113 protein-coding genes (2 of these 113 running past the window's edge) are annotated in these 111,289 nt (G+C 74.0%); 45 read left to right on the top strand and 68 right to left on the bottom strand.

The genetic code is table 11. The features are described from left to right. Positions 1–138: the final stretch of a ferredoxin gene (locus Q3W68_RS21255; RefSeq protein WP_013286103.1), read on the top strand. Its footprint begins 156 nt before the window's first position; 138 of the gene's 294 nt are visible here — the last part of the coding sequence; its start codon lies beyond the left edge, outside the window; it ends in the stop codon at positions 136–138. 87 nt (positions 139–225) lie between these two features. Here Q3W68_RS21255 and Q3W68_RS21250 read toward each other — a convergent pair whose 3' ends face one another. From Q3W68_RS21250 to Q3W68_RS21240, 3 genes are all read right to left on the bottom strand, one after another. Next, positions 226–798 (bottom strand): hypothetical protein, encoded by a 573-nt coding sequence (locus Q3W68_RS21250; protein WP_120570080.1) that lies wholly within the window; start codon positions 796–798, stop codon positions 226–228. A gap of 175 nt (positions 799–973) precedes the next feature. After that, positions 974–1,918 carry a tRNA (adenine-N1)-methyltransferase gene (locus tag Q3W68_RS21245; RefSeq protein ID WP_121685616.1) on the bottom strand — a complete coding sequence of 315 codons (945 nt, stop codon included), beginning with the start codon at positions 1,916–1,918 and terminating at the stop codon, positions 974–976. Beyond that, on the bottom strand, positions 1,915–2,973 hold the full coding sequence (locus tag Q3W68_RS21240) for a M50 family metallopeptidase (protein ID WP_302907161.1): 1,059 nt from the start codon (positions 2,971–2,973) through the stop codon (positions 1,915–1,917). The genes Q3W68_RS21245 and Q3W68_RS21240 overlap by 4 nt, the downstream gene beginning before the upstream one ends. A 230-nt stretch (positions 2,974–3,203) precedes the next feature. On the opposite strand from Q3W68_RS21240, the gene Q3W68_RS21235 reads away from it, so the two are divergent. The 4 genes from Q3W68_RS21235 to Q3W68_RS21220 all read left to right on the top strand — a co-directional run bounded on the left by Q3W68_RS21235 (position 3,204) and on the right by Q3W68_RS21220 (position 8,654). Next, positions 3,204–4,106, top strand: coding sequence for a PD-(D/E)XK nuclease family protein (locus Q3W68_RS21235; RefSeq protein ID WP_302907160.1), 903 nt, complete (start codon positions 3,204–3,206; stop codon positions 4,104–4,106). Between the two features lie 291 nt (positions 4,107–4,397). Beyond that, positions 4,398–5,081 (top strand): response regulator transcription factor, encoded by a 684-nt coding sequence (locus tag Q3W68_RS21230; RefSeq protein ID WP_302907101.1) that lies wholly within the window; start codon positions 4,398–4,400, stop codon positions 5,079–5,081. 259 nt (positions 5,082–5,340) lie between these two features. Next, positions 5,341–6,105: an ABC transporter ATP-binding protein gene (locus tag Q3W68_RS21225; protein WP_302907100.1), complete on the top strand. Its 765-nt coding sequence runs from the start codon at positions 5,341–5,343 to the stop codon at positions 6,103–6,105. Next, on the top strand, positions 6,105–8,654 hold the full coding sequence (locus Q3W68_RS21220) for an ABC transporter permease (RefSeq protein ID WP_302907099.1): 2,550 nt from the start codon (positions 6,105–6,107) through the stop codon (positions 8,652–8,654). Before Q3W68_RS21225 ends, Q3W68_RS21220 begins: the two co-directional genes overlap by 1 nt. 52 nt (positions 8,655–8,706) lie before the next feature. Here Q3W68_RS21220 and Q3W68_RS21215 read toward each other — a convergent pair whose 3' ends face one another. The 4 genes from Q3W68_RS21215 to Q3W68_RS21200 form a co-directional block, all read right to left on the bottom strand. Next, entirely contained in the window at positions 8,707–9,345 is a 639-nt protein-coding gene (locus Q3W68_RS21215) for an HAD family phosphatase (RefSeq protein WP_302907098.1), read from the bottom strand. Positions 9,346–9,460: 115 nt separating this feature from the next. Beyond that, a complete protein-coding gene (locus Q3W68_RS21210) occupies positions 9,461–10,201 on the bottom strand; it encodes a neutral zinc metallopeptidase (protein WP_302907159.1) in 741 nt (246 codons plus the stop codon). 180 nt (positions 10,202–10,381) lie between these two features. Next, entirely contained in the window at positions 10,382–10,564 is a 183-nt protein-coding gene (locus Q3W68_RS21205) for a hypothetical protein (RefSeq protein ID WP_013286093.1), read from the bottom strand. A 179-nt stretch (positions 10,565–10,743) separates the two neighbouring features. Continuing rightward, the gene (locus Q3W68_RS21200) at positions 10,744–11,418 is read right to left on the bottom strand and encodes a cation transporter (RefSeq protein ID WP_302907097.1); all 675 of its coding nucleotides are present in this window, start codon (positions 11,416–11,418) and stop codon (positions 10,744–10,746) included. A gap of 101 nt (positions 11,419–11,519) precedes the next feature. Between Q3W68_RS21200 and Q3W68_RS21195 the strand changes: the two genes are divergently transcribed. Genes Q3W68_RS21195 through Q3W68_RS21185 form a run of 3 tightly spaced genes read left to right on the top strand, consistent with a single transcriptional unit; the run spans position 11,520 to position 12,648 of the window. Beyond that, positions 11,520–11,849 carry a hypothetical protein gene (locus Q3W68_RS21195; RefSeq protein ID WP_302907096.1) on the top strand — a complete coding sequence of 110 codons (330 nt, stop codon included), beginning with the start codon at positions 11,520–11,522 and terminating at the stop codon, positions 11,847–11,849. Then, positions 11,849–12,316 carry a MerR family transcriptional regulator gene (locus tag Q3W68_RS21190; RefSeq protein WP_302907095.1) on the top strand — a complete coding sequence of 156 codons (468 nt, stop codon included), beginning with the start codon at positions 11,849–11,851 and terminating at the stop codon, positions 12,314–12,316. The genes Q3W68_RS21195 and Q3W68_RS21190 overlap by 1 nt, the downstream gene beginning before the upstream one ends. Continuing rightward, positions 12,313–12,648 carry a YnfA family protein gene (locus Q3W68_RS21185; RefSeq protein ID WP_302907094.1) on the top strand — a complete coding sequence of 112 codons (336 nt, stop codon included), beginning with the start codon at positions 12,313–12,315 and terminating at the stop codon, positions 12,646–12,648. The genes Q3W68_RS21190 and Q3W68_RS21185 overlap by 4 nt, the downstream gene beginning before the upstream one ends. An 11-nt stretch (positions 12,649–12,659) precedes the next feature. Here Q3W68_RS21185 and Q3W68_RS21180 read toward each other — a convergent pair whose 3' ends face one another. Further along, positions 12,660–13,079, bottom strand: a complete 420-nt coding sequence (locus Q3W68_RS21180) for a hypothetical protein (protein ID WP_302907093.1) — start codon at positions 13,077–13,079, stop codon at positions 12,660–12,662. A 121-nt stretch (positions 13,080–13,200) separates the two neighbouring features. On the opposite strand from Q3W68_RS21180, the gene Q3W68_RS21175 reads away from it, so the two are divergent. Next, positions 13,201–14,199, top strand: coding sequence for an RNA polymerase subunit sigma-70 (locus tag Q3W68_RS21175; RefSeq protein WP_302907092.1), 999 nt, complete (start codon positions 13,201–13,203; stop codon positions 14,197–14,199). After that, complete coding sequence (locus Q3W68_RS21170) at positions 14,199–14,897, top strand: DUF6069 family protein (protein WP_302907091.1); 699 nt, start codon at positions 14,199–14,201, stop codon at positions 14,895–14,897. The genes Q3W68_RS21175 and Q3W68_RS21170 overlap by 1 nt, the downstream gene beginning before the upstream one ends. A gap of 3 nt (positions 14,898–14,900) precedes the next feature. On the opposite strand, the gene Q3W68_RS21165 is transcribed toward Q3W68_RS21170, so the two are convergent. Next, a complete protein-coding gene (locus Q3W68_RS21165; RefSeq protein WP_302907090.1) occupies positions 14,901–15,305 on the bottom strand; it encodes a hypothetical protein in 405 nt (134 codons plus the stop codon). Positions 15,306–15,580: 275 nt separating this feature from the next. Here Q3W68_RS21165 and Q3W68_RS21160 point away from each other — a divergent pair, with 275 nt between their 5' ends. Then, entirely contained in the window at positions 15,581–15,982 is a 402-nt protein-coding gene (locus tag Q3W68_RS21160; RefSeq protein ID WP_302907089.1) for a hypothetical protein, read from the top strand. 75 nt (positions 15,983–16,057) lie between these two features. Here the strand turns inward: Q3W68_RS21160 and Q3W68_RS21155 are convergent, their stop codons facing one another. After that, positions 16,058–16,639: a hypothetical protein gene (locus tag Q3W68_RS21155; RefSeq protein ID WP_302907088.1), complete on the bottom strand. Its 582-nt coding sequence runs from the start codon at positions 16,637–16,639 to the stop codon at positions 16,058–16,060. Between the two features lie 33 nt (positions 16,640–16,672). Between Q3W68_RS21155 and Q3W68_RS21150 the strand changes: the two genes are divergently transcribed. Next, positions 16,673–16,903 (top strand): hypothetical protein, encoded by a 231-nt coding sequence (locus Q3W68_RS21150; RefSeq protein WP_302907087.1) that lies wholly within the window; start codon positions 16,673–16,675, stop codon positions 16,901–16,903. 64 nt (positions 16,904–16,967) lie between these two features. On the opposite strand, the gene metH is transcribed toward Q3W68_RS21150, so the two are convergent. Beyond that, positions 16,968–20,492, bottom strand: a complete 3,525-nt coding sequence (metH, locus tag Q3W68_RS21145) for a methionine synthase (protein ID WP_302907086.1) — start codon at positions 20,490–20,492, stop codon at positions 16,968–16,970. A gap of 241 nt (positions 20,493–20,733) precedes the next feature. Between metH and Q3W68_RS21140 the strand changes: the two genes are divergently transcribed. Beyond that, on the top strand, positions 20,734–21,603 hold the full coding sequence (locus tag Q3W68_RS21140; RefSeq protein WP_013286081.1) for a PAC2 family protein: 870 nt from the start codon (positions 20,734–20,736) through the stop codon (positions 21,601–21,603). A gap of 114 nt (positions 21,604–21,717) precedes the next feature. Further along, the gene (locus Q3W68_RS21135; RefSeq protein WP_302907085.1) at positions 21,718–22,509 is read left to right on the top strand and encodes a GntR family transcriptional regulator; all 792 of its coding nucleotides are present in this window, start codon (positions 21,718–21,720) and stop codon (positions 22,507–22,509) included. A 294-nt stretch (positions 22,510–22,803) separates the two neighbouring features. Here Q3W68_RS21135 and mshC read toward each other — a convergent pair whose 3' ends face one another. The 6 genes from mshC to Q3W68_RS21105 form a co-directional block, all read right to left on the bottom strand. Next, on the bottom strand, positions 22,804–24,042 hold the full coding sequence (gene mshC / locus Q3W68_RS21130) for a cysteine--1-D-myo-inosityl 2-amino-2-deoxy-alpha-D-glucopyranoside ligase (protein WP_302907084.1): 1,239 nt from the start codon (positions 24,040–24,042) through the stop codon (positions 22,804–22,806). A gap of 67 nt (positions 24,043–24,109) precedes the next feature. Next, positions 24,110–24,928 carry an SCO1664 family protein gene (locus Q3W68_RS21125; RefSeq protein ID WP_302907083.1) on the bottom strand — a complete coding sequence of 273 codons (819 nt, stop codon included), beginning with the start codon at positions 24,926–24,928 and terminating at the stop codon, positions 24,110–24,112. After that, positions 24,925–25,506, bottom strand: coding sequence for a DUF3090 domain-containing protein (locus Q3W68_RS21120; protein ID WP_013286077.1), 582 nt, complete (start codon positions 25,504–25,506; stop codon positions 24,925–24,927). Before Q3W68_RS21120 ends, Q3W68_RS21125 begins: the two co-directional genes overlap by 4 nt. A gap of 87 nt (positions 25,507–25,593) precedes the next feature. Continuing rightward, positions 25,594–26,307 carry a histidine phosphatase family protein gene (locus Q3W68_RS21115; protein WP_302907082.1) on the bottom strand — a complete coding sequence of 238 codons (714 nt, stop codon included), beginning with the start codon at positions 26,305–26,307 and terminating at the stop codon, positions 25,594–25,596. Between the two features lie 1,844 nt (positions 26,308–28,151). Beyond that, positions 28,152–28,988, bottom strand: a complete 837-nt coding sequence (locus tag Q3W68_RS21110) for an undecaprenyl-diphosphate phosphatase (protein ID WP_302907081.1) — start codon at positions 28,986–28,988, stop codon at positions 28,152–28,154. Beyond that, on the bottom strand, positions 28,985–30,037 hold the full coding sequence (locus Q3W68_RS21105) for an LLM class F420-dependent oxidoreductase (RefSeq protein WP_302907080.1): 1,053 nt from the start codon (positions 30,035–30,037) through the stop codon (positions 28,985–28,987). The genes Q3W68_RS21110 and Q3W68_RS21105 overlap by 4 nt, the downstream gene beginning before the upstream one ends. A gap of 163 nt (positions 30,038–30,200) precedes the next feature. Between Q3W68_RS21105 and Q3W68_RS21100 the strand changes: the two genes are divergently transcribed. Beyond that, positions 30,201–31,169 (top strand): aldo/keto reductase, encoded by a 969-nt coding sequence (locus Q3W68_RS21100; RefSeq protein WP_013286071.1) that lies wholly within the window; start codon positions 30,201–30,203, stop codon positions 31,167–31,169. A 70-nt stretch (positions 31,170–31,239) separates the two neighbouring features. After that, entirely contained in the window at positions 31,240–31,431 is a 192-nt protein-coding gene (locus tag Q3W68_RS21095) for a DUF5703 family protein (RefSeq protein WP_030274256.1), read from the top strand. Positions 31,432–31,488: 57 nt separating this feature from the next. Here the strand turns inward: Q3W68_RS21095 and Q3W68_RS21090 are convergent, their stop codons facing one another. Both Q3W68_RS21090 and Q3W68_RS21085 read right to left on the bottom strand, forming a co-directional pair. Beyond that, positions 31,489–32,142, bottom strand: coding sequence for a hypothetical protein (locus Q3W68_RS21090; RefSeq protein WP_013286069.1), 654 nt, complete (start codon positions 32,140–32,142; stop codon positions 31,489–31,491). Positions 32,143–32,203: 61 nt separating this feature from the next. Continuing rightward, a complete protein-coding gene (locus Q3W68_RS21085) occupies positions 32,204–33,532 on the bottom strand; it encodes a M20/M25/M40 family metallo-hydrolase (protein WP_128137760.1) in 1,329 nt (442 codons plus the stop codon). A gap of 128 nt (positions 33,533–33,660) precedes the next feature. Between Q3W68_RS21085 and Q3W68_RS21080 the strand changes: the two genes are divergently transcribed. The 3 genes from Q3W68_RS21080 to Q3W68_RS21070 are packed head-to-tail and all read left to right on the top strand — an operon-like array spanning position 33,661 to position 35,569. Further along, positions 33,661–34,278: a hemerythrin domain-containing protein gene (locus Q3W68_RS21080; protein WP_302907079.1), complete on the top strand. Its 618-nt coding sequence runs from the start codon at positions 33,661–33,663 to the stop codon at positions 34,276–34,278. 47 nt (positions 34,279–34,325) lie between these two features. Then, positions 34,326–35,312, top strand: a complete 987-nt coding sequence (locus tag Q3W68_RS21075) for a LysR family transcriptional regulator (protein WP_302907078.1) — start codon at positions 34,326–34,328, stop codon at positions 35,310–35,312. A 20-nt stretch (positions 35,313–35,332) separates the two neighbouring features. Next, positions 35,333–35,569: a hypothetical protein gene (locus Q3W68_RS21070; protein ID WP_302907077.1), complete on the top strand. Its 237-nt coding sequence runs from the start codon at positions 35,333–35,335 to the stop codon at positions 35,567–35,569. Between the two features lie 46 nt (positions 35,570–35,615). Here the strand turns inward: Q3W68_RS21070 and Q3W68_RS21065 are convergent, their stop codons facing one another. The 3 genes from Q3W68_RS21065 to Q3W68_RS21055 all read right to left on the bottom strand — a co-directional run bounded on the left by Q3W68_RS21065 (position 35,616) and on the right by Q3W68_RS21055 (position 38,745). Continuing rightward, positions 35,616–35,966 carry a DUF3140 domain-containing protein gene (locus tag Q3W68_RS21065; protein WP_302907076.1) on the bottom strand — a complete coding sequence of 117 codons (351 nt, stop codon included), beginning with the start codon at positions 35,964–35,966 and terminating at the stop codon, positions 35,616–35,618. Continuing rightward, positions 35,966–36,133 carry a hypothetical protein gene (locus tag Q3W68_RS21060; RefSeq protein ID WP_302907075.1) on the bottom strand — a complete coding sequence of 56 codons (168 nt, stop codon included), beginning with the start codon at positions 36,131–36,133 and terminating at the stop codon, positions 35,966–35,968. The genes Q3W68_RS21065 and Q3W68_RS21060 overlap by 1 nt, the downstream gene beginning before the upstream one ends. 62 nt (positions 36,134–36,195) lie before the next feature. Beyond that, positions 36,196–38,745 carry an ATP-dependent Clp protease ATP-binding subunit gene (locus Q3W68_RS21055; protein ID WP_302907074.1) on the bottom strand — a complete coding sequence of 850 codons (2,550 nt, stop codon included), beginning with the start codon at positions 38,743–38,745 and terminating at the stop codon, positions 36,196–36,198. A 111-nt stretch (positions 38,746–38,856) separates the two neighbouring features. Here Q3W68_RS21055 and Q3W68_RS21050 point away from each other — a divergent pair, with 111 nt between their 5' ends. The 5 genes from Q3W68_RS21050 (at position 38,857) to Q3W68_RS21030 (ending at position 43,901) form a co-directional block, all read left to right on the top strand. Continuing rightward, positions 38,857–39,234 (top strand): hypothetical protein, encoded by a 378-nt coding sequence (locus Q3W68_RS21050; RefSeq protein WP_302907073.1) that lies wholly within the window; start codon positions 38,857–38,859, stop codon positions 39,232–39,234. 186 nt (positions 39,235–39,420) lie between these two features. After that, a complete protein-coding gene (locus Q3W68_RS21045) occupies positions 39,421–39,681 on the top strand; it encodes a hypothetical protein (RefSeq protein ID WP_091428014.1) in 261 nt (86 codons plus the stop codon). Between the two features lie 8 nt (positions 39,682–39,689). After that, positions 39,690–40,568 (top strand): hypothetical protein, encoded by an 879-nt coding sequence (locus Q3W68_RS21040; protein WP_302907072.1) that lies wholly within the window; start codon positions 39,690–39,692, stop codon positions 40,566–40,568. Beyond that, entirely contained in the window at positions 40,561–43,233 is a 2,673-nt protein-coding gene (locus tag Q3W68_RS21035) for an FtsK/SpoIIIE domain-containing protein (RefSeq protein WP_302907071.1), read from the top strand. The genes Q3W68_RS21040 and Q3W68_RS21035 overlap by 8 nt, the downstream gene beginning before the upstream one ends. After that, positions 43,230–43,901 (top strand): hypothetical protein, encoded by a 672-nt coding sequence (locus Q3W68_RS21030; protein ID WP_302907070.1) that lies wholly within the window; start codon positions 43,230–43,232, stop codon positions 43,899–43,901. Before Q3W68_RS21035 ends, Q3W68_RS21030 begins: the two co-directional genes overlap by 4 nt. 72 nt (positions 43,902–43,973) lie before the next feature. Here Q3W68_RS21030 and Q3W68_RS21025 read toward each other — a convergent pair whose 3' ends face one another. Then, positions 43,974–45,251, bottom strand: a complete 1,278-nt coding sequence (locus Q3W68_RS21025) for a cupin domain-containing protein (protein ID WP_302907069.1) — start codon at positions 45,249–45,251, stop codon at positions 43,974–43,976. Positions 45,252–45,254: 3 nt separating this feature from the next. Then, positions 45,255–45,557 (bottom strand): hypothetical protein, encoded by a 303-nt coding sequence (locus Q3W68_RS21020; RefSeq protein ID WP_187691543.1) that lies wholly within the window; start codon positions 45,555–45,557, stop codon positions 45,255–45,257. 185 nt (positions 45,558–45,742) lie between these two features. Between Q3W68_RS21020 and Q3W68_RS21015 the strand changes: the two genes are divergently transcribed. Both Q3W68_RS21015 and Q3W68_RS21010 read left to right on the top strand, forming a co-directional pair. After that, a complete protein-coding gene (locus tag Q3W68_RS21015; RefSeq protein ID WP_302907068.1) occupies positions 45,743–46,486 on the top strand; it encodes a PIG-L deacetylase family protein in 744 nt (247 codons plus the stop codon). 10 nt (positions 46,487–46,496) lie between these two features. After that, complete coding sequence (locus Q3W68_RS21010; RefSeq protein ID WP_302907067.1) at positions 46,497–47,306, top strand: DUF72 domain-containing protein; 810 nt, start codon at positions 46,497–46,499, stop codon at positions 47,304–47,306. On the opposite strand, the gene Q3W68_RS21005 is transcribed toward Q3W68_RS21010, so the two are convergent. The 10 genes from Q3W68_RS21005 to Q3W68_RS20960 form a co-directional block, all read right to left on the bottom strand. Continuing rightward, positions 47,291–47,719 (bottom strand): DUF2267 domain-containing protein, encoded by a 429-nt coding sequence (locus Q3W68_RS21005; protein WP_091428002.1) that lies wholly within the window; start codon positions 47,717–47,719, stop codon positions 47,291–47,293. The genes Q3W68_RS21010 and Q3W68_RS21005 overlap by 16 nt on opposite strands. A 5-nt stretch (positions 47,720–47,724) precedes the next feature. After that, a complete protein-coding gene (locus tag Q3W68_RS21000; RefSeq protein WP_013476990.1) occupies positions 47,725–47,907 on the bottom strand; it encodes a hypothetical protein in 183 nt (60 codons plus the stop codon). A gap of 95 nt (positions 47,908–48,002) precedes the next feature. Beyond that, positions 48,003–48,872, bottom strand: a complete 870-nt coding sequence (locus Q3W68_RS20995) for a DUF72 domain-containing protein (RefSeq protein WP_302907066.1) — start codon at positions 48,870–48,872, stop codon at positions 48,003–48,005. Between the two features lie 47 nt (positions 48,873–48,919). Further along, positions 48,920–49,318 (bottom strand): TraR/DksA C4-type zinc finger protein, encoded by a 399-nt coding sequence (locus Q3W68_RS20990; protein WP_302907065.1) that lies wholly within the window; start codon positions 49,316–49,318, stop codon positions 48,920–48,922. A 182-nt stretch (positions 49,319–49,500) separates the two neighbouring features. After that, complete coding sequence (locus Q3W68_RS20985) at positions 49,501–50,130, bottom strand: uridine kinase (RefSeq protein ID WP_302907064.1); 630 nt, start codon at positions 50,128–50,130, stop codon at positions 49,501–49,503. Positions 50,131–50,229: 99 nt separating this feature from the next. Continuing rightward, a complete protein-coding gene (locus tag Q3W68_RS20980) occupies positions 50,230–50,841 on the bottom strand; it encodes a winged helix-turn-helix domain-containing protein (protein ID WP_123110435.1) in 612 nt (203 codons plus the stop codon). Positions 50,842–51,132: 291 nt separating this feature from the next. After that, the gene (locus tag Q3W68_RS20975; RefSeq protein ID WP_302907063.1) at positions 51,133–51,726 is read right to left on the bottom strand and encodes a winged helix-turn-helix domain-containing protein; all 594 of its coding nucleotides are present in this window, start codon (positions 51,724–51,726) and stop codon (positions 51,133–51,135) included. A gap of 52 nt (positions 51,727–51,778) precedes the next feature. Further along, positions 51,779–52,276, bottom strand: a complete 498-nt coding sequence (locus Q3W68_RS20970; protein ID WP_302907062.1) for a rhodanese-like domain-containing protein — start codon at positions 52,274–52,276, stop codon at positions 51,779–51,781. Between the two features lie 38 nt (positions 52,277–52,314). Then, a complete protein-coding gene (locus Q3W68_RS20965; RefSeq protein ID WP_302907061.1) occupies positions 52,315–52,767 on the bottom strand; it encodes a cysteine dioxygenase family protein in 453 nt (150 codons plus the stop codon). Between the two features lie 104 nt (positions 52,768–52,871). After that, positions 52,872–53,249, bottom strand: coding sequence for a signal peptidase I (locus Q3W68_RS20960; RefSeq protein WP_091427992.1), 378 nt, complete (start codon positions 53,247–53,249; stop codon positions 52,872–52,874). Positions 53,250–53,319: 70 nt separating this feature from the next. Between Q3W68_RS20960 and Q3W68_RS20955 the strand changes: the two genes are divergently transcribed. Both Q3W68_RS20955 and Q3W68_RS20950 read left to right on the top strand, forming a co-directional pair. After that, positions 53,320–53,712: an ankyrin repeat domain-containing protein gene (locus tag Q3W68_RS20955; RefSeq protein WP_013476997.1), complete on the top strand. Its 393-nt coding sequence runs from the start codon at positions 53,320–53,322 to the stop codon at positions 53,710–53,712. A gap of 23 nt (positions 53,713–53,735) precedes the next feature. Continuing rightward, complete coding sequence (locus tag Q3W68_RS20950) at positions 53,736–54,716, top strand: DUF3500 domain-containing protein (protein ID WP_302907060.1); 981 nt, start codon at positions 53,736–53,738, stop codon at positions 54,714–54,716. On the opposite strand, the gene Q3W68_RS20945 is transcribed toward Q3W68_RS20950, so the two are convergent. The 6 genes from Q3W68_RS20945 to Q3W68_RS20920 form a co-directional block, all read right to left on the bottom strand. Beyond that, positions 54,694–55,446, bottom strand: coding sequence for a class I SAM-dependent methyltransferase (locus Q3W68_RS20945; protein ID WP_302907059.1), 753 nt, complete (start codon positions 55,444–55,446; stop codon positions 54,694–54,696). The two genes, Q3W68_RS20950 and Q3W68_RS20945, sit on opposite strands and share 23 nt — an antisense overlap. Before the next feature lie 52 nt (positions 55,447–55,498). Further along, positions 55,499–56,002 carry a DUF2231 domain-containing protein gene (locus tag Q3W68_RS20940; protein ID WP_368045755.1) on the bottom strand — a complete coding sequence of 168 codons (504 nt, stop codon included), beginning with the start codon at positions 56,000–56,002 and terminating at the stop codon, positions 55,499–55,501. Positions 56,003–56,078: 76 nt separating this feature from the next. Then, positions 56,079–56,819 (bottom strand): GAF and ANTAR domain-containing protein, encoded by a 741-nt coding sequence (locus Q3W68_RS20935; protein WP_302907057.1) that lies wholly within the window; start codon positions 56,817–56,819, stop codon positions 56,079–56,081. A 179-nt stretch (positions 56,820–56,998) separates the two neighbouring features. Then, a complete protein-coding gene (gene secA2 / locus Q3W68_RS20930) occupies positions 56,999–59,293 on the bottom strand; it encodes an accessory Sec system translocase SecA2 (RefSeq protein WP_128137925.1) in 2,295 nt (764 codons plus the stop codon). A gap of 163 nt (positions 59,294–59,456) precedes the next feature. Next, positions 59,457–60,545, bottom strand: a complete 1,089-nt coding sequence (locus Q3W68_RS20925; RefSeq protein WP_302907056.1) for a zinc-binding alcohol dehydrogenase — start codon at positions 60,543–60,545, stop codon at positions 59,457–59,459. Then, positions 60,538–61,560 (bottom strand): Gfo/Idh/MocA family protein, encoded by a 1,023-nt coding sequence (locus Q3W68_RS20920; protein WP_302907055.1) that lies wholly within the window; start codon positions 61,558–61,560, stop codon positions 60,538–60,540. The genes Q3W68_RS20925 and Q3W68_RS20920 overlap by 8 nt, the downstream gene beginning before the upstream one ends. 249 nt (positions 61,561–61,809) lie before the next feature. On the opposite strand from Q3W68_RS20920, the gene Q3W68_RS20915 reads away from it, so the two are divergent. The 5 genes from Q3W68_RS20915 (at position 61,810) to ctaD (ending at position 67,537) form a co-directional block, all read left to right on the top strand. Next, positions 61,810–62,790 carry a glucosyl-3-phosphoglycerate synthase gene (locus tag Q3W68_RS20915; RefSeq protein ID WP_302907158.1) on the top strand — a complete coding sequence of 327 codons (981 nt, stop codon included), beginning with the start codon at positions 61,810–61,812 and terminating at the stop codon, positions 62,788–62,790. Positions 62,791–62,866: 76 nt separating this feature from the next. After that, complete coding sequence (locus Q3W68_RS20910; RefSeq protein ID WP_302907054.1) at positions 62,867–64,021, top strand: glycosyltransferase; 1,155 nt, start codon at positions 62,867–62,869, stop codon at positions 64,019–64,021. Between the two features lie 107 nt (positions 64,022–64,128). Next, complete coding sequence (locus Q3W68_RS20905; RefSeq protein ID WP_302907157.1) at positions 64,129–64,581, top strand: DUF4383 domain-containing protein; 453 nt, start codon at positions 64,129–64,131, stop codon at positions 64,579–64,581. A gap of 133 nt (positions 64,582–64,714) precedes the next feature. Beyond that, positions 64,715–65,446, top strand: a complete 732-nt coding sequence (locus Q3W68_RS20900) for an ATP-binding protein (protein WP_302907053.1) — start codon at positions 64,715–64,717, stop codon at positions 65,444–65,446. An 87-nt stretch (positions 65,447–65,533) separates the two neighbouring features. Next, a complete protein-coding gene (ctaD, locus tag Q3W68_RS20895; RefSeq protein ID WP_302907052.1) occupies positions 65,534–67,537 on the top strand; it encodes a cytochrome c oxidase subunit I in 2,004 nt (667 codons plus the stop codon). Between the two features lie 99 nt (positions 67,538–67,636). Here the strand turns inward: ctaD and Q3W68_RS20890 are convergent, their stop codons facing one another. After that, the gene (locus tag Q3W68_RS20890; protein WP_282309340.1) at positions 67,637–68,770 is read right to left on the bottom strand and encodes a SigB/SigF/SigG family RNA polymerase sigma factor; all 1,134 of its coding nucleotides are present in this window, start codon (positions 68,768–68,770) and stop codon (positions 67,637–67,639) included. A 244-nt stretch (positions 68,771–69,014) separates the two neighbouring features. After that, entirely contained in the window at positions 69,015–70,370 is a 1,356-nt protein-coding gene (locus Q3W68_RS20885) for a hypothetical protein (RefSeq protein ID WP_302907156.1), read from the bottom strand. Between the two features lie 248 nt (positions 70,371–70,618). Here Q3W68_RS20885 and Q3W68_RS20880 point away from each other — a divergent pair, with 248 nt between their 5' ends. Beyond that, positions 70,619–70,843: a CDGSH iron-sulfur domain-containing protein gene (locus Q3W68_RS20880; RefSeq protein WP_302907051.1), complete on the top strand. Its 225-nt coding sequence runs from the start codon at positions 70,619–70,621 to the stop codon at positions 70,841–70,843. A gap of 114 nt (positions 70,844–70,957) precedes the next feature. Here Q3W68_RS20880 and Q3W68_RS20875 read toward each other — a convergent pair whose 3' ends face one another. The 3 genes from Q3W68_RS20875 to Q3W68_RS20865 are packed head-to-tail and all read right to left on the bottom strand — an operon-like array spanning position 70,958 to position 74,921. After that, a complete protein-coding gene (locus Q3W68_RS20875) occupies positions 70,958–72,004 on the bottom strand; it encodes an iron-containing redox enzyme family protein (protein ID WP_302907050.1) in 1,047 nt (348 codons plus the stop codon). A 51-nt stretch (positions 72,005–72,055) separates the two neighbouring features. Next, the gene (locus Q3W68_RS20870; RefSeq protein ID WP_302907049.1) at positions 72,056–73,804 is read right to left on the bottom strand and encodes a thiamine pyrophosphate-binding protein; all 1,749 of its coding nucleotides are present in this window, start codon (positions 73,802–73,804) and stop codon (positions 72,056–72,058) included. Continuing rightward, on the bottom strand, positions 73,797–74,921 hold the full coding sequence (locus tag Q3W68_RS20865; RefSeq protein WP_302907048.1) for a Vms1/Ankzf1 family peptidyl-tRNA hydrolase: 1,125 nt from the start codon (positions 74,919–74,921) through the stop codon (positions 73,797–73,799). The genes Q3W68_RS20870 and Q3W68_RS20865 overlap by 8 nt, the downstream gene beginning before the upstream one ends. A gap of 142 nt (positions 74,922–75,063) precedes the next feature. On the opposite strand from Q3W68_RS20865, the gene Q3W68_RS20860 reads away from it, so the two are divergent. Beyond that, the gene (locus tag Q3W68_RS20860; RefSeq protein ID WP_302907047.1) at positions 75,064–75,612 is read left to right on the top strand and encodes a hypothetical protein; all 549 of its coding nucleotides are present in this window, start codon (positions 75,064–75,066) and stop codon (positions 75,610–75,612) included. Between the two features lie 40 nt (positions 75,613–75,652). Then, positions 75,653–76,543, top strand: coding sequence for an alpha/beta fold hydrolase (locus Q3W68_RS20855; RefSeq protein ID WP_302907046.1), 891 nt, complete (start codon positions 75,653–75,655; stop codon positions 76,541–76,543). Here Q3W68_RS20855 and Q3W68_RS20850 read toward each other — a convergent pair. Then, a complete protein-coding gene (locus Q3W68_RS20850; protein ID WP_302907045.1) occupies positions 76,524–76,865 on the bottom strand; it encodes a DUF3817 domain-containing protein in 342 nt (113 codons plus the stop codon). The two genes, Q3W68_RS20855 and Q3W68_RS20850, sit on opposite strands and share 20 nt — an antisense overlap. 186 nt (positions 76,866–77,051) lie before the next feature. Between Q3W68_RS20850 and Q3W68_RS20845 the strand changes: the two genes are divergently transcribed. Beyond that, on the top strand, positions 77,052–78,530 hold the full coding sequence (locus Q3W68_RS20845) for a glutamate--cysteine ligase (protein WP_302907044.1): 1,479 nt from the start codon (positions 77,052–77,054) through the stop codon (positions 78,528–78,530). Between the two features lie 12 nt (positions 78,531–78,542). Here the strand turns inward: Q3W68_RS20845 and bla are convergent, their stop codons facing one another. The 3 genes from bla to Q3W68_RS20830 form a co-directional block, all read right to left on the bottom strand. After that, positions 78,543–79,481, bottom strand: a complete 939-nt coding sequence (bla, locus tag Q3W68_RS20840) for a class A beta-lactamase (RefSeq protein ID WP_302907043.1) — start codon at positions 79,479–79,481, stop codon at positions 78,543–78,545. A 198-nt stretch (positions 79,482–79,679) separates the two neighbouring features. After that, positions 79,680–80,288 carry a DUF6518 family protein gene (locus Q3W68_RS20835; protein WP_302907042.1) on the bottom strand — a complete coding sequence of 203 codons (609 nt, stop codon included), beginning with the start codon at positions 80,286–80,288 and terminating at the stop codon, positions 79,680–79,682. 43 nt (positions 80,289–80,331) lie between these two features. Continuing rightward, entirely contained in the window at positions 80,332–80,622 is a 291-nt protein-coding gene (locus Q3W68_RS20830) for a helix-turn-helix transcriptional regulator (RefSeq protein ID WP_302907041.1), read from the bottom strand. 67 nt (positions 80,623–80,689) lie between these two features. On the opposite strand from Q3W68_RS20830, the gene map reads away from it, so the two are divergent. Then, positions 80,690–81,463: a type I methionyl aminopeptidase gene (gene map, locus Q3W68_RS20825; RefSeq protein ID WP_302907040.1), complete on the top strand. Its 774-nt coding sequence runs from the start codon at positions 80,690–80,692 to the stop codon at positions 81,461–81,463. A gap of 84 nt (positions 81,464–81,547) precedes the next feature. Here the strand turns inward: map and treZ are convergent, their stop codons facing one another. Genes treZ through glgX form a run of 3 tightly spaced genes read right to left on the bottom strand, consistent with a single transcriptional unit; the run spans position 81,548 to position 87,702 of the window. Next, positions 81,548–83,281 (bottom strand): malto-oligosyltrehalose trehalohydrolase, encoded by a 1,734-nt coding sequence (gene treZ, locus Q3W68_RS20820; protein WP_302907039.1) that lies wholly within the window; start codon positions 83,279–83,281, stop codon positions 81,548–81,550. Next, positions 83,278–85,578, bottom strand: coding sequence for a malto-oligosyltrehalose synthase (gene treY / locus Q3W68_RS20815; protein WP_302907038.1), 2,301 nt, complete (start codon positions 85,576–85,578; stop codon positions 83,278–83,280). The genes treZ and treY overlap by 4 nt, the downstream gene beginning before the upstream one ends. Before the next feature lie 3 nt (positions 85,579–85,581). After that, on the bottom strand, positions 85,582–87,702 hold the full coding sequence (glgX, locus tag Q3W68_RS20810) for a glycogen debranching protein GlgX (RefSeq protein ID WP_302907037.1): 2,121 nt from the start codon (positions 87,700–87,702) through the stop codon (positions 85,582–85,584). A gap of 314 nt (positions 87,703–88,016) precedes the next feature. Here glgX and Q3W68_RS20805 point away from each other — a divergent pair, with 314 nt between their 5' ends. Next, on the top strand, positions 88,017–89,414 hold the full coding sequence (locus tag Q3W68_RS20805; protein WP_302907036.1) for a glycosyltransferase family 4 protein: 1,398 nt from the start codon (positions 88,017–88,019) through the stop codon (positions 89,412–89,414). A gap of 177 nt (positions 89,415–89,591) precedes the next feature. Here the strand turns inward: Q3W68_RS20805 and Q3W68_RS20800 are convergent, their stop codons facing one another. The 4 genes from Q3W68_RS20800 to Q3W68_RS20785 all read right to left on the bottom strand — a co-directional run bounded on the left by Q3W68_RS20800 (position 89,592) and on the right by Q3W68_RS20785 (position 94,660). Next, complete coding sequence (locus Q3W68_RS20800; protein ID WP_302907035.1) at positions 89,592–90,875, bottom strand: citrate synthase; 1,284 nt, start codon at positions 90,873–90,875, stop codon at positions 89,592–89,594. A gap of 176 nt (positions 90,876–91,051) precedes the next feature. Next, positions 91,052–93,097: a sulfatase-like hydrolase/transferase gene (locus Q3W68_RS20795; protein WP_302907034.1), complete on the bottom strand. Its 2,046-nt coding sequence runs from the start codon at positions 93,095–93,097 to the stop codon at positions 91,052–91,054. After that, positions 93,090–94,505, bottom strand: coding sequence for a methyltransferase domain-containing protein (locus tag Q3W68_RS20790; RefSeq protein ID WP_302907033.1), 1,416 nt, complete (start codon positions 94,503–94,505; stop codon positions 93,090–93,092). Before Q3W68_RS20790 ends, Q3W68_RS20795 begins: the two co-directional genes overlap by 8 nt. After that, entirely contained in the window at positions 94,502–94,660 is a 159-nt protein-coding gene (locus Q3W68_RS20785; protein ID WP_018787270.1) for a hypothetical protein, read from the bottom strand. The genes Q3W68_RS20790 and Q3W68_RS20785 overlap by 4 nt, the downstream gene beginning before the upstream one ends. Positions 94,661–94,842: 182 nt before the next feature. Between Q3W68_RS20785 and Q3W68_RS20780 the strand changes: the two genes are divergently transcribed. Next, positions 94,843–95,244 (top strand): VOC family protein, encoded by a 402-nt coding sequence (locus Q3W68_RS20780; protein ID WP_302907032.1) that lies wholly within the window; start codon positions 94,843–94,845, stop codon positions 95,242–95,244. Positions 95,245–95,281: 37 nt separating this feature from the next. Here the strand turns inward: Q3W68_RS20780 and Q3W68_RS20775 are convergent, their stop codons facing one another. The 5 genes from Q3W68_RS20775 to Q3W68_RS20755 form a co-directional block, all read right to left on the bottom strand. After that, positions 95,282–96,040, bottom strand: a complete 759-nt coding sequence (locus Q3W68_RS20775; protein ID WP_302907031.1) for a helix-turn-helix transcriptional regulator — start codon at positions 96,038–96,040, stop codon at positions 95,282–95,284. A 96-nt stretch (positions 96,041–96,136) separates the two neighbouring features. Continuing rightward, positions 96,137–97,360: a dolichyl-phosphate beta-glucosyltransferase gene (locus tag Q3W68_RS20770; protein WP_302907030.1), complete on the bottom strand. Its 1,224-nt coding sequence runs from the start codon at positions 97,358–97,360 to the stop codon at positions 96,137–96,139. Between the two features lie 3 nt (positions 97,361–97,363). Further along, on the bottom strand, positions 97,364–99,766 hold the full coding sequence (locus Q3W68_RS20765) for a glycosyltransferase family 39 protein (RefSeq protein WP_302907029.1): 2,403 nt from the start codon (positions 99,764–99,766) through the stop codon (positions 97,364–97,366). 45 nt (positions 99,767–99,811) lie between these two features. Continuing rightward, positions 99,812–101,344 carry a cell wall metabolism sensor histidine kinase WalK gene (locus Q3W68_RS20760; protein WP_302907028.1) on the bottom strand — a complete coding sequence of 511 codons (1,533 nt, stop codon included), beginning with the start codon at positions 101,342–101,344 and terminating at the stop codon, positions 99,812–99,814. Further along, positions 101,322–102,062: a response regulator transcription factor gene (locus Q3W68_RS20755; RefSeq protein WP_302907155.1), complete on the bottom strand. Its 741-nt coding sequence runs from the start codon at positions 102,060–102,062 to the stop codon at positions 101,322–101,324. The genes Q3W68_RS20760 and Q3W68_RS20755 overlap by 23 nt, the downstream gene beginning before the upstream one ends. Before the next feature lie 142 nt (positions 102,063–102,204). Between Q3W68_RS20755 and Q3W68_RS20750 the strand changes: the two genes are divergently transcribed. Together Q3W68_RS20750 and Q3W68_RS20745 are read left to right on the top strand one after the other, a co-directional pair. Beyond that, on the top strand, positions 102,205–103,098 hold the full coding sequence (locus Q3W68_RS20750; RefSeq protein WP_302907027.1) for an SDR family oxidoreductase: 894 nt from the start codon (positions 102,205–102,207) through the stop codon (positions 103,096–103,098). Beyond that, the gene (locus tag Q3W68_RS20745; RefSeq protein ID WP_302907026.1) at positions 103,095–103,892 is read left to right on the top strand and encodes an alpha/beta fold hydrolase; all 798 of its coding nucleotides are present in this window, start codon (positions 103,095–103,097) and stop codon (positions 103,890–103,892) included. The genes Q3W68_RS20750 and Q3W68_RS20745 overlap by 4 nt, the downstream gene beginning before the upstream one ends. Before the next feature lie 27 nt (positions 103,893–103,919). On the opposite strand, the gene Q3W68_RS20740 is transcribed toward Q3W68_RS20745, so the two are convergent. Then, positions 103,920–104,135, bottom strand: a complete 216-nt coding sequence (locus tag Q3W68_RS20740; RefSeq protein WP_302907025.1) for a hypothetical protein — start codon at positions 104,133–104,135, stop codon at positions 103,920–103,922. 139 nt (positions 104,136–104,274) lie between these two features. On the opposite strand from Q3W68_RS20740, the gene Q3W68_RS20735 reads away from it, so the two are divergent. Both Q3W68_RS20735 and Q3W68_RS20730 read left to right on the top strand, forming a co-directional pair. Then, positions 104,275–105,222, top strand: coding sequence for a serine/threonine-protein kinase (locus Q3W68_RS20735; RefSeq protein WP_302907024.1), 948 nt, complete (start codon positions 104,275–104,277; stop codon positions 105,220–105,222). Positions 105,223–105,301: 79 nt separating this feature from the next. Beyond that, positions 105,302–105,730, top strand: coding sequence for an OsmC family protein (locus Q3W68_RS20730; protein WP_013285994.1), 429 nt, complete (start codon positions 105,302–105,304; stop codon positions 105,728–105,730). A gap of 4 nt (positions 105,731–105,734) precedes the next feature. Here Q3W68_RS20730 and Q3W68_RS20725 read toward each other — a convergent pair whose 3' ends face one another. Next, positions 105,735–106,673: an endonuclease/exonuclease/phosphatase family protein gene (locus Q3W68_RS20725; protein ID WP_302907022.1), complete on the bottom strand. Its 939-nt coding sequence runs from the start codon at positions 106,671–106,673 to the stop codon at positions 105,735–105,737. Between the two features lie 449 nt (positions 106,674–107,122). Here Q3W68_RS20725 and Q3W68_RS20720 point away from each other — a divergent pair, with 449 nt between their 5' ends. Beyond that, positions 107,123–107,869 (top strand): hypothetical protein, encoded by a 747-nt coding sequence (locus Q3W68_RS20720; protein WP_302907021.1) that lies wholly within the window; start codon positions 107,123–107,125, stop codon positions 107,867–107,869. A gap of 11 nt (positions 107,870–107,880) precedes the next feature. Here the strand turns inward: Q3W68_RS20720 and Q3W68_RS20715 are convergent, their stop codons facing one another. The 5 genes from Q3W68_RS20715 to Q3W68_RS20695 all read right to left on the bottom strand — a co-directional run. Further along, the gene (locus Q3W68_RS20715) at positions 107,881–108,366 is read right to left on the bottom strand and encodes an ATPase (protein ID WP_302907020.1); all 486 of its coding nucleotides are present in this window, start codon (positions 108,364–108,366) and stop codon (positions 107,881–107,883) included. 118 nt (positions 108,367–108,484) lie between these two features. Next, positions 108,485–108,931, bottom strand: a complete 447-nt coding sequence (locus Q3W68_RS20710; protein ID WP_013285990.1) for a response regulator — start codon at positions 108,929–108,931, stop codon at positions 108,485–108,487. 71 nt (positions 108,932–109,002) lie between these two features. After that, entirely contained in the window at positions 109,003–109,350 is a 348-nt protein-coding gene (locus tag Q3W68_RS20705) for an STAS domain-containing protein (RefSeq protein ID WP_302907019.1), read from the bottom strand. A gap of 75 nt (positions 109,351–109,425) precedes the next feature. Beyond that, positions 109,426–110,472, bottom strand: a complete 1,047-nt coding sequence (locus tag Q3W68_RS20700; RefSeq protein ID WP_302907018.1) for a B12-binding domain-containing protein — start codon at positions 110,470–110,472, stop codon at positions 109,426–109,428. Further along, positions 110,469–111,289, bottom strand: the 3' portion of a protein-coding gene (locus tag Q3W68_RS20695; protein WP_302907017.1) for a PP2C family protein-serine/threonine phosphatase. Its footprint extends 940 nt past the window's final position; 821 of the gene's 1,761 nt are visible here — the last part of the coding sequence; the start codon falls outside the window, past its right edge; the stop codon is at positions 110,469–110,471. Before Q3W68_RS20695 ends, Q3W68_RS20700 begins: the two co-directional genes overlap by 4 nt.

The raw sequence follows: 111,289 nt of genomic DNA, 5'->3' as shown, positions 1-111,289 counted from the left end.
CCCGGCGCCCGGGTGGACGTGCCGGAGCACCTGCGCCTCGAGGTGATCGACTCGGCGAAGGAGTGCCCGGGCGAGTGCATCCACGTGGTGCGCGGCAGCGACGGCGTCGAGGTGGCCGGCCCGGAGGCCGAGGACTGAGCGGAGACGGACACGACGGGCCGGGGACACACGTCCCCGGCCCGTCGCGCGTCCGCCGCAGAGCAGCGCCGGTCAGAGCAGCGCCGGTCAGAGCAGGGGCCGGCCGACGACCGAGGCGACCAGCCGGGCGAACTCCTCCAGCCGGGCGATCTGCCCCGCCCCGCCGTCGTCGAGGGTCTTGCCGAAGCGCAGCGCGTCGTGCCTTGGCGCGCCGACCGCCTCGTCGCTGGGCGGCGCCTCGTCCAGCGAGCTGAGCAGCAGGTACACGTCGATGCTGTCGACGCGCACGGTGCCGTTGTCGGCGCGCATGAGCCGCCGCCGGCAGCCGACCTCGGTGACGGTGGACAGCGGCACCACCCGCAGCGACGAGGTCATCGCGCCGGGCGGCCCCTCCCCCGGCGGCACGTCCTCGCCGTGCCAGAGCACCAGCCGGCTGCCGTCGCAGACGACGACCTCCTGCCACACCCCGTTCACCTCGTTGACGAAGCGCTCCAGCGTGAAGCCGAGCACCGACGCGCCGCGCAGCACGCCGTCGAGCGCCTCCAGCGCGATGTCCGGGTCGCGCAGGTACGCCCGGGCGGCCGACTCCAGGTCGGTGTAGGGCGACCAGTCCGGGAAGACGGCGGGCAGGTCGCCGTTGCCGTAGCCGGGATTGCTCACGCCGCCTCCCGCCGAACGGCGCCGCGGCGCCGCCATCGGTTTCGGTCACCGGCACGGGCGCGCCGCCCGACGCGCGCCCCGATCCGCTCGCTCATGCCACCGTCTCCACCCGCTCAGGTGTCGTCCCCACCGGCACACATGATCCGCCCGTGCGCGCGCGAGTGCGCGGCGGGGGTCAGGACTGCTCCGGCTCCTCCGCCGCGCGGGCCGCGGCGGCGGCGCGCAGGGCGTCGCGGCGCTGCGCGTACGCCTCGGCGCCCTTGCTGGGCTTGCGCCGGCGCGGCGGCGCGGTGACGCCGGGGGCGAGCTTGCGCGCGGAGACCAGGAACGCGGTGTGGGCGATCATCCGGTGGTCCGGGCGGACCGCGAGCCCTTCGGCGTGCCAGTCGCGCACCAGCGACTCCCAGGCGCGCGGCTCGGTCCAGCCGCCGCGCTCGCGCAGTGCCTCGACCAGCTCGGACAGCTGCGGGGTGGTGGCCACGTAGCCGATCAGCACGCCGCCGGGCACGAGCGCCCGCTCGACCATGTCGAGCATCTCCCAGGGGGTGAGCATGTCGAGGATGATCCGGTCGAATCCGGTCTCGGCGCAGTCGGCGACGTCGCCGACGTGCAGGTTCCAGGCCGGGTGCGGGCCGTTGAAGAACGCCTCGACGTTGCGGCGGGCGATCTGGGCGAAGTCGTCGCGCAGCTCGAACGAGTGCAGCTCGCCCTCGGTGCCGACGGCCCGCAGCAGCGAGCAGGACAGCGCGCCGGACCCGGCGCCGGCCTCCAGCACCTTGGCACCGGGGAAGATGTCGCCCATGGCGACGATCTGCGCCGAGTCCTTCGGGTAGATCACCTGGGCGCCGCGCGGCATGGACAGCACGTAGTCCGACAGCAGCGGACGCAGCGCCAGGAACGCGGTGCCGCCGCCGGCGGTGGTGACCACGCTGCCGTCGGGCAGGCCGATCAGGGTGTCGTGCTTGAGGATCCCGCGGTGGGTGTGGAACTCCTTGCCCGGCTCCAGCGTCACTGTGTGCATCCGGCCCTTCGGGTCGGTCAGCTGGACCCGGTCGCCCGGCCGGAACGGCCCGCGATGGACCGGGGGCAACGCCGGGACGGTGGAGATCTCTGCGGTCACGTGTTCGTCTTCCGTTCGGGTTCCAGGAGCTGGGCGAGATCCGCGATGTGCAGCACGCCGACCACATCTTCGCCTGCCGTCACGACGTACTGCGCGCCCGGGTGGGTGCGCACCGTCTCCAGCACGCGCTCGCCGTCCGCGCCGACCGGCAGGGCCGGCACGGCGGACAGGTCGCGGGCCACCTCGTCCACCGCGACCCACGGCCTGCGTTCCGGGGGTACGGCGGCGACGCGGGCCGGGTCGACCACTGCGACGGTACGGCCGGCCGAGTCGACCACGCCGAGCGCCGCCTCGGGGGTGCCCGACTCGTCGCGGCGGCGCTGGGCCTCGGCCAGCGGTGTGCCGGCCGGCACCGGCAGCACCGCGCGGGCCAGCCGGGCCAGGTCGACCAGGTGCAGCCGGCGGCCGATGCGGGCCATCCGGATCGACTGGCCGGCGCCGCGCCACAGCGTCAGCGCGACGAGCAGCAGCAGCGGCAGTGCGAGCGGGGCGAGCGCCCGGCGCATGGTGAGCGCCACGACAAGCGCCAGCGTGCCCAGCGCGACCGCCCGGCCCACCCAGCCGGCCACCTCGGTGCCGCGGTGCCGGTCGCGGGTGAGCGCCCACACCGCGGCGCGCAGCGCCCGGCCGCCGTCCAGCGGCAGGCCGGGCAGGCTGTTGAAGATCGCCACCACCACGTTGCTGACCGCGAGCTGGAAGGCGAGCTGGTGGCCGAGCGTGCCGGCGGGCAGGGCGAGGGTGGCGGCGACCGCACCGGCGCCGAGCACGGCGGAGACGGCCGGGCCGGCCAGGGAGATCAGCAGCTCGACGCGAGGGCTGGGGGCGTCGCGGTCCATCTCGGTGTATCCGCCGAGCAGTTCCAGCGTGATCCCCCGCACACCGATGCCGTACCGGCGGGCGGTCAGCGCGTGCCCCAGCTCGTGCAGCAGCACGGAGCCGAGCAGCGAGACCACGAAGCCGAGGCCGACCAGGTAGCCGCCGAGCGGGCCGAGGTCGAGCTGGCGGCGGGCCAGCGCCGCGTACAGCACGGTGACCACGACGGTGAGCAGCAGCATCGAGGCGTCGGCGCGCAGCGGCACCCCGAGGACCCGGCCGAGGCTGAGCCCCGGCCGGCGGGGTCCTCGGCTCCGCTGCTGCACCGGCCCGATGCTACGTGAGCTGAGCTTCGGCGAGCCCCGCAGCCGTGGACGGCCTCAGGGCGCCGCGATCCCGATCATGCTCCGGTGCGGCGGCGACGGCCCTGTCACACGCGTGCCCTAACCTTCCGGACATGACGGCGGAACCGATGATCGACAGTCACGGCGACCAGGCGGCGGCACCGGCGCCGGTCACCGTGCGGGCCTCGTTGTCGCCGTCGCGGGCGGCCGACTTCAAGACCTGCCCGCTGCTCTACCGGTTCCGCAGCATCGACCGGCTGCCCGAGCGGCCGACCGTCGAGCAGGCCCGGGGCACGCTCGTGCACGCCGTGCTGGAGCGGCTGTTCGACCTGCCGGCGGCCGCGCGCACCCCGGAGTCGGCCGGTGACCTGGTCGCCCCGCAGTGGGACCGGCTGGTCACCGAGGAGCCGGAGCTGGCCACGCTGTTCGCCGACGGCGACGCCGTCGGACCGCAGGAGTTCCTCCGGTCGGCGACGGCGCTGCTGGACGGCTACTTCGCGGTGGAGGATCCGCGCCGGCTGGAGCCGGCCGAGCGCGAGGCGCTGATCTCCGCGGTGGTGGACGACGAGCTGCTCATCCGGGGCTACCTCGACCGGCTCGACGTCGCGCCGGACGGCGCGCTGCGGGTGGTCGACTACAAGACCGGCGGGGCGCCGCGCGAGGCGTTCGAGGCGCGGGCACTGTTCCAGCTCAAGTTCTACGCCCTGGTGCTGTGGCGCACCCGGGGCGTGGTGCCGCGCGTGCTGCGTCTGCTCTACCTCAAGGACGCCGAGGTCTGCGACTACGCGCCGGACGCCGACGAGCTGGTGCGCTTCGAGCGCACTGTGGTGGCGCTGTGGCGGGCGATCGAGCAGGCCACCGTCCGGCAGGATTTCCGTCCCCGGCCGAGCCGCCTGTGCGACTGGTGCAACCACCAGGCGCTGTGCCCGAGCTACGGCGGGACGCCGCCGCCGTTCCCGACGTCCGCCGCCGCGCCCGACCCGCTCGTGGACGCCCGCTCCCGCCCGGCTCCTCCCGGCGCCGACGAGTAACCCCCACCCGCCCCTGACCCCGAGCAACGCACCCCGGATGCGTTGATCATGAAGTTGACTGTCTCGGGAAGCGCTTTCCCGCCGGCCAACTTCATGATCACCGGGCGATGAGGCAACCGGGGCGGGGCGAGGGCGAGGCGGGGTGCGGCCATCCTGCGGGAACGGAGTGACCTGATCGGGGTGCGGGCGGCCGCTGCCCTCTACCGTGGGTGCGGCCGGCCGGTCCCGTGCCGGGTGGGCGCGGCGTGCCGGTGCCCGGCCGGACCGCCGCCCGGACGACGAGGGGGACGCATGACCGAGGGCGCCGTGTCCCGGCCGGTGCGGGTCCTGCTCGCCGACGACCAGCCGCTGCTGCGTACCGGATTCCGGATGGTGCTCGGCGCGGAGGACGACCTCGACGTGGTGGGTGAGGCCGGCGACGGCGCGGAGGCGGTGGAGCTGTCCCGCCGGCTGCTGCCCGACGTGGTGCTGATGGACATCCGGATGCCGCGCCTGGACGGGGTGGCCGCCACCCGGGCGATCGTGTCGGCCCGGCTGCCGGTACGCGTGCTCGTGCTCACCACGTTCGCGCAGGAGGAACACGTCGTCGGGGCGCTGCGCGCCGGGGCGAGCGGCTTCCTCACCAAGGACGTGCCGGCCGAGGACCTCGTCGCCGCGATCCGCACGGTGGCCGCCGGAGGCGCGGTCATGTCCCCGCGCGTCCTGCGCCGGCTGCTGGACCGATTCGCCCAGGTGCTGCCGGACCCGGCCACCGCGCCCGCGCGGGCGTTGGAGCCGCTGACCGACCGGGAGCGCGAGGTGCTCACCCACATGGCGCGCGGACTGTCCAACGCGGAGATCGCCCGGGCGCTGTCGGTCAGCGAGACCACCGTGAAAACCCATGTCGGGCACATGCTCACGAAGCTACGGTTGCGCGACCGGGTGCAGGCGGTCGTGCTCGCGTACGAGACGGGCCTGGTCCGTCCCGGCGGCTGAGATTGCGCGGGTCACCTACCGTGACCAGCGGTGGGGCTGAATTGTTGACCATCACGCCGGGTGATGCGGTGACGTGGGCGTCGCCCGCCGGTCAGGGGTCACCCTGAGCCCGGATGGGGGTCGACCCTCACCGGAAGATCGGCTGGATTCCACCCCAGGTCGGAGGGCTTTCCGACGCGCAACCCCGAGGATGGAATCCGCCGCACCGACCAGCGGGGGCGGTGCGGCATGAGAACGACAGACGGAAGAGGTAGATGACGTGACCGCGACGGTAGGCCGACAGCAGGCCGCGGCCCGGGCGAACGACGTGTGGAAGGTGTACGGCAGCGGCGAGGCTCAGGTCGTCGCGCTGCGGGGGGTGAGCGCCGAGTTCGAACGCGGCCGGTTCACCGCGATCATGGGGCCGTCCGGCTCGGGCAAGTCCACGCTGATGCACTGCCTCGCCGGTCTGGACACGGTGACCAAGGGCACGGTCAAGATCGGCGACACCACAGTGACCGGGCTCAACGACTCCGGCCTGACGAAGCTGCGCCGCGACAAGGTGGGCTTCATCTTCCAGCAGTTCAACCTGCTGCCCACGCTCACCGCACAGGAGAACATCCTGCTCCCCCTGTCCATCGCGGGGCGCAAGCCCGACCCGGCCTGGTACGACACGGTGATCGACACCGTCGGCCTGCGGGAGCGGCTCGGGCACCGCCCGGCGCAGCTCTCCGGCGGCCAGCAGCAGCGCGTGGCGTGCGCCCGGGCGCTCGTCGCCCGCCCCGAGGTGATCTTCGCGGACGAGCCGACCGGCAACCTGGACTCCCGCTCCGGCGCCGAGGTGCTCAAGTTCCTGCGCAACTCGGTCCGCGAGCACGGCCAGACCATCGTGATGGTCACGCACGACCCGACCGCCGCCGCGTACGCCGACCGGGTGGTGTTCCTCGCCGACGGGCAGATCGTCTCGGAGCTGATCGAGCCGACCGCCGAGACGGTGCTGGACACGATGAAGAAGCTGGACGCCCCGGTCGAGGTGGGCAACTGATGCTGCGGGCAACGCTCAAGAGCCTGCTGGCGCGCAAGCTGCGCCTGCTGCTGTCCGGCCTGGCGGTGGTGCTCGGCGTCATGTTCGTCTCCGGCGCGTTCGTGCTCACCGACACGCTCGGGCGGTCCTTCGACGCGGTCTTCGCCGACGCGTACGCCGAGGTCGACGTCAGCGTCGAGGCGAAGCCGAAGATCGACGTCTCCACGGCCGAGGGCATGCCGGTGAGCACCCCGATGCCGGCGTCGGTGCTCGACCGGGTCAAGGCGGTGCCGGGCGTCGCCGACGCCAAGGGTGTGGTGGCCGCCGAGGGCGCCCGCATGATCGGCAGCAACGGCAAGGTGGTCACCTCGTTCGGCCCGCCGCAGCTGGGCCAGAACTGGCTCGGTGAGAGCGACCTGGTGGAGATCCGCGAGGGCCGCGCGCCGCAGGCCGACGACGAGATCGTGATCAACGCCGCGCTGGCCGAGGCGGGCAAGGTCAAGGTCGGCGACCGGGTCGGCGTGCTGACCCTGGCCCCGAAGAAGGAGTTCACGCTCGTCGGCGTGTTCGGCTACAGCGGTGGCCGGGACTCGATCGGTGGCGCCAACGAGATCTACTTCACCACTCCGGTGGCGCAGCAGCTGATGCTGGGCGAACCGGACGTGTTCAGCAACGTCAGCGTCCAGGCGGCCGGCGGCACCACGCCGGAGGCGCTGCGTGACGAGGTGGCCCGCGCGGTGGGCGCCGACTACCAGGTCAAGACCGGTGAGCAGCTCGCTGCCGACGCCTCGGCCGGCCTCAAGGAGGGGCTGTCGTTCTTCAACAAGATCCTCCTCGGGTTCGCCGCGGTGGCGCTGCTGGTCGGCACGTTCCTGATCCTCAACACGTTCTCGATCATCGTGGCCCAGCGCACCCGTGAGCTGGCCCTGATGCGGGCCATCGGGGCCAGCGGCAAGCAGGTCATCGGGTCGGTGGTGCTGGAGGCGCTCGCTGTCGGCCTGATCGCCTCGGTGCTGGGGCTCGCCGCCGGCATCGGTGTGGGCGCGCTGCTGGCGTACCTGTTCGGTCAGCTCGCCGGGGGTCTGACCCTGGCCGGGCTGGGCGTGCCGGCCTCGGCGGTGATCGGCGCGTTCGCGGTCGGCATGCTGATCACGGTGATCGCCGCGCTGCTGCCGGCGCTGCGCGCCTCGCGCATCCCGCCGATCGCCGCGATGCAGGACGTCGCCACGCCGGATCGGCCGCTCACCAAGGTCACCATCGGCGGCGCGGTGGTGACCGGCATCGGCGCGGTGCTGCTGTTCCTCGGCCTGGGCGGGCACGCCGGCGACAGCACCCTGGCGACCATCCTCGGCGGCGTGCTGTTCGCGTTCATCGGGGTGGCGCTGCTGACGCCGGTGATCAGCCGGCCGGTGGTCTCGCTGCTGGGCGCGATGTTCTCCTGGTCCGTGCCGGACAAGTTGGGCCGGCTCAACTCGGGCCGCAACCCACGCCGCACCGCGATCACCGCGGCCGCGCTAATGGTGGGCATCGCCCTGGTCACCGGCGTGACGGTGATCCTGGACTCGGCCAAGGGCAGCATCGGCAAGCTGGCGGAGGACACCGTCAAGGCCGAGCTGGTGATCTCCGGGTCCACGACCGGGCCGCGCCCGGCGAGCTTCGACCCGGCGGTGCTGGAGAAGGCCGCCGCGATCCCGGGTGTGCGGATGGTCAGCGGCGAGTACGGCGACATGGCCGTGGTCGGCGGCGAGCGGACCTGGGTGGCCGCGTCGAGCAACGTGGCCGCGCTCCAGCAGATCTTCGGGGCGAAGGCGACAGCCGGTGACATCAGCCGGCTGGCGCCGGACCAGATGCTGGTCAGCTCGGACACCGCCAAGGCACGCAACCTCGCCGTCGGTTCGTCGGTGCCGGTGCAGCTGTCCCGTGGTGAGGCCCGCACCTACACGGTCAGCGGCATCTACTCCAGCTCGCAGTTGACCAACCCGGTGACGCTGCCGCCGCAGGCCACGGCGGACTTCAGCATCCCGCAGCCGATCCAGGGCTTCCTCCAGCTCGCCCCCGGCACGTCGGTGGACGCCGTGCAGCCGCAGGTCGAGCGGCTGCTGGCGGACAGTCCCGAGGTGTCGGTGGCCGACCGGGCCGCGTTCATCGAGCAGCAGACCGGTCAGCTGGACTCGCTGCTCCAGATGATCCAGATCCTGCTGGCGCTGGCCATCGTGATCGCGGTGCTGGGCATCATCAACACGCTCGCGCTGTCGGTGCTGGAACGCACCCGGGAGCTGGGCCTGCTGCGGGCGATCGGCCTGCGCCGCGCCCAGACCATGCGCATGATCACGGTCGAGGCGGTGGTGATCTCCATCTTCGGCGCGCTGCTCGGCGTGGTGGTCGGCACCGGTCTCGGCGCGGCGGTGGTCGAGGCGCTCAAGGACGAGGGCATCACCGACCTGGTCCTGCCCTGGGGTCAGATGGTGACGTTCCTGCTCCTGGCCGCGATCATCGGTGTGGTCGCCGCGGTGCTGCCGGCGATCCGGGCCGCGCGGATCAACGTCCTGGGCGCCATCGCCCACGACTGACGTGAAAGGAAGGGCCCCTTCTTAACGCCTCGCGCATAGGAAGGGGCCCTTCTTAACGGTTGAGCAGGGCCGCGAGCAGCTCCAGGTCCGCTCCGGTGAGGCTCTCCAGCTGGTGTACGCCGTCGGCGGGTGCCAGCGGCACCTCGGCCGGTACGGCCAGCACCGCCGCCCCGGCGGCCAGCGCGCTCGCCACACCGGTCGGTGAGTCCTCGATCGCCACGCACCGCTCGACCGGCACGCCCAGCAGACGCGCGGCGGTCAGGTACGGCTCCGGGTGCGGCTTGGCGGCGTCCACCTCGTCGCCGCAGACCACCGCGTCGAAGCTGTCCCGGCCCAGCGTGTCCAGGGCCACCTCGACCAGGGCCCGGCCGCTGGAGGTGACCAGCGCGGTGGGGATGCCGGCGTCCCGTACCGCGTGCAGCAGCGCCAGCGCGCCGGGACGCCACTGCAGCCCGGTGCGGAACAACTCCAGGATCCGGGCGCTGATCCAGTCGGCGCTGGCCTGTACGTCCCGCTCCGGCTGGCCCAGGTCGTCGTGCACGATCGCCATCGCGTCGGCCATGCCGGTGCCGACGATGGCGCGGCGGGCGGAGTCGGACAGGACACCGCCGTACTCGGCGGCCAGCTCCTGCAACGCGACGTCCCACAGTTTCTCGCTGTCGACCAGGGTGCCGTCCATGTCGAAGAGCACGGCGGCGGGGTGTGGGCTGCTCAGCGGGGGCCTCCTTCGGTACGCGTACCCCGCCGATCCTGCCAGCCGCGCCCGGTGCGCCCGTCACCGTCCCCGACCGGGGTGACTCGCGGCATCACCCGAGGCCGCAGGCGCCGAGCGACTTCTCGTACCCGCGGAAGAACGAGTCGCTGCGCTGCTCGGCGGTGCCGTGCGAGCCCTCGGCGAACCACGGCTGGTCCGGGTCGTCGCCGACCGCCAGCAGCCCTTCCCGGAACTCCTCCAGGTCACCGTCCTCCAGCTGCAGAGCCCCGGACCGCACGCTGTCCCCGAGGTACGCACCGGCCATGCAGTCGGCCTGCAGTTCCTGCTGGATGGTGAAGTTGTAGCGGATGCCCAGCCGCACCTGCATGCCGTGGGCGTACTCGTGGCCGAGCAGGTAGAACAGGAACGCGTCGCCGACCTGCCGGAACGCCGCCACCGACCAGTTCACGTCGTAGGCGATGAAGTCACCGGCCGAGCAGTACACCGCGTTGTTGCGCGGCAGCCCCTGCCCGCCGCAAGCCACCTCGCCCTCCCGGGTGTACGGCACCACCCGCCGGATCGGCGTGAACCGCTGACCGGAGGCGCGGAACTGCTCCGCCCAGTAGCGTTCCGCCGACCGGACCGCGTCCTGGAAGTCCTGCTTGAACTCGGCCACGCTGGTGGTGCCGTCCGCCCGGGTGGTCTGCGACTCGGGCTGCCCACTGCGCTGTGGTGCGGGCTGCTGCGGCTCGCCCTGGTCGTAGCCGCCGGCCATGCACCCGGCCGCCACCAGCGCGGCCACCACCAGTCCGGCGATCGGCCCGCGCCCCTGACGTCCCGCCCTGTCCCCCACCATGACCTCCCGGCTGTCGCACCCGTGCCGCACCAGTACCCCGGCAGGCGCGGGTGATACTCACCTGCTCTCACGTACCGCCGCCGGGAAACGTTCACCGGGCCACGGCGAGCAGGGACCTCCACTGGCGACGCCAAGGGGAGCCCTCGTCGGCACGAGCGGGAAGCGGACCGGCGCCGGTCAGTCCAGGCCGCGCATGATGTGCGGCTCGCCGTCGTCGTCGCCGAAGCAGCGGTGCAGCACCTGGGCGCGCGCCCACAGGTCCAGGCTGCTCGGCGGTCCGACCGGCCCCGTGCCGGCGGGCGTGGTGGTCAGCACGGGAGCCGGTTCCGGCGGGACCTGCGACGTCACCTCGTCGGTCATGTCCGCCCCTTTCGTCGTACCCATGCTCGTCCGCGGGCGTTTCCGCCACGTCAACTCCGACGGCGCGGGCGTGGACGCGGCGCGCCTGACCCACGCCGGCCCGTACTCCGGTGACGGTAGCCCTCCGAGCCGTCGAGCACACCCGTATTCCCGACGTCGCCGCAGGTCGCGGCCGGTGATCACGTCCGCGCGTCGCGCCCGCCGCCCGGGCCGCAGGTGGCGCAGCAGGCGTCGCCGCGCCAGGCGTCGCGGCCCTCACGGACCGCGACCACGGCGATCACCAGCGCCGCGACCGGGTCGGCCCAGGACCATCCGAACAGGCCGTTGAGGGCCAGCCCGACGAGCAGAACCACCGAGAGGTACGTGCACAGCAACGTCTGCTTCGAGTCGGCCACCGCCGACCGGGAGCCGAGTTCACGGCCGGCGCGCCGCTGCGCGGCCGACAGCACCGGCATCACGATCACGGAGAGCCCGGCGAGCACCAGCCCGACCGACGAATGCGCGGCCTCGGCGCCCCCGAGCAGCGCCCGGGCCGCCTCGACCGTGACGTACGCGGAGAGCGCGAAGAACGACACCGCGATGACGCGCAGCGCGACCCGCTCCCGGGCCTGCGGGTCCGGACCGGCGAACTGCCACGCCACGGCTGCCGCGGAAGCCACCTCGATGACCGAGTCGAGACCGAAACCGATCAGGGCGGTCGAAGACGCGACGGCACCGGCGCCGAGCGCCACCACCGCCTCGATCACGTTGTAGGTGATCGTCGCGGCGACCAGCAGCCGTACCCGGCGGGTGAGCAGCGCGCGGCGGTCCGGCGCCGGGCCGGCGGGCGCGGCGGGGATCAGCGGCAGGCTCATCAGCGGCATCCAGGCGTCCGCATGCCGCGACCATACCGCGTGTGCTTCGTCCCGGTGCCGGGCTTGCATCCGGTACCGGGGTACGGGCTTACCGTCGAGACGTGACCGACGACTCCTGGGTGCCCGACGCGTGCACGCTGCCGACGGCCGAGCGGCCGCTGCGGCTGGCCGAGTTCGACGCGCTGTTCCGCGACGCGCTGCGCGGCGTCGACCGGCTGTCCGCCGGGCATCTGCGGCTGCACCTCGACGGCCGCGCCGAACCGGTGGCCCGGGACCTGATCGCCCGCGAGTCGGCCTGCTGTTCCTTCTTCGCGTTCGAGCTCGCCCGCCCGGCCGGCGACACGCTGAGCCTGGACATCCGGGTTCCGGGCGCCAGTGTCGCCGTACTCGATGCCCTGGCCCTGCGGGCCACTGCCGCGCGGGGCCGGTGATGGGTGAGCCGGAGCTGCGCAGCGGCCAGGTCGCCGACGCGGCCGGGGTCAACGTGCAGACGCTGCGCTACTACGAACGGCGCGGGCTGCTGGCCGCGCCCCGGCGGTCGCCGGGCGGGCATCGGCTCTACCCGGCCGAGACGGTCACCCTGCTGCGGGTGGTGAAGGCCGCGCAACGTCTCGGCTTCACGCTCGACGAGGTCGCCGGCATGCTGCGGGCCGGGCGACGCGGCCGGGGCGTGGGCCTGCAGGAGCACGCCCGGCGGAAGCTCGCCGAGGTGGAGCGGCGGCTGGCGGACCTCACCCTCGTCCGCGACACGCTCCGTGCCGCGATCTCGGCCGGCTGCGACGACCCGGTCGAGTGCGCCGACAGCGCGTGCTGCCCCCTGCCCTTCGCCGAGGCCGCGCCCGCCGGCCGGGCCGCCCGGCCGGGACGGGACTCGGTGTCGCTACGGTCTGACGCATGACTGTCGTACGGTCCGTCCTGCTGTTCCTGCTCGCCGCGCTCGCCGAGATCGGCGGCGCCTGGCTGGTGTGGCAGGGGTGGCGGGAGAACCGCGGACTGCTGTGGATCGCCGCCGGGGTGATCGCGCTCGGCGCCTACGGGTTCGTGGCCACGTTCCAGCCGGACCCGAACTTCGGCCGCATCCTCGCCGCCTACGGCGGCGTCTTCGTCGCCGGGTCGCTCGCCTGGGGCATGGTCGTCGACAAGTTCCGGCCCGACCGCTACGACCTCGTCGGCGCGGCCATCTGCCTGGTCGGCGTCGCCGTCATCATGTACGCCCCGCGGACGGGCTGACGGTCCCGCCGTCACTTGTACCGGGCGACGAACTCGTCCGGACGCAGCCGGATCCCCTCGCTGAGGTACTGGAAGTCGAGGGTCACCTCGGCCCCGCCGGCCCGCTGCGCCATCTCCCGCAACGGCATGGCGAGGAAGTAGCTGCTCAACGGGATGACCGTCGTCTCACCCTCCGGGTACGGCACGTGCAGGAGCGCGAGGGCGTGGCTCACCGGTGGGTGAACGACGCCGTGCTCGTCCCGCCGGTAACCGCCGTAGCTCACCTCGGCGATCCAGGAGACCTCGCCTGCGACCGAGGCCAGGCGGTATTCGCGCAGGGCTTGCGCCAGGAGCGACCCGAGCGTGCGATCGGGGCGCACGTCGAGGGTCACGCGGTGGGAGTCGACGTCGTCCCCCATGCACACGGAGTCGCGGTCGATCGAGATCAGCACGGCGCTCACGGTAGTCCCGCGGGTCACGTTCGGGACCGCGGCGGCCGGCGCTCGTGATGAGTTTCCGCGCCCGTACCCGTCACACCTGTGACAGGCCACGACGAAGCGGGAGGATGACGTGATGAGTGCGGAGACGCGACCGGCGGACCCGGGCGTACGCGACCTGGGCGCGGTCGACGAACCGGCGTTCACCGGGATGGCGGAACGCCACCGGCGGGAACTGCACGTGCACTGCTACCGGATGCTCGGATCGTTCGAGGACGCCGAGGACACCGTCCAGGAGACCTTCCTGCGGGCCTGGCGGCGGCGGGACACCTTCCAGGGACGGTCGACGTTCCGGGCCTGGCTGTACCGCATCGCCACCAACGCCTGCCTGGACCTGCTCGCCAAGTGCCGTCCCGAGCCGGCCGCCGGCGGTGAGGTGCGGTGGCTGCAGCCGTACCCCGACCGGCTGCTCGACGAGCTGCCCGCCGCCGGCGCGGACGAGCCGGAGACCCTCGCCGTGGCGCGGGAGACGATCGAGCTGGCGTACCTGGTCGCGGTCCAGCATCTGGCGCCGCGTCCGCGCGCCGTGCTGATCCTGCGGGACGTGCTCGGCTGGCCGGCCAAGGACGTCGCGGAACTGCTCGGCGACACGGTCAACTCGGTCAACAGCGCGTTGCAACGTGCCCGGGCGGGCATGCGGGAACACCTGCCCGCGCAGCGCCAGGACTGGACCGGCGACGAGACGGACACCCGGACCCGCGAGCTGGTACGCCGCTTCACCGACGCCAGCATCGCCAAGGACGTCGACGGCCTCGCCGCCATGCTGCGCGACGACGTGCGCTGCTCGATGCCTCCCACCCCGGGCCTGCAGATCGGCCGCGAGGCGGTGGTCGCCGACTGGGTCGCGGACGGCTTCGAGAGCCTGGGCAGCCTGCGGGCCGTTCCCACGGCCGTGAACCGGCAGCCGGCCGTCGCGTTCTACCTCTGGCAGGAGCGCGAGGGCGCGTACCTGCCGCTCACAGTCGACGCCCTGCGCGTCACCGGCGGGGCGATCACCGAGATCTTCACATTCCACGCCGACCAGTTCCCGCGACTCGGGCTGCCGGACCGCCTGCCGGCCGACACCACGCCGTAGTGCCCGCGCGAACGGTCGCGCTGCCCGGCGGCGCGCGCGTCCCGGTGGTCGCGGACCGGTGGCGTCACGCGTACGGCGTGGTCACGCGCGGACGGGTGCAGCTGGAGTTGCGCGACGGCACTCCCGGGCCGGTCCTCGGCCGCGACGCCGGTTTCTGGCTGCGCGGCACCGGCGTACGCGCGCTGCGCAACCCCGGCCGTCGCACCGCGACGGTACGGATCCTCACTCCTCACCTCGAAGCCCGGAGGAACGACATGATCAGCAGCACCGACACCGAGGTCACAGTGGGCCGCCCGCACGGCTTCCGGCGGCTCGCCGTCACCGGCCTGGTCGCCGCGCTCGCCGCGATGGTGGTCACCACGCTCGCGGCCGCGCTCGCCCGGGCCGCCGGCGTGGACTTCGAGATCCCCGACGGCGGCGAGACGATCCCGTTGGGCGGGTTCGTCGTGGTGACCGGGTTCTTCTCGCTCGTGGGCGTCGTCATCGCCGCCGTACTGCTGCGGTTCAGCGCCCGCCCCGCGCGGCTGTTCGTGCGGACGGCGGTGGCGCTGACCGCGCTGTCGATGGTGCCGCCGTTCCTGGTCGGGGCGGCTGCACCGACCGTCATCGCCCTGGCCGGGCTGCACCTGGTCGCGGCGGCGGTGATGATCCCCGCCCTGACGCGAAGCCTGCGGGTCAGCTCTCCGCGAGGAGCTTGACGGCTACTCGACCGTGGTCGCGGAACGGCGGAGGGCCACCTTGGTGCCGCCGAACGCGACGAGCCAGGGCAAGACCAGGAAGCCGCCGCAACCGATCACGATCAGCCACAGCGTCTCGCTCGGTTTTCCCTGGTGCTCCAGTTCGGGCCACGTGAAGGCACTGCCGAGCAGCGACAACGCGTAGAACAGGACGACCACGATCGCGGCAGCCCTACCGATCCGGCGGCTGAGCCCGATGCCCGCAGCGCAGAGAAACCCGAGCCCGGACATGAGAACGGGGGCGTAGTACATGCCGGACAGGACGACAAAGGTGGAGTACATCGCGCCGGGGTCGAGATCCGACTCCGCCAACGGTGGCGGGCCGGCTCCGACCGCGTGGACGACAGCGGAAAGGGCGGAGTTCACCACTTCGGACTCCTCGCGCCGGGACGCTCGCACGCCGTCGGGATCGATTCCTCAGTCTGGCACCGGTCAGGCCGCCAGGCTGACCGGCAGTCGTGGGCACGTCACAAAATGATGCGATCTACAGGGTGCGATGCGAAAAGTCGGGAACGTCGATGTGGACCACACGCCGGACGCCGCCAGTCGGCGCCCGACGCCCGCTGCCGGCTGACCGACGCGTCGACCTTCGGGGCGTCCGCCATCACGGCGGGCGCCCCGCGCTCGTACGCTACGTTGATCGAGTGCCCGTACCCCGGCTGATTCCCATCGCGCACGAGCCCGACCACCGGACGGACACGGTCGGCCGCTACGACGGAGGGCTGTTCCTCGCCTCGGCGTGGGACCACCACGCGTACGTGCACCTCTTCGACCACGACGGGACGTACCGGAACTCGACCATCACCCGGGTTCCGGATCGAGGCGCGCTGAGCGAGGCGCTCGACGGGCTGCTCGCGAGCCTGCCCGGCAAGTCGTACGGCGACATCGCCGTACAACTGTTCCAGACCCGTCACGACGGCGTCGTCTTCGGTCTGGTCGACGAGTCCGGCGACCGGGCGGGCGACGGCAGCCACGTCGACTGGGTCGAGCTGTATCCGGATCGCCTCGGGTTCCACGAGCCGTGGGACGGGCTCTACGACACGTGACGGCCGGCGTTGTGCTCCTCACAGGCCGGAGCTCCGCCAACCGCTCGTTGACGGAGCCCGACGCGTTCCTGTCGGTCAGGGTGCGAGGGAGAAGTCCGCCACGACACCCTTGTGGTCGGAGTTGGTGTCCCCGACGATGCGGTAGTCGGTCATCCACATGACCTGGGAGCTCTCGATCCGCTTCCAGAAGTAGATGTAGTCGATGTGCCGGTTCCCGTGCGTGCCGGTCCCCTTCTCACCGTAGAGGTTGTAGACGGAGCGGAGGTTCGGCAGCTCGTTGGCCTCGAAGACCTTCCACGGGAACTTCTCGTACCCGCGGGCCTTGTCGGCGCTGAAGTCGACGTTGAGGTCGCCGCTGACGATGACCTGCCCGTCGGCCTTCTTCTCGCGGGCCAGCTCCTTGACCTCCGCGAACTGCTGCTCCGCGCACCGGGTACGCGGAAGGTCTTCCGGCCAGCCGTTGTTGTCGATACCGGCGACGGCGTGGAAGTTGATGTGGAACACGAACCTCCCGGTCGCCTTGTGCCGGTACTTGACCCAGTTGTTGTAGCGCGGCGGCGGTGGCTCGTCGGGGTTGGTGTCGCACACGAACTTCGACCCCTTGTCGACCACTTCGAACATGCTCTTCTTCGCCAGCAGGGCTTCACCGGCCGTCACCTCGCGGCGCGGCCCGCCGTCAGCGCCGCACACATGCGCGGTGAGGACCTCGGCGTCTTCACGCACGGCAAGGTGGAGATCCTCAACCCCCGCAACGGCGACCAGGCCAGGGACTGGCCGGACGTGCTCGCGTACCTGAAGGACTTCTACGGCGACGACACCTTCGACTGGGACAACGACGTGGTCTACTACCGGCTGCATCCGCACTGGATGACCGTCTATGCCCCAGACATCGCAAAGCTCACCGTGGCGTCCCAGCCCTGATCCACAGCACGGGCCAACCGATGCGGCGGCCTGTTCGCTTCGAACAGGTCGGCAGCATCCGGCGTCACTTGGCGTTGAAGTAGTTCGCCTCCGGGTGGTGCACCACGATCGCGTCGGTGGCCTGCTCCGGCACCAACTGGAACTCCTCCGACAACTGCACCCCGATCCGCTCCGCGCCCAGCAACTGCACGATCTTCGCCCGATCCTCCAGGTCCGGGCAGGCCGGGTAGCCGAACGCGTACCGGCAGCCCCGGTAGTCGGTGCGCAGCAGACCGGCCAGGTCGGCCGGGTCGTCGTCAGCCACGGTGCCGCCGCCGGGCAGCACCAGCTCGGCCCGGATCCGCCGGTGCCAGTACTCCGCCAGGGCCTCGGTGAGCTGCACGGACAGGCCGTGCACCTCCAGGTAGTCGCGGTACTCGTTGCCGGCGAACATCTTCGCCGTGTACTCGCTGATCGGCTGCCCCACCGTGACCAGCTGCAACGCCACCACGTCGAGCTGGTCGCCCTTGGGCCGGAAGAAGTCGGCAAGGCACAGCCGCCGCTCCTGCCGCTGCCGGGGGAAGGAGAACCGGGCCCGCTCGCTGTGCCCGTTCTCGTCCAGCACCACCAGGTCGTTGCCCTCGGAGTACGCCGGGAAGTAGCCGTACACCACGGCCGCCTCCAGCACCTGGTCCGAGATCAGGCGGTCCAGCCAGTACCGCAGCCGGGGCCGGCCCTCGGTCTCGACCAGTTCCTCGTACGACGGTCCCTTGCCACCGCGCGCGCCGCGCAGTCCCCACTGGCCCAGGAACGTGGCCCGCTCGTCGAGCAGTGCAGCGTAGTCGGCCAGCGGCACGCCCTTGACGACGCGGGTGCCGAAGAACGGTGGCTTCGGCACCGCCACGTCCACCGCCACGTCGGAGCGGACCGACGCGTCGTCCAGTTCGGGCAGCGCCTCGCGCACCTGCGCCCGCTGCCGCTCGCGGCGCTCCCGGCGGGCCGCCAGCGCCGCCTCCCGCTCCGGGTCGACCACCGGCGCGCCGCCGCGCTTGGCCGCCATCACCCGGTCCATCAGGGACAGCCCCTCGAACGCGTCGCGGGCGTAGTGCACCTGACCCGGGTAGATCGACCGCAGGTCGTCCTCGACGTACGCGCGGGTCAGCGCCGCGCCGCCGAGCAGCACCGGCCAGCGCTCGGCCACGCCCCGGGAGGCCATCTCGGCCAGGTTCTCCTTCATGATGACTGTGCTCTTGACCAGCAGGCCGGACATGCCGATCGCGTCGGCCCGGTGCTCCTCGGCCGCGTCGAGGATCGCGTTGATCGGCTGCTTGATGCCGATGTTGACCACGTCGTAGCCGTTGTTGGACAGGATGATGTCGACCAGGTTCTTGCCGATGTCGTGCACGTCGCCCTTGACCGTGGCCAGAACAATCTTGCCCTTGCCGGCACCGTCTTCGGAGTCGGTCTTCTCCATGTGCGGCTCCAGGTAGGCCACCGCGGTCTTCATCACCTCGGCGGACTGGAGCACGAACGGCAACTGCATCTGGCCGGAGCCGAACAGCTCGCCGACCACCTTCATGCCGTCCAGCAGCAGGTCGTTGATGATGGACAGCGGCGTACGCCCCTGCGCCATCGCGGTGTCCAGGTCGGCCTCCAGGCCGTTGCGCTCACCGTCGATGATCCGCCGCTTGAGCCGCTCGTCCAGCGGCAGCGCGGCCAGTTCCTCGGCCCGGGTGGCGCGCGCCGACGCCGCGTCCACGCCCTCGAAGGCCTCGATGAACCGCTGCACCGGGTCGTAGCCCTCGCGACGGCGGTCGTACACCAGGTCGAGCGCCACCTCGCGCTGCTCGTCCGGGATCCGCGACATCGGCAGGATCTTGCTGGCGTGCACGATCGCCGAGGTCAGCCCGGCCTGGGCGCACTCGTGCAGGAACACCGAGTTGAGCACCTGCCGGGCCGCCGGGTTCAGGCCGAACGACACGTTCGAGATGCCGGCGGTGAAGTTGACGCCCGGGTAGCGCGCGGCGATCTCCCGGATCGCCTCGATCGTCTCGATGCCGTCGCGGCGGGTCTCCTCCTGCCCGGTGGCGATCGGGAACGTCAGGGCGTCGATGAGGATGTCCTCCCGGCGCATGCCCCACCGGCCGGTCAGGTCGTCGATCAGCCGGCAGGCCACCCGTACCTTCCACTCGCGGGTGCGGGCCTGGCCCTCCTCGTCGATGAGCAGCGCCACGACGGCGGCGCCGTGCTCCTTGACCACCGGCATGATCCGCGCGTAGCGGGAGTCGGGGCCGTCGCCGTCCTCGAAGTTGACCGAGTTGACCACGCACCGGCCGCCGAGCATTTCCAGCCCGGCCTCGATAACGGCCGGCTCGGTGGAATCCAGCACGATCGGCAGCGTCGAGGCGGTGGCGAACCGGCCGGCCAGCTCACGCATGTCCTGCGTGCCGTCGCGGCCCACGTAGTCGACGCAGAGGTCCAGCAGGTGCGAGCCGTCCCGGGCCTGGCTGCGGGCGACCTCCACGCAGGCCTGCCAGTCGCCGGCGAGCATGGACTCGCGGAACGCCTTCGAGCCGTTGGCGTTGGTCCGCTCCCCCACCATCAGGATGCTGGCGTCCTGCGCGAACGGCACGTGGTGGTAGATCGAGGAGACGCCGGCCTCCGGCTTCGGCTCCCGCGCCGCCGGCGCCCGTCCCCCGAGTCGCTCGACCAGCACCCGGATGTGCTCCGGGGTGGTGCCGCAGCAGCCGCCGATCAGGGCCACGCCGTAGTCGGTGACGAACTGCTCCAGCGCGTCGGCCAGCTCGTCCGGGCTGAGCGGGAAGTACGCCCCGTCGGCGGTCAGCACCGGCAGGCCCGCGTTCGGCATCACCGAGACCGGGATACGCGAGTGCTGCGCCAGGTAGCGCAGGTGCTCGCCCATCTCCGCCGGGCCGGTGGAGCAGTTCAGCCCGATCAGGTCGACGCCGAGCGGCTCGATCGCGGTCAGCGCGGCGCCGATCTCGCTGCCCAGCAGCATGGTGCCGGTGGTCTCCACCGCCACCTGGCAGATGATCGGCACGTCCCGGCCGGCCTCGGCGCGGGCCCGCTTCGACCCGACCACCGCCGCCTTGACCTGGAGCAGGTCCTGGCAGGTCTCGATGATCAACGCGTCCGCCCCGCCGGCGATCAGACCGGCGGCGTTCTCCTGGTACGCGTCTCGCAGCGAGGCGTAGCTCGCGTGGCCGAGGGTGGGCAGCTTGGTGCCCGGGCCCATCGAGCCGAGCACGAACCGGGGGTGCTCCGGCGTCGCGTACGCGTCGGCTGCCTCCCGCGCGATCCGCGCGCCCGCCTCGGACAGCTCCCGGATGCGGCCGGGGATGCCGTACTCGGCGAGGTTGGGCAGGTTCGCGCCGAACGTGTTGGTCTCCACGCAGTCCGCGCCGGCCGCCAGATAGGCGTCGTGCACGCCGCGGACCACGTCCGGCCGGGTCACGTTGAGGATCTCGTTGCAGCCTTCGAGGCCGTCGAAGTCGTCGAGGGTGAGATCGGCGGCCTGGAGCATCGTCCCCATCGCGCCGTCCGCGATCAGGATCCGATCGGCCAGCAGGTCACGCAACGAAATAGGCACATGCCCCAGGTTAGTGCGCCCGAGTGCGGCAGAGTCACCCGAACCGGGCCTTCCCACATTCTGCCCACCGCGCCGCCGTACACCATTCCTCCGGTTCGCCCGGGTGGTCCGGCCCGGCGACCGGCGCGGCCGACGGGCCGGGCCCGGCGGCGGCACGTAGGCTGACGGACGTGAAGGACAACAGGGGTGCGACCGTGCGACGGGGCGGCGCCGCGCCCGACGAGCAGGGTGAGGTGACGGCGTGACCGAGTTCGACGGGCTGCCGGTACTGCGCTCGCCGGTCGCCATCGCGGCCTTCGAGGGCTGGAACGACGCCGCCGACGCCTCCACCGCCGCCGTGGAACACCTGGAGCAGGTCTGGCAGGCCCGGGAGGTGACCGAGCTGGACCCGGAGGACTTCTACGACTTCCAGGTGAGCCGCCCGACGATCACCATGGCCGACGGGGAGACCCGGCGCGTCGAGTGGCCCACCACGCGGTTCATGGTGGCCAGCCCGGAGGGCACCGAGCGGGACGTGGTGCTGATCCGCGGCATCGAGCCGAGCATGCGCTGGCGTACGTTCTGCGAGCAGGTGCTGGAGATCTGCCACAGCCTGGAGGTCGAGCGGGTGGTACTGCTCGGCGCGCTGCTGGCCGACGTGCCGTACACCCGGCCGCTGCCGATCAGCGGCAGCGCGTCGGACGCCGACGCGGCCAAGCGCTACCAGCTCACCCCCACGCGGTATGACGGGCCGACCGGCATCGTCGGCGTGCTGCACGACGCCTGCACCCGGGCCGAGGTCGACGCGGTGTCGTTCTGGGTGCACGTGCCGCACTACGCGAACAACCCGCCCTGCCCGAAGGCCACCCTCGCGCTGCTGCACCGGGTCGAGGAGGTGCTCGACCTGCCGGTGCCGATGGCCGACCTGGCCGAGGAGGCAGCCGAGTGGGAGCAGCGGGTGCGCAGTGCCGCCGAGCAGGACGCCGAACTCGGCGAGTACGTGCGTGAGCTGGAGGAACGAGTCGGCGACGCCGGCATCACCCCGTTGACCGGGGACGAGATCGCCCAGGAGTTCGAGAAGTACCTGCGTCGCCGCGGCGGTTCCGCCGGGCCGACCGCGGGTTCCTGGTAGCTCTTTTCGTCGAAGCCGGGCTCCCTTGTCGGGGCCCGGTTTCTGCGTGTCCGGGGTGGCGCCGTCACACCCTCTAGGGCATCCTAGGAACCTAGCTGTCACGAGGAGGCGGGCATGCAGATCAACCCCGGCGCGGCCGAGTTCCCGCACCGGCAGATCGCCGCGCAGCTCAAGGCGCAGGTGCGCCGCGGCGACTGGGGTCCGGGCGAGCGGCTGCCGTCCATCCCGGCCATCGCCGAGATGTTCGGCGTCGCGAAGCAGACCGTGCAGCGCGCCGTCGACCAGCTGCGGGTCGAGGGCGTCCTGATCACCAAACCCGGCTCCGGTACGTACGTCCGGGGCACCCGGCGCCGCCTCAACCGCCTGTCCCGGGGCCGGTACGGCGGCTTCCGCGGCTACCACACCGACCTGGCCGCCCGGTACCGCCAGCAACTCGTCTCGGTCGGCCGCTCCCCCGCCCCGGCGGAGGTGGCCGACGCGTTCGGCGTCACCGACGGCACCGAACTGCTCTGCCGGCGGCACCTGGTACGCACCGACGACTCCCCGGTCGAGGTCGGCGCGTCGTGGTTCCTGCCCGCCGACACCGCGGGCACGTCACTGGAGCGGGCCGAGGCGTTCGGCCGGCCGCTCTACCAGGAGGCCGAGGAGGTCACCGGCCGGCGGTACGTCACCGCCACCGACACGATCAGCGCCCGCCAGCCCAGCCGGGAGGAGGCGGAGATCCTCCAGATCCGCCCGGACACCCCGGTGCTGCACCTGTTGCACGTCGCCTACGACGAGCGGCACAAGCCGATCGAGGTCGCCCAGGCCACCTGGCCCGGCCCGATGACCACGCTGACGGAGGAGTACAAGATCCCCGCCCCCGCTCCCGACCAGGACCCCGACCCCGGCCTGGTCCTGGGCTGACCCACCGCACCCCAGCCCTCGGCGATCTTGCACTTTTCCGCCCGGACTCGTGGGGCATTCAGGACATTCCGAGGGCCACAACTGCAAGATCGCCGAGGGCTGCGGGCCGGGCACGCCTGAGTGGAACACCACGGGTGTCAAACCGCCCTCGACACACCCGTCACGTTCACCCGCCCCCGGGTTGGCGCGATCTTGCACTTTTGGCCCTTGCGAACCCGTACGGAAGGGGCGGAATGTGGGCCGCAAGTGCAAGATCGGCGCGCGGGAGGGCGCGCGGGAGGGCTGGCGGGTGGGTTAGAGGGCGATGCCGAGGAGGGCGTCTACCGTGTCGCGGAAGAGAGCCGGGGCGGTCTCGTCGTCGGTGACGCCGTTCAGGGCTCCTTCGGCCCAGCGGTCAGCCGCCGCCAGGGCGCCCGGAGTGTCCAGGTCGTCGGCCAGGCGCTCGCGTACCTCGGCCAGCAACGTCGCCCCCGACGGCCCGGCCGGCGCGGCGGCGGCCCGCCGCCAGCGGCCCAGCCGCTCCTGCGCCTCGGTGAGCAGCTCGTCGGTCCAGGAGCGGTCGCTGCGGTAGTGCCCGCTCATCAGCGCCAGCCGGACCGCCATCGGGTCCACCTTGTCGGCCCGCAGCCGCGACACGAAGACCAGGTTGCCCTGGGACTTCGACATCTTCTCGCCGTCCAGCCCGATCATGCCGGCGTGGACGTAGTGGTCGGCGAACGGGGCCTCGCCGGTCAGCCGCTCGGCGTGCGCGGCGGAGCACTCGTGGTGCGGGAAGATCAGGTCGTTGCCGCCGCCCTGCACGTCGATCCGGTCGCCGAGCAGGTTCAACGCGATGACAGTGCACTCGATGTGCCAGCCGGGTCGGCCCGCGCCCAGCTCGCCGCCGGGCCAGGACGGCTCGCCCTCGCGGGCGCCGCGCCACAGCAGCGGGTCGAGCGGGTCGCGCTTGCCGGCGCGCTCCGGGTCGCCGCCGCGCTCGGCGAACAGCTCGATCATCTGCTCGCGGGTCAGGTTCGACTCGTAGCCGAACCGGGGCGCGGCGGAGACGTCGAAGTAGACGTCGCCGGTGCCGTCGTCGAGCCGGTACGCCGCCCCGTCCTTGAGCAGCACCAGCACCTTCTCGGCGATGTCCGGGATCGACTCGACCGCGCCGACGTAGTGCGCCGGCGGGATCATCCGCAGCGCCTCCATGTCCTCGCGGAACAGGGCGGTCTCCCGCATGGCCAGGACCTTCCAGTCCTCGCCGTCGCGCTCGGCGCGCTCCAGCAGCGGGTCGTCGATGTCGGTGACGTTCTGCACGTACCGCACGTCGAGGCCGGCGTCGCGCCACATCCGCTGCACCAGGTCGAACGTGATCATGGTGGCGGCGTGCCCCAGGTGCGTCGCGTCGTACGGGGTGATGCCGCAGACGTACATCGAGGCCGCGCCCTCGGGCCGGCTGGGATGGGCGCCCTGCCGCGCCGAGTCGTACAACCTCAGCGACACGCCCTCGCCGGGCAGCCGTGGCACCTCGTGTCCCGCCCAAGACTCCATGACCGCCAGCCTAACGATCCGTCAGACGCTCGGGTGCCGCCCTACGGGTGATCAACGCGACAGCGGCTCACATCGGCGGCCAGGGCATCGCCGGCCACTCCTGCGGCGGCAGCGGGAACCGGCCGCTCTCGCGCAACCGCTCGACCCGTTCCGCCAGCGCGGCCAGCTCACCGATGGTCAGGTGCTCGGACAGTTCCTCGCCGAGCGTCCCGCGCAGCTGCCCGGTCAGGCCGTCGAGCATTTCCACCGCGTCCGGCGGCAGCTCGCGGCCGGCCCAGCCCCACAGCACCGTACGCAGCTTCTCCTCGACGTGGAAGCTCACGCCGTGGTCGACGCCGTAGATCCGGTCGTCCGGGCCGACGAGCACGTGCCCGCCCTTGCGGTCCGCGTTGTTGATCACGGCGTCGAGCACGACGAGCCGGGCCAGGCGGGGGTCGTCGGCGTGGGCCAGCGCGTACGCCGCCCCGTCGTCGTCGCGGGCCGCGGCGACCGGGAACCAGCGCGGCGGGATCTCCCGCGCCGGCACGAAGCCGACCAGCGGCTCGGCGTCGTCCGGCTCGTCGATCCAGAGCTGGCACGAGCCGGGACCGAACGGCCCGTCGCGCAGCACGGTCGGGGGCACCAGGTCCCAGCCGGTGGCCCGGGACACCAGGTAGGCGGACACCTCCCGGCCGGCGAGCGTGCCGTCCGGGAAGTCCCAGAGCGGGCGCTCGCCGCGTACCGGCTTGTAGACACAGTGCGCCGTCACGTCGCCGAGGGCGATGACGCCGCGCAGCGTCGCGTTGGAGGCGTCGACGAGCCGCCCCTCCACTGTCAGCTCACCGTCGGCGAGCAGCCGCAGCGCCTCGGCGCCGTCCTGTCGGGGCTGCAGTTCCGACGAGGTCACCGGTGATAGCCGTTGTGCCGGGGGCAGAGGTGACCGGCCGGGTCGAGCGGCTGGCCACACAACGGGCAGGGGGGCCGGCCGGCGTTCACGACGCGCTTGGCGCGCTCGATGAACTCACGGGTCGCCTCCGGGGTCAGCCGCACCCGGAGGCGGTCGAGGTCGTCGTCCGGCTCGTCCGGGTCCTCATCGGCGTCGTCGTCCGCGTCGCCCAGCTCGACCTCGACCTCCGCCTCACCGACGGCGATCGCCTCGATCACCACCGTGGCGGTGTCCACGTCGAAGGCCAAGCCCAGCGTGCCGACCCGGAACTCCTCGTCCACGGGTGTGTCGAGCGGCTCGTTGTCGCCGGTCACCGTGGTGACCGGCTCCGGCAGCTTCACGCCGAAGCGGCGCTGCGCCTCGGCGAGCAGCTCCTCGAGCTTCTCGGCGAGCAACGACACCTGGACCTTCTCCAGCGACACGCTGACCAGCCGGCCGCCGCCGCGCGCCTGGAGGAAGAACGTGCGCTCCCCCGGCGGGCCGACCGTACCGGCGACGAACCGCTCCGGCGGCTCGAAGGCGTGCACCTGGTGCGTCATACCCACGACCCTATCCGGCGTGTGGAAGCACCGCGCAGCCCACCGACGCCGAATCCGCCCAGAGCGAACGCGCCGCGCACTCCCTGCTCACCCGGCCGCGCCCGCGCCTCCGCCCACCGCCGCGTCGGACTCGGCCGCCCGCGCCGGCCGCCGGCGCCGCTTGCGCGGCGGCGGGACCAGCGCCGACAGGTCACCGCCGGTGTCGTTGAGCCGGACCAGGAACGGCCGCAACGGGGTGTAGCGGATCGCCGTCACCGACGCCGGGTCGGCCACGATCCGCTGAAAAAGATCAAGGTGTACGCCGAGCGCGTCCGCCACGATCGCCTTGATCACGTCGCCGTGGCTGCACGCCAGCCAGACCGCCTCCGGCCCGTGCTCGGCGGTGACCCGCGCGTCCCACGCCCGTACCGCGGCCACCGCGCGCGCCGACATCGCCGCCATCGACTCCCCCTGCGGGAACGCGGCGGCGCTCGGGTGCTGCTGCACCACCGGCCAGAGCGGCTCCTTCGCCAGCTTCTTCAGCGACTGCCCCTCCCAGTCGCCGTACCCGCACTCGATCAGCCCCTCGTCGACCACCGGCTCCGCCTCCGGCAGCGCCAGTTCCAGGGTCTGCCGGCAGCGGATCAGCGGGCTGGTTACCACGGCCGCCAGCGGCAGCCCGGCGAGGCGCGCGCCGACCGCCGTCGCCTGCGCCCGGCCGGTGTCGTCCAGCTCGACCGGTTGCCGCCCGGCCAGGCCGCCGTCGGCGTTCGCGGTGGTCCGGCCGTGTCGCAGAAGGAGAAGGGTCGCCACGCTGACCACCCTAGGCGGTACGCCCCGCGGTTGATCGTCCCGCCACGACGCCCTCGGTCCGCCACCCCTTCCCGGGGCAACGCGGGCGGTGCTCGCCCGCATCCCCCCTCGGCCGAGATCTCGGCGGCCGTCGTTCCTCCGAACACCAGCTAGCCGGATTCCCCGACCGCCCCCGACTCCCATCCCGTTGATCATGAACACGTCGGACATATCGGGCTGGTGAGCCGATGACGGCCGATCCGCCCGGCCCCGCCCACCGCCGCGCTTCGAGATCTTGGAAGATTTGGGCCCTCATGGGGGCCGCTTCCTTCCAAGGGTCACCCGTGGCGGTTGATGCGCAGGGGCCTGCTGGGGTTCGCCGGGGTGCCCGCTCGCGCTGACGCCTGCGCGGCGCTGGTGCTCTGGCCGCCGCTCGATGGGAGATCTTGGTGCGTTTCCGCCCTTCTGGGGGCGGCGGCGTACCAAGATCTCGCACTGTTCCGTCTGGGCGGCCCGGCCGCGCAGGTTCACCGCCCCGATCCCCCAGCCCGGGTAGGTTGGGGCCCGCCTCCCCCCAGGGTGGCTGTCGGCCGCGCCGGGCCGCCCCGTCGATCATGAGGTTGACGGTGACCGACCCGGACACGAAGTGCCGTCAACCTCATGATCGACATACTTTCAGACGCCGGAGCGCGGCGCTGGGTACTGAGGGCTGGGCGGCGGGTGCCGGGCGCTGAGGGCTGGCCGGCGGGCGCCGGTGGGCGGGGGCCCTGAGCGGCAGGCGCCGGGGAGCGCTGGGCGGCGAGTAGCCGGGAGCGCTGGGCGGCCGGGTGCTGGCGGCGGGCGCCGAGCGGGTGATAGGCGCTGGGCGGTCGGTGGTGAATGCGAGGGCTGGGCGGCGCTGTCCGGTTTCGAGGTGGTCGGGGACACCCGGCGGCGGAATCCCGGGACGGCGGCGGGGCGTTATACCTGATGACTTCAGCACCCCGCAGCACCCCACCCCGTGAAGTCGATCGGGCGGCGGCGTCCGGAATGACGCCGGGCGGCGGTCGTTGAACATGTCTCCGGCGCGAGCGACCAGCCCCCGCAAAAGCCCCCCAGGCACCCCGATGCAGATCGCGTGAGCAGCGCGCCGGACCCCCAAGACTTCCTTGAGCGCCTGACGGTGCTCCGCGCACACCGAACCCCTCGGCGCGGGCGTCGACCTTCCCCCGAACGGAGCCCCATCATGGGCAGCATCCTGCGCAAGGCATCCTCGGCATCGCGGCCTGACCGTCGCCGGTGGCCTCGCCGCGGCCCCCTGCTCCCGACACCACCACCCCGGTGCGGGCCTGGCCGTCACCACCCAGACCGGCAAGCTCGACACCACCACCCTCATCCGCGGCGGTAGGGCGCAGTCCACATCGACCTCGACGACGAGCAGACCGCCAACGTCAGGTATCGCTCGCGCCACCAAGAAGGCCGGCATGGACGAACGCGCCGCCGTCGTGTCCGCCGCCCACCGCCCTGCAGGGGCCGAGCTGGAGGCCTCGGCCACCTCGGCGACCCGCAGCAGCCACGACTCCCAGGGCCTGTTCCGGCAACCCCTCCAGCGAAGCTGGGGCACCGTCCGAGCAGATCCACCGACCCCGAATTCTCCACACCGCGTTCCTCACCGGCCTCAAGCAGGTCGACGGCTGGCCGCGACGCATGCCCCAGCCAGGCGCCGCCCAGACCGTCCAGGTCTCCTTTACCCACGACCGCGCCCGAATTAGAACAGCGGGCCGCCGACCTCGTCGCCCAGCACTGGAACAGCTGAGACAACAAGTGAGGCGAAGCGAAAAGGCCGGCACCCCGAAGCAAGGGGTGCCGGCCTTTCCGCGTGCCAGGAGACAGCGTCAGGTGGCGCTGATCGTGCCGGTCGCCAGCAGGCAGATCACCAGGCTGCCCAGCGCCACCCGGTACAGCACGAAGACGTACAGCGTGTGGTGTGCGACGTAGCGCAGCAGCCAGGCGATGGCCGCGTAGCCGACGGCGAACGCGATGAGCGTCGCGACCACCATCTGCGCCACGCTCGGCGCGGCGGTGCCCGGCGCGGACGGCTCGAACACGTCCGGCAGGCTGAACACGCCGGAGATCACCACGGCGGGGATGGCCAGCAGGAACGAGTAGCGGGCCGCGGTCTCCCGGGTGAGGTTGAGCAGCAGGCCCGCGGTCAGGGTGCCGCCCGAACGGGAGACGCCGGGGACCAGCGCCGCGGCCTGGGCGAAGCCCATCACCAGGCCGTCGCGCATCCGGAAGTTCTCCAGCGTGCGGGTCTGCCGGCCCCAGTACTCGGCGAAGGCCAGCAGCATCGCGCCGATGATCAGGGTGCAGGAGATCAGCCAGAGGTTCCGGCCGGCGGTGCGGATCTGGTCCTTGAAGATCAGCCCGAAGATGCCGATCGGGATGGTGCCGACGATGACGTACCAGCCCATCCGGTAGTCGAGGCTGGAACGCACCGAGCGGTCGACCAGGCCGACGAACCAGGTCCGGACGATCCGCCCGATGTCCTTGGCGAAGTAGATCAGGACGGCGGCCTCGGTGCCGAGTTGGGTCACCGCGGTGAACGACGCGCCCGCGTCCCGGTCGAAGAACAGGGCCGAGGTGATCCGCAGGTGCCCCGACGAGGACACCGGAAGGAACTCGGTCAGTCCCTGGACCAGGCCCAGGACGATGGCCTCGATCCAGGTCACTCGCCGACTCCGGACAGCTCCAGCGCCTCGGCGACGGTACGCAGGGTCTGCACCCCGCTGTCCCGGTCGGCCACGAACAGCGACACCGACAGCGTGGTCACGCCCGCGGCGGCGTACTCCCGCATCCGCTCGGCGATGCGCTCCTTCGGGCCGAGCAGCGAGGTGCGGTCGATGAACTCCATCGGTACGGCGGCGGCCGCGTCGCGCTGCCGCTTGGCCAGGTAGAGGTCCTGCACCTCGCGGGCCGCGTCGCCGTAGCCCATCCGGGTGGCGAGCTGGTTGTAGAAGTTCTGCTTGCGGCTGCCCATGCCGCCCACGTACAGCGCGGCGTACCAGCGCACCAGCTCGGCGCAGGTGGCGATGTCGTCGCCGACCACGACCGGCACGGACGGCACCACGTCGAAGCCGGCCAGCTCCTTGCCCGCCGCCGCGCGCCCGGCCCGCACCGAGGCGAGGTGCTCCTCGGCGAACTCCGGGGAGTAGAAGACGGCCAGCCAGCCGTCGGCGATCTCGCCGGCCAGCTCCAGGTTCTTCGGGCCGACGGCGGCCAGGTAGATCGGGATGTGCTCGCGCGGCGGGTGGAAGCCCAGCCGCAGCGCCTTGCCGGGGCCGTCGGGCAGCGGCAGCGTGTAGTGCTCGCCGTCGTACGCGACCTCCTTGCGGGCCACCGCCAGCTTGACGATGTCGACGTACTCCCGGGTGCGGGCCAGCGGCTTCGCGAACCGCACGCCGTGCCAGCCCTCGGAGACCTGCGGGCCGGACACGCCCAGGCCGAGCCGGAACCGGCCGCCGGAGAGCGTGTCGATGGTCGCGGCGGTCATCGCGGTCATGGCCGGGGAACGGGCCGGGATCTGCATGACCGCGGAGCCCACATCGATGCGCTCCGTCTGCCCGGCGATCCAGGCCAGCATGCTCGGCGAGTCCGAGCCGTACGCCTCCGCGGCCCACACGACCGAGTAGCCGAGCCGGTCCGCCTCCTGGGCCAACGCCAGGTGGTCGAACGGCGTGCTCCACGCCGTCTGGTATCCGAGGTTGAGCCCGAGTCGCACTGATCCTCCCACCGTCCGCACACAGGTCGCATCAGGTTACGCAATGAGCGTGGCACCCTCGACGTCCGGCTCGCCCCGAACATGTCACACCGGGCGGAGGTCGCGCGGGAAGTTGACTGCGGCGAGGATATCCGTGACGCCGGGTTCGAAATAAGGTTCACCCATGCAACAGCGACCGCTCGGCCGAAGCGGGCTGGCGGTATCGCGGCTCGCGCTCGGCACCATGACCTGGGGACGGGACACCGATGCCGACGACGCGGCCGCCCAGCTGAAGAGTTACCTCGACGCGGGCGGCAACCTCGTCGACACCGCCGACGTGTACGCCGACGGCGACGCCGAGTCGGTGATCGGCTCGCTGCTGGGCAGCCTGGTGGACCGCGACGAGCTGCTGATCGCCACCAAGGCGGGCCTGCGGCCGGGCAGCCGCCGCCGGGACGGCTCGCGCGGGCACCTGCTGCGCACGCTGGACGCCTCGCTCCGGCGGCTGGGCACCGACCACGTCGACCTGTGGCAGGTGCACGGCTACGACCCGGACACCCCGCTGGAGGAGACGCTCTCGGCTCTGGACCACGCGGTGTCCAGCGGGAAGGCCCGCTACGTGGGTGTGTCGAACTTCTCCGGCTGGCAGACCGCCCGGGCCGCCGCCTGGCAGGCCGCCTGGCCGGGGCGTGCCCCGGTGGTCGCCGCGCAGGTGGAGTACTCGCTGCTGGAGCGCGGCGTGGAGCGGGAGGTGCTGCCCGCCTGCGCCGGGATGGGGCTGGGCGTGCTGCCCTGGTCGCCGCTGGGCCGCGGTGTGCTCACCGGCAAGTACCGCAACGGCCGGCCGGCCGACTCGCGGGCGGTGTCGCCGCACTTCGAACGGTTCGTCGCGACGTACCTGGAGCCGCGCTGCTCCAGCATCGTGGAGGCGGTCGCCATCGCGGCCGGCGGGCTCGGCGTGTCGCCGCTGGAGGTGGCGCTGGCCTGGGTGCGGGACCGGCCCGGCGTGACGGCGCCGATCCTCGGCGCCCGCACCGTCGGGCAACTGCTCGGCGCGTTGCAGGTGGAGCGGATGACGCTGCCGGAGGAGATCGTCACGGCGCTGGACGACGTGTCGGCGGTGCCGGTGGGCTACCCGGAGCGCGACGGCTGAGCCGCGCCGGGGCGATCCGGGTCACCCGCAGGGGGTGGCGGAGGGCCCGCGACCTGGGCAGCATAGGGGCATGGACTACGAATACGCGCCGCTGCGGTTGCCCTCGAACGTCGATCGGCTGACCGCCGCGGCGCAGCTGGCGATCCAGGCCGAGTTCTCCGGCTGGGAGCTGGCCCGGGTGCGGCTCTACCGGGACGGCACACGGCAGGTGGTGCTGCGGCGCCGCCTGGTCAACCAGTCGCAGCCGGGCCTGTCGTACTGACGCCGGGCCCGTCCCCGGGGCCGCGCGACGCGGCGCCGCCCCGGGGACGCGCACGGCCTAGTGCGCGTGGTCGTGCTCCTCGTCGAGCTCCATGAACGGGTGCTCGTCGAGTCGGCCGACCAGCCGGTCGTCGGCGGCCGGCTGGAACGGGCCGACCGGGTCGTCGTCGTCGAACGACTCCAGGTCGACGGGGGTGCCGACCTCGCTGACCATCACCACACCGTCCAGCGGCTCCAGCTCCGGCACGTCGAGCGCGGACAGCGAGCCGTCGCCGCTCTGCAGCAGCTCCAGCACAGCCTCGCCGACGCCCTCGACCGGCGCCGGCTCGTCCTCCTCCGGGGTGCCCTCCCGGCGGGCCGCCTCGGCCGCGCGCAGCAGCGCGGCGACGCTCGGCACCCGGTAGTCGCGCCGCTGCCGCACCGAGATGACCCGCGGGTGCGGGTCGGTGGGCTCGCCGCCCTCGACGGCGCCGAAGCGCTCGTCCGCCTCGTCCGGGTCGATCGACTCCACGTCCCAGGGCGTCACCTCGCCGAACGCGTCGAGCAGCTGCTCGTCGTAGGCGAACGAGGCGTTGTTCAACGCGACGTACGCCTGCCAGACGGCGTCGTCGTCGATCCGGCCCTGGGCGGCGCGGACGGCGGCCAGGTGGGCGCGGGCGGCGTCGATCACCCGCTCGAGGGCGGCGTCCAGCTCACCGTGCTGGTCGGTCATGTGTGGCAGTCCCTTCGCGATGGGGGGAGGTTCCGCGCCGGCGGCGCCGCGGCGGGCGCGGTCAGCAGGTACGGAGGAAGCGGTCCAGAACCCGCACGCCGAACTGTAGTCCGTCCAGCGGAACCCGCTCGTCGATGCCGTGGAACAGGCCGGAGAAATTGAGGTCGGCGGGCAGCCGCAGCGGCGCGAAACCGAAGCAGCGGATGCCGAGCTGCGAGAACGCCTTGGCGTCGGTGCCGCCGGAGAGCATGTACGGCACCGGGTGGGCGCCCGGGTCCTCGGCGCGCAGCGCCTCCGACATCCGCGCCACCAGGTCGCCGTCGAACGTGGTCTCCAGGGCCGGCTGGCGCTGGACGTACTCGATGGCGATGTCCGGCCCGACCAGCTCGCGCAGCTGCCGCTCCAGTTCCTCGCTCTGCCCGGGCAGGCTGCGGCAGTCGATGGTGGCGGTGGCCCGGCCGGGGATCACGTTGTCCTTGTAGCCGGCGGCCAGCCGGGTCGGGTTGGCGGTGTTGCGGACGGTCGCGCCGATGATGTTGGCGATCGGGCCGAGCTTGGCGATCGCGGTCTCCGGGTCGTCCGGGTCGATCTCGATGCCGAGCACGTCGGACACCTCGGCCAGGAACGCCCGTACGGTGTCGGTCATCACCACCGGGAAGCGGTGCCGGCCGATCCGGGCGACCGCCTCGGCGAGCGCTGTGACGGCGTTGTCGTCGTGCACCATCGAGCCGTGGCCGGGCCGGCCCTTGGCGTGCAGCCGCAGCCAGTCGATGCCCTTCTCGGCGGTCTCGATCAGGTAGAGGCGGCGCTGCTCGTCGACGGAGTAGGAGAAGCCGCCGACCTCGCCGATCGCCTCGGTGCAGCCGTCGAACAGGTCGCGGTGGCGCTGGGTGAGGAAGTGCGCGCCGTAGTCGCTGCCGGCCTCCTCGTCGGCGGTGAAGGCGAGCACTACGTCGCGCCGGGGGCGTACGCCGGTGCGCTGCCAGTCGCGGACCACGGCGAGCACCATCGCGTCGAAGTCCTTCATGTCGATCGCGCCACGGCCCCACAGGTAGCCGTCGCGGATCTCGCCGGAGAACGGGTGCACCGACCACTCGTCCGGGTCGGCGGGCACCACGTCGAGGTGGCCGTGCACGAGCAGCGCGTCGCGCCCGGGCTCGGTGCCGGGGATCCGGGCGACCAGGTTGGCCCGGCCGGGCGCCGACTCGTGGATCTCGGCGTCGACGCCGACCTCGGCGAGTTTCTCCGCCACGTACTCGGCGGCGCGCCGCTCCCCTGCGCTGGTGTCGTTGTCGCCGGTGTTGGTGGTGTCGATGCGCAGCAGGTCGCGGCAGAGGTCGACGACCTCGTCGGTGGCGTCGGGTCGGGCGGGGGCGGCGTCGCTCGTCATCGCTTCCTTATACCAGCAGGTGAGGTGGTCGCGGGCCGCCGGTGGCCCGGCGGCGGTTTCACGGATCGCCGGGCCGGGTACCGCCGGACCGCCCGGACATCGACTCCGGCCGTCATGAGGAGGGCACCATGACCGTCCCCCTGCCGCCGCTGCCGCCCGCCGCCGACGACGCGTACCGGCCGGGTGGGCGGAGCGTCGCCGACCTCGTGGACACCGAGCACCGGGCGCTGCTGGGGCTGGCCGACCGGGTCACCGATCCGGCGCTGGACGCGGCCGGCCGGCGGGAGGTGCTCGACGTCCTGACCGCTGCGGTGTCCCGGCACCTGTCCGCCGAGGAGCAGTACCTGTTTCCGGCGGCCCGCGCCGCCATGCCGGACGCCGCCGAGCTGGTCGAGCGGGAGATCGAGGCGGACGCCGGGCTGCTGACCGCGCTCAAGGAGCTGTCCGGAGCGGACGACCCGGCGGTCGCGGACGTGGCCGAGCGGGTCCGCCGGCACGTCAGCCGCGTCGCGGCGCTGGTCACGCCGCTGCGCGAGGTGGCAAGCGACGCCGATCTGATCCGCCTGGGCAACCGGTGGGAGGTCGCGGAGGAGGCGGCCCCGACCCGCCCGCACCCCGGCACGCCCGCCACCCCGCCCTGGAACAAGATCGTCGAACCGGCGGTCGGCGTGCTGGACAAGGTGCGCGACGCGGTCACCGGACGGCGTACCCGGCTGAGCGACCTGGAGCATCGCCGCGAGGGGTGAGCCGATCGCCCCTTCCGTGTATCGGTTTGTGGTCCTACCGTCACGGTATGGATCTGGAGCTGCGACACCTGCGTGTGGTCTGCGCGATCGCGGAGACGGGGAGCGTCACCAAGGCCGCCTCGGCGCTCGGCCTGGCCCAGCCGGCGCTGACCGCCCAGCTTCAGCGGATCGAACGGGCGCTGGGCGGGCCGTTGTTCGAGCGGGACCGCCGCGGCGCCCGTCCCACCGCGCTGGGTGAGCTGGTGCTGGACCGGGCGCGGGTGCTGCTGCCGGCGATGAAGGGCCTGCGGGACGAGGCGGCCCGGATGGCCGGTGCGGGCGATCCGCTGCGCCGGTACCGCTTCGGCGGGGTGAACAGCCCGATCCTGGGCCGGCTGGTGCACCGGCTCGCCGCCGAGCGGCCGGACGCGCAGATCACCACGTACGGCTCGTGGTCGGTGGACGAGCTGGCGCAGATGGTGGCCGGTGGCCGGCTCGACTTCGCGCTGACCGGCGTGTGCGGCGACTCGACGCCGTCGGCGGGGTTCGGGCTGAGCTGGCGGGAGGTGGCGATCGAGCCGATCTGCGTGCTGTTGCCGCAGACCCATCCGCTGGCCGGCCACGCCGAGGTCGACCTGGTCGACCTGCGGCGCGAGCGGTGGGTGGCCGCGCCGGGCGACGGCTGCTTCGGCGACTGCTTCGCCGCCGCCTGCGCCCGCTCCGGCTTCACCCCGAAGAAGGTGTACGAGGCGGACGTGCGGGCCGCGCTGGACCTGGTGGACGCGGGCGAGGCGGTGGCGTTGTGCCAGGCCACGTTCCGCCCGGTGGCCGGGCTGGTCACCCGCCGGCTGGCCGGCACACCGCTGCGCTGGCGGCTGCTGCTGGGCTGGCACCCGGACGTGCCGGCCGCGGCGGTGGCCGAGCCGGTGCTGGCGGCGGCGGTCGCGGCGTACACCGACGCGCTGGCGAACCATCCGGAATACCTGGGCTGGCTGCTGGCGCACCCGGAGTTCGGTGTGCAGCCCAACGGCTCGGGCGGGGTGCGAATCGCCTGAACCCGGGTATCTCCGGCGACATGACTGATCTGTATCCGGCCGCCGACCAGCGGGAGCTGCTGCGCCAGGCGGCCAGCGCGCACACCACCGCCTCCGCCGAGGTCGAGGCGTTCCTGCGCCGGTTGCCGGAGGTGCCGGGCCCGGCCGACGTGACCGAGTACGCCAACCTGCTCAGCCGCGAGGAACGTGCCCGGGCCGACCGGCAGGCCGCGGCGGACGCGGCCGGGCTGCGGCTGCCCAGCCTGGAGTCGGAGTAGCCGGCGGCGCCCGGGCGCTGATCCGCCCGGGCGCCGTCGTACCGGCTCAGCGTTCGACGAGTACGTCGTGGCCGAGGTCGAGCAGGGCGTGGCGCCACTCGTCGTCGGCGTTGCCCCGGCGCGGCCGCTGCGCGGTCAGCTCCCGGATCCGGGTGATCGCCTCCCGCATCACCTCGATGTCCTCCGGCGTGAGGTCCACCTTGCGCTTGCGCAGCACGGCGAGGATCTGCCGGCCGGGCTCGGGCAGGTCGAGGTCCGGATCCGGGCCGAACGCCTCCTCCCCCGAGCCGCGGGTCAGCAGCCACTGCCGCAGCGTCTCGGAGGGCACGTTCACCTCGGCGTGGAAGTCGTCCCAGATCACCTCGACCTCGGGGTCGAGTCGCGCCTCGCGTACCATCACGCCTCCTCTCCCGGCGGCGGCCCGGATGCCGGCTCGCCCTCGTTCGGTGTGTGCTGCTTCAGGCCCTCCGGCGGCACCCGCACCCGGGCCGGGTTGGCCGTCGGGGCCGCCTCGATCGGTTCACCGGCCCCGGTGTCGTCGGGGACTTCCTCGGGTTCGGTCATGTCCGCCCTCCGGTCCTTCGGTGACGGCCCGTCCCGTCCCGGCCGGGACGGGCCCCGGCCGGTCATCGGGGATGGGACGTGGTGGCCGGCGTGTAGCCCCGCTCACCGGCGGCGACGTCGAAGACGAGCTGGCCGTCGCGGGTGTCGACGGTGACCTTCTGCCCCGGTGAGACCTCGTGCTCCAGCAGCATCCGGGACAGCCGGTTGTCGACCTCGCGCTGGATCACGCGGCGCAGCGGGCGGGCTCCGAACTCGGGCTGGTAGCCGTGCTCGGCGAGCCAGTCGACGCCGGCGGTGCTGAAGTCGACCTGGATGTCCTGGGCGTGCATGCGGCGGCGGGTCTCCTCCAGCAGCAGCCCGGTGATCTGGCGCAGCTGCTCGGCCTCCAGCCGCTGGAAGATGATCACCTCGTCGATGCGGTTGAGGAACTCCGGGCGGAAGTTCTCCTGGAGCCGGCGCATCAGCCGTTCCCGCAGCTCGTCGCCCTCCTGCTCGCCGGGGGCGCCGGTGGCGAAGCCGACGGTGCGCTGGGTGCCGGTGATCAGCTCCGAGCCGAGGTTGCTGGTCATGATCAGGACGGTGTTCTTGAAGTTCACGGTGCGGCCCTGGCTGTCGGTGAGCCGGCCGTCGTCGAGCACCTGGAGCAGGATGTTGAACACGTCCGGGTGGGCCTTCTCGATCTCGTCGAGCAGCACCACCGCGTACGGGCGGCGGCGTACCGCCTCGGTGAGCTGGCCGGCCTCCTCGTAGCCGACGTACCCGGGCGGGGCGCCGACCAGCCGGCTGACCGTGTGCCGTTCCTGGAACTCGCTCATGTCCACCCGGACCATCCGGTCCGCCTCGCCGAACAGCGCCTCGGCGAGCGCCCGGGCCAGCTCGGTCTTGCCGACGCCGGTCGGGCCGAGGAACAGGAAGCTGCCCATCGGCCGGTCCGGGTCGGCCAGGCCGGTACGGGACCGGCGTACCGCCTCGGCGACGGCGCTGACCGCGTCGTCCTGCCCGATCACCTTCTCGTGCAGGTGCCCCTCCAGGCGCAGCAGCCGGTCGCGTTCCTCCTCGGTGAGCTGGGTGACCGGGATGCCGGTGGACCGGGAGACCACCTCGGCGATCTCCGTCGGCCCCACCTCGGGCACGTGGCTGGGCCCCTCGTCGCCGCGGGCGCGGCGGACCTGGTCCTCCAGTTCGGCGAGCCGGTCGCGCAGCGCGGAGGCCCGCTCGTACTGCTCGTCGGAGACCGCCTGCTCCTTGTCCCGGCGCGTCTCGTCGAGCTGCTGCTCCAGTTCCCGCACGTCCTCGGCGGGGGTACGGGTGCGCAGCCGCACCCGGGCGCCGGCCTGGTCGATCAGGTCGATCGCCTTGTCCGGCAGGAACCGGTCGGTGACGTACCGGTCGGACAGCTCAGCGGCGGCGACCAGCGCCTCGTCGGTGAACCGGACCTGGTGGTGCGCCTCGTACCGGTCGCGCAGGCCGCGCAGGATCGAGATGGTGTCCTCGACGGTCGGCTCGGGCACGAGCACCGGCTGGAACCGGCGGGCCAGCGCGGCGTCCTTCTCGATGCTGCGCCGGTACTCGTCGAGCGTGGTCGCGCCGATCACCCGCAGCTCGCCGCGTGCCAGGGCCGGCTTGAGCATGTTCGAGGCGTCCATCCCGCCCTCGCTGCCGGCGCCGCCCGCGCCGACCAGCGTGTGGATCTCGTCCAGGAAGATGATCAGCTCCTCGCGGTGGGCGCGGATCTCGTCGATCACCTTCTTGAGGCGCTCCTCGAAGTCACCCCGGTAGCGGGTGCCGGCGACCAGGCCGGACAGATCGAGCTGGATCACCCGCTTGCCGATCAGCGTCTGCGGCACGTCGCCGTCGCAGATCCGCTCGGCGAGCCCCTCCACGATCGCGGTCTTGCCGACACCGGCCTCGCCGATCAGCACCGGGTTGTTCTTGGTCCGCCGGGACAGGATCTCCACCGCCTGCTCGATCTCGTCGGCCCGGCCGATCACCGGGTCGATCTGGTCCATCCGGGCCAGCTCGGTGAGGTCCTGGCCGTACTGGTCGAGCGTCGGGGTGCCCCGGTCCGGGCGCGGGCCGTTCGGCGCTCCCCGTTCGGCGCTGGCCGCCTGCAACGACTCGGGCTGGATCCGGCCGGCGGCGAGCATCCGGCCGGCCGGCGACTCGGGGTTCAGCGGCAGCGCCATCAGGATGTGCTCGGGACCGATGTAGTTGGCGCCCATCGCGCGGGACAGCTGGTGGGCGTCGAGCAGCGCCCGCTTCGCGGCCGGGGTCAGCGACAGGTTCGGCGGCACCTCGCCGCGCGGCGCGCCCTCACCGCGTCCGCCCAGCGCGCCCAGCAGCGCGTCCGGGTCGGCGCCGGCCCGGCGTACCAGGTCGCGCAGCGGCTCGCGCTGCAACGCCGCCCAGAGCAGGTGGTCGGTGTCCAGGTCGTTGCTGTGCTTCTGGGCGGCTCGGCGGGCCGCGTCGGCGAGCATCTCCCGGGCGTCGGCGGTCATCAGGCGGGTGATGTCGACCCGGTGCGCCGGCCGGCGTCCCCCCTCGCCCCGGCCGAAGTACCGGGCCAGGAACTCGTCCCAGGGGTCGTTGCCGAAGTCACCCGGTCCCATCATCTCGTCCTCCGCAGTCAGTCGGCACGACCGGCACCCGGCACGCGCGGCACGGTCGGCGGTGGCTACCCGGCGGTCGGCGCGACAAACGCGACCGGATGGCAGGCTGGGGGCATGGAGAGCAGACCGCTGCTGATCGTGGACGGCGCGAACGTGGTGGGCTCGCGCCCGGACGGCTGGTGGCGGGACCGGGCCGGCGCGGCGGTCCGGCTGCGCGACGCGCTGGCGCCCGTCGGGGAGGTGGGTGTGCCGCCGGAGCTGCCGCCGCCGGTGCAGGTGGTGCTGGTGGTGGAGGGCGCGGCCCGGCACGTGGCGCCCGCGCCCGGCGTGGACGTGGTCTCCGCGCCCGGCTCCGGCGACGACACGATGGTGGAGCTGGTCGCCGCCGCGCCGGAGCGGCGGCGGGTGGTGGTCACCGCCGACCGGGAGCTGCGGGAGCGGGTGACCGCGCTGGGCGCCGAGGTACGCGGCCCGCGTTGGCTGGTCCGTTAGACCACCCGGTCCCGCCGGCGGGACCCGGGTGTCCGCCCACGGGACCGCGAGATCCCGTTCGCCGGGCTCTTCGCGCACGTCAGGGGCGGAACCGGACACCGGGGCCGCAACGCCGCGAGGGTGGATGTTCGTCCACCCGCCGGGATGGGTTGTAATGGAGATCTCTTCCGCCCCCAGGAGGTCCCCGTGGCGAGCGTCGCCGAGCTGAAGGCCGCCATCGATGTCGCTCTCCAGCAGATCGGTGACGGCCAGACAGCGGTGCAGGCGGCCGGCGAGAAGCTGGCCGAGGCGCAGCAGACGCTGGCCGGCGCGCTGGAGGGCAGCGGCCACGAGACGGTCGAGGCGGCCCAGGCCTCGCTGACACAGGCCGGGCAGGAGCTGGAGGAGTGTCTGGCCGCGACACTCGTCGCGGTGGAGCAGGCTCAGATCTACGTCGCGACGCTCTGAGGCCGGCCGTGTCCATCGTCGAGGACATCGGCGCGCAGGTGCGCGCCGCCGCCGAGGAACTGCCGCTGGCACAGCTCGCCGCCGCGCTGGAGAAGCTCGGCCAGGCGCAGGAGCGGCTGCGCTGGGTGCGCCAGGAGTCGTCCGACCCGATGGGGGTGCCGGAGCTGTCCTCGGCGACCGAGCACGCGGAGACCGCCGGCTACGCGATGCGCGTGGCGCAGGAGCAGCTCACCGCGTACCTGGCCGCGATCGGGCTGGCGCCGGACGGCGCGCGGCCGGCGCCGCCGGGCGAGCGGCCGCCCCGGCACGACACGCCGCGCGGCGAGGACCCGCCCGCACCGGGCCCGGCCGCCGGGCCGGGCGAGCAACCGGCGGTACGGCGCTGGTGGGCGGTGCGGGTGGCGGAGCTGACCGGCGGCCGGGAGGGCACGCCGGACGAGCCGGACGAGCGTGTCGAGGACTCCCGCGAGCTGCTGCGCCGGGTGGTCGCCGGGGTCCGCTCCGGTGACCGGGACCGGCTGCACCGCGAGTTGCGCCGGGCGCACGCCGACGTGGGGCTGGGGCTGGCCGCGATCACCCCGCCGCTGCTGCGCGAGCTGGCCGGTGAGCTGCTCGGCCACCCGCCCCGCGCGGACGACCTGCCCCGGCTGCGCGGCGCGCTGGACTCCCGGGTCCGCGACCTGCTGCCGGGACTGCCGCGGCCGGTGCTGGACACGCTGCTGACGCGGGTGTGCCGGATGCCCCCGCCACGCCGCGCCGACGACGCGGAGCAGCCGCACGCGGCCGATCCGGCGGTCACCGCCGGCGTGCTCACCGGCGTGCTGCTCGACCGGCTCGGCCGGGACCTGCCCAAGGACACCGACGATCGGGAGCCGTCCCGTGGCTGACGTCCGCGCACAACTAGTGACGCGGGTCCGGGGGATGCTCTCCGAGGCCCTGGGCGCCACCCGTACCCGGCTCACCGCCGCCGAGGCCGAGCTGGCCGCCGGGCGGGACCGGCTGGCCCGTACCCGTAAGGCCGCCGCGGCCGTGCCCGCCCGGGTGGGTGCCGCCCGCGACCGGCGCCTGGCCGAGATCGACGCCCGGCACACCGCCCGCCTCGCCGAGCTGGCCCGCCGGGCCGCCGCCGCGGCACAGCGGGAGGCGCCCGGCGCGGCGTCCGCGCCCTGGGACCGCTGGCAGGCCACGCCCGCCGGCCGGTCCGAGCCGCCCGGCGCGTTGCGCGTCGGCACGGTACGCCTCGACGGCGCCGAGCCGGTGCCGGCGCTGGTCCCGCTGCTGGACGCCGGGCACGCGCACCTGGCCGGCGGCGACCGGGACGGCCTGGCCGCCGTGGTGCCCGCGCTGCTGCTGCGCTCGGTCGGGCGGGCCGACCCGGGCGCGGTGCGGCTCTACGGGTACGACCCGGAACACCTGGGCGGCGGGCTGGCCGGGTTCGCGCCGCTCGGCACGGCCGGGCTGCTCACGTTCGTCGGGCCGGGCGGGCTGGGCCGCCTGCTGGACGACCTGGTGGAGCAGATCCGCCGGATCAACGCCACTGTGCTCGCCGGTGAGTACGGCTCGCTGCGCGAGCTGGCCGCCGCGACTGGACGCCGCCCGGAGCCGTGGCGGGTGGCGGTGCTGCTCGGCGGCGACGAGCTGTCCCGGCACGAGCGCGGCCAGCTCGACCGGGTGGTGCGTACCGGGGCCGCCTGCGGCGTGCACCTGGTGGTGCGCGGCATCGAGCTGCCGGACGACCCGACCGTCACCCGGATCACAGTGGAGCGGGACGACGCCCGGGTGGCCGGGCTGCCGGTGGTGCTCGACGCGCCGCCGCCGCCCGCACTGGTCACCGAGACGTGCCGCACCGTCGCCTCCCGGGTGGCCGCCGGCCCGCCGCCGACGCCGTTCACCGACCTGCTCCCGCCGCCGGACGAGTACTGGCGGGAGGACTCGGCGCACGGGCTCAGCGCGCCGGTCGGCGAGGGCCCGCACGGGCGGCAGGTGCTTCTCACGCTCGGCGACTACCCGCCGCACGCGTTGATCGGCGGCCCGTCCGGCACCGGCAAGACGAACCTGATCTTCGCCTGGATCGGCGCGCTGGCCGCCCGCTACTCCCCCGCCGAGCTGGAGTTCTATCTCCTGGACTTCAAGGAGGGCGTGTCCTTCGCCCGGTTCGCGCAGGGCCGGCGCGACCCGAGCTGGCTGCCGCACATGCGGCTGGTCGGCATCAACGTCAACACCGACCGGGAGTTCGGCCTGGCGCTGCTGCGCTTCCTCGCCGAGGAGCTGCGCCGGCGCGCCGACGCGGCGAAGAAGCACGAGGTCACCAAGCTGGCCGAGCTGCGCGCGGTGGACCCGGACGGGCACTGGCCGCGCATCGTGGCGGTGGTCGACGAGTTCCAGGCGCTGCTGGCCGGCCGGGACGTGGTCGCGCGGGAGGCCGCCGACCTGCTGGAGGACCTGGCCCGGCGGGGCCGGTCGCAGGGCATCCACCTGGTGCTCGCCTCGCAGGACGTGCGCGGCATCGAGGCGCTGTGGGGCCGGCCGGCGCTCGTCGCCCAGTTCACGCTGCGGATCGCGCTGCCGAAGGCGCTGCGCATCCTGGCCGAGCGCAACGACGCGGCGCAGTCGCTGCCCCGCCACCACGCGGTGATCAACGCCGAGTCGGGCCTGGCCGAGGGGAACGAGGTGGCCCGGATCCCGTCGGCGAGCGACTGGGAGACGTGGAGCGAGCTTCAGCACCGGCTGTGGCGGATGCGCCCGCAGGACGCCGCGCCAGCCCGGCTGTTCGACGGCGACGCGATCCCGAAGCTGGCCGACGCACCGGACTTCCGGGCGCTGACCGCGCCGGAGCAGGGCGTGCCGCGCAGCCCGGTGGCGCTGCTCGGCGAGATCATCGACGTGCAGGCCCGTTCGGCGGCGCTGCGGCTGCCCCGCGCGCCGGGCCGCAACCTCGCGGTGCTGGGCACCCGGGTGGACGAGGCGTGCGCGGTGCTCGACGCCGCCGCCCGGTCGCTGGCCCGGCAGTACCGGCCCGGCACCGCCCGGTTCTCCATCGCCTGCCTGGACCCGGACGCCGACCCGGCCGCCCGCGCGCTCTACGAGGACCTGGAAGGCGACGCCTCCTGGTACGACGAGGAGACGGTGCCGGAGCTGATGGCCGAGGCAGGTGACGGGCTGGGCGCGCCGGGTGCGGCGCGTACCCCGCACTTCCTGCTGCTGTACGCGGTGGACGCGGCGGCCGCGGCGCTGGCCGGCAAGGCCGGTACGCGCACCGGGCTGGAGCAGTTGCGCCGGATCCTGCACGACGGGCCGGAACGGCGTACGCACGTGCTGGCGTGGTGGCGCGGGGTGGCCCGGATGCGCGTGGACCTGGGCGGCGCGGGCGCGCGCACGGATCAGATCGGCGCCTGGGTGGCGCTGGACGTGCAGGGCGGTGAGCTGGGCTCCTCGCTGTATCCGGGCAGCGGCGGGCCGGACTGGTATCCCCGGCCGTGGCGCGGCCTCTACTTCGACCGGGCGGTGCACCGCACCGGACAGGTGATCATCCCTTATGGTCCCTCCCGATGAACGAACCGGTTGCCAGTGAGACGTACAACGCGCAGATCCGCCGGCTCGCCGAGCTGACCGCGCGGGTGTCCGCCCAGCGGGCCGAGGCGCACACCTGGTACGCCCAGCAGGTGGCCGCCGCCGGCCGGGCGGTGGCCGAGGCGGAGGAGCAGGTGCGGCAGGCCGAGGCGGAGGTGGCCGAGGCGTCGCGGCTGGTGGAGCGCGTCGACGGCGAGGTCACTCATCTGTGGACGCAGTTGCGGGCCCGGCTCGGCATGGGCGCCCGGCGGCTCGGTGACCCGCCCGGCCCGGTACGCGGCGCCGCCGGTGACCCGGTGCCGCTGCTGCGGGCGGTCCGGGAGCTGCTGGAACGCACCGGGGCGCCGGGTGAGCTGCCCGGCTCGGTGAACCCGCTGCTGGTCGCGTGCGGGATCGGCGGGGCGCTGGTGGCGTACGCGCTGGGGGTGGGTGCGCGGGCGCTGGCCGCCGGTGCCGGCGGCGACCTGGCGGTGGGGCTGCCGGTGCTGGCGCTGGTGGTGACGCTGCTCGGTCCGGTGATCGGGCTGGCGCCGGCCCGGCTGCTGGCCGACCGCCGCCACGCGGTGCTGACCCCGCGCCCGATGATCCTGGTAGCGGCCTCCGGCCTGGTCACGACGCTGCTCCTGCTGACGGTGACGTACACCCGCTGACCGCCCGGCGACCATGAGGTCGGCGGCGCGACACGCCGTCGCGCCGCCGGTCGACCTCATGATCGCCCGAGGTCAGGCGGGGACCAGGACCGCCTCCTTGAGCAGGCGGCGGGTCAGGGTCAGGCGGTCGGCGTCGTCGTCCAGGCCGGGCAGGTCGCCGACCCTCGTCACCTCGCCGTTCAGCAGCGCGCGCAGCGCCGCCTCGCAGGTGCCGGGCAGGGTGAGCGTGCGGTCCGGCACGCGCAGCGTGACCCGTCCGTCGGCGGCCGGGGTGAGCTGCCAGCGCAGCCCGCCGCGCACCGCGACCTCGCTGTCCGCTGTGAGCCGGGCCAGCGCCTGCGCCTGGGCCAGCGGCCGGATCGGAGCCGGGCGGGCGGCCGGCCAGACCCGGGCGCGCAGCCGGCCGGCCACCGCCGCCGGATCGGCCCGCAGCAGCCAGTCGCGCAGCGCCTCGACGGTCTCGGTCAGCTCCGGCTCGATCGCGTCCGGGTCGGCCAGGTCGAGCCCGAACGGCAGGCTCGCGCGCAGCCGCGCGTCCTCGGCGGCGAGGGCGAGCAGCTCCTCGACCACGGCGTACCGGGTCAGCGCCCGGATGCCCACTGTCAGGTGCAGCGAGCTGGACTCCTGCGCCTGGGCGCTGTGCAGCCAGCCGCGCGGCAGGTAGAGCGCGTCGCCCGGTTCGAGCACCACGTCCAGTTCGGGGCGCCCGTCGGCGGTCGCGGAGACCTCGTCGGCCCGGCCGCCCCAGGGCTGGCGCTCCAGCGGGTCGGCCAGCACCGGCGGGTGGATCCGCCAGTGCTTGCGCCCGTCCACCTGGAGCACGAACACGTCGTGGGTGTCGTAGTGGGTGGCGAAGCCCTGGCTGCCGGCCGGGGTCAGGTAGGCGTTCACCTGCAACGGCTGGGTCAGCGCGGTGCCCAGGTCGCGGGCGAAGTCGACGAGCGCCGGCCAGGTGCGGTGCAGGCCCTGCAGCACCAGCGTCGCGCCGTCGGCGTACAGCGCCAGCACCTTCTCGTCGAGGACCTGGTCGCCGATCTCGGCGCCGGCGCCACCGCCGCCGGTGAACCGCGCCGCCGGCACGAGCTGGCCGTCCTTGGCGACCCGCAGGAACGGGGTACGCAGGCCGCGGCGGCTGAGCAGCTCGTCGGCGTCGGCGGGGCTGAGCAGGTCGGTGAAGCCGTCCGGGTTGGGCAGTTCGGCCGCCCGGGACAGCAGCGGGCTGCGCCCCCAGTGGTCGGCGGCGAACTTGGCCGGCTCCACCGCCACGCACCGGGCCAGCGCCTCGGTCGCGGAGAGCGGAACCGCCGGGCGGCCGTGGCCACCCGGCGGGTCGACGTGCGTGGTGCTCATGTGTCAGGCGCTGCCGTCGGCGCCGCCGTCGCGCTGGCCGGGGGTCGCGCCGCCGTCGGCCGGACCCTCCGCGCTGCCGTCCGCGCCACCGTCGTGCTGACCCGGGGTCGCGCCGCCGTCAGCGGGGCCCTCGGCGCCGCCGTCCGCGCCACCGTCGTGCTGACCCGGGGTCGCACCGCCGTCGGCCGGACCCTCCGCGCTGCCGTCCGCGCCACCGTCGTGCTGACCCGGGGTGGCACCGCCGTCGGCCGGGCCCTCCAGGCCGCTGCCGCCGCTGCTCTGAATGTCGTCGTCGTTCAATGCCATGGGTGCTCCCTCGGTGTGCCGCCCCGCGTGGTGCCGGGGTCCGTGTGCAGCGGGTGGTACCCCACGCCCGATCTTCTCTAACCACACCGTAGACGCCCGGACGCCGCCGTACGGACGGTTCGCGCGGCAAGCGGCCGGGACGGGTGGATGCCAGGATGGCGGGAGGACGACGCGAGGAGACGCACGTGACGCAGCCGGAGCCGCTCACCCCGCTGACCGAGGACTGGCAGCGGGCGCTCGCAGTGGTGGCCCACCCCGACGACCTGGAGTTCGGCGCCGCCGCCGCGGTGGCCCGCTGGACCGGGCAGGGCAAGGAAATCGTCTACTGCCTGCTCACCAGCGGCGAGGCGGGCATCGACGGGATGACGCCGGAGCGCGCCCGGGTGGTGCGCGAGGAGGAGCAGCGCGCCTCCGCCGCCGTGGTCGGGGTGTCGGCTGTCGAGTTCCTCGGACTGCCCGACGGGCTGCTGGAGTACGGCGTGCCGCTGCGCCGGGCGATCGCCGCCGTGGTGCGCCGGCACCGGCCGGACGTGGTGCTGACGAACAACTTCCGGGAGACCTGGGACGGGGCGTACGCGCTGAACCAGGCCGACCACATCGCCTGCGGCCGGGCCACGCTGGACGCGGTCCGCGACGCGGGCAACCGGTGGATCTTCCCGGAGCAGCTCACCGACGGCATCCAGCCGTGGTCGCGGGTGCGCGAGGTGTGGGCGGCCGGGTCGCCGGTGGCCCGGCACGGGGTGGACGTGACCGACACGTTCGACAGGGGTGTGGCGTCGCTGCGGGCGCACGGGGCGTACCTCAGCGGGCTCGGCGACGGCGGCTTCGACGCCGAGGAGTTCCTGGAGGGCATGGCCCGGCCGGCCGGCAGCCGCCTCGGCGCGCGGTTCGGCGCCACGTTCGAGGTCTTCCAGATCAACCTCCAGTAGGGCGGCGGCGATGTTCCTGGTCGGCACGTCGGGCTGGCAGTACCGGGACTGGCGGGAGCGGTTCTATCCGGCCGGGCTGCCGCAGCGGCGCTGGCTGGAGCACTTCGCCTCGCGGTTCGCCACGGTCGAGGTGAACAACGCGTTCTACCGGCTGCCCGAGCGGGACACGTTCACCGCGTGGCGGGAGCGCACGCCCGGCGACTTCTGCGTGGCGGTGAAGATGAGCCGCTACCTGACCCACGTGAAGCGGCTGCGCGACCCGGCCGAGCCGGTGGCCCGGTTCCTGGACCGGGCATCCGGGCTGGGCGACCGGCTGGGGCCGGTGCTGGTGCAGCTCCCGCCGACGCTGCGCGCCGACCCGGACACGTTGGCCGACGTGCTGCGCCGGTTCCCCTCCGACGTGCGGGTGGCGGTCGAGCCGCGGCATCCCTCGTGGTGGACCGACGACACCCGGCGGGTGCTGGAGCGGCACCGGGCGGCGCTGGTCTGGGCCGACCGGCTCAGCCGGCCGGTCACCCCGCTGTGGCGCACCACCGACTTCGGCTACCTGCGGCTGCACGAGGGCCGGGCCCGGCCGTGGCCACGCTACGGAAGGGCCGCGCTGGCCGGCTGGGTGCGCCGGCTGGCCGGGGCGTTCGGCGACGGCGAGCCCGCGTACGTCTACTTCAACAACGACCCGGGCGGCGCGGCGATCGTCGACGCGGTCGCGTTCGCCGGGCTGGCCCGGCGGGCCGGGCTGCCGGTGTCCCGGACGCCGGCGGCCCGCCCCGCCGAGGGGGCGGGACGGGCCGGTCCGGTGCCGGATCAGGGAATCATCTGACGCAGGTCACCCGGCATGGTGGCCTTCACGTCCTCCCACTCGCCCTGGGTCACGTGCCGGCGCAGCGTGTCCAGCACGACCTGCACCACCCGCTGCGCGCCGCCTTCGACGTCGTACGGGAAGCCCTGGCGCACCTCGTACAGGAAGTCGTCGCGGTTGAGCTTGATCGGCACGTTCTCCGGCTGCCAGCCGTCGAAGTAGATCCCGCGCACCAGCACCGGCAACTGCTGGGCGAACTCGGTGCTCTCCTGCACCGGCAGCCGGTCCCGCAGCAGGTGCAGCACGGTACGCAGCGCGGCGTAGGACTGGTTCCGCCGTTCCTTCGGCCAGCCGTACGCGGACTCGATCTCCTTGAGGATCACGTTCGTCTTGTCCAGCGAGGACTCGAACGCGGACAACAGCTGTTCGGCCATCGGGCTCACCCCCGTGCTTCGGTCTCCCAGCGTCGGTCGTCGGCGCGGCGCGGCGGACCGCTGGGGCCCCGCCACAGCCGGGTCGGGCTGAACCGGCCGGGCCGTTCGCCCCGCCGTGCCGCCTCGGAGCTGCCGACCACGTGCAGTACGCCACCGCGGCGCCGGTCCGCCACCACCCGTACCGTCATGACCCACCTCCTCGTCGCGGCGCCCGAGCCGGCGCCCACTGTCCATGCTGCGGCGGGGGCGGGTGAGCGGGCCTCACCCGTAGCGGGTGAGACGTTCAGGCGTCCAGCAGGCCGGCGAGTGTGGTGGCGTTGCGCTGCGCGTAGTCCTGGTAGCAGTTGTTCATCAGCACGTGCGTCTGCTCGGCCTGGCCGGCCAGCTCGCGCAGTTTCGGCGCCCAGTCGCGCAGCTCCCGCTTGGAGTAGTCGTAGCCGAACTTCTCGTGGATGTCCTTGCTGGTCCACTTGTCGCTGTGCCCGTGGAACCGGACCACCGCGAGGTCCGCGGTGGCCGCCAGCACCGGGGGGATGGACGACTTGTGTCCCTGCGGCATGTCCACGCAGACGAACGGCAGCTCGTGTTCGCGCAGGAAACCGAGCGTCTCCTCGGCGTTGTCGCCGTCGAACCAGGAGGCGTGCCGGAACTCGAAGACCGGGCGCAGCGGCGCGCACCGCCGCGCCACCTCCAGCAGGTACTGCTTGTTGGCCCGCTTGATGGTGAACCAGGGCGGGAACTGGAACAGCAGCGCGCCCAGCTTGCCGGCCTCGACGAGCGGGTCGAGGGCGGACAGGAACCGGGTCCACACCTCCTCGTACGCCTGCGCGGGCAGGTCGTCCGGGTAGACGTTGCGCTTGTCGGTCTCGGGGCGCAGGTCCTTGTAGAGCGCGGAGACGCGGGTGGGGTGGCCGGTCAGCAGGCTGAACGCCTTGACGTTGAACGTGAACCCGGGCGGGGTGCGTTCGGCCCACAGCCGGGCGGTCCGCTCGGCCGGCGGCGAGTAGTAGGTGGCGTCCACCTCGACCAGCGGAAACTGCCGGGCGTAGTAGGACAGCCGTTTCTCCGGCGTGTCGGCGCTCGCCGGATACCACCCGGAGTCGAGCAGGGTCCGGTCGGTCCACGAGGCGGTGCCCACCTTGATCTCACCCATGGGGGCAGTCCACCGCGTCGGGGACCGACCGGCAACCGGAACGGCGTTCAGGCCGCCCGCCGCTCCCGGGTCTGCTTGCAGGCCACACAGGAGGTGGCGGACGGGAAGATCTCCAGCCGCTCCACCGGGATGGGCGCGGTGCAGCCCTCGCAGAAGCCGTAGGTGCCCTCGTCCAGGCGGGTCAGCGCGTGCTCGAACTGGGCCCGCCGGTCCAGGATGGTGCGCAGCAGCGACTGCGCGGTGTCCCGCTCGGCGGTCTTGGTGCCGCTGTCGGCCTGGTCGTCGCCGGCGGTGTCGCCGACCTCCACCAGCCGCAGCACCTGGCTCTGCGCCACGGCCTGCTCGTACTCGGCGGTCAGCTCGTCGTACCGCGACCGCAGGGACTGCCGGATCTGGTCGACCTCCGCCTGGGAGCGGCCGGTGGCTGTCGTGGCGTGGACGAGCATCGCTGCCTGCCTTTCCTACGTCCTCATACCGGACCGGGGCGGCCAGCGCCCCGGACCCGGTCCGACTGTGGAAGCGCGGGCGACGAGATCACCCGTGCTCTGTGAGCCGGGCGATTACCCCCGCCCACGGCGGGCCAAACCGGCTGTTTCCTGAGTGTTTCCAGGGAGTCCGCAACCGCTGGTCAGGCGGCCTCGACGAGTGCCGGACGGCGTGGGTCGTCGGCCCGGACCACCACGTCGGCGAAGGACGCGGGGGCGACCTCCTCGGCGTAGCGGGCGAACGCGGGCAGGGTCCAGCGCAGCGCGGCATCGGTGCGCCGCGCGAGCGCCGCCGGGGAGAGCACGAGGTGGACGGTGACGTCGAACGGCAGCGCGCCGCCGAGCAGCAGCGCGCCGCTGACCAGCACCACCCCGCCGGGTGGCAGATCCACGTACGCGGCGCGGCTGGCCCGGTCGGCGCCGGCGTCCCACAGCGACGGCAGCAGCCGGCCCGAGCCGTCCGGGCCGGCCGGGTCGAGCACCTCGCGGCGCAGTCCGGGTTCGTCGAGCCAGCCCTCGTAGTACGCGTCGGGGTTGGTGCGGCCGTGCTCCAGGCGTACCGAGGCGGGGCGGAGGAAGTCGTCGGCGCGGACGTGCAGCACCGGCCGGCCGGCGGCGCGCAGCGGGTCGACGAGCGCTTCGGCGAGCGCGTCCGGCCCGGCGGCGGGCGGGCCGTCCACGGCGACCCGGAGCCGGCCGGGCGTCCCGGTGCGGGCGAGACGCCCGGCCAGCTCGGTGACGAGCAGGTCGGGACTGATCGGGCGCACGCGCATCGGACCATCCTGCCGCGCGGGCGGGCGGGCCACCACATGATCGCTCCGGGCGGTCGGGGCTCCGTCCGGCGGCGGTCGTCAGGTGGTGTGCCGGGGCGGTCAGCCGGTGCGGTCGATGGTGACCCGGGCGTCGTCGGCGAGCCGGTAGCCGACGCCGTAGACGGTGGTCACGAGCGGGACGTCCACACCGACCTTGCCGCGCAGCCGGCGTACGTGCACGTCGACGGTGCGGACGCCGGCGTGCTCGTACCCCCAGACCGCGTTGAGCAGTTGCAGCCGGGTGAACACCCGGCGCGGGTGGGCGACCAGGTGCAGCAGCAGGTCGAACTCCAGGCGGGTCAGCGGCAGCGGCTCGCCGTCGCGCAGCACCGACCGGGACGACGCCAGGATGTGCAGGGTCGGGATGGTCGGGGCGAGCGGGCGCGCCGGAGCGCGGCCGGCCGGGACGGCGTCGGGCCGGCGTTCGGCCGGGACCGTGCCCGCGCTGACCACCGCGTCGCCGCGTTCGAGCATCTCGCGGGCGGCGTCGAGCAGCCGGCGGGCGGCCGGGGTGAGCGACTCCTCGCAGGCCAGGGGGATGTTCAGGGTGACGGTGAGCATGGGCGCGGCTGCGGTGTTGGCGGGACGACGCTGGCCGCCGGGGGGACGACCGGGGACCGCGGGTTGGGACGTATGCCATCCGGCGCGCGACGAGGCGGGGCTGACCGACATGGTCCTCCTTGGGCTGGTCCGGGTATCTCCCCACGGCCCGGGACGCCGCTTCATCGATGCTTCCCGGCGTCTCTGCGAGGGTCAAGGGGCGGCCGCGTTGCATGAATGTGACATTTGACGAACACATCGCAGCCGTGCGCTCGCTCTGCGTGCGAGGCCCGTTGATTACAGCAGAGCACCGATTCGCCGCTGGTACGGGGGTCTCCCCCGGGGTTCACGATGGCGGATCAGCGGCGGACGTGAACGCGGCGCACCCCCGGTCCGGGTGCGCCGCGTACCGGCCGGGCGGGGTCAGGCGTCGCGGTCCACGACGATCTCGGCGTCGTCGGCGAGGCGGTAGCCCACGCCGTACACGGTGGTCACCAGCGGCGTGTCCGGTCCGAACTTGGCTCGCAGCCGGCGGACGTGCACGTCGACGGTGCGCGCCACCGCGTGTTCGTAACCCCAGACGTTCGCGAGAAGTTGCAGACGGGTGAACACCCGGCGCGGGTGTTCGGCGAGGAACAGCAGCAGGTCGTACTCGATGCGGGTCAGCGGGATCTCGGCGCGGCCGCGGCGGACGCGCCGGGTGCCGGTGAGGATGCGCACGCCGCCGGGGGCGGGCGCCGCGGCGGCGGGCGCGTCGCCACGGCGCAGGTCGAGCACGGTACGGGCGGCCGGGCGGTCGTCCGGTCCGGCCGGCCCGTCGCCGGGCGCGGCCAGTGCCTCCCCGGATGCGGCGAGTTCGTCGAGCAGGTCGACCAGGCGCGCGAGGCCCGGTGTCAGCGGCCCGGCACCCAGGTCGAGCGTGACGGTGAGCGTCGGTGCGGTACGCGGCCGGGGCGGCACGGCCCGGTCGGGGCGGCCCGATCGGGCCGGACGGGTGGTGAGGGCGACGACGGACATGGGAGCCTCCTGTGCGGGCGGTCGCCCCGCCCCGCCGGATGCGGCGGGACGGTCAGCGGAGCGCCCCGCCGGCGGTGACCGGGGGCGCGGCGGACGAGGGTCGGGTCGGCGGGGTGGGACCGAGGGTGGGCAGGCCGGCGATCTGCCAGGCGGCGAAGCCGCCGACGACGTCGGTGGCCCGGTGCAGGCCGATGTCCTGGAGCGCGGCGGCGGCCAGCGACGAGGTGTAGCCCTCCTGGCAGAGCACGATCACCGGGACGTCGTAGCCGGTCGCCTGCGGCAGCCTCGCCGCGCAGCGCGGGTCGAACCGCCACTCCAGCACGTTGCGCTCGACCACGAGCGAGCCGGGCACGGTGCCCTGCGCGGCGCGCTGGGCGGCCGGGCGGATGTCCACCAGCAGCGCGCCGCCCCGGCACGCCAGGTGGGCCTGTTCCGGGTCGAGGCGGCGCAGGCGGGCCCGGGCGGCGGCGAGGATCTCGTCGATGCCCCGCGAGCCGGGTGGTGGGACCGGACAGCGCTCGGTTGCGGTGGCGGGGGTCTGCTGCGCCATCGTGGCGTCCTTCCGTTCGTCGGGGTTGCGGGGGCGGCTCACCAGGCCACACCGGCTCGGGCCACCTCGGCGACCCGGAGCCGGCCGGCGACGAGGTGGTAGCGGGTCATCCGGGTCAGCGCCGGCCGGTACACGTGCACGCTGACGGCGGGCTCGTCGGCGCGATTGGTGACCTGGTGCACGTGCCGTACGCCGAAGCGCCGACCGGCGCCGGCGGCGAGCCGGTGCGGGCGCAGCCGTCCGCCGCTCACCGTCTCCTCGGTGAGCACGCCGGCCACGACCAGGAACGCGCCGGCCGAGCCGCCGTGGTCGTGCAGGTCGGTGCCCTGCCCGGGCAGCCAGCTCAGCGCCCACACCTCGTGCTCGTCGTCGGCGTCCAGCCGCGCGTACCACCGCTCGGACTCCTCGAAGCGCAGCGGCACCGGCCAGCCGTCCGGGTCGGCCCAGCGGGCGGCGACGGCGAGCAGGTCGGCGGGAACGGTGCTGGTCATCGGCGGGACGTCCTCACGGTGCGGAGCGGATGTGCCCCCACAGCTTAGACGGTAAAGCCTATCGGTTTAGTAGGTAATACCGAATGCTGGGACGAGGCGTGCACTCAGCGCCGCACCGGTGGATCCACCTTGTAACCCGGCACCGACGGCCAGCGGACCGTGAGCACCGTGGACTCCCGCTCGGCGTACCAGGAGTGGTCCACTCCCCGGCCCCACACCACGTAGTCACCGGGCGCCCGCAGCACCACCGTCCGGTCCGGCAACTCGATCCGGAACGCGCCGCTGATCAGCACCAGCAGGGCGGTCCGCCGCTCGCCGGTGGCCCACCGGGACCGGGTCTCCCCCGCCGGGTGCACGCCCCACTTCACCTCCACGTCGGTGCTGTGCCGCACGTCCCCGGCCGGCTTGAAGTGACCCAGCAGCCAGCCCGCGTCGGTCGCGCCGTCCACCGCCGCGTTGCCCACGTACACCCGATCGTCCATGCGTGCGCCTCCCGTGCCCGGCTGCGCAAGCTACCAGGCGCTTCCGGCCGCGACGCCATAGCCTGGGCGGATGCCCGACGAACTCGACGACGAGACCATCGCCTTCGCCCACCGGATGTTCGACCTGGCCCGGGCCGGCGCCACCGAGGAACTGGCGGCCAACGTGGACGCCGGGCTGCCGGTCAACCTCACCAACGCCAAGGGCGACACGCTGCTGATCCTCGCCGCGTACCACGCCCACCCGGACACGGTGGCCGCGCTGCTGGCCCGGGGCGCCGACCCGGCCCGGGTGAACGACAGGGGACAGACCGCGCTCGCCGCGGCCGTGTTCCGGCGCCAGGAGGCAGCGGTCCGCGCGCTGCTCGACGCCGGCGCCGACCCGGACCACGGCGGCCCGTCAGCGGTCGAGACCGCGCGGTTCTTCGAGCTGCCCGACATGCTGGCGCTGCTCGGCCGCGCATGAGCGGCGGGCGGTATACAGGGACGGTGGAGGATCCCGTACCCGAGCAGATGCGCACGGCGGCGGCGGCGTTCCTGGCGGCGCTGGACGGGCCGGCCCACGACGCCGCCCGGCACGCCTTCGACGACGAGCCGGCCCGCCGGTGGCTGGAGTACCGGCCGCGGCCCCGCCCCGGCGTCACGCTCGCCGGCCTGGACGTCGGCGCCCGCAAAGCCGCGCACCGGCTGCTCGCCACCGCGCTCAGCCCGGCCGCGTACGCGCAGGCCGTGGCCGTGATGGCCCTCGAAGAGGTGCTGGACCGGGCCGAGGACTGGCGGCGCGGGCGGCACAGCGGGGACTACTGGGTGGCGGTCTTCGGCGACCCGGCCCGCGACGACGACTGGGCCTGGCGGTTCGAGGGACACCACCTGTCGGTGAGCATGACCGTCGCCGGCGACCGTGTCTCCCCCGCGCCGGTCTTCCTCGGCGCCAACCCGGCCACCGTCCGGCACGCCGGACGCCCGGTCTCCCGGCCCCTGGGCCCGGAGGAGGACCTGGCCCGCGAACTGCTCGACGCGCTCGGACCGGGCGGCCGCTCCGCCGCGATCATCGCCGACGAGGCGCCCGCCGACATCATCAGCGCCACCCGGGCCGCCGCCCCGGACCGGCTCGACCCGCTCGGCGTACCCCGGGGGCGGCTGCGACCGACCGGCCGGGCGCTTCTCGACCGGCTGGTCGCGCTCTACCTGGACCGGCTGCCGCCGGAGCTGGCGGCCCGCGAGGCCGACCGGCTCGACGGCGGCGAGCTGCACTTCGCCTGGGCCGGCCCGGTCGAGCCGGGCCGGCGGCACTACTACCGGGTGCAGGGCGAGGACCTGCTGATCGAGTACGACAACACCACCGACGACGGCAACCACGCGCACACAGTGCTGCGCCGCCCCGCCGGTGACTTCGGCGCCGACGTGCTGGCCGCGCACCACGCCGCGGCGCACCCGCCCGGCCCGCTCAGCCCCGGCGCGCCTCGATGAGGAAACGGCGGGCGTACGCGACGAACGGTCCCTCGGCGCGGATCCGCTCGTCCAGACGGCGCAGCTCGTCGGTGTAGCGGCCCACGGTGAAGCCGGGCACCGTCCAGACCACCTTGCGCAGGAACCAGACCACCGCGCCGATGTCGTGGAAGACGGTACGCAACGTGGCCTCGCGCAGGTCGACCACCGTGAGCCCGGCGGCCCGCGCGTCGGCGACAGCCACCTCCGGGTGGCGGTGCTCCGGCGGCGGCAGCGGCCCGAGGATCGCCTCGCTGAGCTCCCGCACCGTGCCGGGACCGATCTGCTGGGACAGGTAGGCGCCCCCGGGTCGCAGCACCCGGGCCACCTCGTCCCACCACGTGTGCACCGGGTGCCGGCTCACGACCAGGTCGAAGACGGCGTCCCGGAACGGCAGCGGCGGGCGGTCCGCCACCCGCACCACGGACGCGCCGAGCGGGCGGAGGTTGCGCCGGGCCACCGGCACGTTCGGCGGCCACGCCTCGGTGGCCACCAGCAGCGGCGGCGGCACGGGCACCCCGGCGAGCACCTCTCCCCCGCCGGTGTCGATGTCCAGTGCCGCCTCGACGTCGGCCATCCGGTCGCCGACCAGGCGCGCGTACCCCCAGGGCGGGCGCTCCTCGGTGGCGCGGCCGCGCAGCCAGTCGAAGCCCCAGCCCTCGACCGGCGCCGCCTCGGCTTCCGCGACGAGTTCCTCGAACGTCCCCACCATGCCCGCGAGCCTGCCGCCCGGCGGCGGCCGCGGCAACGGATTTCGGCCGGGGTCAGAACGGGCGCGGACGGGCGATCTCGACAGTGGAACCGGCGGGCACGTCGCGGAACGTCTCGAAGCCGGTCGGCTCGTTGACCCGGTCGAACTGCTGCATCAACCGTGCGCCCAGCGCCACGCCGACCGCGCCGACGACGAGCGCGACGAGTTCGGCGGCGAGCAGGACGCCCGTCGCGCCCCGCTGCGGCGCGCTGGCCCGGATCAGGCAGGACAACAGGAACAGCGCCGCCATCACGGCGTTGACGAGGTTGAACGTCAGGACGGTCCGGCTGGTACGCCCGGCACGGACGTCCCACAGGTCGACCAGGCCGGCGACGGTGGTGAGGCCGGCGGCGACGAGCGCGGCCACGGCGGTCCAGTAGCCCACCTCACCGAGGAACGCCGGACCGCCCGCCACGTCGGCCAGGTCGAAGACCGCGGCGCAGACGAACAGGCCGAACGGGAATGTGACAAGCATCGGTTGGATGGGATGCCCCTGCACCCGCAGCCGGCTCTGCATCGCTTCCTCCCCAGGTCGGCGCAGCTCACCAGTCCAGAGTGCTACCCGAGGCGCCGCGAGGCGAAACGAGTGTCGCTCAGTTGTCCCGGGGCCGGGAGACGGTCAGCACGAGCCGCTCGGCCACCTCGCGCAGCGGGATGTCCAGCGAGGAGGCGGCGCTGCGCAGCACCCGCAGCGCCTCCGGGGCGGGACAGCCGCGCTGCGTCATGATGACACCGACGGCCTGCCCGACCACTCCCTCGGACAGCAGCGAGTCGTCGACCTCACCGGCCCGGCTGGCGGCCCGCTCGCGGTCGCGCGCGGCGGCCAGCAGGAGCCCGGCGTGCTCGGCGAGCAGCATCGCGGTGAGCTGGTGGCGGGGGGTGAGCGCGTCGGGCGACTCGGCGTAAAGGTTTATCGCGCCGATGACCTGCTCGTCCACGTCGACCGGCGCGGAGATCACCCCGTGCACGCCCAGCGCGCGGGCCCGCTCGCTCCAGGCCGGCCAGCGCGTCTCACCGGACAGTCCGGCCGCGATGATCATCTCCCGTCGGCGGATCGCCGTCATGGCCGGCGTGTCCGGGCCGTGCCGCAGGTCGTCCAGCTCGGCCCGGTCCGGGTCGGAGGCGGCCACCCCGGCGGGCTCACCGGCGCGCAGCACCGTGAAGCCGCAGCAGTCCACGTCCGGCACGGCGTCGCGGGCGATGCGGACCAGGCGGTCGAGCGCCTCGTCGAACCCGGCCACGCCGATCAGGCCGGCGGTCAGCTCGCGCAGCAGCGCTGCCGTCTCCAGCACACCGAGGTTGTCGATCATGGGGTGGCGCGTGTCGAGGTTCACCGGGCCGGGGCCTCCACCGTCCCCGCGTACGTCCACGCGGTCCCCCCGTCCGGCACCGTTGCCTGTCCCATGTCCGTCCCTCCTGTGGCCGGGCCCCGGCCTACTACCCTCGCAGACCGCGGGCGAAACCGCGCAAAAAGGCCCCTCCCGGTTGCACCGGAAGGGGCCTTCGGCGCGGGTCAGCGCGACCCGGAGATGAGCCGCCGCCCCACCGAGGCGATCAGCCGGTCCAGCTCCGAGCCGAACGGGTTGTCGTGCACCAGGTACGTCCAGGTGGCGCTCGGCCGCACCAGCTTCGACGAGTCCGGCTCCCAGCCCTCGTCGAACTCGGTCTCCTCGAACGTGGCCACGGTCCGCGTCTCGATCTCGGGCACCAGCGCGTTGAACGCCGGCACCGCGCTGCGGTGGAACTCGTCGAGCGGGTCGAGCCGGCCCAGCGCCCGCAGGTGCACGCCCTCGCGCACCTCGGACAGCTCGGCCAGGTGATCGGCCCAGAGCCGGTCCAGGTGGTAGAGGGCGATCTTGCGAGCCACGTCGGCGAGCAGGTCCTCGTCCATCTCGCCGGCCTTCTCCGGCACCCGCTCCAGCAGCATCAGCGCCGCGATGTCACTGGTCAGCAGCCGCTCCCGGCGCTCGGCGAGCGCCTTGCGCTGCTGCTCGATCACCTGGCTGTAGCGCCACGTGTTGCGGTGGATCTCGTGGTTGACGCCCTCGGCGACCCGCTGGGCGTGCTCGACCGCGTAGTCGACCTGCGGGTCGGTGACCAGGCCGTCGGCGTTCATCCGGGGCGAGGCCGGCACGGTGTCGCCGGCGTGCCGGACCACCAGGTCGTCCTCCAGGCTGACGAAGAACACCGACCCGCCCGGGTCGCCCTGCCGGCCGGCCCGGCCGCGGAGCTGGTCGTCGACCCGGCGGCTGTCGTGCCGGCCGCTGCCGATCACGTACAGGCCGCCCAGCTCCGCCACCCGGTCCCGGTCGGCCTGGTCGCTGCCGCCCAGCCGGATGTCCACGCCCCGGCCGGCCATCTGGGTGGAGACCGTCACCGCGCCGTACGCGCCGGCCTCCGCGATGATGCCGGCCTCCTCGTCGTCGTTCTTGGCGTTGAGCACCACGCAGGACACGCCGGCGGCGTTGAGCGCGGCGGCCAGGCCCTCGGACTCCTTGACGTCGAGCGTGCCGACCAGCACCGGCCGCCCCGCCTGGTGGCAGCGCGTGATCTCGTCGACCAGCGCCTCCTCCTTCTCGGCGCGGGTGGCGTAGATCCGGTCCGGCTCGTCCTCGCGTACGCAGGGGGTGTTCGGCGGGATCACCGCTACCTCGAGGCCGAAGAACTCGCGGAGCTGGTCGCCGACGAGCACCGCGGTCGCGGTCATGCCGCAGACCGTCGGGTAGAGCGCGATGTACGCCTGCACGGTGATCGTGCCCAGCACCTCGCCCTCGGCGGTGGCGTCCAGCCCCTCCTTCGCCTCCACGGCGGCCTGGAGCCCGTCCGGCCAGCGGCGGCGCTGGGCGACCCGGCCGCGCATCTCGTCGATCAGCTCGACCGAGTCGTCCCGGACGATGTAGTCCACGTCGCGGTGCAGCAGGGCATGCGCGTGCAGCGCCACGTTCACCGCGGAGAGCTGCCCGACGTGCTCCTCGTCGTACAGGTCGATGCCGCCCAGCTTGGCCTCGACGGTGGCCAGGCCGACCGAGGTGAAGGCGACGCTGCGGCCGTCCTCGGCGACCGTGTAGTGCTTGCCCTTGCGCAGCCCGCGTACCAGCGCGGCGGCCGCGTGCACCGGGTCCTGCTCGCCGCCGACCGCGCCGGCGAGCACCATCGGCACCCGGGCCTCGTCGATCAGGATCGAGTCGGCCTCGTCCACGATCGCGGTCTTCAGCGGCGGCTGCACCCGGTCGGCCAGGTCGGTGACGAGCTGGTCGCGCAGGAAGTCGAAGCCGGCCTCGCTGACCGAGACGTAGGTGACGTCGCAGGCGTACGCGGCACGCCGCTCCTCGGGCGTGGACGCCTCGTTCACCCAGCCGACGGTGAGCCCGAGCAGGTCGTAGACGGGCGTCATCCACTCGGCGTCGCGGCGGGCCAGGTAGTCGTTGACGGTGAGCACGTGCACCGGGCCGTTGCCCAGCCGCACGTGCCCGTACGCGGCGACGGTGGCGGTGAGCGTCTTGCCCTCACCGGTGGCCATCTCCGCGACCTTGCCGGACAGCAGCGCCATCGCGCCGAGCAGCTGCACGTCGTAGGGGCGCTGGTCGAGCCCGCGCCGGGCCGCCTCGCGGCCGATCGCGCAGATCTCCTCGTACCCCGTGGCCCGGCCGGCGGCCTCGGTCAGCTCCGCGTCGGAGAGCTGTTCCAGGTCCGCCTCGCGCGCCTCGATCGCCGGCAGCAGCTTCTCCAGCGGCGCCAGGTCGACTGTCGTCCCCGGGCGCTGGAGGAACCGGCGGAACCTGGTCTTCAACCGTTGCGACACACCCATGAGCGGCAACGGTACGCGAACCGGAGCCGATTGTGACCCCCGCCCGCCGCGCGCCGGGCCCACCCCTTCCGGCCCGTTCCCGTCGATCATGAGGTTGACGGCATTTCGTGCCCGTTTTGTCACCGTCAACCTCATGATCGACGCCCTCGGGAGCGGACGTGGGTCAGGGGGTCAGGACCACCTGGAGTTCGGAGCGGCGGCGCTCGGCCAGGTCGGTCAGCAGGGCCGGGGCCTCGTCCAGGGGGACCACTGCCGAGATCAGGTGCTTGCGGATCACGTCCCCGTACTGGCGCAGCAGCTCCACCGTCTCCGCGGACAGCCGCTCCCGGTCCCAGGTGGGGGCCAGCCCGCGCGGCACCCGGCCGATCTGCGCGCAGCGCAGCGACAGCCCGTTGTGGTGGAACTCCTCACCGAGCCGGACCGCGTCCGCGCCGCCCTGGTAGAACGCCAGGTCGACCACCGTGCCCTGCGGGCGCAGCAGGCGCAGCGCGAGCTGCAACGCCCAGTCCTGCCCGCGGCACTGGAAGACCACGTCGGCGCCCCGGTCCCCGGCGGCGTGGTTCCACCGCGTCTTGAGCACCACCGCCGGGTCGTCCGCGTCCGGGTCGAGCGTGTCCAGGCCGAGCGCCTCGGCGACCTGCCGCCGGGCCGGTGTCGGGTCGACCACGACCACCGAGGCGGCGCCGTGGCGGCGGGCGAACAGGGCGGTCAGCAGCGCCACCACGCCGCCGCCGACCACCGCCACCCGGCGCCCGCGTACGCCGTCGCCGAGCGTGCGCACGTCGGCGCCGCACAGGTCGGCGGCGGCGTGCAGCAGCCCGTTGGCGCAGATCGGGCCCATGTGCGCGACGTACACGCCGAGCAGCGGGTCGAGGTCGTCGGGCAGCGGCACGAACCGTTCGGTGAGCGGGTCGGCGACCCAGCCGCTGCGGTGGCCGTACGTCATGGCGCCGACCTCACCCACCGCGACGGCCGGGGTGCGGCTGTCCACCACGCGCCCGACCTGCATGTAGCCGAGCCGGGTCACCGGGTACGGCGTGCTCGCCTCGCCGGGCCGGAACAGCCCGAGCGCGGCGTCCCAGGTGACGTGCAGGTAGGGGTTGGTGCCCTTGACGAAGCTCAGCTCGGTGCCGGCGGACACGCCGCTGTAGAGCGTCTCCACCCGGAACGTGCCCTCGCGCAGCTCCGGCGCGTCGAGTTCGGCCAGCTCGACCCGGCCGGGACCGCCGACCACCACCACCCGGTCACGCATCGACGCTCACCCCCGCGTCCGCGACCGGCGCGGTGAGCCGGGACGCCGGCCCGGTCGGCAGCGCCACCGGCCGTCCGGTACGCGCCGACTCGGCCACCGCGAGCGCGAGCCGGTGGGTGCGCAGCGCCTCGGCGTACGGCACCCGGACGTCGTCGCCGAGGCCGCACACCGCGTCGACGAACGCCCGGTCGACGGCGACCCGCGCGCCGTCCGGGTCGGCGGGCAGGTGCCGCTCGCCGTCGCCGTCGCGGACGGTCAGGCCGTCCTCGGCCAGCCACAGCGCCAGCCCGTCGGCGAGGATCTCCAGGCCGGCCCGGTGCTTCCAGCCGAGCACGCAGGACGCGGCGAGCGTGCCGACCGCGCCGGAGCCGAAGCGCAGTGTGGCGGCGGTCACCGAGTCGATGTCCGCGCCGTCGACCGGCGGCGGGTTGCCGTCGCCGTAGGCGGTCACCTCGGCCGCCTCGCCGGCCAGCAGCCGGACCAGGTCCAGCACGTGCGCGGCCTGCTCGACCACCGGGCCGCCGGAGCGGTCCCGCCGCGCCCACCAGGCCACCGGCGGCACCTTGTCCAGCCAGGCGCCGTTGACCATCCGTACCGGACGGTCGGCGAGCAGCCGCCGGGCCTCCTCCACCACGTGCAGGTAGCGCCAGTGGTGCCCGACGCCGGTGAGCAGCCCGCGCTGCTCCACCAGCGCCGCGACCCGCTCGGCGGTCTCCAGGTCCAGCGCCACCGGCTTCTCCACGAACATCGGCACCCCGGCGGCGACCACCGCCTCCTCGACCGGGCCGTGCGCGAACGGCGGCACGCAGACGTACACCGCGTCCGGGCCGGCCGCGAGCAGCTCGTCCACGTCGCGGAACACCCGGCCGCCGTACGTGCCGGCGAGCGCCCCCGCCGCGTCCGGCGCGACGTCGGTCACGCCGAGCAGTTCCACGTCTGCGAACCCGGTGAGCACCCGGGCGTGGCGTTGCGCCACCCCGCCGGCTCCGACAAGTCCCACCCGGCAGGTACGCATCGACCACAACCTCTCGCCATGACTGGAAACGACTGCGGACACCACTCCCCCCGGCGGCGGCGCGCCAAACGCGGCCGACGTGTGCAACGCAACGTTCATCCGCCCGGAACCTCCCGGTACGCGCCACGTGATCAGGATGATGGGCAAGATCCGGTTAGCGCGGATGCGGGATTGGGAAAACCATGGTCCGCGATTCCACCATCGATGGGGGTGCCCGTGCGGGAATCAGATTCGACCGTCTCACCAGTGGTGGAGGCGTGGGCCACGTATCGCACCAGTACCGCCGACGACTGGCCGGCGCGGCGGCTGATGCGGGCCAAGGGCGCGAGCCGGGTCAGCGTGGTGCTGCCGGCCCGCAACGAGGAGGCGACCGTCGGCGCGATCGTGTCGACAGTCCGGGAACACCTGATGGACCGCGTACCGCTCGTCGACGAGCTGATCGTGGTCGACTCCCGGTCCACCGACCGGACCGCGCAGGTGGCGCGCGCGGCCGGCGCCGAGGTGGTCAGCCAGGACGCGATGACGCGCGGGCTGCCCCGGCTGACCGGCAAGGGCGACGCGCTCTGGGCCGGGCTGGCCGCGGCCGAGGGGGACGTGGTCGCGTTCGTCGACGCCGACCTGCGCGAGTTCCGGCCGCACTTCGTGACCGGGCTGCTCGGGCCGCTGCTGACGGATCCGAGCGTGGAGTTCGTGAAGGGCTTCTACCACCGGCCGCTGGTCGGCGCGACGGCTGTGGAGCCCGACGGTGGCGGGCGGGTGACGGAGCTGATGGCCCGGCCGCTGCTGAACCTGTTCTGGCCGGAGCTGGCCGGTTTCGTGCAACCGCTCGCGGGCGAGTACGCCGGGCGCCGTGAGGTGCTGGAGCGGGTGCCGTTCGTCACCGGGTACGGCGTCGAGACGGCCATGCTGATCGACCTGCTGGAGTTGGTCGGGCTGGACGCGCTGGCCCAGGTCGACCTGGGTGAGCGCAAGCACCGGCACCAGGACACCGCCGCGCTGGGCCGGATGTCCGCGCAGATCATGCTGACCGCCTGGTCGCGGCTGCAACGACGCGGCTGGGCGGCGCCGGGGGTGGCGCCGACCGCGCTGCTGACCCAGTTCCGCCGGGGCGGCTCGGAGACGCTGCCCAACCTGGACCGGGAGATCGTCGTCAACGACGTGTCGGTGCAGGAACGCCCGCCGCTGGCGCAGCTGCGGCACCGCCTCCCCCGCCGCCGGGTGCCGGCGTGAGCGCGGGGAGTGAGCTTGCCAGCCCCGCGGTGACGAACGAGGACAGGCCCGGCATGACCACCGGAGAGGACGACGCATGACGCTCACCGTGCTGATGAACGCCGGGCCGTGGCTGTCCGTGCCGCCGCCGGGCTACGGCGGCATCGAGAACGTGATCGCCACGCTGGTGCCGGAGCTGCGCCGGCTGGGCGTACGGGTGGTGCTCGCCTCGGTGGAGAGCAGCACGCTGCCGGTCGACGAGCGGATCGCGGTCTTCCCGGACGGCCAGTTCCACGCGTTGCAGCGGCCGTACAACCAGGTCTGCGGCGTCTCCCAAGCGCACCTGTCCGGCGTGGTGCGGGCGCTGCACGCCCGCGACGACATCGACCTGGTGCACGACCACGTGGAGGCGGTCGGGCTGGCCACGCTCGCCGCGATGGGCCCGGACGCCCCGCCGGTGCTGCACACGCTGCACTGGGACCTGGCCAAGCACCCGGAGCTGTACGGCAACCTCGACGGCGGCGACCGGGTACGGGTCAACGGCGTGTCCGCGTCGCAGCTCGCACGCGCGCCGGAGGCGCTGCGCGCGCACTCGGTGGGGCACGTGCACCTGTCCACCCCGCTCGCGGTCGACGCCGACCGGCACGCGCCGGTGCCGAAGGGCGACCACGTGGTGATCCTCGGCCGGATCAACCCGGGCAAGGGGCAGGACCTGGGCGCCCGGCTGGCGCAGGAGACCGGGTTCCGGCTGGTGCTGGCCGGGCCGGTCGGCCCGTACCACCGGCCGGAGGATCTGGCCGCGGCCGGCGACGAGGCCCGGCAGAACCCGGACGTCCGCTTCTTCTACGACCACGTCGCGCCGCACGTCGACGGCGACCGGGTGCGCTGGGTCGGCACGGTGGCCGGGCGGGAGCGCGACGACCTGGTCGCCTCGGCCCGGGCGTCGCTGTTCCCGCTGCGCTGGGAGGAGCCGGGCGGCACGGCGGTGGTCGAGTCGCTGTCGCTCGGCACGCCGGTGGTGGCCACCGCCCGGGGCTGCCTGCCGGAGCTGATCGAGCACGGCCGCACCGGCCTGCTCACCGGCGCCGAGGAGGAACTGGGCGACCTGGTTCTCGCCGCCGGGCTGCTGGACCCGGCCGAGTGCCGGCGCGAGGCGGCCCGGCGGTTCACCCCGGCCCGGATGGCGCAGGAGTACGTGGAGCTGTACGACCGGGTCCGGGCGAGCGTGGCGAAGCCGTTGCAGCCCGCCTGAGCGTCACCGGCCCGGCCGCACCGCGCGGCCGGGCCGGCGTTTGCCCCCGCCGGCCGCGGGAAACCGGCGCTTCCCGCGGTGGCGAGGAGGCCGGCGTGACGAACTCGATGGCGCACTCCCGGGCGCGGCGCAACCCGGCCGACGGGCGGGCGCCGGTACGCCGGATCGCCTCCGGGTTCGCCGTGCTCCTGCTGCTGCTCGGCGCGCTGGGCTTCGTGCCGGGCGTCACCAGCGACTACGCGGAGCTGCGCTTCGCCGGGCCGGGCTCCGGCGCCCGGCTGTTCGGCGTGTTCCAGGTCTCGGCCGTGCACAACCTGGTGCACCTGGTGCTCGGCCTGGCCGGGCTGGCGCTGGCCCGTACCGTCGCCGGCGCCCGCGCGTTCCTGGTCGGCGCCGGCGCGGCCTATCTGGTGCTCTGGCTCGCCGGCCTGGCGGTCGACGGACGGGACGCGGCGAACGTGCTCGCGGTCAACCGCGCGGACTCGTGGCTGCATCTGCTGCTGGGCGCCGCCATGGCGGCGGCGGGACTGGTCGGGGCCAGGCGCGCGGATCGCCGCTGACCTGCGCCTCGGGAGCCCGGATGCCCGGTTTCGCCGGTCCGGGGCGCGGGTACGTCCGTAGTCCTCCGGCAGCGGGAGGCAGCGAGCGTCCCGGCCGGGCGACCCTCCCCGACGAGATGGAAACGAGGCGGCGATGGTGACCCGGATCAGGTGCGAGGTCCGCGACGAGTCGCCGGTCACTGTCGTACGGCTGGCCGGAGCGCTCGACCTGGGCACGATGCGCGCGGTGCACGAGGTGCTCGACAGCTGCCTCGCCGCGCAGCCGGACGCCCTGGTGGTCGACCTGGAGGAGATCGAGGTCGGCGAGCCGCTGGCGCTGTCCGTCTTCGCCGCCGCCGCGCGGCGCGCCGCGGACTGGCCGGCGGTGCCGATGGTGCTCGCCGCTCCCTGCGCCGAGACGGCGGCCTGGCTGAACGAGACCACCGCCTGCCGGGTGGTGCCGGTGCGCCGGGACTGCGCCGAGGCGACGGCGCTGGCCGGCCAGGCGGCGGCGCCCCGGCTGCGGGCGCGGCTGGAGCCGGTCGCCGGCGCGTGCCGGCGGGCCCGCGAGCTGGTCACCGACGCGTGCGGCAGGTGGAACGTGCCGGAGCTGGCCGGCCCGGCCTCGCTGGTGCTCACCGAGCTGGTCGGCAACGTGGTGCGGCACGCCGGCACCCCGATGCAGGTGACGCTGACGCTGCGCCGGCCGTACCTGCGGGTGGCGGTGATGGACGGCAGCCCGGCCGACGCCCGCGCCGCGGCCAGCCGCGATCCGCGCGCCGAGGGCGGCCGAGGGCTGATGCTGGTGCGCGAGCTGACCCAGCGCTGGGGCAGCACCCCGGTCGGCGCCGGCAAGGTCGTCTGGGCCATGCTCCCGGCCAATTGACCGAATTCTCCGCTCTCGCCTGGTTACATGGGCAGAGGGCCGGGTACGCCCGCCCGTCCTGTCTGTCGTCACACGGGGTGAGAAGCCATGCCCAAGCGGGTAGTCACGGAACCGGCACGAGACCGGGGGCCCGCGATCCTCGCGCCGGCCCGGTTCGGGGGCTACCCCGGGCCCGTACGGGAAGCGGTCAAGGGCAACGCACTGTGGCGGTTGCTGCGGACCACCGACGCCAAGCAGATCGGCCTGCTCTACCTGGCCACCTCGTTCCTGTACTTCATCGTCGGCGGCATCCTGGCGATGGTCATCCGGGTGGAGCTGGCCCGGCCGGGGATGCAGATCGTCTCCCCCGAGCAGTACAACCAGATGTTCACCATGCACGGCACGATCATGCTGCTGCTGTTCGCGACACCGATGTTCTTCGGGTTCGCGAACTATCTGGTGCCGCTGCAGATCGGCGCCGCCGACGTGGCGTTCCCCCGGCTCAACGCGTTCGCGTACTGGCTCTACTTCCTCGGCGCGCTGATGGTCATGGGCGGGTTCGCCACCCCGGCCGGCGCGGCGGACTTCGGCTGGACCGCGTACACGCCGCTGAGCACCGCGCAGCACTCCCCCGGCGTCGGCGGGAACCTGTGGGTGGTCGGCCTGGCCTTGTCCGGCCTGGGCACGATCCTCGGCGCGGTCAACCTGATCACCACGATCGTGACGCTGCGCGCGCCCGGCATGACGATGTTCCGGATGCCGATCTTCACCTGGAACGCGCTGCTCACCAGCGTCCTGGTGATCTTCGTGTTCCCGCTGCTCGCCGCCGCGCTGATGGCGCTCGCCTCGGACCGGATCCTGCACTCGCACGTGTACGACCCCACGACCGGCGGGCCGATGCTCTGGCAGCACCTGTTCTGGTTCTTCGGCCACCCCGAGGTGTACATCATCGCGCTGCCGTTCTTCGGCATCATCACCGAGATCATCCCGGTGTTCTCCCGCAAGCCCATCTTCGGCTACACCGGCCTGGTGCTGGCCACCATCGCCATCACGGTGCTGTCGATGACGGTCTGGGCGCACCACATGTTCGCCACCGGGCAGGTGCTGCTGCCGTTCTTCAGCATCCTGAGCTACCTGATCGCGGTGCCCACCGGCGTGAAGTTCTTCAACTGGATCGGCACCATGTGGAAGGGACAGCTCACGTTCGAGACGCCGATGCTGTTCGCCATCGGCTTCCTGGTGACGTTCCTGCTCGGCGGCCTGACCGGGGTGCTGCTGGCCAGCCCGCCGGTGGACTTCCACGTGCACGACACGTACTTCGTGGTGGCGCACTTCCACTACGTGCTCTTCGGGACCATCGTGTTCGCCGCGTTCGGCGGGCTCTACTTCTGGTTCCCGAAGATGACCGGGCGGCTGCTCGACGAGCGGCTGGGCAAGATGCACTTCTGGACCATGTTCATCGGCTTCCACGCCACGTTCCTGGTGCAGCACTGGCTGGGCAACGAGGGCATGCCCCGCCGGTACGCCGACTACCTGCCCGGCGACGGCTTCACCACGTTGAACACGATCTCCAGCATCGGATCGTTCGTGCTCGGCGCGTCCACCCTGTTCGTGATCTGGAACATCTGGAAGTCGTGGCGGTACGGCGCGATGGTCACAGTGGACGACCCGTGGGGCTTCGGCAACTCGCTGGAGTGGGCCACCACCTGCCCGCCGCCGCTGCGAAACTTCGACCGGATGCCGCGCATCCGCTCCGAGCGGCCGGCGTTCGACCTCAAGTACGGCCCGCTCGTCGCCGACCTGGGCCGGGACCTGCCGCAGCGCACCACCAAGCCGCCGCAGTCGTTCCGCGAGGAGATGCACCACGAGCGGCACGTGCCGGAGTCGCCGTCGGCCGGCGGCGCGTACGGCGCCCCCGAGGCGGTGGACTACCAGCCCGCGCCGCAGTCCGGCGCGCGGCCGGTGGAGGTGCCGGAACCGGAGGAGGTGCGCCGGCCCAGCTTCGAGGAGACCGACGAGCCGGAGGGCAGCGCGCTCAACGCCGAACGCGACGAGCAGCCGAACGACAGGTGGCGGCACCCGCGCGGGCACGGGGACACCCCGGAGAACTGAGACACCGCAGGAGGGCCGGCGCCGTCGGGCGCCGGCCCTCTCGTCGTACGCCGCGCGCCGGCTCCCGTGGCGGGGAGCCGGCGCGGTACGTGCGGTGGGTCAGTCGGCGGCCGGCAGTCCGGCCGCGGTCAGCGAGCGGCGCACCGCGGGCTGCACCCGGGTCAGCCGCAGCGGCACCCCGGTACGCGCGGCGGCCTCCCGGCCGGCCATCAGCGCGGCGATCCCGCCGGCGTCGAAGCCACCGGCGCCGACCAGGTCGACCACGACCTCGCGGGGTTGCCCGGTGACCGCCTGGAGCACCGCGCGGCGCAGCTGGTCCGCGCCGGCCCGGTCCACCTCGCCGCCGACCTCGACGACCACCCGGTCGCCGTTCTGCTTCACCGAGATCCGCGCCTTGCCCGGTTCGGCCTCGGCCGCGCCGTTCTGCCAGGGCGGCGGCGCGTCGGCGAGCATCGCCTGACGCAGCCAGGTCAGCGCCCGCGACAGCAGGCGGGACACGTGCATCTGCGAGATGCCGAACCGGGCGGCGATCTCCGCCTGGGTCTGGTTGCCGTAGAAGCGCATCGCCAGGATGCGGCGCTCCCGCCAGGGCAGCCGGTGCAGCAGGCCGCTGACGGTGACCCGGTCGTCCACCGACTCCAGCGCGTGGTCGGACTCGCCGACCAGGTCGCCGAACTCGGCCGAGCTCTCCCCGCCCACCGGCGCGTTGAGCGAGGCCGGGCTGTAGCCGGCGGCCGACTCCAGCGCGGCGAGGATCTCCTCCTCCGGCGTCTCCAGCCGGGCGGACAACTCGGCCACAGTGGGAGCGCGGGACAGCTCGCTGGTCAGCGTCGCCGTCGCCTGTCCCACCTCGAGGATCAGGTCCCGCAGCCGGCGCGGCACGTGCACGCCCCAGGTGCGGTCGCGGAAGTGCCGTTTGATCTCGCCGACGATGGTGATGGCCGCGTACGCGGTGAACGAACCGCGTTCCGGGTCGTACCTGTCGACGGCGTTGACCAGGCCGAGACGGGCCACCTGCTCCAGGTCCTCCAGCGGCTCGCCGCGCCCGCGGTAGCGGCGGGCCAGCCGGCCGGCGAACGGCAGCGCGAACCGGACCAGGTCGTCCCGCGCCTCCTGCCGCCGCTCCGGTGGCAGGCCCTCGATGCGGGCCGCGTACGCGAGCGCCGCCGCGTCCAGGTCCTCCAGACCCCGGTCGGTGGTCGGTGGTGTGGGTGTGGTGGTCTGTCCGAACATCCGCGCCCCCTCGCCGAAGAGCCCCCGCCCGGTCGGAACCGGTCGTGCGCGTGGTCGGACCACGCACCGGGTGAGGAAGTTGGGTTACGTGACGGATACGTCGAAAGCGGTGGCTGCCCGCCGCACGGCGTCGTGGGCCGCTTCGCGGCGAGCGGTCTTCCCGCTCCGTAGGTACTCAATCACGGACCGCAGGATCGCGAGGAAGTTTCGCCAGGTTGGCCGCAGAGCCGTTCCCGGCGGTCGGTCAGGAGACCAGCAGGCCCTGGTGCGCGCCCGCGTCACGCAGCGCGGTGAGGGCCTCGGCCATCCGCAGCGGCGGCGGCGCGGGCAGGTCGCAGGGCTGGTTGCGCAACACCTCCGTGGCACGCCGGGTCGGTACCGAGGCGACCGGGTAGCCGCGGGCCGCGCCCCGGTCCAGCGCGCGCCTGCGGCGCCCGAAGCCGGCCACCGCCAGCCACTGGGGCAGCCCCGCGTACGCGGGCGAACGCAGGCCCGGCGGCTCGGGCAGCACGTCCACCGAGCTGAACGGCTCGCTGCCGGCCAGCCACCACTCGACGCCCGCGACCCGGCGCGCGGCGGCGTTCTCGCACCAGTAGGGCACCAGGCCGGCCCGCAGCACCTGCCCCGGGTCGAGCAGCCGGCCGCACTCCACCACCAGCCGGTTGCCCGTCTTGCCGGCCCGCCGCAGCCAGCGCCGGTACAGGTCGGCGGTCACCGCGCTCAGCGCGTCCGGCTGCGGCACGACCACCCGGTGCAGCGGATGGCCGTGCCGGTCGCCGAAGGAGCGGGCGTCGTGTTCGAAACCGGACTCCACGCCGTGTTCGGCGAACGCGCCCGCCACCGTGACCTCCGGCGCCGCCCAGCGCGTCTCGTCCCCACCGGCGGCACGGAGCACCTGGCCGAGGGCGCGGGCGTCCGGGTGGAAGTCGACCGGGTCCAGACCGCCGGCCGGGCAGCCGGCCTGGAAGCTGTGCCCGTCGCCGCAGTCGCGTACCGGCCAGGTCCGGGCGTCGTGCAGCAGCAGCACCGGCGCGGCCGGTTCCAGCCGGTCGGCCAGGAAGCGCGCGTACGCCTTCGGCAGCGTTCGCCAGCGCACCGCGAACGTCACCGCCACGCCGGCCGCCGCGCCCCGGCTGGCCGGGCAGTGCACCTGGCGTACGTGCACGCGCGGGTTGCCGTCGAGCAGCCGGGCGGCCAGCGTGGCCCCGTGCGCGTACGCGTCGTCCGGGCGGTCCACCGCCCCCCGGGTCCACTGCCCGGCCAGTTCGAACCCGGCCGGGAGCCAGGGCACGCCGAGCGCCACCGCGAGGTGGGCGGCGGCACCGTGCGGCGAGCCGAGCACCACACCCGGGAAGCGCCGGTCCGGGTACTGGCCGGCGAACCATCCGGCCACCCGCTCGGCGTCCACGGCGGCGATCTGGCCGGCGGTGAGCGCCGCCCGCGCGGCGGCCCGGACGGCGGCGGCCCGGCGTACCGGCTCGGGCGCGCCGGTGAGGCGGGACAGCGCGCCCGGGTGCCCGAGATCGCCGCAGTCGTCGCCGCGCAGCGCCCGGGCGGTCGCGGCGACCAGGATCCGGGCGGCGCTGCCGACCGCCACCATCCGTTCCACGGGCAGCCCCGCGCCGCTGACCGGCGTCCGTTCGACTCGTTCGCTCACCACGCGGCCCGGCTTCCCGTCCCTCTGGGGTCTAAACGGGGCATCTCCCCACGGGTCAGGACCAAGGCCCGCCCGGTACCGGCACCGCCCGCGACACCCAGGCACGCCGTCGCGCCGCGTGCCCGCCGTCGCGGGCGCAACGGCGCTCGGGTGCGGGTTTGGGCCGGACCGGGACGGGCACTGCACCGCGCATGCCCGACGACGAGAGCACCCCGGCGGCGACCATCACCCCGTACCGGGACGGACCACTGCTGGTGCGCGGCGACTTCGCGCTTCTGACGCCCGAGGGCACGCCGATCGAGACGCGCCGGGGCACTGTGGCGCTGTGCCGGTGCGGCAAGAGCGCGATCAAGCCGTTCTGCGACGGCACGCACAAGGTGGCGGGCTTCCGCGCCGGCAGCGACCGCGAGGGCTGACCCCCACCTCGCCGATCTTGCACTTCCCTACCCGGCAAACCCGTCCGAACCAGGCAAACCGGGGGCCGGAACTGCAAGATCGCGAGGGCGGGTGCGGGGGGTGCGGGGTGCGGGTCAGGCGGCGGCTAGGACGCGCTGGGGCGGGCGCAGCGACGACTCCCCTGCCGACCAGGCGTCCAGCAGGTGCGCGGCGAACAGGGCGTCCACGGCCAGCGCGGCGGCGGCGCCGAACAGCACGTCGGACGCGAGCGCCGGCTCGGCCCGGACCAGCCCGCCGCACATGTCGTACGCGGCGATCTGCTCGTGCACGGCGTCGGCCTCGACGTGCTCGTCGTAGAAGCGCGTGGCGACCGCGTCGAAGCCGAGCCGCCGCAGTCCGTTGCCGTAGCGGCGGTTCGGCAGCGACGAGGTCATCTCGTACGCGGCCAGGTGCCCGAGCAGCGCCCCGCGCAGCCGCCGGTGCAGGCCGAAAAGCGACATCAGGTTGTTGGTGGCCAGCGTCACCGCGGGCACCCGGTCCAGGTGGGCGGCGTAGCCGGTGTCCAGGCCGAGCCGGTCCATCGTGGTGCGGAACAGCTCGGCGTGCATCCGGTCCAGCCGGCCGTTGCCGTACTCGTCGGTCTGGATCTCCACGAGCGCGGCCTTCGCGGGCCCGCCGAGCCGGGGCAGCGCCCAGCTGTGCGGGTCGGCCTCGCGCAGGTGGTAGATCGAGCGGTGGGTGACGAACTCGCGGAACTGGCCGAGGTCGGCCCGGCGCTGCAGCGTGGCGGCCAGCGGCGGGCCGTCGTCGGCGGCCACCAGGTCGGCCAGCGCCCCCGGCACGGCGGCCGGCAGCACGGCCGGCGGCGGGCCGGCCAGGTCGCGCAGCGCCGCCTCGAACGGCCGCTCGGCGCGGGCGCGCAACGCCAGCAGCGACGGCTCCCACTCCCACGCCTCGTCGACACCGGACCAGCCCCGGTAGTGCAGCTCGTAGCAGAGGAACAGGGTGAGCTGGAGGTCCTCGTCGGTCAACGGCGCGGCCACCGCGTCGAACGCGGCGCCCAGCCCGGCCGGCAGCTCGCCGGGGGATCCCCGCAGCGCGGCGAGCAGCGTGGCGGAGACCGGGCCGCGAGCGGCCGGCAGCGGGGCCGGGCCGTAGCGACTGTCGGCGGCGACGGACATGGAACCTCCCGGGACGGATGTGCCTGGTCGCAGTGCCCCGGAGTGATCCGGCTAAACGACCTCGTCGGCCGCGATGGCCTCGGTCTGGATCACCCGCTCCCGCACCCGGCGGGCGGCGTCCCCGTCGGTCACCAGGCCGCGCAGGTCGGCCAGCGCCGGTTCGGGCGCGTCCAGCGGCACGGCCGGGTCCACCACCGCCTCCAGGACGGCCGGCCGGTCGGCCGCGAGCACCTCGTCCCAGGCGGGCCCGACCAGGTCCGGCCGGTCCACCCGGACGCCGTGCAGCCCCAGCAGGCGGGCCCACCCGGCGTACGGCACGTCGGAGCGCCGCCCGCCGGGCGTCCGCCCGCCGCCCACGCCGGACTGGTCCCGGTTGTTCAGCACGAGCACGATCAGGCGGGGATCGCGCCACCGCGTCCAGTGATGGGCCACGGTGATCAGCTCGGCCAGGCCGTTGAGCTGCATCGCACCGTCGCCGAGCAGCGCGATCACCGGCTCGTCCGGGCGGGCCAGCTTGGCCGCCACCGCGTACGGCAGGGCGCAGCCCATCGAGCCGAGCGTGCCGCACAGCTGTGCCTGCACCCCCGGCGGCAGCTCCAGGTGCCGGGCGTACCAGTAGATGACCGAGCCGACGTCGACGGCGACGCCGGCGTGCCGGGGCAGCCGGGCCGACAGCTCGCGGAGCACGAGCTGCGGGTTGACCGGTTCGGCCGGGGCGGCGGCGCGCTCGGCGGCGGTCTCCCGCCACCGGTCCACCATCTTCTCCACCATGCCGCGCCACTCCCGCTGCGGCTGGGCGGGTACCCGGGTCAGCAGCGCCCGCAGCGTCTCGGCGGCGTCGCCGACGAGCGGCACGTCGACCGGGTAGCGGGTGCCGATGCGCCGGCCGTCGATGTCGATCTGGATGGTGCGCACCTGCCCCGGCATGGGGAACCAATCGGTCCACGGGTCGTTCGTGCCGATCATCAGCAGCGTGTCGCAGGAGCCCATGAGCTGCGCGGCGGCTGTGGTGCCGACCTCGCCGAGCACGCCGGTGTGGAACGGCAGCCGCTCGTCGAGCACCGGCTTGCCCAGCAGTGACGTGGCGACGCCCGCGCCGAGCCGGTCGGCCAGCGCGACGATCTCCTCGGCCGCGCCGTGCGCGCCCTGGCCGACCAGCATCGCCACCCGCCGCCCGTTGCTCAGCAGCGAGGCGGCGGCGTCCAGATCGGCGTCGTGCGGCAGCACCCGGGCCAGCGGCTCGCCGGGCGTCGCGGTGACCACCCCGGCGGTCTGCGGCAGCAGGTCCGGTACGGCGGTGACCTGCAACGCGCGCGGCAGCACCACGCACGTCGGGCTGCGGGTCGCCGCGGCGGTACGGAACGCCTGGTCCAGCAGCGCCGGCACCTGCTCGGGCCGGCGGCCGTAGCGGACGAACTGGTTGCACACGTCGCCGAACAGCCGGCTCAGCCCGATCTCCTCGTGCGCGCCGCCGAGCGGGCCGGTGACGTCCTCGCCGATGATCGCGACCACCGGCTTGCTGTCGAGCTTGGCGTCGTAGAGCCCGTTGAGCAGGTGCACGGCGCTGGGCCCCTGGGTCGCCAGGCACACCCCGACGCCGCCCGTGAACTTCGCGTGGCCGGTGGCCATGTACGAGGCGGTCTCCTCGTGCCGGGCGGGGACGAACGCCGGATCCCCGCCCGCGTCGTCGAGCGCGCCCACGAGCGGGGCGATCGCCGCCCCAGGACAGCCGAAGACCCGCGGCACCCGCCAGGCCCGCAGGCGTTCGACCACCAGGTCGGCGACGATGCGCTCAGCCATTACCCCGCCCCGGCGTGCTCGCGTCGACGTAGCGCAGCACCGCGCCGACCCCGTCGGTCAGCTCCGGCGCCTCCTCCGGCGCGAGCACCGTGAGATCCGCGTCGGTGCCGACGAGCGCGCGCAGCAGCGCCGCGTCGGCGCGTACCCGCTGCGGATCGGCCACCGCCATGCCGGCCAGCTGCGCCGGGTCGGTGGCGATCTCGGTCGGCTCGGGGCCCACCCACAGCTCGCCGTCGGCCGACGGGTCGTCCACCATCAGCATGGTGTCGACCTGGTTGCGTTGCAGCGCGGAGACCACGGCGTCGAGTCCGGCGCCGACGTCCTCCTGGACGCCGAAGCGGTCCAGCGCGGCGGCGATCCGCCGGTCGGCGACCTCGGCGACGGTCTGGACCGTGATGTCGTCCATCAGCGTGTCGTCCGCGCCCACATCGCGGGCGCCCGCGTCGGTGCGCACCAGCACGTCCTGCCAGCGGGCGGGGAGCTGGGCGGCGATCATGCCGGTGGCCCGGACGTCCCCGGCCACCACCACGACGTCCGCGCCGACCCGCTCGGCCAGGTCGGCGGTGGCCGCTGCGGCGTCACCGGCGTTGTGGTGCCACGCCTCCATGGCGGCGCGCTGGTAGCGCGACTGCGACCAGCCGCCCGGCTGCACCCGGCGCAGCTGGCGGCTCTGCCCGCCCTCCACGTGGGCCCGCCGGGGCACGCCGCCGGCGCTGACCGCCATCGCGTCCGCGCCGGTACGGTCGGCCAGCACCCGCACCCAGGCCACCTGCTCACCGCGCTGGGCCACGAGCGGCATGGTGTGCGGCAGCGCCGACCAGCTCGCCAGGTCGCGCAGCGGCGGCGCGGAGAGGTACTCGGTGAGCACCACGCGGCCCCGGCTGGCGAACACGGCGATGCCGTAGTCGCCGGGCATCGGCTGGTGCCGGCGCACGACCTCCTCCACCGCCTCGACGGTGACCGGGTCGGCGCCCTGGCCCAGCAGGTCGCCCTTGAGGGCCCGCCAGCGCAGGTCGACCTGCGGTCGTGCGTCGTGGGTGTCGCGGGAGGCGTCCATGTACACCGAGCACCAGGGCCCGGGACGGTCGTAGAGCGGGCGCAGGAAGGACAGCTGCATGCTCGACCCCTTTCCGGCTCGGCCGCACGCATACCCGCGCCCCGGCGGAGTTCACCTGCCGGCCCCCCGGGCGTGACCACCGTTCATTCACGTCGTTCAACCCGAAGGGCCGATACCATCTGTGCACGGAACGGGACTCTCGGTGGTGAACATGGACACGGAGCTGCACACCCGACGCGTCGTCCACCCGGCGGAACGCGTCGTCACCGGGCGGCTGGCCCGGTTGATGGACGGCTACGCCCGGGAGGTCCGGGTCGGGCAGCCGGCGCTCGTCGCGGTGCTGACGGCCGCGGGGGTGGTGGGGCTGCTGCTGAAGGTGGTACGCGCGTTGCTCAGCAGCGGCGGCGGCGGGGCCCGGCGCAGCTTCAAGGAGCTGAAGAAGGGGCCGGAGTTCCTGGTCACCCCGGTCCGGGTACGCGACACCGTCGGCCGGCTGGTCGAGGTCGAACTGCACGGCCACCTGCCGCAGAGCGCGCTGCACCCCGGCGACCACGTCCAGCTCACACTGCGGGCGCAACGCGACGAGGACCTGCCGCCACGGATCGAGCGGATCGTCAACCTGACCACCGGTCAGCTGCTCACGCCGCGTACCGCGACGCTCTGGTCGCATCTGGGCCCGGCGCTGCTCCTGCAGGCGATGCTCGGCGCCGTGCTGCTGCTCGGCGTGGCCGCCTGCTCCGCACTGACGTAAGCGGGTTTCCGCCCGGCCGCCGGTGGGCACCGCTGCGGCCATGTTCGCCGGATTCACGCTCACCGAGATCGACGTCGGCGCGGTCCGCCTGCGCGTACGCCACGGCGGCTCCGGGCCGCCGGTGGTGCTGCTGCACGGGCACCCGCGTACCCATGCGACCTGGCACCGGGTGGCGCCGCGGCTGGCCGCCCGGCACACGGTGATCTGCCCGGACCTGCGCGGCTACGGCGGGTCGTCGAAGCCGCCGAGCGACCCGGAGCACACTGTCTACTCCAAGCGGGCGATGGCCGCCGACGTGGTGGGCCTGCTGGACGCGCTCGGCCACCGCCGGGCCGCCGTGATCGGGCACGACCGCGGCGCGTACGTGGCCATGCGGACCGCCCTGGACCACCCGGACCGGGTGAGCCGCCTCGGCGTGCTGGACGGGGTGCCGATCGGCGAGGCGCTGGCCCGCTGCGACGCCCGGTTCGCCGCCCGCTGGTGGCACTGGTTCTTCCTCGGCCAGCTCGCCAAGCCGGCCGAGCGGGTGATCAACGCCGATCCGGACGCCTGGTACGGCGGATCACCGGAGGAGATGGGCGAGGCGGCGTACGCCGACTACCGGCGCGCCATCCACGATCCCGCGACGGTGCACGCCATGTGCGAGGACTACCGCGCCGGGCTCGGCCCGGACCGGGCGGCTGACGACGCGGACCGGGCCGCCGGGCGCCGAATCGGCTGCCCGGTGCTGTTCGCCTGGTCCGAGCGCGACGACATGGTCGACCTCTACGGCGACCCGGCCGCGATCTGGCGCGACTGGGCCGACGACGTGCGGACCGCGTCGATCCCGTCCGGTCACCACATGGCCGAGGAGGCGCCGCGGGAGCTGACCGACGTGCTGGCCGGCTTCCTCGCGGAGGATCTCGCCGCGGTCAGCGACCGGCGGGGGTGAGCGGCTGCTCCACCGGCGCCGGCGCGTCGAGCAGGCCCCGGCGGCTCGCCCAGCGCTCGAACAGCACCGTGGCGAACGGGGGCACCGCGCTGGCCAGGGCCAGCCCGGTCTGCACGAGCGTCCAGCGGCGCCGCAGGGCCACCACGAGCGTCAGCAGGCCGTAGACCACGAACAGTGCGCCGTGGATCGGGCCGAAGATCTTCACGCCGATCTCGTTGCCGGGCGGGCCGTACTTGACCGCCATGCCGGCCAGCAGCGCCGCCCACGAGCAACCCTCGGCGAACGCCGCCACCACGAACGCCCGGACCCACCCGTCGCGCATCAGCCACTCCCCTTCGCCGTCGGCGGCCATGCTAGCCGCCCGGGCCGGGTCGCCCGGACGGAACCCACTGCCCCGCGACGGGGATCACCGGGGCCGCCACGGGGTACAGAAAAGGGCCTCCGGGCCTTTCCTGACCCGCCACTCCGTGCGAGGTTGGGGAGAACCAACTGTGACAGGGTGGTGACCATGGGCGAGGACGTCGGCGTGCGTACCTTCAGCCGGGAGGACCGGGCCCGCTATCGCGAGAAGGTCCGGCGGTGCCTGGACGTGTTCGCCGAGATGCTGCGCGAGTCCCGGTTCGACGTGGAGCGGCCGATGACCGGCCTGGAGATCGAGCTGAACCTGGTCGACGACGGCTTCGACCCGGCCATGCGCAACGCCGACGTCCTGGAGGCGATCGCCGACCCGGCGTTCCAGACCGAGCTGGGCCAGTTCAACGTGGAGATCAACGTCGAGCCGCGGCGGCTCGCCGGCACCGGCACCGCCGCGTTCGAGGAGCACGTCCGGGCCAGCCTCAACGCCGCCGAGGAGAAGGCCCGGACGGTGGGCGCGCACATGGTGATGGTCGGCATCCTGCCGACGCTGCGCCCGGAGCACCTGACCGCCGAGACGCTGTCGGCCAATCCCCGGTACGCGCTGCTCAACGAGCAGATCTTCGCCGCCCGCGGCGAGGACCTGCCGATCGCGATCAGCGGGGTGGAGCGGCTGGCCACCACCGCCGACACGATCACGCCGGAGGCGGCGTGCACCAGCACCCAGTTCCACCTCCAGGTCAGCCCGGCGCAGTTCGCCGACTACTGGAACGCGGCCCAGGCCATCGCCGGCATCCAGGTGGCACTCGGTGCGAACTCCCCGCTGCTGTTCGGCCGGGAGCTGTGGCGCGAGACCCGGGTGCCGCTGTTCCAGCAGGCCACCGACACCCGGGCGGAGGAGATCAAGGCCCAGGGCGTACGCCCGCGGGTGTGGTTCGGCGAACGCTGGATCACCTCGGTGTTCGACTTGTTCGAGGAGAACGTCCGCTACTTCCCGGCGCTGCTGCCGGTCTGCGACCCGGAGGACCCGGCGGCCACTCTGCACAGCGGCGGGGTGCCGAAGCTGGCCGAGCTGCGGCTGCACAACGGCACCGTCTACCGGTGGAACCGACCGGTCTACGACGTGCTGAAGGGCCGGCCGCACCTGCGGGTGGAGAACCGGGTGCTGCCGGCCGGGCCGACGGTGCTGGACACCGTCGCCAACGGCGCGTTCTACTTCGGCCTGGTGCGTGCGCTCGCCGAGTCCGACCGTCCGCTGTGGTCGCAGATGTCGTTCAGCGCGGCCGAGGAGAACTTCAACGCCTGCGCCCGGCACGGCATCGACGCCCAGGTGTACTGGCCCGGGCTGGGCTACCTGCCGGTGACCGAGCTGGTGCTGCGCCGGCTGCTGCCGATGGCCCACCACGGGCTGGACCGGTGGGGCCTGGACCCGGCGGAACGGGACCGGCTGCTCGGCATCGTCGAACAGCGCTGCCTGACCGGCCGCAACGGGGCGACCTGGCAGGTGGAGACGCTGCACCGGCTGGAGTCGGCCGACCACCTGGACCGGCCGTCGGCGCTGCGCGAGGTGGTCCGCCACTACGTCGACCTGATGCACAGCAACCGGCCCGTGCACGAGTGGCCGATCCCCTGAGCCGGGTTCCCGTCAGCGCAACGCGGTCACCGTCGCCTGCGCGGCCTGCGCGACCAGGGCGTCGTCGGGCTTCGCGTCCCCGGTGTCGCGGCTGGTCATGACCGCGAGCACGATCGGCGCCCGGTCCGGCGGCCACACCACGGCGATGTCGTTGCGGGTGCCGTACCCGCCGGTGCCGGACTTGTCCGCCACCTGCCAGCCGGCCGGCACGCCGGCCCGGACCAGCCCGCTCCCGGTGGTGCTGGCCCGCATCCAGCCGAGCAGGAGGTCGCGGTCCGCGGGCGGCAGGGTCTCACCCAGCGCGTACGCCCGCAGCGAGCCGGCCAGCGCGCGGGGCGTGCTGGTGTCGCGCTCGTCGCCGGGCGTGGCCGCGTTGAGCTCCGGTTCGGTACGGACCGGCCGGGTGACCCGGTCGCCGACCTCCCGGAGCGCCCGCTCGAAGCCGGCCGGGCCGCCCAGCGCGTCGAACAGCAGGTTGCCGGCGGTGTTGTCGCTGTACCGCACCGCCGCCTCGGCGGCGTCCCGCAACGTCATCCCGGTCTCCACGTGCCGTTCGGTCACCGGGGAGTGCGCCACCAGGTCCGCCCGCCGATACCGGACCACCCGGTCCCGCTCGGCGTCGGACGTGGCGGCCAGCATCGCGCCCGCCGCCAGCGCCTTGCACGTCGAGGCGTACGCGAACCGCTCGTCGGCGCGGTGCGCGAGGGTGCGGCCGGTGCCGGTGTCGACGGCGTAGACGCCGATCCGGGCGCCGGAGCGCCGTTCCAGGGCGGCCAGTTCGGCCGGCGCGGGCACCGGTTCGGCGCTTGCCGTGGCGTCCGGTGTGGCGCTCGCCGTGGCCGTGGCCGGGGCGCTGGTGGGCGGCGCGGCTTCGGGCCGGTCAGTGGTGCAGCCGGCCACCAGAGCCGTCGCCGTGAGCATCGCCGCCGCGAGCACCTGCCGTCGGATCACCCGTCTCCTCCCCCGTCGTCCGGACCACGCCGTTCTCGGGCCATTGTCGCCGATCCCGGTCGGGCGGGTGGGCCACCGCCTCGGCCGGCGCGGCCTCCCGGCACCCCGGCTCGGCGCCTACCCGGTGGCCCGCCTGCCCGGTGGCCCGCTTGCCGGGTGGCCCGCCTGCCCGACTGCCCGCCTGCCGTCGCGGCGGGGTCAGCCCGCGACGGCGGAGAACGTGACCGCGCCCGCCGCGACCAGCGGTACCGCCACCGCGGCGGCCAGCAGCCGTACCCTCGCGGACCGGCCGATCAGGAGGACCAGCAGCGCGGCGAGCGCGAGGTCGATCGCCACGTTCCACCACGCTCCGGGATAGCCGGACCGCGACTTCAGCGCGAACCGCAGGGCCTCCTCGACGAAGACGGCCACCGGCAGCGCGGTCCCGACGACGCGCCGCCACCCCTCGGTCCGCGCCCAGATGCCGGCGACGCCGAACACCACGCCCGCCACCACGCCGAACGCCATCCAGACGATCGAGGTGGGCGACCAGATCACGGCGAGGTCGTCACCCTGGAGCAGCGTCGCCGCCAGGTAGTAGCTGGGCACCGCGACGACGAGCAGGGCGCTTGCCGCGACGGCGGCGCGCACCGCGCCGGACCGGATCCACCAGCCAAGTGCGAACGCGGCGACCGCCCAGGTGGCGGTGGAGTTGCCGAGTTCGGCGAACGGGAACGGCACCCACTTGATCCAGACGAAGTCCAGGAAGCCGAGCAGGAAACCGGCGACGGGGACGACGAGGGCGACGGTGCGACGTGAGGGTGGCATGGAGGGGAGCATACTCAGTATGCTCACCGGGCCGTCAGGGTGCCTACGAGGCCAGCCGCCGCCCGGACGGCGCAAGACGCACCGCGCCGTCGGACCTGTTGATCTCGGACCACACCTCGTCGAGGGAGAGGCCGAGGACGTCGGCGATGGCCGCGATGGTGGGGAACGCCGGCGTGGCGACCCGGCCGGACTCGATCTTCCGGAGCGTCTCCGGGGAGACGCCCGCGTCGAGCGCGGTGAGCAGCATCGAACGCTCACCCCGGGCTCGCCGCAGGAGCGCGCCGAGGCGCTGGCCGCGTTCGACCTCGGCGGGGGTGAGTGGCAACCTGACCATGGCAGGATTCTAATACCGGGATAACATGACCGGGATACTTATTGGTCCCGCGAGGAGAGGCGCCTGCATGATCGAGATCCTGAGCCCCACCGACGTCCGGCGGGCGCGGGACACCGGCGCCCTGGTCGCCCACATCCTGCAGACGCTGCGCGGCAGCACCACTGTCGGCACCAACCTGCTCGACATCGACAGGCAGGCCCAGCGCATGATCGCCGAGGCCGGGGCGCAGTCCTGCTACGTCGACTACGCGCCGTCCTTCGGACGCGGGCCGTTCGGCCACTACATCTGCACCTCGGTCAACGACGCGGTGCTGCACGGGCTGCCGCACGACTACGCGCTGGCCGACGGCGACCTGCTGAGCCTCGACCTGGCCGTCTCGCTGGGCGGCGTGGTGGCCGACTCCGCGATCAGCTTCATCGTCGGCGACGCCCGGCCCGCGGAGAGCATCGCGCTGATCGACGCCACCGAACGGGCGCTGCGCGCGGGGATCGGGGCGGCCGGTCCCGGCGCCCGGGTCGGCGACCTCTCGCACGCCATCGGCTCGGTCCTCACCGAGGCCGGATACTCGGTCAACACCGAGTTCGGCGGGCACGGCGTCGGGTCGACGATGCACCAGGACCCGCACGTGTCGAACACCGGGCGGCCCGGGCGCGGCTACACGCTGCGTCCCGGGCTGCTGCTGGCGCTGGAACCCTGGGTGATGGCGGACACCGCCACGCTGGTCACCGACGCCGACGGGTGGACGCTGCGCAGCGCGACGGGCTGCCGCACCGCGCACAGCGAGCACACCATCGCCATCACCGACGACGGCGCGGAGATCCTCACCCTGCCGAGGTCGTGACGCCCGTCGTGGCCCGCACCGGCGCGAGGAACTCGGGCACGCCGACGCCGAGGCGGTGCGGCGCAAGCTTCACCGGTGAGACGGTCAGAGCGCCACGATCGCGGCCGACTCCGGCGGCAGCTCGATGCCGTCGCGCATCACCGTGACGCCCTCCGACGTGGCGAGCAGCACCCGGCGTACCACCCCGGGCAGGTTGATCCGCTGCGCCCGGTCGGCCAGGTTGGCCACCACGAGCGTCTCGCCGCGCCGCATCACCAGGAACCGGTCGCCGTGGCGCACGTCGACCCGGTCCAGCCGGGGGTCGGACAGGTCGGCCCGGGAGCGGCGCAGCGCGATCAGCCGCCGGTACAGGTCGTACGTCTCGCGGTGCTCCGGCTTGTCCAGCTCGGCCCAGTCCAGCCGGGACCGCAGGAACGTCTGCGGGTCCTGCGGGTCGGGCACGTCGTCGGTGGCCCAGCCGTGGGTGGCGAACTCCCGCCGGCGGCCGGTGGCCACCGCCGTCGCCAGTTCCGGCTCGGGATGGCTGGTGAAGAACTGCCACGGCGTGGAGGCAGCCCACTCCTCCCCCATGAACAGCATCGGCGTGAACGGCGCGGTCATCAGCAGCGTCGCGCCGACGCGCAGCAGGCCGGGCGACAGCGTTGCGGAGATCCGGTCGCCGGTGGCCCGGTTGCCGATCTGGTCGTGATTCTGCAGGTACGCCACGAACCGGTGGCCGGGCGTGCGCTGCCGGTCGACCGGGCGGCCGTGGCTGCGGCCGCGGAAGCTGGACCAGGTGCCGGCGTGGAAGAAGCCGCCGGTCAGCACGTCGGTGAGGCATTCGAGGGAGCCGAAGTCGCCGTAGTAGCCCTGCCGTTCGCCGGTGAGCAGCGTGTGCAGCGCGTGGTGGGCGTCGTCGTTCCACTGGGCGTGCAGGCCGTACCCGCCCGCCTCCCGAGGGGTGATCAGGCGCGGGTCGTTGAGGTCGCTCTCGGCGATCAGCGACAGCGGCCGCCCGAGGTGCGTCGACAGCGCCTCCACCTCGGCGGCGACCTCCTCCAGCCAGTGCACCGCCCGGCCGTCCGGCATGGCGTGCACGGCGTCCAGCCGCAGCCCGTCGACGTGGTAGTCGCGCAGCCAGCCCAGCACGCTGTCGGCGATGTAGCGGCGGACCCCGTCGGAGTGCGGGCCGTCCAGGTTGACGGTGCGGCCCCAGGTGTTGCTCTGCTCGGTGAGGTACGGCGCGAACCGCGGCGCGTAGGCCCCGGAGGGCCCGAAATGGTTGTAGACGACGTCGAGGATCACCCCCAGGCCCCTGGCGTGGGCGGCGTCGACGAACCGTTTCAGGCCGTCCGGGCCGCCGTACGGCTCGTGCGGGGCGTACCAGCAGACGCCGTCGTAGCCCCAGTTGTGCTCGCCGTTGAACGCGTTCACCGGCAGCAGCTCGACCATGTCGACGCCGAGGTCGACCAGGTGGTCGAGCTTCGCGATCGCCCCGTCGAACGTGCCCTCCGGGGTGAACGTGCCGATGTGCAGCTCGTACAGCACGCTGCCGGGCAGTTGCCGGCCGGTCCAGGCGGCGTCGGTCCAGCCGAACGCGCCGTGGTCGTAGAGCCGGCTGGGCCCGTGCACCCCGGCCGGCTGCCAGGCCGAGCGGGGGTCGGGCAGCGCCTGCTCGTCGTCGTCGAGCAGGAAGGCGTAGTCGGTGCCCGGCCCCGCGTCGGGCACCTCGACCCGCCACCAGCCGTCCGGCCCGGAACGCATCGCGTGGTCGGCGGCGCCGGGCAGGCGCAGCCGCACCCGGGCGGCTTCGGGCGCCCACACCGTGAACTCGGTCATGCGGCGGCCTCCACAGAGTCGGTGGGTGCGAGGAGGGCGACGGGATAGGTGCTCAGCAGATCATCCAGGAGCAGCTCAGAACCACTGTAGACCCGCCCGGTGAACAAGTCGGTGCACTGATGAACGGGAAATGACACGGTCGTGTCCCGCCAGCCGCCGGAGCGGGCCAGCCGCAGCGGCAGCCGGGTCGCCACCGCCACCGCGCCGCCGCGGTCGAAGGCCACCGCGTGCGCGGCGGCCGGGCCGCGCGCCGGCACCGGCCGGTAGCCGGCGAACAGGTCCGGGCGGTCGCGGCGCAGCCGCAGCGTCCGGGACACCACGAGCAGCTTGGCCGCGCCGTCGCCGGCCACCGCGGGCCGCCAGCCGGCGTCGAGCCGGGCCAGCATGTCCCGGCGTACGGCGAAGTCGACCGGCCGCCGGTTGTCCGGGTCGACGAGCGAGTTCTCCCACAGCTCGGTGCCCTGGTAGACGTCGGGCACGCCGGGCATGGCGAGCTGCACCAGCTTCTGCCCGAGCGCGTTCGACCAGCCGGGCGGCGTGATCTCGGCGGCGAACGCGGTGATCTGCGCGTGCAGCTCCGGGTCGTCGTACATCCGGTCGACCAGGGCGTGCAGCTCGTGCTCGGAGGCCGGGTCCGGATCGGCCCAGCTCGTGGTGACCGACGCCTCCCGGGCGGCCTTCTCGGCGTACCCGTGCAGTCTCTCCCGTTCGATCGGCCACGCCCCGACGGCGGTCTGCCACAGCAGGTGGGCCAGCGCGGGGTCGGCCAGCGGCGCGCGCGACATCCAGTCGGCGACCCGCTCGGCCCAGCGGCCGGGCAGCTCGGACAGCACCGCGAGGCGGGCGCGGACGTCCTCGCCGCGCTTGGTGTCGTGGGTCGACAGCGTGGTCATGCTCGCCGGCCACCGCACCTGGCGGGCGGCGGCGAACCGGTGCAGCTCGGCCGCAGGCACGCCGAAGTGGGCCGGGCTGCCGCCGACCTCGTTCAGCGCGACGAACCGGCTCCACCTGTAGTACGCGGTGTCCTCCACGCCCTTGGCCATCACCGCGCCGGTGAGCTGCGGGAACCGGGCGGCCAGCTCGTGGCCGGGATCGCGCAGCCGGGCGGTGACCGCGTCCAGCACGCCGGTCAGGTCGGGGCGGCGGCGGCCCGCCTCGGCGCGGGCGGCGGCCAGGTGCCGGGCGCCGGAGGGCGGGTAGCCGCGGTAGACCGGGAAGCAGGCGGCCAGCTCGGCCAGGGCGGCGCGGACCTGCTCGCCGGGCAGCTCGGGCACGAGCGCGGCCAGGCGGGTCAGCTCGGCGGCGAGCAGCCGGGTGGCGGCCTCCAGCTTTGTGTCGTGCGTCAGGTCGGCCCAGGAGGTGTGCCGCCCGGTCAGCCGGCCGTCGAGCGTGGTGAACTCCGCTTCGGCGTCCGGGTCCACGAACAGTCCGGACACCGCGGCCAGCGCGTCGTAGCCGGTGGTGCCGTCGACCGGCCAGTCCGGCAGGTCCTCGCCGTACTCCAGGATCTTCTCCACCACCAGCCAGCGCTCCGGCGCGGCGGCGCGCAACCGGGCCAGATAGCCGGCCGGGTCGCGCAGCCCGTCCGGGTGGTCGACGCGGATGCCGTCGACCTCCCCGGCGCCGACCCAGCGCAGGATCTCCGCGTGGGTGGCGTCGAAGACCTCCGGGTCCTCCACCCGCAGGCCGGCCAGGTCGGACACGGCGAAGAACCGGCGGTACGTCAGCTCGGCGTCGCCGCGCCGCCAGTTCACCAGCTCGTAGTGCTGCCGGTCGTGCACCTGCCGGGGCGTGCCCTCGCCGGTGCCGTCGGCCACCGGGAAGCGGTGCTCGTGGTAGCGCAGCTCCCCGTCGACGAGCTTCAGGTCGTCGAGCGCGTCGGCGCTGTCGGCGAGCACCGGCAGCAGCAGCCGGCCCCGGTCCCAGTCGATGTCGAACCAGCGTGCGTACGCCGAGTCACGTCCCCGCCGCAGCACGTCCCACCAGGCCGGGTTGGCCTCGGGCCGGGCCACCCCGGCGTGGTTGGGCACGATGTCCACGACCAGGCCCAGCCCGGGCGCGCGCAGCGCGCGGACCAGCCGCGCCCGGGCGGCCTCGCCGCCGAGCTGCGGGTTGACCGCGCGGTGGTCGACCACGTCGTAGCCGTGCGTGGAGCCGGGTGTGGCGGTGAGCAGGGGCGCGGTGTAGAGGTGGGTGACGCCGAGCGCGGCGAGGTAGCCCGCCAGCTCGGCCGTGGCGTCCAGGTCGAAGCCGGGACGCACCTGCACCCGGTACGTCGAGCGGGGGGTGTCGGGCATCGGTCAGGCCGTCCTCTCCAGGACCAGCAGCGAGCGGTCCGGCACGCAGACCGTGCCGCCCGCCTCGACGAGCGTCGTCTTCTCCGGATCGGGTTCCGCGGTGCTGATCACCAGCTCCCACCGGGTGCCGAACTCCTCGCCGGGCAGCGTGAAGTCCAGCGCCGCGTCGTGCGCGTTGAACAGCAGCAGGAAGGAGCTGTCCCGGTGGCGTTGGCCGTACTGGCCGCGTTCGCCGATGCCGTCGCCGTTGACGAACAGGGCCACCGAGCGGCCGAAGTCGTTGCCCCAGTCCTCGCCGGTCATCTCCCGGCCGTCCGGGGTGTACCAGGCCAGGTCCGGCAGCCCGGAGCCGGCGGCCCGGCCGCCCACCGGCAGGCCGGTGAAGAACCGGCGGCGGCGGAACACCTGGTGCCGGTTGCGGAACTCGGTGAGCCGGCGGACGAAGTCCAGCAGGTCGGTCTCGGCCCGGTCCCAGTCCACCCAGGCCAGCTCGCTGTCCTGGCAGTAGGCGTTGTTGTTGCCGCGCTGGGTGCGGCCCATCTCGTCGCCGTGGCCGAGCATCGGCACGCCCTGGGACAGGATCAGCGTGGCCAGGAAGTTGCGCCGCTGCCGAGTCCGCAGCGCGAGCACGCCCGGGTCGTCGGTCTCCCCCTCGACGCCGCAGTTCCAGGACCGGTTGTGGCTCTCGCCGTCCCGGTTGTCCTCGCCGTTCGCCTCGTTGTGCTTGTCGTTGTAGGAGACCAGGTCGGTGAGCGTGAACCCGTCGTGGCAGGTGACGAAGTTGATGCTGTGGAACGGGCGGCGGCCGTCGTCCTGGTAGAGGTCGGCGGAGCCGGAGATGCGGGAGGCGAACTCGGCGAGCGTGGCCGGCTCGCCCCGCCAGAAGTCGCGTACGGTGTCGCGGTACTTGCCGTTCCACTCGGTCCACTGCGGCGGGAAGTTGCCGACCTGGTAGCCGCCGGGGCCCACGTCCCACGGCTCGGCGATCAACTTCACCCGGCCGACCACCGGATCCTGCTGCACCACCTCGAAGAACGTGGACAGGCGGTCCACCTCGTAGAACTCGCGGGCCAGCGTGGCGGCCAGGTCGAACCGGAAGCCGTCGACGTGCATCTCGGTCACCCAGTAGCGCAGGGAATCCATGATCAGCTGGAGTGAGTGCGGGCTGCGCACGTTGAGGCTGTTGCCGGTGCCGGTGTAGTCGACGAAGTAGCGCCTGTCGTCCTCGGAGAGCCGGTAGTAGCTCGGGGTGTCGATGCCCTTGAAGCTCAGCGACGGGCCGAGGTGGTTGCCCTCGGCCGTGTGGTTGTAGACCACGTCGAGGATGACCTCGATGCCGGCGGCGTGCAGCGCCTTGACCATGCCCCGGAACTCCTGGACCTGCTGGCCCAGGCGGCCCAGCGCGGAGTAGCCGTGGTGCGGGGCGAAGAAGCCGATGGTGTTGTAGCCCCAGTAGTTGCGCAGCCCCAGGTCGGCCAGGCGGTGGTCGTGCACGAACTCGTGCACCGGCATCAGCTCCACCGCCGTCACACCGAGCCGCTTGAAGTGCTCGATCATCACCGGTGAGGCGATGGCCGCGTACGTGCCGCGCAGCTCCTCCGGGATGTCCGGGTGGCGCATGGTCAGGCCGCGCACGTGCGCCTCGTAGATCACCGAGTGGTGGTACGGGGTGCGCGGCGGCCGGTCGTTGCCCCAGTCGAAGTACGGGTTCACCACCACCGACTTCGGCATGTACGGCGCCGAGTCGGCGGTGTTCATCCGGTCCGGGTCGCCGCCGACCTCGTAGTCGTAGACCGACGGGTGCCAGGTGACCTCACCGTCGACCGCCTTCGCGTACGGGTCGAGCAGCAGCTTGTGCGGGTTGCAGCGCAGCCCCTCGGCCGGGTTCCACGGCCCGTGCACCCGGTAGCCGTAGCGCTGGCCGGGCTCGACGCCGGGGATGTAGGCGTGCCAGACGTACGCGTCGACCTCGCGCAGCTCCACCCGGCGCTCGGTGCCGATGTCCCACTCGTCGAACAGGCACAGCTCGATCTTCTCCGCCACCTCGGAGAAGATCGCGAAGTTGGTGCCCATCCCGTCGTACGTGGCGCCGAGGGGGTAGCTATCGCCCGGCCAGACCTGCATGTCGCTCCTTCGGCCCATGATCGTGAGCGCACCGGACAGGGGGAACCGCCGATGCGCACGCCGGTGATGCCCAGTCGTAGCCGCGGCCAATCCATCCGTTCGGACCGTAACCGAATCCACCCTCCTGAGAACGGATAGACGTTCGGGTGTCATCCGTCACGATCGCCCTTTTCGAGATGCGCGCCGGACGCGGATGGACTTTCCTGGATGCGGACCTGCGCCCGCGGGTCCGCCCGGCCGTTCGGCCACCCCCATCACCGCTCGACGCCGCCACCGCAGCCGGCGTGCCTCACCATGCATGGACGGAGATCGACGTGACCACTCTGCGGGTCGGCGCTCAGCCCGCCACCGCGACGGACCGGCTCCACCGGCCCACCCTCACCTCCCGCCCGGCCCCGCCGTCGCCGGCCGGGGTCGCGCCCAGGACCCGGCGCATCCTGATGCTGTCGTGGGAGTACCCGCCGGTGCTCGTCGGCGGCCTCGGCCGCCACGTCCACGCGCTGTCCGTCGCCCTGGCCGCCGCCGGGCACGAGGTCACAGTCGTCACCCGCCACGCCGAGGGCGCTCCCCTGGAGGAGTACGCCGACGGCGTGCGCGTCGTCCGCGCCGCCGAGGACCCGGTCCGGTTCCCGCTCGCCACCGATTCGCTGCTGGCCTGGACGATGGCGTTCAACCACACGCTCACCCGGGCCGCGCTGCGCGCCGCCTCCGCCGGCACGTACGACGTCATCCACGCCCACGACTGGCTCGTCGCGCACACCGCTGTCACGCTGCGCGAGCACCTCGACGTCCCGCTGGTCAGCACCATCCACGCCACCGAGGCGGGCCGGCACCAGGGCTGGCTGCCGGAGGAGATGAACCGCACCATCCACGGCGTCGAGCACTGGCTGGCCGGCGAGTCCGGCCGCGTGATCGTCTGCTCCGGGTACATGCGCGACGAGGTGGGCGCGCTGTTCGGGGTGGACGCCGCCCGCGTCGACGTGGTGCCCAACGGCGTCGAGCCGCACCGCTGGCGGGTGCCCGCCTCGGCGGTCGCCGCCGCCCGGGCCCGGTTCGCCGCCGACGGCCCGCTGGTCACGTTCGCCGGGCGCCTCGTGTACGAGAAGGGCGTGCAGCACCTGCTGGCCGGGCTGCCCCGGCTGCGGGACCGGCACCCCGGGCTGCGCGCGGTGATCGTCGGCGACGGGCCGTACAAGGCGGACCTGGAGGCCGAGGTGCACCGCCTCGGGCTGGGCGCCACTGTGAGCATGCCCGGGTTCCTCGGCGGCACCGACCTGCCCGCCGTGATGGCCGCCTCGGACTGCTTCGCGGTGCCGAGCATCTACGAGCCGTTCGGCATGGTCGCGCTGGAGGGTGCGGCCGCCGGCGCCCCGCTGGCTGTCGCCCGTACCGGCGGGCTGGCCGAGATCGTGGAGCCGGGCGTCACCGGCATGACGTTCGCCCCGCACGACCCGGACGGGCTGGCCGAGGCGGTGCACACGCTGCTGTCCGACCGGGACCGGGCACGTGCGCTCGCCCGGCGGGCCCGCGCCATGGTGCACGAGCAGTACGGCTGGGCCGCAATCGCGTCCCGCACCGCCGCCGCGTACGCCACCGCCATCGCCGGCGACCCCGCGTTCACGGCCGCCCGCGCCGAGCACCGCATGGCCCACGGCCACGCGACCCCGCACGTCCCCGACGGCAACCTCCTCACCGCCGCCGGCTTGCGGTAAGGAAGGGCCCCTTCTTAACGCCTGCGGTAGAGGAAGGGCCCCTTGTTAACACCTCCACCCCGGTGCACGCGCGGAAAGGCCGCCGACCCGAGCAGGTCGGCGGCCTTCGTCGTCCGCGTGTTAATAGGGGGCCCCTCCTCTACCGGAGGCGTTAACAAGGGGCCCTTCCTTGCACGCTCAGCGCTTGTCGGCGGGGACGTAGTCCCGCTCGGTGGCGCCGGTGTAGATCTGCCGCGGACGACCGATCTTGGTCTCCGGGTCGTTGATCATCTCGCGCCACTGCGCGATCCAGCCGGGCAGCCGGCCGAGCGCGAACAGCACCGTGAACATCTTGGTGGGGAAGCCCATGGCCTTGTAGATCAGGCCGGTGTAGAAGTCCACGTTCGGGTAGAGCCGCCGGGACACGAAGAAGTCGTCGGCGAGCGCGATCTCCTCCAGCTGCACCGCGAGGTCCAGCAGCGGGTCCGGCTTGGCCATCCGGCCGAGCACGTCCTGGGCGGCCTTCTTCACGATGGCGGCGCGCGGGTCGTAGTTCTTGTAGACCCGGTGCCCGAAGCCCATCAGCTTCACGCCGTCCTGCTTGTCCTTCACCTTCTGCACGAAGGAGCGGACGTCGCCGCCGTCGGCCTGGATCTTCTGGAGCATCTCCAGCACGGCCTGGTTGGCGCCGCCGTGCAGCGGGCCGAACAGCGCGTTCACGCCGGCCGAGACCGAGGCGAACAGGTTGGCGTTGCTGGAGCCGACGAGCCGCACGGTCGAGGTGGAGCAGTTCTGCTCGTGGTCGGCGTGCAGGATGAACAGCATGTCCAGCACCCGGGCCACCACCGGGTCGACCTCGTACGGCTCGGCCGGTACGCCGAACGTCATCCGCAGGAAGTTCTCGACGTAGCCGAGCGAGTTGTCCGGGTACAGCAGCGGCTGCCCGATCGACTTCTTGTACGCGTACGAGGCGATGGTCGGGACCTTCGCCATCAGGCGCACCGTGGACATCTCCACGTGCTCGGAGTCGAACGGGTCCAGGCTGTCCTGGTAGAAGGTCGAGATGGCGCTGACGGCCGAGGAGAGCACGGCCATCGGGTGCGCGTCGCGGGGGAAGCCGTCGAAGAAGCGGCGCATCTCCTCGTGCAGCAGGGAGTGGCGCCGGATCCGCTCGCTGAACTCGGTGAGCTGCGTCTGGGACGGCAGCTCGCCGTAGATCAGCAGGTACGAGACCTCCAGGAAGGAGGACTTCTCGGCCAGCTGGTCGATCGGGTAGCCGCGGTACCGCAGGATGCCGGCATCACCGTCGATGTAGGTGATGGCGGACGAGCAGGACGCGGTGTTCACGAAACCGGGGTCGTAGGTGGTCATCCCGGTTTCCTTGAGCAGCTTGCTCACCCCGATCCCGGCGGGGCCCTCAACCGCGGACTGCACCGGCATCGACAGCTGCCCACCGGGGTGGTCGAGCTTGACTTCCGTCATCTGTTCCTCGCTTCGCCGGCAAGATCTTCGTTGAATTGCCTTCGCTTCTACCGTAATCACGGCGCGGAGGACACCGCTCGTCATGGTTTCGGGGTGAGGTGTGCGTCACCTGTTTCCCGGCCAGCCGGTCCGGAAACCGGATGGGAGCGCGGCCATGGGCACGTTCGGGAGGTCCGTCACGACAGTGTGAGCTGCCGTAGCGTCCCGTCGTCACCGACCCGGTAGAGGTCGAGCCGGTTGGCGCCTGCGGCGAACAGCCGGTCGTCGGCGAGCAGCGCCGCGAACCGCCATCCACCGGCGTCCGGCGGCACCACGGGCGCCACCGCGCCGACCGTCCCGTTGACCGCCACGGCGAGCCGGGTGCCGTCGGGCACGTCGTCCGACACGGTGCCCCAGACCAGCGCCGGCAGCCCGCCGCCGGCCGGGTCGACCGCGTCGAACGCGTCCCGGTTCGCCACAGTGGCGGTGCCACCCACCGGCGCGTCGGCGACCCGGGTGCCGACGAGCGGGTCGACGGGAGGCGGCGGGAGCGGGGCGGGCACGCCGCCGGTGATCGTGACCGGCTGGCCGGGGCGGTCGTAGAAGCGTTTGTCCGTCCGTTCGCGCGGCGCCGCCTTCGCCGACCGGCCGTCCATCCGCCAGGGCACCCGCATGTGCGTCTCGTCGGCGATCGTGGGCAGCAGGTCGACGTGCTCCCAGTTGCGGTCGTCCACCCGTCCGGCGCGTTGGCCGGGTTCCTTGACGAACATCGGCACCCAGGCCACCTCGTTGGCGGCGTGGTCGATGGCGTCCATCCCCCGGCCCTGCCAGTCGCGGCGGAAGCTCACGCCGTGGTCGGCGGTGACCACCACCAGCGCCTTGTCGTAGAGGCCGGTGGCGCGCAGCGTCCGCAGCGTCTCGCCGATCAGCCGGTCGGTGTAGCCGAGCTGGGCCAGGTGCCGGGCGCGGGCCAGGTCGACCCAGCCGGCGCCGTCGTTCGGCAGGTCCTCCGGTGCCGCGTAGTGCGCCCCGGACGGCAGGTACGCCCACGGTGAGTGCGGCATCAGCAGGTGCAGGAAGTGCAGCGTGGGTCGGGTGTCGGGGCGCAGCCCGGCCAGGAACGAGGTGAACCGGGCCGGCTGGTTGTCGTCGAGGGTGTCCCAGCGGAACTTCGGGTCGTCCGGCACCGGCTCGGCGGCGTCCAGCCCGGCCTCGGCGGCGGTCCGCTCGCGGTAGGAGTCCTCCGGGTCGATCCGGCTGTCCACCGGCGCGGCGATCCGCCCGAGCAGCCTGCCGCTTTCCCGGACCAGCACGCCGAGCCCCTGTTCCGGGGTGGTGGCCTGCTCGCAGCGGCTCGGCGGGCAGAGCCGGGTGATGCTCTCCTCGGCTTTGATCCGGTAGAGGCCGCCGAGCGCGGTGAACAGGTTGTCCGGGTACTGCGAGTAGTGCGGCGCCGACCCCCGCTCCGGGTAGCGCCCGGTGAGCATGGCGGGCAGCGCGTAGGGCGTCCAGCCGCTGACGCCTGTCGCGTTGCGGTACCACGTCGACCCGCCGGCCAGCGCCGCGAAGTTCGGGTAGCGGGCGGCGTCGATCCGGCCGTCCGGCCCGAGCAGGGAGACGAGCGGCAACTCGTCCAGCACGATCATGACCACCGGCGGGTGCGCGCCCGCGCCGGCCACCGCGGCGGCGCCGCCCTCGCCGCGCGGCAGCACCACCGCCGACGCGGGCGAGGCGAACACGAACAGCCCGACGAACACCAGCGGCCCGGCGGCCGCCATCCGCAGCACCCGCCGGGGCGCCCGCCACCGCCGGTGCGCGGCCGCCCCGGCGGCTCCGGCCACACCGGCGGCGACAAGCAGGGGTACGCCCCGAAGCGGCGTGACGTGCCGGCCGACCTGGACCGCCAGGGCGGTGAGCAGCAGGCCCACGATCGCGCCGTGCACGACGGTCCGGGTGAGGCGTCCGGCGGGCAGCGCGAGCGCGCCGAGCAGCGCGAGCAGCACTGTCGGCGCGAGCGCGATCAGGGCGACCAGCAGCAGCACGTCGGCCCGGGAGGCGCGGTGGAACAGGAAGAAGTCGGGGCTGCGGCCGAGCACGTCGAGCAGCGGCTGGGTGACGACCAGCCCGACCAGTGCGGCCACCTCGGCCAGCCGGGCCGCCTCGGCCCGCCACCAGGGCGGGCGCTCCCGCTGGCCCGAGGCGGCCGCGCGGTCGCGGGGTGGTGCGAGGGTGTCCTCAGCCACCCACCACCACCTGGTAGAGCGTGCGGGTGCCGGACGGCAGCTCGGCCCGGGCGACGACCCGGCCCCGGCGGGCCAGCAGCGCCTCGAAGGCGTCCCGCCGGTAGTCCGGGAACAGGCCGTCCGGCTTGTTGGCCAGCAGCCGGCGGGCCATCGGGTCGTCCGGGTGGACGAACTCCACCACGAGGCTGCCGCCGGTGGCGGTGAGCGCGGTGAGCTGGTCGAGCACCTCGGGCAGCGGCACGTTGCGCCCGATCGCCAGGTGGTGCACCACGGCCAGGGCCAGGACGGTGTCCGCGCGGGCCCGGTCGGTGAACGCCGCCCGCTCGACGCCCCGCCAGCCGCCGCCGGGCGACGGGTCGGCCAGGTCCATCACCAGCGGCAGGATCCGTGTCTCGCCCTCGTCGCGCAGCGCGCGGTAGAGCGTGTCGACCACTGCCGGGTCCTGCTCGACGGCGACGACGTGCGCGGCGTGCCGGGCGGCGATGCGGGCGTACCGGCCGTCGTTGGCGCCCAGGTCCAGCGCCGAGCCTCCGCCGGTGGCGGCCACCGCCCGGTCGACGAACTCCTCCTTGGCCTGCCGGTCCGGCACCGAGTACGCGCAGGTGCGCTGGTAGTCCGACCAGTGGCTGTCGCCGGGCCGGTGGTCGAGCCGCCGGACCAGTTTCGCCAGCCCGCGTACCGTGGCCAGCGCCAGCTCGCGGGAGAACCCGGCGGCGCGCAACTGGGCGCGCACGTCGGTGGTGCTCGCGGCGGAGTTGCGGGCCTGCATGGCGCCGTGCAGGTGCACGTGGGTGGGCACGCCGGCCCGCCAGCGCCGGGTGCCGCCGAACAGCCGGCGCATCTGGTCCGGTTCGACGCCGTCGACGCGGGCGCGCAGGAACGGCTGGAAGTCCAGCCCGAGGTGGGCCTGGATCAGCAGCGGGTAGAGCAGCGTCTGGCAGAACTGCCGGTAGCCGGCCCAGGGTTCGCCGTCGCGCAGCGCCTCGAACGAGCCGACGTCGATGAAGACCGGCCGGGCCCCGCGCCACTGCACGTTGTACGCCGAGCCGTCCTTGGTGGTGAAGCCGGCTTCGAGAGCGGCCCGCAGCACGTCCAGGTGCAGCAGCGCGGCGTCGCGCAGCATCGCGTACGACCACTCGTACGGGTGCGAGACGAACGGGATCCGCTCGTGCCGCAGCACCGCGGTCCAGGGCGCGTCGACAGGGGTCGGGGTCAGCTCCTCGGTGCCGACGATCTGCCCCCGGGCGGTGGCCTGCCGGAAGAAATCGGTGACCGACAGCGCCCGCCAGTCCCGGGCGGAGCGTTCGTCGAGCCCGCGCAGCACCTCCTCGCCCCGGTGGAACACGCGGTTGCCGGGGTCGCGGAAGGAGCCGGGTTCAACGCGGACGCCGGTGTCGGGGACCGTCACGCCGCCGGGCCCTGGTCGGTGGGCTGACGCCGGAACCGGGACACCAGGCGGCGCCAGTAGAGCTTGGCGGCCACCGCCACCCCGGCCACCCCGCCGACCACCGCCTGCACGATGAGACTGCCGGATCCCGCGTCCAGGTAGGCCAGATGCGTCACGGCTGCTTTTCCTTCCCTCGCCGGTCATCGAAGCACGCCCGGAATGCGAGCTCTGTTGCTCGGGGCCGGACTTGTCCCCCACCGTAACGTCTCGACGACGGCGTGTGCGGCCACACCGGCCACTCGTCCCCCGTCCGATCCGTTCAAGACGGGCCGGGCTGGTCACGCCTACCGTCGCGGGCATGACACCGCAGTTCGATCTGGTCGGGACCGTGGTCACCGACATGGCACGCACGCTCGACTTCTACCGGCGGCTGGGGCTGCCGATCCCGGCCGGCGCCGAAACCGAAGGGCACGTCGAGGTCACCCTGCCGAACGGGGTACGGCTGGCCTGGGACACGGTCGAGGTGATCCGCAGCTTCCATCCCGAGTTCGACCCGTCCGGCGGCAACAACCGGATGAGCCTGGCCTTCCGGTGCGCCGACCCGGCCGAGGTGGACCGCTGGTACGCCGAGCTGACCGGCGCCGGGCATCACGGCGAGCTGCCACCGTGGGACGCGTTCTGGGGCCAGCGGTACGCGGTCCTGCACGACCCGGACGGCAACGGCGTGGACCTCTTCGCCCCGCTGCCCGCGGCCGAGTAGCGCCCGGCCGGCTCACCGCTGGCGGCTCCCGGACCGGTCAGCCGGCCGATGGGCGGTTGCCGGCCGGGGCGAGCAGCCGGGTCGGCGGCACTCCGGCCAGTTCCCGCACCTCGCGGGTCAGGTGGGCCTGGTCGGCGTACCCGCTGCGCACCGCCACCTCGGCGAGCGGCGCACCGGCGCGGGCCAGGTCCAGCGCGCGGCGCATCCGCAGGATTCGGGCCAGCGTCTTCGGGCCGTACCCGAACAGGGCCCGGCTGCGCCGGTGCAGGGCCCGCTCACCGAGGCCGACCTCGGCGGCGGTCGCGGCGACTGTGGCCCCGGCGGCCAGGCGGGCGGCGACCCGCGCGCCGAGCGGGTCGGGGCCGCCGGCCGCGCGCAGCCGGTCGCGGGCGACCCGGGTGAGCACCGCCGTCGCGCCGCCGGCCTCGTCGTCGGCGTCGGTCCGGGCCTCCCGGCCCGGCACGGCGATCGCCGTCTCGACCCGCTCGGTCACCTCGGCGGCGGCGCGGCCCCACAGGTCGGCCAGCGGTACGCGGCGGTCCCGCAACTCCTCGGCCGGCACCCCGAACACGGCCGGGCCGGTCCCCGGCGGCAGGCGCAGCCCGATCCACCGGTCCCCCGGCGCGGACCGCGACAGGTGCGCGGTGCGGTCCGGGCCGGCGACCAGCAGCCCGGCGCGGCTGGACCAGAGCAGATCAAGGCACCCGTCCGGCAGCACCCGCGTCTCGCCGCCACCGGACACGCTGCTCCACAGCACCCCGCCGGGAATCCCCGCCGCTCCCCACTCCCGGTACACACGCCCACCCTGCCACCTCTCCGTCGATCATGAAGTTGACGGTGTCGGCGCCCGGCGTGTCGCGCCGCCAACCTCATGATCGACGGGATGGGAGGCTCAGGGGCGGTGGTGCATGGCCAGGCGGAGCAGGAGGAAGCGCAGGGCTGTCGCGGCCAGGTTGGCCGCCACCAGGACGGTCAGCTCCCACCCGCGGCTCGGGGGTGTGGTGGCGTGCAGCACGGCCAGGGAACCGCTGGTCAGGGCCAGGCCGAGCGCGAACGCCAGCAGCCCCTGGAGGTGGTGGCGACCGGCGTGCCGGCGTCCGGTCACCCCGAACGTGAGCCGCCGGTTGGCCGCCGTGTTGGCCACCGCGGTGAGCAGCAGCGCCAGCAGGTTCGCCGGTTGCGCACCGAGCGGGCCGCGGGCCAGCAGGAACAACAGCAGGTACGCGAGCGTGCTCGCCACGCCCACCGCGGCGAACCGGGCGAGCTGGCGGGGCAACCCGACCGGCACCTGCGCCGGGGGTGCCGGCAGCGGACCACGGCCGAGCTGGGCGCGCAACTGCGCCAGTGGCAGCGCCCCGGTCACCAGCGCACGGCCCAGCCGGCCGATGCCGCGCAGGTCGGCGAGCGCGGTGGCGACGATGTCGACGCGGCTGTCCGGGTCGTCCACCCAGTCCACCGGCACCTCGTGGATGCGCAGCCCGGCCCGCTGCGCCAGGACCAGCAGCTCCGTGTCGAAGAACCAGCCGGTGTCGCGTACCAGCGGCAGCAGCTCAGCCGCCACGTCGGCGCGGATCGCCTTGAACCCGCACTGGGCGTCGGAGAAACGCGCCGCGAGCGCGCCGCGCAGCAGCAGGTTGTAGCCACGCGAGATGACCTCCCGCTTGGCGCCTCGGACCACCCGGCTGGTCCGCGCCAGCCGGGTGCCGATGGCCAGGTCGGAGTGCCCGGAGATGAGCGGCGCGACCAGCGGCAGCAGCGCGGCCAGGTCGGTGGACAGGTCCACGTCCATGTACGCGAGCACCGGCGCCGGCGAGGCCGACCACGCGGCGCGCAGCGCCCGCCCGCGGCCCTTCTCGTCCAGGCGCAGCACCCCCACCTCGGGCAGCTCGTCGGCTAATGCCCGCGCCACCGCCGGCGTGCCGTCCGCGCTGGCGTTGTCGGCCACCGTGATCCGGAACGGGTACGGGAAGTGCGCGGTCAGGTGCGCGTGCAGCCGCCGGACGCAGGGCCCGAGGTCGGCCTCCTCGTTGTACACCGGGACCACCACGTCGAGCACCGCGCTGCCGCCGGCGGGCCGGGCCTGCACGGCGGCCCGGGGCGCGTACGTCTCCGTCATGGCTCAGCCCTGCTTTCCGCTGCTCAGGTCGTACACGGTCACGCCGTCGACGGTGGTCGGGGTGAAGGTCTCGGCGACCCAGGCGGCGATCTCGGCCGAGGCGTTGCTGCCGCCGTTGGCACGGAACCCACCGCCGCCGAGGAAGTAGTGGATCCGCCCGTCGGCGACGTACCGCTGAAACTGGGCGAGCGTCGGCGACGGGTCGCTGCCGTTGAAGCCGCCGACCGGCATGACCGGACGGCCGGTGGCCAGCTGGTAGCCGGAGGCGTTGTTCGAGCCGACCGTGGCGGCGACCCAGGTGTAGTCGTCGGCGTCGGCGGCCAGCAGCGCTGTCATCTCGGCGCTCGGCTCGCGGGCGGCGAGCAGCCCGCCCATGCCACCGCCGCGCGGCCCTCGACCCTCCTGCCCGGTGCCGCCGTCCTGGCGGGGGAAGCCGCCCTGCCCCGGGATGCCACCTGGCGCGGTGCCGTCCTGACCGGTGCCGCCGTCCTGACCGGTGCCGCCGTCCTGACCGGTGCCGCCGGGCACGCCCGGTGCCGAACCACCGCCCGAGAATCCGGGGAATCCACCGGCGTTCGCCCCGCCGTTCTGGCCGGTGCCGTTCGGGCCACCCGGGAAGCCCGGGAACTGCCCGCCGCCCGGACCACCGGGGAACTGTCCGTTCGCGCGACCGCCCGGCATCCGCCCGCCCGGTCCACCGGGGCCGCCGAAGCCGCCCGCTCCGGCCGGCCCGGCGCTCGGGATCGAGCCGGAGTGCGGGGTGACAGCGGTCTGCATCGCGTACGCGGCCGGCCCGGCCAGCGCCACCGCGATCCCGGCGACGGACACCACCGGCACGACCCACCGCACAACCCGCCCGGCAAACTCGGCCCTGCGCCCCGCCGTCGCCCCCGCCTCGGAGTTGACCAAGGAGTTTGCGTCACCCTGAACGCCACTTCCGGACACAAACTCCTTGATCACCGGGGCAGACGGCGAGGGCGGGACGGTCCGGTGGGTGAGGAACGCCGAGACGGCCAGAAAGGCGGCTGTGGTCAGGCCCAGGGCCAGCACCGTGGGGCGCAGCCAGGGGTGCCACTCGGGGGTGCGGCCGAGCAGGTGCCAGGACCACCACGCGGTGACCGCCAGCGTGCCGGCCAGCACCAGCGTGGCAGCGAACCGGCGCCACCGGACCGGCGCGGAGCGGGCCCGCCACAGCAGGGTGGTCCCGATGCCGACCAGCGCGCCGACCGCCGGAGCCAGGGCGACCGTGTAGTACGCGTGGAAGATCCCGGACATGAAACTGAAGATCAGGCCGGTGACCAGCAGCCAGCCGCCCCACAGCAGCAGACCGGCCCGGGTGCGGTCGGTACGCGGCGCCCGCCCGGCCAGCCACAGCCCGGCGACCAGCAGGATCAGCGCGGCCGGCAGCAGCCAGGAGATCTGCCCGCCGACCTCGGTGTCGAACATCCGCAGCAGGCCGGTCCGGCCGGAGAACGGCCCGCCGCCTCCCCCGCCGGGCCGGCCGCCACCGCCGCCGACGCTGCCCACCTCGTCGCCGGTGATGCGGCCCAGGCCGTTGTAGCCCAGCGTCAGCTCCAGGATGCTGTTGTTCTGGGAGCCGCCGATGTACGGGCGGACGCTCGCCGGCACCAGCTCGACCAACGCCACCCACCAGCCGGCGGAGACGACCACGGCCAGCCCGGCGAGCAGCAGCTGGCGGATCCGCCGCCCGGGTCCGGTCGGGGCGGCCAGCAGGTAGACCCCGGCGAAGACCGGGATCACCAGGAACGCCTGGAGCATCTTGGTGAGGAAGCCGAAGCCGACGAGCACGCCGGTCAGCACGATCCACCGGGTGCCGGCCGTCTCGACCGCGCGCACGGTGGCGTAGGCGGCGGCGACGAGCAGGAACACCAGCAGCGCGTCCGGGTTGTTGAAGCGGAACATCAGCGTCGCCACCGGGGTGAGCGCGAGCACCGCGCCGGCGAGCAGGCCGGCAGCCGGGCCGTGCCAGCGGCGGATCGTCGCGTAGAGCACACCGACCGAGGCGACGCCGAGCAACGCCTGCGGCACCAGGATCGACCAGCCGCTCAGGCCGAAGATCCGCACGGAGAGCGCCATCAGCCAGAGCGACGCCGGGGTCTTGTCCACGGTGATCGAGTTGGCCGCGTCGGAGGATCCGTAGAAGAACGCCGTCCAGCTCTGCGACCCGGCCTGCACGGCGGCCGAGTAGAACGCGTTGGCCCAGCCGGAGGCGCCGAGGCCCCACAGGTAGAGCAGCGCGGTCACGACCAGGAGGCCGGCCAGCGCCGGCCGGGCCCAGCGCGGATCACGGCCGGTGCGGGTTCCCAGGGGTACGGGCGCGCGGGCCGGCTCGGTGCCGGGTGGCGCGGCCGTGGGCACTGTCGGCAGGCTGTCGGTTCGGTCCATGCCGGCAAGCCTCGGCGGATCCGCTGGCCCGCTCCCGTGAGCGGCCTATGCGTCGGCTGTGGACCCCGGCAGCCAGACCGTGAACGCGGTGTGGCCGGGCCGGCTGACCACGTCGACCCGCCCGTGGTGCGCCTCCACGACTGCGGCGACGATGGCCAGTCCCAGGCCGGTGCTGCCCTGGGCGCGGGAGCGGGAGCTGTCGCCGCGCGCGAACCGCTCGAAGACCTCCGGCTGCAACTGCTCCGGAATGCCCGGCCCGTCGTCGGTGACGCGTAGCTCGACGCCGCCGGGCGCGTGCGCGAGCCGGACGGTGACGGTGGTGCCGGCCGGGGTGTGCACGCGCGCGTTCGCCAGCAGGTTCGCCAGCACCTGGTGCAGCCGGTGGGCGTCGCCGGTGACGGTGAGCGGCTCGTCGGGCAGGTCGAGCTGCCAGCGGTGGCCGGGCCCGGCGACGTGCGCGTCGCTGACCGCGTTCACCGCCGTGGCGGTCAGGTCGACCGGCTCGGCGGCGAGCGGGCGGCCGGAGTCCAGCCGGGCCAGCAGCAGCAGGTCGTCGACGAGGCTCGTCATCCGGGTGCTCTCCGATTCGACGCGGCGCAGCGCGTGCGCCACGTCGGGCGGTACCTCCTGGTGGCCCCGGCGGGCCACCTCGGCGTATCCGCGGATGGCCGCGAGGGGGGTGCGCAGCTCATGGCTGGCGTCGGCGACGAACTGGCGTACCCGGGTCTCGCTGGCCTGCCGGGCGGCGAGTGCGGCGGCGACGTGACCGAGCATCCGGTTGAGCGCGCCGCCGACCTGCCCGACCTCGGTGCGGGGGTCGGTGTCGGCGGCCGGTACCCGCACGGACAGGGCGACCTCGCCGCGGTCCAGCGGCAGTTCGGTGACCCGGGCGGCGGTGGCGGCGACGCGGTTGAGCGGGCGCAGCGTGGCCCGGACGATCACCGCGCCGAGGGCGCCGGCGATGACCAGGCCGGCGCCGATCACCCCGGCCTGCGCGACGAGCATCCACATGACCGTGTCGTCGACCTGGGCCAGCGGGATCGCGAGGACCAGCACGTCGCCGTCGCCGCGCGGTGAGCGCAGCGCGATCGCGCGGTAGTCCCCCCGGTCGCCGACGATGACTGTGTGCGGGCGGTCGCCGACGGGTACGCGGGCCAGCGCGGTCAGTTCGGCGGCGGGCACCTCCTCGCTGCCGCCGCTCTCGGACCGGACCCGGCCGGCGGCCTCGCCGGTGGCGGGCACCCGGACCGCGATGGAGCCCGGCGGAAAGCCGCCCGGGGGGTCCGGCGCCACCTCGTCCGGCTCCGGTGGGGTGGGCCGCTGGTCCGGGCGCGGCGGGTCCATGCCCCGCCGGGCCCAGCGTTCGAAGTCGGCGGGCCGCCGGTCGCCGAAGGTGAGCTGGTTGTCGATCTGGTCGATCAGGAAGTGTCGCAGCGCGACAGTGGTCAGGCCGCCGATGCCGACGCTCACCAGCGCGAGCAGCGCCACCACGGAGAGCACCAGGCGGCGGCGCAGCGACCAGCCGGCCAGGCGGCGGCGTAGCCGGCCGTGCCTGTCACTCGGCGGGCTTGAGGACATAGCCCGCCCCGCGCAGGGTGTGGATCATGGGCGCCCGGCCCGCGTCGATCTTCTTGCGCAGGTACGAGATGTACAGCTCGACCACGTTGGCCTGGCCGCCGAAGTCGTAGTTCCACACCCGGTCGAGGATCTGCGCCTTGCTGAGCACCCGGCGGGGATTGCGCATGAGGTAACGCAGCAGCTCGAACTCGGTGGCGGTGAGCGTGATCAGGTCGTCGCCGCGGCGTACCTCGTGGCTGTCCTCGTCGAGGGTGAGGTCGCCGACGGTGAGCACCGCCTCCTGGCGGGCGGCGACCGCGAAGCCGGAGCGGCGCAGCAGCGCGCGCAGCCGGGCGATCACCTCCTCCAGGCTGAACGGCTTGGTGACGTAGTCGTCGCCGCCGACGGTGAGCCCGGCGACGCGTTCCTCCACGGCGTCGCGGGCGGTGAGGAACAGCACCGGCACGCTCGGGGACTGCTCGCGCAGGCGGCGCAGCACCTGGAAGCCGTCCAGGTCGGGCAGCATCACGTCGAGCACCACGGCGTCCGGACGGAACTGGCGGGCGGTGGTCACAGCCGCCATGCCGCTGCCGGCGGTGGCGACCTGCCAGCCCTCGTACCGCAGGGCCATCGAGAGCAGGTCGGTGAGTGTCGCCTCGTCGTCGACGACGAGCACCCGCACCGGTTCGCCGTCCGGTCGACGCAGCTCGATGCGACCCTGCGCGGACTGCGCGTTCATGACCATGCCCCCATCGTGGGCGGACCCGCTGTCGCCGGGCTGTCCCGATCCTGTGTACCAGCTGTACGCGCCGCACGGCAGCGATCCGGGCAGGTCCGGCCGGGTCTTCCGCACCGGGGCTACCCGGTGGTAACTTCCCGGCATGTCCATCGATGGTCGTGTTTCCGGCCGGTTGGCCGGCAAGGTGGTGCTGGTGACCGGCGCGGCCCGGGGCATCGGCGAGCACACCGCCCGCCTCGCCGCGGCCCGCGGCGCCCGGTTGTCCCTCGTCGGGCTGGAACCCGACCGGCTCGCCGCGCTCGCCGCCGAGCTGGGCCCGGCGCACGCCTGGTTCGCCGCCGACGTCACCGACCAGGACGCCCTCGCGGCGGCCGTGGACGGGACAGTGGCGACGCTGGGCGGGATCGACGCGGTGGTGGCGAATGCCGGGGTGGCCAACCGCGGCACGATCGCCGTCGGCGACGTCGAGGCGCTGGTGCGTACCGTCGAGGTCAACCTGATCGGGGTGATGCGCACCGCGGCCGCGACCGTGCCCGCGCTCGTCGACCGGGGTGGCTACCTGCTGATCGTCTCCTCGGCCGCGGCGTTCGCCGCGCTGCCCGGCATGGCCGCCTACTGCGCGTCGAAGGCGGGCGTGGAGCAGTTCGGCAACGCGGTCCGGCTGGAGCTGGCGCACCGGGGCGTGGCGGTGGGCACCGCCCACCCGTCGTGGGTGGACACCGACCTGGTCCGCGAGGCGCGCGCCGACCTGCCGGCCTTCGAAACGGCGCTGGCGAAGCTGCCCTGGCCGCTGCGGCGCACCACCACGGTGGCCGAGTGCGCCGAGGCGTTCGTCCGGGCGATCGAGCGCCGCAGCCGCCGGGTGTACGTGCCGCGCGCCGTCGCCGGCGTGCAGGCGATGCGATCGGTGCTGGTCAGCCCGCTGGCGGACCGGCTGGTGGGCCGCACCGCCCGGGCCACCGTGCCGCTGATCGAGGAGCAGTCCCGGATGCTGGGCCGGGGCTTCGGCGTCAGCACGCCGCAGGGGCGGCCGTGACCGCGCCGGTGGAGGTCGTCTACGAGCGGCGGGGGGCCGGTCCCGCGCTGGTGCTGCTGCACGGCATCGGTCACCACTGGGCCGCCTGGCGGCCGGTGATGGACCGCCTCGCCGAGGCGCACGACGTGATCGCCGTCGACCTGCCGGGCTTCGGCCGCTCCCCGGTGCCCGCCGCCGGGCTGCCCGCCGACATGCCGGGGCTGGCCGCGGCCATGGTCGAGCTGTTCGCCGCGTTCGGGCTGGAGCGCCCGCACGTCGCCGGCAACAGCCTCGGCGGCGCGATCGCCCTGGAACTGGCCGCGCTCGGCGCCGTCTCCTCGGCCACCGCGCTGTCGCCGGCCGGCTTCTGCACCGCGCGCGAGCTGCGCTGGGCGCTGACCGTGCTCTCCCTGCACCGCAACGCGGCCCGGCTGCCCGAACCGGTGCTGCGCCGCCTGTTCGCCGCGCCCGCGCTGCGGATGCTGGCGATGGGCATGATCCTGGCCCGGCCCAACCGGATGGCCCTCGACGACGCGCTCGCCGACGCCCGCGCGCTGCGCCAGGCCCGGGCGTTCCGCGCCGTCGCCCGCGCGGGACGGGGGTACGCCTACGCGGGCACCCCGAGAGTGCCGGTGACAGTCGCGTGGGGTACGCGGGACCGGATCCTGCCGTACCGGCAGGCGGCGCTGGCGCGTACCCGGCTGCCCTCCGCGCGGCACCTGGACCTGCCCGGCTGCGGGCACGTGCCGATGCACGACGACCCGGAGCTGGTCGCCTCGGTCATCCTCGGCACCACCGGCGTCCGGCCGGCCTGACGTCTCGCGTCCGGCCGCCGCGGGACCTCATTCGGTCGCTCCGAACGGGAACGTGTGTACGTACCGCATCGTCCAGCCACCCGGCGACTCGTGGTCGTCGCGCTCGTAGAGGTGGTCGGCCACCCCCTCGGCCGGCTCCTCCGGATGACGTAACACCCACCGGGGCGGCGGCGCGCCGTCCGCTCCGGCGGGCAGCTCCCGGGTCAGCTCGTCGGCCGGCCCGCCGACGAACCGTACGCGCACCACCGCCACCGCTTGCCCTCCGTCCGTCGACGCCCTCGCCGCGAAGCTACCCCGCCTCGGTGCGGACCTTCGGCGGTTTGCGCAGCTCCGGGGTCGGGTAGCGGGACCGGGGGGCACCGGACGAGGCGAGGAGTGGACGATGAGGACGCTGGGCGGGCGGTACGAGCTCGAACAGCGGGCCGGCCTGGGTGGCATGTCGGAGGTGTGGCGCGCGCACGACCGCGTGCTGGACCGGACCGTCGCGGTGAAGCTCATCTCGCCGGCCCTGGACGGCGACGCCGGCTCGGTGGAACGGATCCGGGACGAGGCGCGTTCGGCGGCGCGGCTGGTGCACCCGAACGTCGCGAGCGTGCACGACTTCGGCACCGCGACGCTGCCGGACGGGCGGCCGGTGCCGTACATCGTGATGGAGCTGGCCGAGGGCGAGACGCTCGCCGCGCACCTGCGCAGCGGGCCGCTGGACTGGCGGATCGGGGTACGGGTCTGCGCCGAGGTGTGCGCCGCGCTCGCCGCCGCGCACTCGCACGGCATCGTGCACCGGGACGTGAAGCCCGCGAACGTGATCCTCACCCCGTGCGGGGTGAAGGTACTCGACTTCGGCATCGCCACCCCGGCCGGCGCACCCGACCGCACTCCGGACGGCGTCGTCGTCGGCACCCCGGCGTACCTGGCGCCGGAGCAGCTCGACCGGCAGCCGGCCACTCCGGCCGCCGACATGTACGCCCTCGGCGTGCTGCTGTACTACTGCCTCACCGGCGAGCTGCCGTACGAGGCCGGCAGCACCACCCAGCTGCTCGGGTCGCGCCGCCGCCGGCCGCCCCGCCCGCTGCCGGAGATCCCCGGGCTGCCGGGCGAGGTGGCCGAGTTGTGCCGGAGCTGCCTGGACGCCGACCCGTCCGCCCGGCCGACGAGCCCGATGGCCGCGTTGCTGCTGGCCGAGGCGGTGGACGCGCGGGTCTACGTGCCGATGACCGCGGTGCTGCCCCGCCAGCGCGCGCCGCAGGTGTCGCCGTGGACCAGCCGGGCCGCCGCCGAGGCCACCGAGGCGATGGCCGTCGACGCCGCGCCGAGCGGCCGGGTCGGCTGAGCACACGTACTGCATGCTCGGGCGCGGTTTCGCCGCTCGGGGTCCGGGAACGCGGTCGCTGAGTGACGGGAGGAACGCGATGCCGGATCCGAGTTCCTGGCTGGCCGAGACGGCCACGGCGACCGCGGCGGGCGGTCACGTACGCACCGACGACGGCGGGCTCTCCTCCGCCCTGGCGTCCCCGCTGGCGCCGCACTGCACCGGGCTGACGCCGGAGCAGCTCCTGGCCGCGGCGTTCGCCTCCTGCCTGCACCACGCGGCGGTGGAGGCGGCCGGGGAGATCACCGACGAGGCGCACACCGTGCAGGTGACCGCCGAGGCGAAACTGGGCCGCGACGACGACGGCCGTTACCGGGCCGACGTGCACGCCGAGATCTCCTCGGCGGGACTGACCCGGGACCAGTTGGCCGACCTGGTCGCGTACGCCGACCGGCTCTGGCCGTTCTCCAGCGGCGATCCGAGCCGGCACCGGCTCACCGTGACCCCGGCGGAGAACGGCCGGCACTGAGAGCTCACCAGCGGAAGCCGGCGGTGACCGCGCGGTGGTCGCTGTCCGGGGTGCGCAGCACCCCGGCGGCGGTCGGCGTCAGTCCCCGGTAGAGGACGTGGTCGGGGCGGGTGACCGGCAGCTCCGCCGGCCAGGTGAACCCGAATCCCTGCCCGGCCTCCGCCTGGGCGTCGCCGAGCAGCCGGGTCAGCGGGTCGAAGACCCGGTCGGTGGTGGCGGTGTTCAGGTCGCCGAGCACCACCAGCCGGTCGGCCGGGTCGGCGCGCACGGCGTCGGCGAGCGCGGTGACGGTCTGGTCCCGGGTGGCGGTTTGCCCGGCCCGCGCGGAGCCGAGGTGGACCACGTACACGGTCAGGTCGCCCCGGGGCGCGGCGACCACGGCCCGCAGCGCGCGGTCCCAGCCCAGCCCGGTGTCGACGCCGTGCGCCTCGCGGATCGGCCACCGGCTCCACAGCGCCACAGTCGACACCACCGCCCGGTGCGGGTAGCGCTCGTCCAGCACGGGCGCCACCCGGTTGCCGTCGGCGACCTCCTGCAGCCCGATCAGGTCCGGCGCGTCGGCGGTGAGCGCGCCGACGGTGGCGGCCGGGTCGGGGTTGCCCACGCGTAGGTTCTGGCTGACCACCCGCACCGCGGTGCCGTCCGCGCCGGCGGCCGGGGGCAGCCACGCGCGTCCGTAGAGCCCGGCCCACACCAGCGCGGGCAGCAGCACCGCCAGCAGGGCCGGCCGGGAGCGGCGCAGCAGCGCCGCGAGCGCGAGCAGCGGTACGGCGATCCCGAGCAACGGGGTGACGCTGTCGACCAGGCTGCCCAGGCCGTTGACGTTCGGCACCGCCCGGTGCCCGGCCAGCAGCAGCGCGAGCAGCACGGCACAGGCGACGAGGATCGTGCCGCGCCGGCTGCGGGGGCCGGGCGGGCGCTCGTCGGCCATCCGCTGCGTCACCGTCGGAATCGTATCGAGCGCGCCGGTCGCCACGCGGCGGCCTCGCCATGATCCACAGTTCCGGCGCCGGAGCCGCCGGATCGCGAGCAGTCGATCCCGGCGGGTCGGCGGACCGCCGCCGGGCGAGGGCCGCCCGACCAGGGCACCCTCGGCCGAACGGAGGAGCCGCCCCCATGCCGCCGCCGCCTCGGTGGCCGTCCGTTTCGCACTGCCGAAACCGACATAAGGCTTGTTCCGGGTACGCGAGGTTGACGGTTTTCATGATCCCCCACCCCTAATGCCACCCGCGAATCCGGCAGATTGTGGCGCATGCCACCAATCACCCCGATGGCAAAGGGCCGGAAGCTTTCTAGCCTCGGCGGGTGCATCCCGACCACCCCGATCATCAGCCGTTGCCCGCCAACCGCCCGGTTCGCCGAACGATTGACCCGGCATCAGCCGAACGGAGGGTGGGGCGTCACCGCGCCCCGGAACCGCCCCGGCGCGGGCCCGCCCGGTCCGTACCCGGCCGGATCGCGGTGGCCACCGGCGTCACCTGCTGTCTCGGCCTGATCGGCGTGGCCGGCGTCGGCGAGACCGGCCCCGCGCACCTGGAGGTACGCGAGGCGGTAGCCGACCGGGCCGCCACCGACCAGCGCGCCTCCCGCGACTTCATCCGGGTCGCGCCACCGGCCGCCGCGGCCCTGCCGCCACCCGCTCCCACGCCCAGCGCCACCCCGGCGACGAAGAAGCCGCCGCGCAAGCCCGTACGCCCCAAGCGTCCCCGGCCGGTCGCCGGCCTGGACCAGCGGCAGATGGACAACGCCAAGGCCATCGTCGACGTGGGGCGGGAGATGAAGATGCCCCGCCGGGCGCTGGTCGTCGCGGTGGCCACCGCCATGCAGGAGAGCAACCTCTACAACCTGGCCAGCGACGTGCTGCCGGAGTCCTTCGACCACCCGCATCAGGGCAGCGGCTCCGACCACGACTCGGTCGGGCTGTTCCAGCAGCGCCCCAGCAGCGGCTGGGGCACCGTCGCCCAGCTCATGCGGCCGGCGTACGCGGCCCGCGCCTTCTACGCCGCGCTGCGTGAGGTGCCGGGCTGGGAGGACATGAGCGTCACCGCGGCCGCCCAGGCGGTGCAGGTGTCCGCCTACCCCGACGCGTACGCCCGGCACGAGGAACGCGCCACGACCGTGGTGGCGGCGCTGGTCTGACCCGGCGCGGGTCAGGCGGCGCTGCGGCCGGCGCCACCGGGCCGTACGCTGGCCGCGGCGGTGGGCGTGTCCACCGCCACCCGCTCACCCCGCGCTCCGGCCAGGATCTCGTCGACCCGGGACTCCCGGCGGCGGCGTGCCAGCAGGGCCGCCTCGAACTCGCGGCGCGCCCGCACGGCCTCGGCGTACGCCTCCTCCCGCAACCGGCGGGCCTCCTCGCGCGCGGCCTCCAGCTCGGCGCGGGCCTGCGCCAGCATCTCGGCGGCCTCCCGTTCGGCGGCCGACGGGCGGGACGCGCCGGTCTCGACCGCTGCGGTACGGCGGTGCAGGAAGTCGCACAGGTGCAGGGCGTCCGACCGGATCTGGTCCCACTCCCGGCCGGCCCCCGCGGCGCCCTCCGCACGCGCCGCCAGCCGCCCCAGCCGCAGGCTCAGCTCGTCCAGGCAGGCGTCGACCTGACGCCTGTCGTAGCCGGTCTCCACCACCGAGAACCTCATGCGTCGCCCCCCAGGCAGCCGGTGTGCGTCCCCACCTGCCGATCCTGCGGTCCGGGCGGGGCCGGGCGCGGCCGTTCCCGCAAAATGTTCAGGATGCGGTGGCCCGGACTTCCCGCCCCTACGGGTGCTTCGGGAGCACGACCACCCGTCCGAAGAACTCGTCGATCCGGCGCACCACGTCGTTGAAGTCGTCCAGGTCGATCGGCTTCGTCACGTACGCGTTGGCCTGCAACGTGTAGCTGCTGACCACGTCGGTGTCGGCGTTCGAGGTGGTCAGCACGACGATCGGGATGGTCCGCAGGCTTTCGTCACCCTTGACCTCGCCGAGCACCTGCCGCCCGTCCATCCGGGGCATGTTCAGGTCGAGCAGGATCACGTCCGGGCGCTGCGCCTCGGTGTGCCGGCCCTCGCGGCGGAGGAACTCCATCGCCTCCTGGCCGTCGGCGACCACGTCGATGACCTTGTCGACGTCCGAGTCGGCGAGTGCCTCCTCGATCATCAGGACGTCACCCGGGTCGTCGTCCACCACCAGGATGCGAACGGGGCTGGGACTGGTCTGACCCATCGGTTTACCTGCTTCGTGATGAGGAGGGCGTCCGGCCGCACGGCCGGCTGCTGGCGGGGAAATTTACCGGATCAGGAGGCGGCCGGCGCGGTCGGGTCGGCGGTGTCGCGGCCGTGGTCGAGCACCTCGGCCAGCCCGGTCACCTGGAGCACCCGGGCCACCCGGCCGGTCGCCCCGGTGAGCCGCAGCCAGCCGCCGTCGGGGGCGACGAGGTTGTCGCCCCGGACGAAGGCCCCGATGCCGCTGGAGTCGCAGAATGTCAGTTCGGTGAGATCGAGCAGCAGCTGACGGTGCCCGTCGGCGACCAGCCGGTCGATGGTCGAGTTCAACTCTCCGGCCGTGCCGAGGTCGAGCTCGCCGGCCAGCCGGAGGCGGACGCCGCCCCCGTCCCGCTGGGCGTACGTGACGGTGAACGTCACAGTGGCCCCCCTCGCTCCCACCACAGAAAACCCTTGCAGTGGTGCAAGTATATGCGAAGGCCGCCCCGGAGCCCGTCAGCGGCCCGCCGCCGACAACCCGCCCACCAGAGCGCGGCCCCGGTCGAGGAAGGCGGCCGCGCGCGGGAAGTCGCGCAGCTGCTGTCCATAGTGCTCCAGCGTCAGCCCCACCGCGCCCGCCGGCACCCCGCGGCTGACGAGGATCTCCACCAGCCACTCGACGAACGCGGTGAACAGCGTCGCGTCGTCCACGTAGAGCGCGGCGGCCAGGAAGTCCACGATGTAGCCGAGGTCGCTGATCGTGGAGTCGAGCTGCGCGGGCGTGTAGTCCGCAGTCGAGGGCACCCGTTCCCGCAGGTCGGCCAGGGCGCTGTCGATCAGTTCGCCGCGCCGCTTGACCAGGCTGGCGTACTCGTCGTCGGCCAGGTGGTCCAGCCGCGCGGGCGGCGCCTCGCGCAACGCCCGCTCGTCGGCCACCAGGTCCGCCGCGGCCGGCGCGTCGGGCGCCCACGGCACACCGAGCACGCGGGCCCAGCGGCCGTCGTCGCCGAAGCCCCGGCCACCGACCACCACCGGCACGTCGGAGCGGCGGCACGCCTCCACCATCCGGTGGGCGTGCGGCAGGCGCATCGGCAGGGCGCAGGCCAGCGCCACCGCCTCCGCGTCGTAGCGGTGCAGGTAGGACACCAGGTGCGCGGCCGGGACGCTGGCGCCGAGGAAGACGACCTGCCAGCCGCGCAGCCGCAGCACCTCGGCCACCAGCCGCGCCGGCAACGCGTGCCACTCACCGTCCATGCAGGCCATCACGATCCGCCCCCGGGTCGGGCGGGGATCGGCGTACGCGGCCACCGCGGCCACCACCCGCTCGCTGATGTGGGTGGCGGCGTGCTCCTGGGCGACACTCCACTCGTTGCGGGCCCAGCGGTCGCCCACCTCGGCCTGGGCCGGAGCGACCAGGTCCAGCAGCACCCGCTCGGCCGGCACGCCCGCCTCCAGCAGCCCACGGGCCACCGCCACGGCGGCGGACTCGTCGGCGTCGGCCAGGCACTCCAGATAGCGGGCGAAGGCGTGGCCCGGGTCGGCCTCGACGGTCGGCACGGTCACGCGGACAACTCCTTCGTTCGTTCGGTCCCGGCCAGGTCCGGCACCGCGTGCAGGTGCCGCGGCGCCCGCCCGGCCGGGCCGGTGGCCCGCAGCGCGAGCACCGCGATGTCGTCGTGGTCGCCGTGTGCGAGCCAGTCGCAGGTCACCTGCTCGACCCGCTCGGCGAGCGCCGGTGCGGGCATCCGGTGGCAGCCGGTCACCGCATTCAGCAGCCGCTCGGCGCCGAACTGCTCGTCACCGCGCTGCCCGCCCCGCGCCTCGGTCACCCCGTCGCTGTAGAACAGGCAGGTCTCCCCCGGCGCCAGCTGCACCGTCACCTCGCCGATGCGGGGGTCGGGCACCACGCCGATCAGCATGCCGCGCAGCGCCACCGCCTCGACCTCGCCGGACTCCCGCAACACCAGCGGCGGCAGGTGCCCACCGCCGGCCAGGGTCAGCGTCAGGCCGCCGTCGCGGTCCGGCCGGGCCACGCCGAGCACCATGGTGGCGAACCGGCCCTGCCCGTGCGCCTGCGTGGTCTCCAGCAGCGCGTCGTTGAGCAGCTTCAGCAGCCGCCCCGGCTGGGTCTCGACCCGGTGCAGCGCCTGGAGGCACTGGCGGAGCTGGCCGGTGAAGACGGCCGCCTCCACGCCCTTGCCCGACACGTCGCCGAGGAAGAAGACCGAGCCGCCGTCGGCGAGCCGGTGCGAGCCGTAGAAGTCACCGCCGATGCGCAGCCCGGCCTGCGCCGGCCGGTACGCGGTGCCCCACTGCACGCCGGACGCGGGAGCCGGCTCGACCGGCAGCAGGCTGGCCTGCAACGTGTCGGCGACCTCGG

Origin of the sequence: Micromonospora sp. C28ISP2-4 (genome assembly GCF_030519385.1) — a bacterium.
GTDB classification, from domain to species: domain Bacteria; phylum Actinomycetota; class Actinomycetes; order Mycobacteriales; family Micromonosporaceae; genus Micromonospora; species Micromonospora tulbaghiae.
The sequence above is the reverse complement of the archived record's forward strand: the minus strand, read 5'-3'. Positions and strand labels throughout refer to the sequence as shown.

Coding starts and splice junctions, on each gene's coding strand:
- Q3W68_RS21150 (WP_302907087.1), top strand. CDS start 16,673: ATGCGCGGTGAGGACCTCGGCGTCTTCACGCACGGCAAGGTGGAGATC.
- Q3W68_RS20800 (WP_302907035.1), bottom strand. CDS start 90,875: ATGACGGAAGTCAAGCTCGACCACCCCGGTGGGCAGCTGTCGATGCCG.
- Q3W68_RS20865 (WP_302907048.1), bottom strand. CDS start 74,921: ATGCAGCTGTCCTTCCTGCGCCCGCTCTACGACCGTCCCGGGCCCTGG.
- Q3W68_RS20780 (WP_302907032.1), top strand. CDS start 94,843: ATGACACCGCAGTTCGATCTGGTCGGGACCGTGGTCACCGACATGGCA.
- Q3W68_RS21185 (WP_302907094.1), top strand. CDS start 12,313: ATGACTGTCGTACGGTCCGTCCTGCTGTTCCTGCTCGCCGCGCTCGCC.
- Q3W68_RS20880 (WP_302907051.1), top strand. CDS start 70,619: ATGCCCGACGACGAGAGCACCCCGGCGGCGACCATCACCCCGTACCGG.
- map (WP_302907040.1), top strand. CDS start 80,690: ATGATCGAGATCCTGAGCCCCACCGACGTCCGGCGGGCGCGGGACACC.
- Q3W68_RS21075 (WP_302907078.1), top strand. CDS start 34,326: ATGGATCTGGAGCTGCGACACCTGCGTGTGGTCTGCGCGATCGCGGAG.
- Q3W68_RS20910 (WP_302907054.1), top strand. CDS start 62,867: ATGACGCTCACCGTGCTGATGAACGCCGGGCCGTGGCTGTCCGTGCCG.
- secA2 (WP_128137925.1), bottom strand. CDS start 59,293: ATGGGTGTGTCGCAACGGTTGAAGACCAGGTTCCGCCGGTTCCTCCAG.
- Q3W68_RS21030 (WP_302907070.1), top strand. CDS start 43,230: ATGAACGAACCGGTTGCCAGTGAGACGTACAACGCGCAGATCCGCCGG.
- Q3W68_RS20995 (WP_302907066.1), bottom strand. CDS start 48,872: ATGGGTGAGATCAAGGTGGGCACCGCCTCGTGGACCGACCGGACCCTG.
- mshC (WP_302907084.1), bottom strand. CDS start 24,042: ATGGAGTCTTGGGCGGGACACGAGGTGCCACGGCTGCCCGGCGAGGGC.
- Q3W68_RS20750 (WP_302907027.1), top strand. CDS start 102,205: ATGTCCATCGATGGTCGTGTTTCCGGCCGGTTGGCCGGCAAGGTGGTG.
- Q3W68_RS21010 (WP_302907067.1), top strand. CDS start 46,497: ATGTTCCTGGTCGGCACGTCGGGCTGGCAGTACCGGGACTGGCGGGAG.
- Q3W68_RS21005 (WP_091428002.1), bottom strand. CDS start 47,719: ATGGCCGAACAGCTGTTGTCCGCGTTCGAGTCCTCGCTGGACAAGACG.
- Q3W68_RS20925 (WP_302907056.1), bottom strand. CDS start 60,545: ATGCGTGACCGGGTGGTGGTGGTCGGCGGTCCCGGCCGGGTCGAGCTG.
- Q3W68_RS20980 (WP_123110435.1), bottom strand. CDS start 50,841: ATGTCGGTCAGCCCCGCCTCGTCGCGCGCCGGATGGCATACGTCCCAA.
- Q3W68_RS20890 (WP_282309340.1), bottom strand. CDS start 68,770: ATGTTCGGACAGACCACCACACCCACACCACCGACCACCGACCGGGGT.
- Q3W68_RS21135 (WP_302907085.1), top strand. CDS start 21,718: ATGCAGATCAACCCCGGCGCGGCCGAGTTCCCGCACCGGCAGATCGCC.
- Q3W68_RS21120 (WP_013286077.1), bottom strand. CDS start 25,506: ATGACGCACCAGGTGCACGCCTTCGAGCCGCCGGAGCGGTTCGTCGCC.
- Q3W68_RS20715 (WP_302907020.1), bottom strand. CDS start 108,366: ATGAGGTTCTCGGTGGTGGAGACCGGCTACGACAGGCGTCAGGTCGAC.
- ctaD (WP_302907052.1), top strand. CDS start 65,534: ATGCCCAAGCGGGTAGTCACGGAACCGGCACGAGACCGGGGGCCCGCG.
- Q3W68_RS21085 (WP_128137760.1), bottom strand. CDS start 33,532: ATGACGAGCGACGCCGCCCCCGCCCGACCCGACGCCACCGACGAGGTC.
- treZ (WP_302907039.1), bottom strand. CDS start 83,281: ATGACCGAGTTCACGGTGTGGGCGCCCGAAGCCGCCCGGGTGCGGCTG.
- Q3W68_RS20945 (WP_302907059.1), bottom strand. CDS start 55,446: ATGGTGGGGACGTTCGAGGAACTCGTCGCGGAAGCCGAGGCGGCGCCG.
- Q3W68_RS21050 (WP_302907073.1), top strand. CDS start 38,857: ATGGAGAGCAGACCGCTGCTGATCGTGGACGGCGCGAACGTGGTGGGC.
- Q3W68_RS20755 (WP_302907155.1), bottom strand. CDS start 102,062: ATGAACGCGCAGTCCGCGCAGGGTCGCATCGAGCTGCGTCGACCGGAC.
- Q3W68_RS21235 (WP_302907160.1), top strand. CDS start 3,204: ATGATCGACAGTCACGGCGACCAGGCGGCGGCACCGGCGCCGGTCACC.
- Q3W68_RS21025 (WP_302907069.1), bottom strand. CDS start 45,251: ATGAGCACCACGCACGTCGACCCGCCGGGTGGCCACGGCCGCCCGGCG.
- Q3W68_RS21080 (WP_302907079.1), top strand. CDS start 33,661: ATGACCGTCCCCCTGCCGCCGCTGCCGCCCGCCGCCGACGACGCGTAC.
- Q3W68_RS21090 (WP_013286069.1), bottom strand. CDS start 32,142: ATGACCGACCAGCACGGTGAGCTGGACGCCGCCCTCGAGCGGGTGATC.
- glgX (WP_302907037.1), bottom strand. CDS start 87,702: ATGCAGGTCTGGCCGGGCGATAGCTACCCCCTCGGCGCCACGTACGAC.
- Q3W68_RS21205 (WP_013286093.1), bottom strand. CDS start 10,564: ATGACCGACGAGGTGACGTCGCAGGTCCCGCCGGAACCGGCTCCCGTG.
- Q3W68_RS20765 (WP_302907029.1), bottom strand. CDS start 99,766: ATGGACCGAACCGACAGCCTGCCGACAGTGCCCACGGCCGCGCCACCC.
- Q3W68_RS20975 (WP_302907063.1), bottom strand. CDS start 51,726: ATGTCCGTCGTCGCCCTCACCACCCGTCCGGCCCGATCGGGCCGCCCC.
- Q3W68_RS21220 (WP_302907099.1), top strand. CDS start 6,105: ATGCTGCGGGCAACGCTCAAGAGCCTGCTGGCGCGCAAGCTGCGCCTG.
- Q3W68_RS21095 (WP_030274256.1), top strand. CDS start 31,240: ATGGACTACGAATACGCGCCGCTGCGGTTGCCCTCGAACGTCGATCGG.
- Q3W68_RS20855 (WP_302907046.1), top strand. CDS start 75,653: ATGTTCGCCGGATTCACGCTCACCGAGATCGACGTCGGCGCGGTCCGC.
- Q3W68_RS20990 (WP_302907065.1), bottom strand. CDS start 49,318: ATGCTCGTCCACGCCACGACAGCCACCGGCCGCTCCCAGGCGGAGGTC.
- Q3W68_RS20885 (WP_302907156.1), bottom strand. CDS start 70,370: ATGGTGGCGGTCGGCAGCGCCGCCCGGATCCTGGTCGCCGCGACCGCC.
- Q3W68_RS21200 (WP_302907097.1), bottom strand. CDS start 11,418: ATGAGCCTGCCGCTGATCCCCGCCGCGCCCGCCGGCCCGGCGCCGGAC.
- Q3W68_RS21190 (WP_302907095.1), top strand. CDS start 11,849: ATGGGTGAGCCGGAGCTGCGCAGCGGCCAGGTCGCCGACGCGGCCGGG.
- Q3W68_RS20870 (WP_302907049.1), bottom strand. CDS start 73,804: ATGGCTGAGCGCATCGTCGCCGACCTGGTGGTCGAACGCCTGCGGGCC.
- Q3W68_RS20955 (WP_013476997.1), top strand. CDS start 53,320: ATGCCCGACGAACTCGACGACGAGACCATCGCCTTCGCCCACCGGATG.
- Q3W68_RS20835 (WP_302907042.1), bottom strand. CDS start 80,288: ATGCCACCCTCACGTCGCACCGTCGCCCTCGTCGTCCCCGTCGCCGGT.
- Q3W68_RS20940 (WP_368045755.1), bottom strand. CDS start 56,002: ATGCAGAGCCGGCTGCGGGTGCAGGGGCATCCCATCCAACCGATGCTT.
- Q3W68_RS20970 (WP_302907062.1), bottom strand. CDS start 52,276: ATGGCGCAGCAGACCCCCGCCACCGCAACCGAGCGCTGTCCGGTCCCA.
- Q3W68_RS21000 (WP_013476990.1), bottom strand. CDS start 47,907: ATGACGGTACGGGTGGTGGCGGACCGGCGCCGCGGTGGCGTACTGCAC.
- Q3W68_RS20760 (WP_302907028.1), bottom strand. CDS start 101,344: ATGTCCTCAAGCCCGCCGAGTGACAGGCACGGCCGGCTACGCCGCCGC.
- Q3W68_RS21020 (WP_187691543.1), bottom strand. CDS start 45,557: ATGGCATTGAACGACGACGACATTCAGAGCAGCGGCGGCAGCGGCCTG.
- Q3W68_RS21240 (WP_302907161.1), bottom strand. CDS start 2,973: ATGCTGCTGCTCACCGTCGTGGTCACCGTGCTGTACGCGGCGCTGGCC.
- Q3W68_RS20965 (WP_302907061.1), bottom strand. CDS start 52,767: ATGACCAGCACCGTTCCCGCCGACCTGCTCGCCGTCGCCGCCCGCTGG.
- Q3W68_RS20920 (WP_302907055.1), bottom strand. CDS start 61,560: ATGCGTACCTGCCGGGTGGGACTTGTCGGAGCCGGCGGGGTGGCGCAA.
- Q3W68_RS20710 (WP_013285990.1), bottom strand. CDS start 108,931: ATGGGTCAGACCAGTCCCAGCCCCGTTCGCATCCTGGTGGTGGACGAC.
- Q3W68_RS20770 (WP_302907030.1), bottom strand. CDS start 97,360: ATGACGGAGACGTACGCGCCCCGGGCCGCCGTGCAGGCCCGGCCCGCC.
- Q3W68_RS20830 (WP_302907041.1), bottom strand. CDS start 80,622: ATGGTCAGGTTGCCACTCACCCCCGCCGAGGTCGAACGCGGCCAGCGC.
- Q3W68_RS21175 (WP_302907092.1), top strand. CDS start 13,201: ATGAGTGCGGAGACGCGACCGGCGGACCCGGGCGTACGCGACCTGGGC.
- Q3W68_RS21055 (WP_302907074.1), bottom strand. CDS start 38,745: ATGATGGGACCGGGTGACTTCGGCAACGACCCCTGGGACGAGTTCCTG.
- Q3W68_RS20845 (WP_302907044.1), top strand. CDS start 77,052: ATGGGCGAGGACGTCGGCGTGCGTACCTTCAGCCGGGAGGACCGGGCC.
- treY (WP_302907038.1), bottom strand. CDS start 85,578: ATGCCCGACACCCCCCGCTCGACGTACCGGGTGCAGGTGCGTCCCGGC.
- Q3W68_RS20735 (WP_302907024.1), top strand. CDS start 104,275: ATGAGGACGCTGGGCGGGCGGTACGAGCTCGAACAGCGGGCCGGCCTG.
- Q3W68_RS20850 (WP_302907045.1), bottom strand. CDS start 76,865: ATGCGCGACGGGTGGGTCCGGGCGTTCGTGGTGGCGGCGTTCGCCGAG.
- Q3W68_RS20960 (WP_091427992.1), bottom strand. CDS start 53,249: ATGGACGATCGGGTGTACGTGGGCAACGCGGCGGTGGACGGCGCGACC.
- Q3W68_RS20985 (WP_302907064.1), bottom strand. CDS start 50,130: ATGCGCGTGCGCCCGATCAGTCCCGACCTGCTCGTCACCGAGCTGGCC.
- Q3W68_RS20905 (WP_302907157.1), top strand. CDS start 64,129: ATGGCGCACTCCCGGGCGCGGCGCAACCCGGCCGACGGGCGGGCGCCG.
- Q3W68_RS21230 (WP_302907101.1), top strand. CDS start 4,398: ATGACCGAGGGCGCCGTGTCCCGGCCGGTGCGGGTCCTGCTCGCCGAC.
- Q3W68_RS21100 (WP_013286071.1), top strand. CDS start 30,201: ATGCAACAGCGACCGCTCGGCCGAAGCGGGCTGGCGGTATCGCGGCTC.
- Q3W68_RS21065 (WP_302907076.1), bottom strand. CDS start 35,966: ATGGTACGCGAGGCGCGACTCGACCCCGAGGTCGAGGTGATCTGGGAC.
- Q3W68_RS20900 (WP_302907053.1), top strand. CDS start 64,715: ATGGTGACCCGGATCAGGTGCGAGGTCCGCGACGAGTCGCCGGTCACT.
- Q3W68_RS21060 (WP_302907075.1), bottom strand. CDS start 36,133: ATGACCGAACCCGAGGAAGTCCCCGACGACACCGGGGCCGGTGAACCG.
- Q3W68_RS20730 (WP_013285994.1), top strand. CDS start 105,302: ATGCCGGATCCGAGTTCCTGGCTGGCCGAGACGGCCACGGCGACCGCG.
- Q3W68_RS20875 (WP_302907050.1), bottom strand. CDS start 72,004: ATGTCCGTCGCCGCCGACAGTCGCTACGGCCCGGCCCCGCTGCCGGCC.
- Q3W68_RS21070 (WP_302907077.1), top strand. CDS start 35,333: ATGACTGATCTGTATCCGGCCGCCGACCAGCGGGAGCTGCTGCGCCAG.